Annotated in this window: 115 protein-coding genes; 32 read left to right on the top strand and 83 right to left on the bottom strand. The window is 45.9% G+C overall.

Going from position 1 to position 100,874, the window contains the following annotated elements:
• Window positions 1–62: 62 nt before the first annotated feature.
• Genes parC through nudF form a run of 7 tightly spaced genes read right to left on the bottom strand, consistent with a single transcriptional unit; the run spans window position 63 to window position 8,008 of the window.
• Entirely contained in the window at window positions 63–2,339 is a 2,277-nt protein-coding gene (parC, locus tag Q4Q50_RS15580) for a DNA topoisomerase IV subunit A (protein ID WP_311900093.1), read from the bottom strand.
• Window positions 2,332–3,504, bottom strand: coding sequence for a PQQ-dependent sugar dehydrogenase (locus Q4Q50_RS15575; RefSeq protein ID WP_006083021.1), 1,173 nt, complete (start codon window positions 3,502–3,504; stop codon window positions 2,332–2,334). Before Q4Q50_RS15575 ends, parC begins: the two co-directional genes overlap by 8 nt.
• Window positions 3,505–3,558: 54 nt before the next feature.
• Window positions 3,559–5,445 carry a DNA topoisomerase IV subunit B gene (gene parE, locus Q4Q50_RS15570; RefSeq protein WP_006083022.1) on the bottom strand — a complete coding sequence of 629 codons (1,887 nt, stop codon included), beginning with the start codon at window positions 5,443–5,445 and terminating at the stop codon, window positions 3,559–3,561.
• Between the two features lie 56 nt (window positions 5,446–5,501).
• Window positions 5,502–6,077 carry a YqiA/YcfP family alpha/beta fold hydrolase gene (locus tag Q4Q50_RS15565; RefSeq protein WP_063882258.1) on the bottom strand — a complete coding sequence of 192 codons (576 nt, stop codon included), beginning with the start codon at window positions 6,075–6,077 and terminating at the stop codon, window positions 5,502–5,504.
• 26 nt (window positions 6,078–6,103) lie between these two features.
• Window positions 6,104–6,943: a 3',5'-cyclic-AMP phosphodiesterase gene (cpdA, locus tag Q4Q50_RS15560; RefSeq protein ID WP_063882260.1), complete on the bottom strand. Its 840-nt coding sequence runs from the start codon at window positions 6,941–6,943 to the stop codon at window positions 6,104–6,106.
• 15 nt (window positions 6,944–6,958) lie between these two features.
• Complete coding sequence (locus Q4Q50_RS15555) at window positions 6,959–7,399, bottom strand: DUF1249 domain-containing protein (protein WP_063882262.1); 441 nt, start codon at window positions 7,397–7,399, stop codon at window positions 6,959–6,961.
• 6 nt (window positions 7,400–7,405) lie between these two features.
• On the bottom strand, window positions 7,406–8,008 hold the full coding sequence (nudF, locus tag Q4Q50_RS15550; RefSeq protein ID WP_063882264.1) for an ADP-ribose diphosphatase: 603 nt from the start codon (window positions 8,006–8,008) through the stop codon (window positions 7,406–7,408).
• 244 nt (window positions 8,009–8,252) lie between these two features.
• Between nudF and tolC the strand changes: the two genes are divergently transcribed.
• On the top strand, window positions 8,253–9,560 hold the full coding sequence (gene tolC / locus Q4Q50_RS15545; protein WP_063882267.1) for an outer membrane channel protein TolC: 1,308 nt from the start codon (window positions 8,253–8,255) through the stop codon (window positions 9,558–9,560).
• An 89-nt stretch (window positions 9,561–9,649) separates the two neighbouring features.
• Here tolC and Q4Q50_RS15540 read toward each other — a convergent pair whose 3' ends face one another.
• From Q4Q50_RS15540 to Q4Q50_RS15530, 3 genes are read right to left on the bottom strand one after another with little or no spacing between them, the layout of a single operon-like run.
• Window positions 9,650–10,387 carry a TIGR04219 family outer membrane beta-barrel protein gene (locus Q4Q50_RS15540; RefSeq protein WP_311900092.1) on the bottom strand — a complete coding sequence of 246 codons (738 nt, stop codon included), beginning with the start codon at window positions 10,385–10,387 and terminating at the stop codon, window positions 9,650–9,652.
• A 2-nt stretch (window positions 10,388–10,389) separates the two neighbouring features.
• A complete protein-coding gene (locus Q4Q50_RS15535) occupies window positions 10,390–11,358 on the bottom strand; it encodes a DUF2333 family protein (RefSeq protein WP_106649489.1) in 969 nt (322 codons plus the stop codon).
• Window positions 11,359–11,369: 11 nt separating this feature from the next.
• Entirely contained in the window at window positions 11,370–11,852 is a 483-nt protein-coding gene (locus tag Q4Q50_RS15530; protein WP_220592032.1) for a copper chaperone PCu(A)C, read from the bottom strand.
• 33 nt (window positions 11,853–11,885) lie between these two features.
• Between Q4Q50_RS15530 and Q4Q50_RS15525 the strand changes: the two genes are divergently transcribed.
• Window positions 11,886–12,623: an enoyl-CoA hydratase gene (locus Q4Q50_RS15525; RefSeq protein ID WP_311900091.1), complete on the top strand. Its 738-nt coding sequence runs from the start codon at window positions 11,886–11,888 to the stop codon at window positions 12,621–12,623.
• A 139-nt stretch (window positions 12,624–12,762) separates the two neighbouring features.
• On the opposite strand, the gene Q4Q50_RS15520 is transcribed toward Q4Q50_RS15525, so the two are convergent.
• The 3 genes from Q4Q50_RS15520 to dusA all read right to left on the bottom strand — a co-directional run bounded on the left by Q4Q50_RS15520 (window position 12,763) and on the right by dusA (window position 14,628).
• Window positions 12,763–12,963, bottom strand: a complete 201-nt coding sequence (locus Q4Q50_RS15520) for a PspC domain-containing protein (protein ID WP_006083032.1) — start codon at window positions 12,961–12,963, stop codon at window positions 12,763–12,765.
• A gap of 144 nt (window positions 12,964–13,107) precedes the next feature.
• Window positions 13,108–13,398, bottom strand: a complete 291-nt coding sequence (locus Q4Q50_RS15515) for a hypothetical protein (RefSeq protein ID WP_006086053.1) — start codon at window positions 13,396–13,398, stop codon at window positions 13,108–13,110.
• A gap of 210 nt (window positions 13,399–13,608) precedes the next feature.
• On the bottom strand, window positions 13,609–14,628 hold the full coding sequence (gene dusA / locus Q4Q50_RS15510) for a tRNA dihydrouridine(20/20a) synthase DusA (protein ID WP_311900090.1): 1,020 nt from the start codon (window positions 14,626–14,628) through the stop codon (window positions 13,609–13,611).
• 121 nt (window positions 14,629–14,749) lie between these two features.
• Here dusA and Q4Q50_RS15505 point away from each other — a divergent pair, with 121 nt between their 5' ends.
• The gene (locus Q4Q50_RS15505) at window positions 14,750–15,814 is read left to right on the top strand and encodes a tyrosine-type recombinase/integrase (protein ID WP_311900089.1); all 1,065 of its coding nucleotides are present in this window, start codon (window positions 14,750–14,752) and stop codon (window positions 15,812–15,814) included.
• Window positions 15,814–16,971, top strand: coding sequence for a hypothetical protein (locus tag Q4Q50_RS15500; protein WP_311900087.1), 1,158 nt, complete (start codon window positions 15,814–15,816; stop codon window positions 16,969–16,971). Before Q4Q50_RS15505 ends, Q4Q50_RS15500 begins: the two co-directional genes overlap by 1 nt.
• On the opposite strand, the gene Q4Q50_RS15495 is transcribed toward Q4Q50_RS15500, so the two are convergent.
• From Q4Q50_RS15495 to Q4Q50_RS15360, 29 genes are all read right to left on the bottom strand, one after another.
• Complete coding sequence (locus Q4Q50_RS15495) at window positions 16,972–17,184, bottom strand: hypothetical protein (RefSeq protein WP_011847761.1); 213 nt, start codon at window positions 17,182–17,184, stop codon at window positions 16,972–16,974.
• Window positions 17,185–17,209: 25 nt separating this feature from the next.
• Window positions 17,210–19,057 (bottom strand): hypothetical protein, encoded by a 1,848-nt coding sequence (locus Q4Q50_RS15490; RefSeq protein WP_371830303.1) that lies wholly within the window; start codon window positions 19,055–19,057, stop codon window positions 17,210–17,212.
• Window position 19,058: 1 nt separating this feature from the next.
• The gene (locus Q4Q50_RS15485) at window positions 19,059–19,361 is read right to left on the bottom strand and encodes a hypothetical protein (RefSeq protein ID WP_311900085.1); all 303 of its coding nucleotides are present in this window, start codon (window positions 19,359–19,361) and stop codon (window positions 19,059–19,061) included.
• On the bottom strand, window positions 19,361–20,311 hold the full coding sequence (locus Q4Q50_RS15480) for a hypothetical protein (protein WP_311900084.1): 951 nt from the start codon (window positions 20,309–20,311) through the stop codon (window positions 19,361–19,363). The genes Q4Q50_RS15485 and Q4Q50_RS15480 overlap by 1 nt, the downstream gene beginning before the upstream one ends.
• Window positions 20,312–20,321: 10 nt before the next feature.
• Window positions 20,322–22,796: a hypothetical protein gene (locus tag Q4Q50_RS15475; protein ID WP_311900082.1), complete on the bottom strand. Its 2,475-nt coding sequence runs from the start codon at window positions 22,794–22,796 to the stop codon at window positions 20,322–20,324.
• Between the two features lie 7 nt (window positions 22,797–22,803).
• Window positions 22,804–23,175: a hypothetical protein gene (locus Q4Q50_RS15470; protein WP_311900080.1), complete on the bottom strand. Its 372-nt coding sequence runs from the start codon at window positions 23,173–23,175 to the stop codon at window positions 22,804–22,806.
• Window positions 23,176–23,213: 38 nt separating this feature from the next.
• Window positions 23,214–27,134, bottom strand: a complete 3,921-nt coding sequence (locus Q4Q50_RS15465; protein ID WP_311900078.1) for a tape measure protein — start codon at window positions 27,132–27,134, stop codon at window positions 23,214–23,216.
• Between the two features lie 92 nt (window positions 27,135–27,226).
• On the bottom strand, window positions 27,227–27,946 hold the full coding sequence (locus Q4Q50_RS15460) for a phage tail tube protein (protein ID WP_012196687.1): 720 nt from the start codon (window positions 27,944–27,946) through the stop codon (window positions 27,227–27,229).
• Complete coding sequence (locus Q4Q50_RS15455) at window positions 27,943–28,368, bottom strand: hypothetical protein (RefSeq protein ID WP_263208332.1); 426 nt, start codon at window positions 28,366–28,368, stop codon at window positions 27,943–27,945. Before Q4Q50_RS15455 ends, Q4Q50_RS15460 begins: the two co-directional genes overlap by 4 nt.
• 33 nt (window positions 28,369–28,401) lie before the next feature.
• On the bottom strand, window positions 28,402–28,959 hold the full coding sequence (locus tag Q4Q50_RS15450) for a hypothetical protein (protein WP_311900075.1): 558 nt from the start codon (window positions 28,957–28,959) through the stop codon (window positions 28,402–28,404).
• A 3-nt stretch (window positions 28,960–28,962) separates the two neighbouring features.
• Window positions 28,963–29,307 carry a hypothetical protein gene (locus tag Q4Q50_RS15445; RefSeq protein ID WP_311900074.1) on the bottom strand — a complete coding sequence of 115 codons (345 nt, stop codon included), beginning with the start codon at window positions 29,305–29,307 and terminating at the stop codon, window positions 28,963–28,965.
• The gene (locus Q4Q50_RS15440) at window positions 29,300–29,623 is read right to left on the bottom strand and encodes a DUF2190 family protein (protein ID WP_012196684.1); all 324 of its coding nucleotides are present in this window, start codon (window positions 29,621–29,623) and stop codon (window positions 29,300–29,302) included. The genes Q4Q50_RS15445 and Q4Q50_RS15440 overlap by 8 nt, the downstream gene beginning before the upstream one ends.
• 80 nt (window positions 29,624–29,703) lie before the next feature.
• Window positions 29,704–31,773, bottom strand: a complete 2,070-nt coding sequence (locus Q4Q50_RS15435) for a ClpP-like prohead protease/major capsid protein fusion protein (RefSeq protein ID WP_371830302.1) — start codon at window positions 31,771–31,773, stop codon at window positions 29,704–29,706.
• Window positions 31,682–33,256 (bottom strand): phage portal protein, encoded by a 1,575-nt coding sequence (locus Q4Q50_RS15430; RefSeq protein ID WP_012196682.1) that lies wholly within the window; start codon window positions 33,254–33,256, stop codon window positions 31,682–31,684. The genes Q4Q50_RS15435 and Q4Q50_RS15430 overlap by 92 nt, the downstream gene beginning before the upstream one ends.
• 49 nt (window positions 33,257–33,305) lie before the next feature.
• Window positions 33,306–33,512: a DUF6148 family protein gene (locus Q4Q50_RS15425; protein WP_012196681.1), complete on the bottom strand. Its 207-nt coding sequence runs from the start codon at window positions 33,510–33,512 to the stop codon at window positions 33,306–33,308.
• A 29-nt stretch (window positions 33,513–33,541) separates the two neighbouring features.
• Window positions 33,542–35,539, bottom strand: coding sequence for a phage terminase large subunit family protein (locus Q4Q50_RS15420; protein ID WP_311900072.1), 1,998 nt, complete (start codon window positions 35,537–35,539; stop codon window positions 33,542–33,544).
• Window positions 35,514–36,047: a terminase small subunit gene (locus Q4Q50_RS15415; RefSeq protein ID WP_311900071.1), complete on the bottom strand. Its 534-nt coding sequence runs from the start codon at window positions 36,045–36,047 to the stop codon at window positions 35,514–35,516. The genes Q4Q50_RS15420 and Q4Q50_RS15415 overlap by 26 nt, the downstream gene beginning before the upstream one ends.
• The gene (locus tag Q4Q50_RS15410; RefSeq protein WP_012586805.1) at window positions 36,001–36,336 is read right to left on the bottom strand and encodes an HP1 family phage holin; all 336 of its coding nucleotides are present in this window, start codon (window positions 36,334–36,336) and stop codon (window positions 36,001–36,003) included. The genes Q4Q50_RS15415 and Q4Q50_RS15410 overlap by 47 nt, the downstream gene beginning before the upstream one ends.
• A complete protein-coding gene (gene lysC, locus Q4Q50_RS22390) occupies window positions 36,317–36,562 on the bottom strand; it encodes an Rz1-like lysis system protein LysC (RefSeq protein ID WP_371135012.1) in 246 nt (81 codons plus the stop codon). Before lysC ends, Q4Q50_RS15410 begins: the two co-directional genes overlap by 20 nt.
• Window positions 36,447–36,950, bottom strand: a complete 504-nt coding sequence (locus tag Q4Q50_RS15405; RefSeq protein ID WP_263237282.1) for a hypothetical protein — start codon at window positions 36,948–36,950, stop codon at window positions 36,447–36,449. The genes lysC and Q4Q50_RS15405 overlap by 116 nt, the downstream gene beginning before the upstream one ends.
• Complete coding sequence (locus Q4Q50_RS15400) at window positions 36,931–37,464, bottom strand: lysozyme (protein WP_311900069.1); 534 nt, start codon at window positions 37,462–37,464, stop codon at window positions 36,931–36,933. The genes Q4Q50_RS15405 and Q4Q50_RS15400 overlap by 20 nt, the downstream gene beginning before the upstream one ends.
• Window positions 37,465–38,386: 922 nt before the next feature.
• Window positions 38,387–39,001, bottom strand: a complete 615-nt coding sequence (gene orn, locus Q4Q50_RS15395) for an oligoribonuclease (RefSeq protein ID WP_311900068.1) — start codon at window positions 38,999–39,001, stop codon at window positions 38,387–38,389.
• A gap of 8 nt (window positions 39,002–39,009) precedes the next feature.
• Complete coding sequence (locus Q4Q50_RS15390; RefSeq protein WP_310802658.1) at window positions 39,010–39,387, bottom strand: hypothetical protein; 378 nt, start codon at window positions 39,385–39,387, stop codon at window positions 39,010–39,012.
• The gene (locus Q4Q50_RS15385) at window positions 39,374–39,592 is read right to left on the bottom strand and encodes a helix-turn-helix transcriptional regulator (protein WP_115335513.1); all 219 of its coding nucleotides are present in this window, start codon (window positions 39,590–39,592) and stop codon (window positions 39,374–39,376) included. The genes Q4Q50_RS15390 and Q4Q50_RS15385 overlap by 14 nt, the downstream gene beginning before the upstream one ends.
• A gap of 55 nt (window positions 39,593–39,647) precedes the next feature.
• Window positions 39,648–40,904, bottom strand: coding sequence for a tyrosine-type recombinase/integrase (locus Q4Q50_RS15380; RefSeq protein ID WP_311900066.1), 1,257 nt, complete (start codon window positions 40,902–40,904; stop codon window positions 39,648–39,650).
• Complete coding sequence (locus Q4Q50_RS15375; RefSeq protein ID WP_311900065.1) at window positions 40,894–41,580, bottom strand: replication protein P; 687 nt, start codon at window positions 41,578–41,580, stop codon at window positions 40,894–40,896. The genes Q4Q50_RS15380 and Q4Q50_RS15375 overlap by 11 nt, the downstream gene beginning before the upstream one ends.
• Entirely contained in the window at window positions 41,577–42,326 is a 750-nt protein-coding gene (locus Q4Q50_RS15370) for a helix-turn-helix domain-containing protein (protein WP_311900064.1), read from the bottom strand. Before Q4Q50_RS15370 ends, Q4Q50_RS15375 begins: the two co-directional genes overlap by 4 nt.
• A gap of 165 nt (window positions 42,327–42,491) precedes the next feature.
• The gene (locus tag Q4Q50_RS15365; RefSeq protein WP_311900063.1) at window positions 42,492–43,100 is read right to left on the bottom strand and encodes a toxin YdaT family protein; all 609 of its coding nucleotides are present in this window, start codon (window positions 43,098–43,100) and stop codon (window positions 42,492–42,494) included.
• A gap of 31 nt (window positions 43,101–43,131) precedes the next feature.
• Complete coding sequence (locus Q4Q50_RS15360) at window positions 43,132–43,335, bottom strand: Cro/CI family transcriptional regulator (protein WP_168826618.1); 204 nt, start codon at window positions 43,333–43,335, stop codon at window positions 43,132–43,134.
• A gap of 86 nt (window positions 43,336–43,421) precedes the next feature.
• On the opposite strand from Q4Q50_RS15360, the gene Q4Q50_RS15355 reads away from it, so the two are divergent.
• On the top strand, window positions 43,422–44,117 hold the full coding sequence (locus tag Q4Q50_RS15355; protein WP_311900096.1) for a S24 family peptidase: 696 nt from the start codon (window positions 43,422–43,424) through the stop codon (window positions 44,115–44,117).
• 209 nt (window positions 44,118–44,326) lie between these two features.
• Here Q4Q50_RS15355 and Q4Q50_RS15350 read toward each other — a convergent pair whose 3' ends face one another.
• The 5 genes from Q4Q50_RS15350 to Q4Q50_RS15330 form a co-directional block, all read right to left on the bottom strand.
• A complete protein-coding gene (locus Q4Q50_RS15350; RefSeq protein WP_311900059.1) occupies window positions 44,327–44,824 on the bottom strand; it encodes a hypothetical protein in 498 nt (165 codons plus the stop codon).
• Window positions 44,825–45,150: 326 nt separating this feature from the next.
• Window positions 45,151–46,188: a GmrSD restriction endonuclease domain-containing protein gene (locus tag Q4Q50_RS15345; RefSeq protein ID WP_311900057.1), complete on the bottom strand. Its 1,038-nt coding sequence runs from the start codon at window positions 46,186–46,188 to the stop codon at window positions 45,151–45,153.
• Entirely contained in the window at window positions 46,185–46,799 is a 615-nt protein-coding gene (locus Q4Q50_RS15340; RefSeq protein WP_311900055.1) for a hypothetical protein, read from the bottom strand. Before Q4Q50_RS15340 ends, Q4Q50_RS15345 begins: the two co-directional genes overlap by 4 nt.
• A gap of 188 nt (window positions 46,800–46,987) precedes the next feature.
• Complete coding sequence (locus tag Q4Q50_RS15335; protein ID WP_311900053.1) at window positions 46,988–47,995, bottom strand: DUF4365 domain-containing protein; 1,008 nt, start codon at window positions 47,993–47,995, stop codon at window positions 46,988–46,990.
• Between the two features lie 173 nt (window positions 47,996–48,168).
• Entirely contained in the window at window positions 48,169–48,594 is a 426-nt protein-coding gene (locus tag Q4Q50_RS15330; RefSeq protein WP_311900051.1) for a hypothetical protein, read from the bottom strand.
• Window positions 48,595–48,746: 152 nt separating this feature from the next.
• On the opposite strand from Q4Q50_RS15330, the gene Q4Q50_RS15325 reads away from it, so the two are divergent.
• From Q4Q50_RS15325 to Q4Q50_RS15290, 8 genes are read left to right on the top strand one after another with little or no spacing between them, the layout of a single operon-like run.
• Window positions 48,747–49,100, top strand: a complete 354-nt coding sequence (locus tag Q4Q50_RS15325; RefSeq protein ID WP_311900048.1) for a forkhead box protein — start codon at window positions 48,747–48,749, stop codon at window positions 49,098–49,100.
• On the top strand, window positions 49,097–49,357 hold the full coding sequence (locus Q4Q50_RS15320; RefSeq protein WP_011847794.1) for a pyocin activator PrtN family protein: 261 nt from the start codon (window positions 49,097–49,099) through the stop codon (window positions 49,355–49,357). The genes Q4Q50_RS15325 and Q4Q50_RS15320 overlap by 4 nt, the downstream gene beginning before the upstream one ends.
• A gap of 25 nt (window positions 49,358–49,382) precedes the next feature.
• Window positions 49,383–49,730, top strand: a complete 348-nt coding sequence (locus tag Q4Q50_RS15315; protein ID WP_011847795.1) for a hypothetical protein — start codon at window positions 49,383–49,385, stop codon at window positions 49,728–49,730.
• Window positions 49,731–49,760: 30 nt separating this feature from the next.
• Entirely contained in the window at window positions 49,761–50,054 is a 294-nt protein-coding gene (locus Q4Q50_RS15310) for a hypothetical protein (RefSeq protein WP_311900046.1), read from the top strand.
• Window positions 50,055–50,333: a hypothetical protein gene (locus tag Q4Q50_RS15305; RefSeq protein WP_311900044.1), complete on the top strand. Its 279-nt coding sequence runs from the start codon at window positions 50,055–50,057 to the stop codon at window positions 50,331–50,333.
• A complete protein-coding gene (locus Q4Q50_RS15300; protein ID WP_311900043.1) occupies window positions 50,330–50,596 on the top strand; it encodes a hypothetical protein in 267 nt (88 codons plus the stop codon). Before Q4Q50_RS15305 ends, Q4Q50_RS15300 begins: the two co-directional genes overlap by 4 nt.
• Window positions 50,593–50,823: a hypothetical protein gene (locus Q4Q50_RS15295; protein ID WP_259528264.1), complete on the top strand. Its 231-nt coding sequence runs from the start codon at window positions 50,593–50,595 to the stop codon at window positions 50,821–50,823. Before Q4Q50_RS15300 ends, Q4Q50_RS15295 begins: the two co-directional genes overlap by 4 nt.
• Window positions 50,820–51,134, top strand: a complete 315-nt coding sequence (locus Q4Q50_RS15290) for a hypothetical protein (RefSeq protein WP_311900041.1) — start codon at window positions 50,820–50,822, stop codon at window positions 51,132–51,134. The genes Q4Q50_RS15295 and Q4Q50_RS15290 overlap by 4 nt, the downstream gene beginning before the upstream one ends.
• 180 nt (window positions 51,135–51,314) lie before the next feature.
• On the opposite strand, the gene Q4Q50_RS15285 is transcribed toward Q4Q50_RS15290, so the two are convergent.
• The 12 genes from Q4Q50_RS15285 to Q4Q50_RS15230 all read right to left on the bottom strand — a co-directional run bounded on the left by Q4Q50_RS15285 (window position 51,315) and on the right by Q4Q50_RS15230 (window position 61,605).
• Entirely contained in the window at window positions 51,315–51,941 is a 627-nt protein-coding gene (locus Q4Q50_RS15285) for a hypothetical protein (protein WP_311900040.1), read from the bottom strand.
• Between the two features lie 137 nt (window positions 51,942–52,078).
• The gene (locus Q4Q50_RS15280; protein ID WP_311900039.1) at window positions 52,079–52,417 is read right to left on the bottom strand and encodes a hypothetical protein; all 339 of its coding nucleotides are present in this window, start codon (window positions 52,415–52,417) and stop codon (window positions 52,079–52,081) included.
• Between the two features lie 145 nt (window positions 52,418–52,562).
• Window positions 52,563–53,669, bottom strand: coding sequence for a DUF4238 domain-containing protein (locus Q4Q50_RS15275; protein ID WP_311900036.1), 1,107 nt, complete (start codon window positions 53,667–53,669; stop codon window positions 52,563–52,565).
• A gap of 400 nt (window positions 53,670–54,069) precedes the next feature.
• Entirely contained in the window at window positions 54,070–54,348 is a 279-nt protein-coding gene (locus Q4Q50_RS15270) for a hypothetical protein (RefSeq protein WP_311900034.1), read from the bottom strand.
• Between the two features lie 403 nt (window positions 54,349–54,751).
• Entirely contained in the window at window positions 54,752–55,282 is a 531-nt protein-coding gene (locus Q4Q50_RS15265; RefSeq protein WP_311900032.1) for a GNAT family N-acetyltransferase, read from the bottom strand.
• Window positions 55,279–55,548, bottom strand: a complete 270-nt coding sequence (locus Q4Q50_RS15260; protein WP_311900030.1) for a type II toxin-antitoxin system TacA family antitoxin — start codon at window positions 55,546–55,548, stop codon at window positions 55,279–55,281. The genes Q4Q50_RS15265 and Q4Q50_RS15260 overlap by 4 nt, the downstream gene beginning before the upstream one ends.
• Before the next feature lie 285 nt (window positions 55,549–55,833).
• Window positions 55,834–56,577 carry a PD-(D/E)XK nuclease domain-containing protein gene (locus tag Q4Q50_RS15255; protein WP_311900028.1) on the bottom strand — a complete coding sequence of 248 codons (744 nt, stop codon included), beginning with the start codon at window positions 56,575–56,577 and terminating at the stop codon, window positions 55,834–55,836.
• 29 nt (window positions 56,578–56,606) lie between these two features.
• The gene (locus tag Q4Q50_RS15250; RefSeq protein ID WP_311900027.1) at window positions 56,607–56,942 is read right to left on the bottom strand and encodes a threonyl-tRNA synthetase; all 336 of its coding nucleotides are present in this window, start codon (window positions 56,940–56,942) and stop codon (window positions 56,607–56,609) included.
• Window positions 56,935–57,252, bottom strand: a complete 318-nt coding sequence (locus tag Q4Q50_RS15245; RefSeq protein WP_311900025.1) for an HNH endonuclease — start codon at window positions 57,250–57,252, stop codon at window positions 56,935–56,937. The genes Q4Q50_RS15250 and Q4Q50_RS15245 overlap by 8 nt, the downstream gene beginning before the upstream one ends.
• Before the next feature lie 462 nt (window positions 57,253–57,714).
• Entirely contained in the window at window positions 57,715–58,200 is a 486-nt protein-coding gene (locus tag Q4Q50_RS15240; RefSeq protein ID WP_311900023.1) for a hypothetical protein, read from the bottom strand.
• Window positions 58,201–58,637: 437 nt separating this feature from the next.
• Entirely contained in the window at window positions 58,638–59,312 is a 675-nt protein-coding gene (locus Q4Q50_RS15235) for a Fe2+-dependent dioxygenase (protein WP_311900022.1), read from the bottom strand.
• Window positions 59,313–59,412: 100 nt separating this feature from the next.
• Entirely contained in the window at window positions 59,413–61,605 is a 2,193-nt protein-coding gene (locus Q4Q50_RS15230) for a TonB-dependent receptor (RefSeq protein ID WP_311891237.1), read from the bottom strand.
• Between the two features lie 555 nt (window positions 61,606–62,160).
• Between Q4Q50_RS15230 and Q4Q50_RS15225 the strand changes: the two genes are divergently transcribed.
• Complete coding sequence (locus Q4Q50_RS15225) at window positions 62,161–62,625, top strand: chemotaxis protein CheX (RefSeq protein WP_006083037.1); 465 nt, start codon at window positions 62,161–62,163, stop codon at window positions 62,623–62,625.
• 550 nt (window positions 62,626–63,175) lie between these two features.
• Here Q4Q50_RS15225 and alr read toward each other — a convergent pair.
• Together alr and dnaB are read right to left on the bottom strand one after the other, a co-directional pair.
• Window positions 63,176–64,252 (bottom strand): alanine racemase, encoded by a 1,077-nt coding sequence (gene alr, locus Q4Q50_RS15220; RefSeq protein ID WP_311891236.1) that lies wholly within the window; start codon window positions 64,250–64,252, stop codon window positions 63,176–63,178.
• Between the two features lie 103 nt (window positions 64,253–64,355).
• Window positions 64,356–65,762, bottom strand: a complete 1,407-nt coding sequence (gene dnaB / locus Q4Q50_RS15215) for a replicative DNA helicase (RefSeq protein WP_106649436.1) — start codon at window positions 65,760–65,762, stop codon at window positions 64,356–64,358.
• Between the two features lie 125 nt (window positions 65,763–65,887).
• Here dnaB and Q4Q50_RS15210 point away from each other — a divergent pair, with 125 nt between their 5' ends.
• On the top strand, window positions 65,888–68,086 hold the full coding sequence (locus tag Q4Q50_RS15210; RefSeq protein WP_311900020.1) for a S46 family peptidase: 2,199 nt from the start codon (window positions 65,888–65,890) through the stop codon (window positions 68,084–68,086).
• 267 nt (window positions 68,087–68,353) lie between these two features.
• Here the strand turns inward: Q4Q50_RS15210 and rplI are convergent, their stop codons facing one another.
• From rplI to rpsF, 4 genes are read right to left on the bottom strand one after another with little or no spacing between them, the layout of a single operon-like run.
• On the bottom strand, window positions 68,354–68,806 hold the full coding sequence (gene rplI, locus Q4Q50_RS15205) for a 50S ribosomal protein L9 (RefSeq protein ID WP_311891234.1): 453 nt from the start codon (window positions 68,804–68,806) through the stop codon (window positions 68,354–68,356).
• A gap of 36 nt (window positions 68,807–68,842) precedes the next feature.
• A complete protein-coding gene (gene rpsR, locus Q4Q50_RS15200) occupies window positions 68,843–69,070 on the bottom strand; it encodes a 30S ribosomal protein S18 (RefSeq protein WP_006083042.1) in 228 nt (75 codons plus the stop codon).
• Window positions 69,071–69,082: 12 nt separating this feature from the next.
• Entirely contained in the window at window positions 69,083–69,388 is a 306-nt protein-coding gene (priB, locus tag Q4Q50_RS15195) for a primosomal replication protein N (RefSeq protein ID WP_006083043.1), read from the bottom strand.
• Window positions 69,389–69,396: 8 nt separating this feature from the next.
• On the bottom strand, window positions 69,397–69,792 hold the full coding sequence (gene rpsF / locus Q4Q50_RS15190) for a 30S ribosomal protein S6 (RefSeq protein WP_006083044.1): 396 nt from the start codon (window positions 69,790–69,792) through the stop codon (window positions 69,397–69,399).
• A 213-nt stretch (window positions 69,793–70,005) separates the two neighbouring features.
• Here rpsF and Q4Q50_RS15185 point away from each other — a divergent pair, with 213 nt between their 5' ends.
• Together Q4Q50_RS15185 and Q4Q50_RS15180 are read left to right on the top strand one after the other, a co-directional pair.
• A complete protein-coding gene (locus tag Q4Q50_RS15185) occupies window positions 70,006–70,749 on the top strand; it encodes a DUF481 domain-containing protein (protein WP_006083045.1) in 744 nt (247 codons plus the stop codon).
• A 237-nt stretch (window positions 70,750–70,986) separates the two neighbouring features.
• Complete coding sequence (locus Q4Q50_RS15180; RefSeq protein WP_311900018.1) at window positions 70,987–72,429, top strand: MFS transporter; 1,443 nt, start codon at window positions 70,987–70,989, stop codon at window positions 72,427–72,429.
• A 144-nt stretch (window positions 72,430–72,573) separates the two neighbouring features.
• On the opposite strand, the gene rlmB is transcribed toward Q4Q50_RS15180, so the two are convergent.
• From rlmB to zapE, 8 genes are all read right to left on the bottom strand, one after another.
• Window positions 72,574–73,314 carry a 23S rRNA (guanosine(2251)-2'-O)-methyltransferase RlmB gene (gene rlmB, locus Q4Q50_RS15175; protein ID WP_006083047.1) on the bottom strand — a complete coding sequence of 247 codons (741 nt, stop codon included), beginning with the start codon at window positions 73,312–73,314 and terminating at the stop codon, window positions 72,574–72,576.
• Complete coding sequence (gene rnr, locus Q4Q50_RS15170; protein WP_006083048.1) at window positions 73,315–75,738, bottom strand: ribonuclease R; 2,424 nt, start codon at window positions 75,736–75,738, stop codon at window positions 73,315–73,317. It abuts the gene before it with no gap.
• Between the two features lie 39 nt (window positions 75,739–75,777).
• Window positions 75,778–76,434: a flagellar protein MotX gene (gene motX, locus Q4Q50_RS15165; protein WP_012088243.1), complete on the bottom strand. Its 657-nt coding sequence runs from the start codon at window positions 76,432–76,434 to the stop codon at window positions 75,778–75,780.
• Between the two features lie 124 nt (window positions 76,435–76,558).
• Window positions 76,559–77,854 (bottom strand): adenylosuccinate synthase, encoded by a 1,296-nt coding sequence (locus tag Q4Q50_RS15160; protein WP_311900015.1) that lies wholly within the window; start codon window positions 77,852–77,854, stop codon window positions 76,559–76,561.
• Between the two features lie 72 nt (window positions 77,855–77,926).
• Window positions 77,927–78,115 carry a DUF2065 domain-containing protein gene (locus Q4Q50_RS15155; RefSeq protein WP_006083051.1) on the bottom strand — a complete coding sequence of 63 codons (189 nt, stop codon included), beginning with the start codon at window positions 78,113–78,115 and terminating at the stop codon, window positions 77,927–77,929.
• A 154-nt stretch (window positions 78,116–78,269) separates the two neighbouring features.
• Window positions 78,270–78,662: a 30S ribosomal protein S9 gene (gene rpsI / locus Q4Q50_RS15150; protein WP_006083052.1), complete on the bottom strand. Its 393-nt coding sequence runs from the start codon at window positions 78,660–78,662 to the stop codon at window positions 78,270–78,272.
• Window positions 78,663–78,676: 14 nt separating this feature from the next.
• Entirely contained in the window at window positions 78,677–79,105 is a 429-nt protein-coding gene (gene rplM, locus Q4Q50_RS15145; RefSeq protein ID WP_006083053.1) for a 50S ribosomal protein L13, read from the bottom strand.
• Between the two features lie 290 nt (window positions 79,106–79,395).
• On the bottom strand, window positions 79,396–80,508 hold the full coding sequence (gene zapE / locus Q4Q50_RS15140; protein WP_115335535.1) for a cell division protein ZapE: 1,113 nt from the start codon (window positions 80,506–80,508) through the stop codon (window positions 79,396–79,398).
• A 413-nt stretch (window positions 80,509–80,921) separates the two neighbouring features.
• Between zapE and degQ the strand changes: the two genes are divergently transcribed.
• Together degQ and degS are read left to right on the top strand one after the other, a co-directional pair.
• Window positions 80,922–82,274 (top strand): Do family serine endopeptidase DegQ, encoded by a 1,353-nt coding sequence (gene degQ / locus Q4Q50_RS15135; RefSeq protein ID WP_220776415.1) that lies wholly within the window; start codon window positions 80,922–80,924, stop codon window positions 82,272–82,274.
• Between the two features lie 115 nt (window positions 82,275–82,389).
• Window positions 82,390–83,472 carry an outer membrane-stress sensor serine endopeptidase DegS gene (gene degS / locus Q4Q50_RS15130; protein ID WP_012088236.1) on the top strand — a complete coding sequence of 361 codons (1,083 nt, stop codon included), beginning with the start codon at window positions 82,390–82,392 and terminating at the stop codon, window positions 83,470–83,472.
• 122 nt (window positions 83,473–83,594) lie between these two features.
• Here degS and murA read toward each other — a convergent pair whose 3' ends face one another.
• The 8 genes from murA to Q4Q50_RS15090 all read right to left on the bottom strand — a co-directional run bounded on the left by murA (window position 83,595) and on the right by Q4Q50_RS15090 (window position 88,591).
• The gene (gene murA, locus Q4Q50_RS15125) at window positions 83,595–84,854 is read right to left on the bottom strand and encodes a UDP-N-acetylglucosamine 1-carboxyvinyltransferase (RefSeq protein ID WP_006083057.1); all 1,260 of its coding nucleotides are present in this window, start codon (window positions 84,852–84,854) and stop codon (window positions 83,595–83,597) included.
• A gap of 9 nt (window positions 84,855–84,863) precedes the next feature.
• Complete coding sequence (locus Q4Q50_RS15120; RefSeq protein WP_006086065.1) at window positions 84,864–85,121, bottom strand: BolA family protein; 258 nt, start codon at window positions 85,119–85,121, stop codon at window positions 84,864–84,866.
• A 19-nt stretch (window positions 85,122–85,140) separates the two neighbouring features.
• Entirely contained in the window at window positions 85,141–85,425 is a 285-nt protein-coding gene (locus Q4Q50_RS15115; protein WP_006086066.1) for an STAS domain-containing protein, read from the bottom strand.
• Window positions 85,422–86,084 carry an MlaC/ttg2D family ABC transporter substrate-binding protein gene (locus tag Q4Q50_RS15110; protein ID WP_071938629.1) on the bottom strand — a complete coding sequence of 221 codons (663 nt, stop codon included), beginning with the start codon at window positions 86,082–86,084 and terminating at the stop codon, window positions 85,422–85,424. Before Q4Q50_RS15110 ends, Q4Q50_RS15115 begins: the two co-directional genes overlap by 4 nt.
• 11 nt (window positions 86,085–86,095) lie before the next feature.
• On the bottom strand, window positions 86,096–86,569 hold the full coding sequence (mlaD, locus tag Q4Q50_RS15105; protein ID WP_006083061.1) for an outer membrane lipid asymmetry maintenance protein MlaD: 474 nt from the start codon (window positions 86,567–86,569) through the stop codon (window positions 86,096–86,098).
• 56 nt (window positions 86,570–86,625) lie between these two features.
• Complete coding sequence (gene mlaE / locus Q4Q50_RS15100; protein WP_006083062.1) at window positions 86,626–87,411, bottom strand: lipid asymmetry maintenance ABC transporter permease subunit MlaE; 786 nt, start codon at window positions 87,409–87,411, stop codon at window positions 86,626–86,628.
• Window positions 87,408–88,226 (bottom strand): phospholipid ABC transporter ATP-binding protein MlaF, encoded by an 819-nt coding sequence (gene mlaF, locus Q4Q50_RS15095; RefSeq protein WP_063882287.1) that lies wholly within the window; start codon window positions 88,224–88,226, stop codon window positions 87,408–87,410. Before mlaF ends, mlaE begins: the two co-directional genes overlap by 4 nt.
• 206 nt (window positions 88,227–88,432) lie before the next feature.
• On the bottom strand, window positions 88,433–88,591 hold the full coding sequence (locus Q4Q50_RS15090) for a hypothetical protein (RefSeq protein WP_311900012.1): 159 nt from the start codon (window positions 88,589–88,591) through the stop codon (window positions 88,433–88,435).
• Window positions 88,592–88,870: 279 nt separating this feature from the next.
• Between Q4Q50_RS15090 and Q4Q50_RS15085 the strand changes: the two genes are divergently transcribed.
• The 11 genes from Q4Q50_RS15085 to mgtE all read left to right on the top strand — a co-directional run bounded on the left by Q4Q50_RS15085 (window position 88,871) and on the right by mgtE (window position 97,391).
• Window positions 88,871–89,848 (top strand): KpsF/GutQ family sugar-phosphate isomerase, encoded by a 978-nt coding sequence (locus Q4Q50_RS15085; protein ID WP_006086070.1) that lies wholly within the window; start codon window positions 88,871–88,873, stop codon window positions 89,846–89,848.
• On the top strand, window positions 89,848–90,399 hold the full coding sequence (gene kdsC / locus Q4Q50_RS15080; protein WP_006083065.1) for a 3-deoxy-manno-octulosonate-8-phosphatase KdsC: 552 nt from the start codon (window positions 89,848–89,850) through the stop codon (window positions 90,397–90,399). The genes Q4Q50_RS15085 and kdsC overlap by 1 nt, the downstream gene beginning before the upstream one ends.
• The gene (gene lptC / locus Q4Q50_RS15075) at window positions 90,396–90,956 is read left to right on the top strand and encodes an LPS export ABC transporter periplasmic protein LptC (RefSeq protein ID WP_006083066.1); all 561 of its coding nucleotides are present in this window, start codon (window positions 90,396–90,398) and stop codon (window positions 90,954–90,956) included. The genes kdsC and lptC overlap by 4 nt, the downstream gene beginning before the upstream one ends.
• A complete protein-coding gene (gene lptA / locus Q4Q50_RS15070; protein ID WP_006083067.1) occupies window positions 90,943–91,497 on the top strand; it encodes a lipopolysaccharide transport periplasmic protein LptA in 555 nt (184 codons plus the stop codon). Before lptC ends, lptA begins: the two co-directional genes overlap by 14 nt.
• Window positions 91,494–92,225: an LPS export ABC transporter ATP-binding protein gene (gene lptB, locus Q4Q50_RS15065; RefSeq protein ID WP_006086073.1), complete on the top strand. Its 732-nt coding sequence runs from the start codon at window positions 91,494–91,496 to the stop codon at window positions 92,223–92,225. Before lptA ends, lptB begins: the two co-directional genes overlap by 4 nt.
• Window positions 92,226–92,332: 107 nt before the next feature.
• The gene (locus Q4Q50_RS15060; protein ID WP_311900008.1) at window positions 92,333–93,811 is read left to right on the top strand and encodes an RNA polymerase factor sigma-54; all 1,479 of its coding nucleotides are present in this window, start codon (window positions 92,333–92,335) and stop codon (window positions 93,809–93,811) included.
• Window positions 93,812–93,839: 28 nt separating this feature from the next.
• Window positions 93,840–94,127, top strand: a complete 288-nt coding sequence (hpf, locus tag Q4Q50_RS15055; RefSeq protein ID WP_006083070.1) for a ribosome hibernation promoting factor — start codon at window positions 93,840–93,842, stop codon at window positions 94,125–94,127.
• 2 nt (window positions 94,128–94,129) lie between these two features.
• Window positions 94,130–94,573, top strand: coding sequence for a PTS IIA-like nitrogen regulatory protein PtsN (gene ptsN, locus Q4Q50_RS15050; RefSeq protein WP_311900007.1), 444 nt, complete (start codon window positions 94,130–94,132; stop codon window positions 94,571–94,573).
• Complete coding sequence (gene rapZ / locus Q4Q50_RS15045) at window positions 94,570–95,424, top strand: RNase adapter RapZ (RefSeq protein ID WP_006083072.1); 855 nt, start codon at window positions 94,570–94,572, stop codon at window positions 95,422–95,424. The genes ptsN and rapZ overlap by 4 nt, the downstream gene beginning before the upstream one ends.
• Window positions 95,411–95,686 (top strand): HPr family phosphocarrier protein, encoded by a 276-nt coding sequence (locus tag Q4Q50_RS15040; protein ID WP_006083073.1) that lies wholly within the window; start codon window positions 95,411–95,413, stop codon window positions 95,684–95,686. Before rapZ ends, Q4Q50_RS15040 begins: the two co-directional genes overlap by 14 nt.
• Window positions 95,687–96,026: 340 nt before the next feature.
• Window positions 96,027–97,391 carry a magnesium transporter gene (gene mgtE, locus Q4Q50_RS15035; protein ID WP_311900005.1) on the top strand — a complete coding sequence of 455 codons (1,365 nt, stop codon included), beginning with the start codon at window positions 96,027–96,029 and terminating at the stop codon, window positions 97,389–97,391.
• A 97-nt stretch (window positions 97,392–97,488) separates the two neighbouring features.
• Here the strand turns inward: mgtE and Q4Q50_RS15030 are convergent, their stop codons facing one another.
• Window positions 97,489–98,325 carry a molybdate ABC transporter substrate-binding protein gene (locus Q4Q50_RS15030; protein WP_311900004.1) on the bottom strand — a complete coding sequence of 279 codons (837 nt, stop codon included), beginning with the start codon at window positions 98,323–98,325 and terminating at the stop codon, window positions 97,489–97,491.
• On the opposite strand from Q4Q50_RS15030, the gene Q4Q50_RS15025 reads away from it, so the two are divergent.
• A complete protein-coding gene (locus Q4Q50_RS15025) occupies window positions 98,311–98,436 on the top strand; it encodes a hypothetical protein (protein ID WP_301336287.1) in 126 nt (41 codons plus the stop codon). The genes Q4Q50_RS15030 and Q4Q50_RS15025 overlap by 15 nt on opposite strands.
• Window positions 98,437–98,588: 152 nt before the next feature.
• Here Q4Q50_RS15025 and Q4Q50_RS15020 read toward each other — a convergent pair whose 3' ends face one another.
• Window positions 98,589–99,278 carry a YiaD family glycine zipper/OmpA-like lipoprotein gene (locus tag Q4Q50_RS15020; RefSeq protein ID WP_162096847.1) on the bottom strand — a complete coding sequence of 230 codons (690 nt, stop codon included), beginning with the start codon at window positions 99,276–99,278 and terminating at the stop codon, window positions 98,589–98,591.
• 935 nt (window positions 99,279–100,213) lie between these two features.
• Between Q4Q50_RS15020 and Q4Q50_RS15015 the strand changes: the two genes are divergently transcribed.
• On the top strand, window positions 100,214–100,447 hold the full coding sequence (locus Q4Q50_RS15015; RefSeq protein WP_006083078.1) for a transposase: 234 nt from the start codon (window positions 100,214–100,216) through the stop codon (window positions 100,445–100,447).
• The last annotated feature ends 427 nt before the right edge of the window (window positions 100,448–100,874 follow it).

The following is a 100,874-nucleotide window of genomic DNA, read 5'->3' as shown; positions in this document are numbered from 1 at the left end:
GTAAACTCAGGTGGCTTTCATTTATGTCTTTAATGCTTCAGAACCTTGAGTCGATCAAGGCATTAAATACTCGGTAATGGCTCGCCGCCGTCACCTAATTCAACGCTATCGACACGTTGTAAGCCCCTTGGCAACTTAGCGCCACGACGACCACGTTCTCCACGATAATGCTCAAGATCGCTAGGCTTAAGTGTGAGTTTGCGCTTACCCGCCCACAAGGTGACTGACGTATCACTCGGCACTAATTGTAAGTGCGTCATCAGCTCTTCACGATTCTTGGCTCTTTCCGTTGGGATGCCGATAATCTTGTTACCTTTCCCCTTAGATAATTGCGGTAAGGCCTCAAGGGAGAACAACAACATTCGACCTTCGTTCGTGATCGCTAAGAGCGACATTTCCTTAGTACGATCAATCAACTTAGGCGTTAATGACTTAGCGTTTGTCGGCAAACTCAGCAAGGCCTTACCCGCCTTATTACGCGACACCATATCATTGTACGAGCAAATAAAACCGTAACCCGCATCAGTTGCCAGCAGGTAACACTGGTCTTCCTCACCCATCAAGACATGCTGCATGGTTTCGCCAGGCGCCATATTGAAGCGAGTCGTAATAGGTTCACCTTGGCTACGGGCCGATGGCAAAGTATGACTGTCGGTCGCAAATGCCCGCCCAGACGAATCAATAAACACCGCCGCCTGATTACTACGCCCTATGGCACTGCACAAGTATTGGTCGCCAGACTTATAGGAGAGCGATAACGGATCGATATCGTGGCCCTTAGCACAACGCACCCAACCTTTCTCAGACAAGACCACTGTCACAGCCTCAGTCGGCGTTAACTCTTGTTCCGTTAAGGCGCGAGACTCGTTGCGCTGCACTATGGGTGAACGACGATCATCACCGTAGGTTTGCGCATCTTGAATTAATTCTTTCTTTATCAAGGTCTTCAAGCGACGCTCTGAGCCCAATAACTGCTCAAGTTTCTCGCGCTCGGCTTCAAGCTCATTCTGCTCGGCCGTGATCTTAAATTCTTCTAACTTAGCTAAATGACGTAACTTTAACTCGAGGATCGATTCGGCTTGTTTATCACTTAGTGAAAAACGGGCCATCAACTCAGTTTTAGGATCATCGTGAAAACGAATAATCTCAATCACTTCATCAATATTGAGGAAAGCGATCATCAAGGCTTCGAGTATGTGTAACCGCGATACGACTTTATCTAAACGGTATTCCAAACGACGTTTAACCGTGTCGACTCGGAACTCTAACCACTCAGTTAATAAGGTTTTCAGCCCCTTCACCCGTGGACGACCATCAAGACCCAGCACGTTTAAGTTAACTCTAAAGCTCTTTTCTAAATCCGTGGTAGCAAACAAATGCGCCATCAGCTGATCGCAATCGACACGGTTTGAACGCGGCACGACCACCAGCCGCACTGGGTTTTCATGATCCGATTCATCGCGTAAATCGGCCACCATAGGCAATTTCTTCGCCTGCATTTGACCGGCAATTTGCTCTAAAATTTTACCGCTACTGGCTTGATGCGGCAGCGCCGTGATGATGATTTCGCCACCGTCGACTGTGTAAACCGCGCGCGCTCTTAATGACCCACGGCCCGATTCATAAATTTTTGCAATATCGGCAGACGGGGTAATGATCTCGGCTTCGGTCGGATAATCAGGCCCAGGAACAAAGGCCATCAATTGCTCGAGTTCAAGCTTAGGATCATCAAGCAGTGCTACGCAGGCCGAGACTAATTCCCTGACGTTATGCGGCGGAATATCCGTCGCCATGCCCACGGCAATACCGGTAATACCATTAAGTAAAATATGCGGTAAACGTGCCGGCAGTACTTTTGGCTCTTTTAACGTACCATCAAAATTAGCGCCCCACTCGACCGTGCCTTGTCCCAGCTCGCTGAGCAACACTTCTGAGAATTTAGATAAACGCGCTTCGGTGTAACGCATGGCCGCAAATGACTTAGGATCATCGGGCGCCCCCCAGTTACCTTGACCATCGACTAACGGATAGCGATAGGAGAATGGCTGCGCCATCAATACCATAGCCTCATAACAGGCGCTATCGCCGTGGGGATGGTATTTACCTAATACGTCACCGACCGTACGTGCCGACTTTTTATGCTTAGATTGAGCCGATAAACCTAACTCACTCATCGCATAGATAATTCGACGCTGTACCGGTTTAAGCCCGTCACCAATGTGTGGCAGGGCTCGGTCCATAATGACGTACATGGAATAGTTCAGATAAGCCTCTTCGGTAAAGCGCCGTAATGGCATTTGCTCTACCCCATCGAGACTTAACTTGATAGCGTCACTCATTTTCTTCTAGTTCCTGTGGTTCTTCAGTACTATCGCCCTTGTAGAACAAGCGATACACGTTACCTTTTAAATCATCTGAAATGTACATAGCACCGTCGGCTGCCGATAACAGCGCAAAGGGACGAGCGACGGGAAATTCACCGTCAAGGAAACTGACAACCGTTTCACGACTCACCACTTTTTGATCTTCGATCTTAAGCATAACCACTTGATAACCGACTTTGCTCGAACGATTCCACGAGCCATTTTCGGCGACAAACAACTGATTATGGTAAATATTTGGAAATTGACTGCCGCGATAAAACGCGAGCCCTGTGGGTGCAACATGGGCTGGCAGTTCATATACTGGCAGCGTAATTTTTAGATTTTTTGGCTTTTCATAGGCAGGCTCAACCACAGTACTGGCATGTAAGTAAGGGAAGCCATAATGACTCCCTATCACATCGACGCGGTTAATCTCATCGGGTGGCAGGTTATCCCCCATCCAATCACGGCCTTGATCGGCAAACCATAATTTTTCGTCAAGCGGCGACCAATCAAACCCACTCGCATCACGTACACCGGCCGCAATCTGCTCACTCGCGCCAGTATCGATATTGATGGCTATGATACTGCTGTAAGGCACTGGCGCTTCACAGACGTTACAAGGCGCACCAATGGACACGTATAAGCGGCCATCTGGGCCAAAATTAATTGACCGAGAACTCTTCTTCTCAGAGTAAGGCAAATCACTGTAGATTTCTTTGGGTCGACTCGGGCGGCGCAACCTTTGCTCAATATCAACAAAGCGCACGATCTGATTTTCAGTGGCGACATATAAGTCGCCATTGTGAAATGCAATCGCATCGGGTGATTCAAGCCCTTTGGCTATCACGTAACGCTTATCGACACGACCATCTTGATTGCTATCGACTAAAGCATGAATAGTGCCGCTCTTATGGGAGCCGACAAATAAAGTGCCATTCGCGCCCATCGCCATTTGCTTAGCATCGCCAATATCCGAGGCATATAGCGATAAGCCAAACCCCTTAGCGACAGTAATCATGATCGATTGGGACCCCGCAAAGGCGCTATTGCAGAACAATAACGTTACACTCGCTAGGAGCGTAAAACCGGCAGAAAACACCTTTAAGCAATTATAATTATTAGTTTTAATACACAACATTGTAATTTTCTTTATGCCTATGTTTTATTGTTATCGGCAATATAGTGCACAACATTAAAGTAAAGCCATGTCACCCTTATCTTCAAGCCAGTTTTTACGGTCCGGCGAACGCTTCTTAGCGAGTAACATATCCATCAAAGCATCAGTCTCTTCGATATCATCTATGGTCAACTGTACTAAACGACGGGTGTTCGGATCCATCGTTGTTTCACGAAGTTGTAAAGGATTCATCTCACCCAAGCCTTTAAAGCGGGTGACTTGTACCTTACCCTTTTTATTCTCAGCGGCAATGCGATCTAAAATCCCCGCTCTTTCGGCTTCATCTAAGGCGTAATACACCTCTTTGCCGATATCGATACGGAACAGTGGCGGCATGGCAATATACACATGACCCTGCTCAACCAAGATACGGTAATGCTTCAAGAATAGCGCGCATAACAAGGTAGCAATGTGCAGTCCGTCGGAGTCAGCATCCGCAAGGATACAAATCTTGCCATAACGTAGTTCAGAGATATCACTACTATCGGGATCGCAACCAATTGCGACCGAAATATCATGGACTTCCTGCGAAGCTAATACTTGGGAAGCATCAACTTCCCAGGTGTTTAAGATTTTGCCACGCAGCGGCATGATGGCTTGAAACTCACGATCGCGAGCTTGTTTCGCACTGCCACCCGCAGAATCCCCTTCCACGAGGAATAACTCTCCGCGCATTGGATCTTGACCACTACAGTCCGTTAGCTTACCCGGCAGAGCAGGCCCTGAAGTCACCTTTTTTCGAGCAACTTTTTTAGCTGCCTTTAACCGACTCTGGGCATTATTAATGCACATTTCGGCTAACGATTCAGCGAGTTCGGTATTTGAGTTCAACCAGAGTGAAAAAGCATCACGCACTACGCCAGACACAAACGCGGCGCATTGACGGCTCGAAAGCTTTTCCTTAGTTTGGCCAGCAAACTGCGGTTCTTGCATCTTCACCGACAAAATAAATGCGGCGCGATCCCAAATGTCTTCAGGTGAAAGTTTAATGCCGCGAGGAATTAAGTTTCTGAACTCACAAAATTCGCGCATTGACTCCAATAAGCCTTGGCGGAAACCATTTACATGAGTACCACCGAGCGGAGTCGGAATTAAGTTAACATAACTCTCGCCAATAGATTCACCGCCTTCTGGCAGCCAAGTAATGGCCCAATCAGCGGCTTCTAGCTGGCCCTTAAAACAACCGACAAACGGCTCATCTGGCAACCTTAAATTGTCGCCAATCGCGGCCTTCAAATAATCAGTTAGGCCGCTTTCATAGAACCATTCATGGACTTCATTTGTTTGTTTGTTGGTGAATTTGATCCGTAAACCTGGGCACAATACCGCTTTAGCCCGCAGCAGATAAATCAGTTTTGAATTAGAAAAGTTAGCCGAATCAAAATAGCTGGCGTCGGGCCAAAAATGCACTCGAGTCCCAGTATTGCGACGACCACAGGTCCCCGTTGGGCGTAACTCTTCAACCTTAAAGCCATTTTCAAATGCGATATCATACACTTGACCATCACGGCGAACTGTCACTTCGACACGGCGCGACAGCGCGTTAACGACCGAAATCCCCACACCATGCAAACCGCCAGAGAACTGGTAGTTTTTATTCGAAAATTTGCCGCCGGCATGCAATTTGGTCAGGATTAACTCGACTCCAGGAATGCCTTCTTCAGGGTGGATATCCACCGGCATACCACGGCCATCATCGGTGACTTCGAGGGAGTTATCTGTATGTAGAACAACTTCAATTTTGGTCGCGTGGCCCGCTAATGCTTCATCGACACTGTTGTCTATGACCTCTTGGCCCAAATGGTTCGGTCTGGAGGTGTCGGTATACATACCTGGACGGCGTTTAACAGGATCGAGTCCGTTGAGAACTTCAATGGCGTCAGAGGTGTATTGATTCGTCATAGGGCACGCTATAGGTTGTTATATCCGGCCATGTTGCGGCTCGGCATGTCTGTTTGTCAAGGTAAGTGTAAAAATTGGCTTACAGTTTGCAGATGCGATTCGTAGCCAACAAAACTGTGATCGCCTCCCGCTTCAATTCGCAATTGGCAGTGATGGTACTTATTGACCGCTTCGCGATAATCCAGCACTTCATCACCTGTCTGCAATAATACCAAAAAACGATCCGGATTGCGGATAACAGCTGTATTAAATTCAGCAACTTCCCGCTTATGCTCGGGCATGACAAGATAATGCTGTTCGGTATAGGGATTAAATTGCGGCCCCATAAACTCATCAAACAATTCAAAGGGTTTTACCGCTGGATTGACTAACACAGCTTTGCCGCCATAAGTTTCGGCTAAATAGCTGGCAAAATATCCGCCTAACGATGAGCCTAAGTAAGCTAATGGCTCTTTGGCATCGAGAGCCGCCTCAACATAAGTGGTTAACAGCGCCATAGCAGCCTTGGGTGTATTGGGCAATTGAGGCTGATGAAAGGTCACACTCGGGTGATGCTGCGCCATGTACTTAGCCGTTATCACAGCTTTATCTGAAAAGGGTGAGCTATTAAATCCGTGAATATAAAGCAGCATATTTCCTCAGGCTGCGGTTATTCGCGTTAATAACCGCTAGAGTTGTTGTCGGGGGAAAAATGGTTACCCGGTACGCGATACACTTTAGTGTTGATGCTACCATCGGCTCTCAACTCCAGCAAACGATAACCCGGTTGGACGCTATCCAAAGCAAAATAAGGCGATAACGGCTTAAATTGAATACAAGTGGAAGGTGTCGCCATTAGCTGCATGCTGCCATGAGGGCCATTATGATGGATATCGATACATTGGTGTACATGACCCCAGAGTAATCCTTTGACCTGCGGATACTTTGCTACTCGCGCAATAAATTCGGCGCCATTGTCCATGCAGTGCTGATCCAGCCAAGTGCAATTCACGACAATGGGATTGTGGTGCATCACCAATAAAGTGTGACATTCGGGATGTGCGGCAATGGCTTTATCAATTAATTCGAACTGAGTCTCGGCCATATTGCCACCGGGCTTTCCCCGCACGGTTGAATCCAACATGAGAATTTGCCAGTTTCCGGCCAGAATACGCTGCTGTCCAAAAATCTGTTCACCCTGCATGTGCAGATACATAATCCGCGGATCATCATGGTTTCCGGGAAGATAATGGCAAGGTAAACCAATAGGAGTGACGGCTTTCACAAATTGCTGATAGGACTCAGCCGAGTAATCTTGACTTAAGTCACCCGTGGCAAGCATCAAATGAGCGGGATAGTCCACAGCTCTAATTGTATTTAATACGGCAGCAAAACTCTTGCTAGTATTGACCCCTAATAGCTGAGCTTCAGGATCGGCAAAAAGATGCGGATCAGTGACTTGCACGATACGCACGCTTTCCCCTTCAGCTATGGAGTAAGAGACAGCCTCTTTCAGCACATTGAATACCCAATTCTAAGACTGGCACACGACACTATGGTGGTAACCAATCTTTAATAACTCTTCCAGGAATGCATTCACCTGGTGCTTTTCATCACTTTGATACATACGTACATTGGGATAATCATACACTGGGCGTAATTGGTAAATCTGTTGACCAGTTAACACTTCTGCTAATTTAGCATCGTGATAAATTCTCACTAACACCTTGGGAGTATTGATAAACTCCTTGATTGCAATGGGGCGTGATATCTCAACTAATTGAGTATATTTGGTATTTTCTAAAATTCGCACTACTAATATACCAAACTCACCTTCGAGTCGCCATGACTCACCGATAGCTATCTCTAACGGTAACCATTTCAACATGTAGCCATAATTTCGCCCGCACAGTGCGAGAAAGTCACTGACATTGGGTTTATAGCGTCGTTTTAGACTCGAAGTAGCCAAATTCATCCCAACTTAAACCAGTTGTTGATAGTTTAATTGTAACCATTGTAATCCAATGACGGTCGACGCATTATCGATCTCGCCCGCAACCACACTATGATAAGCTTGCTCGCGGCTTAGGACATGCAATCGAATATCTTCATGCTCTTCAGCTAATCCATGCAATCCTTGAGCGTCGTTCGAATCAACATCGGCCCAATAGAAATAAAAACGTTCTGTGCTGCCACCTGGGCTGGCGAGATAACTATTCACACCGTGCATTTGCTTAGCGACCAAACCGGTTTCTTCCATTAATTCGCGGTGCGCAACGTCCAGAGGCGTTTCTTCGGCTGCAATCATACCCGCGACCAACTCGAGAAGCCAAGGAGATTTAGTGGTTGCTAATGCAGGGAAACGTACCTGTTCGATAAGCACCACTTTATCTTGTCTGGCATCATAGGGTAGAACGACGACGGCATGACCCCGCTCAAACACTTCGCGGGTGACAGGTTTGCTCCAGCCGCCTGCAAACAATTTATGTTTAAAAGTGTATTCGTCCATTGAGAAAAACCCTTGATACAGGGATTTTTTTTCTAAGATCTCAATATCCGTTTGCGAAAAAACAGGGGGTTTCATACTCTATCCTTAAAAGTTGAATTTGCGCCTATAATCAAGGCAATTTGAGCACATTTTTAAAATAAAATCTGTTACACTTCGAATTTGACTTGAAAGTGTCAGAGTTCTTAGACTCTAGGTCATTAAGTTTTAGCTGTATCGGGAAGCGTCGGGAAGCGCAAACCGCCTTGGTAAAGGCATTACTTAGTCTAAACGAAGTTAAAATATTCCTCCGTGGGGGGATTTTGTCTAATAAGGACAGCAAATGAAATTTAAGATCCATAATTTATGCGCAGCATTAACACTTGCGGCTTCCGCTTCAGCGGTACAAGCAGATGATTTGTTGCAAATTTATCAACAAGCACTAACCAGCGACCCGCTCGTATTACAAGCCCAAGCCCAGCGTAATGGTTTATTTGAGAAAATCGAACAAAACCGTGCTCCGCTATTGCCAACCATTAGTGCAAACGTCGGTTATGACAAAGCTTGGAATGATCCTAAGGATGATTCAAGCGGTCTAGTGGGTAGCCTGAAATTAAATCAAGTGATTTATGATCATAGTGCTTGGGTCGGTTTAAGCCTTGCTGAGAAAGCCGCTTCTCAAGCTGATTCTGCCTATGCTTCAGCATTACAAAACTTGATTACTCGTATCACTACAGCCTATTTCAACGTATTAACGGCGAAAGATAACTACGAGTTCCAAGGTGCAGAAAAACGTGCGATCGAACGCCAACTTGAACAAACTAAACAACGTTTCGCTGTGGGTTTAACCGCCATTACCGATGTGCATGAAGCCCAAGCTCAATATGACTTAGCCTCAGCCACTGAAATTTTAGCTGAAAACACACTCGCTAATAGCTATGAAGCTTTACGTGAAATCACTGGTATCGATCACAAGACAATTAACGTGTTAGATACCAATCGTTTCTCGGCCGTAACGCCAGCGCCAACGTCGTCAAACGAATGGTTAAAGATTGCTGAAACCAATAGCGTCGATTTGATGACTCAACGTATCGGTAAAGATATCGCTCAAGAAACCATTAAGCTTTATCAAGCAGGCCACATGCCTTCTTTAAGCTTGAATGCAGGTTACAACAAAGGTCTTGAGCAAAAAACTGGTAATATCAATGAGCCTGACTTTGATAACGTCAGTGTCGGTGTCAACTTAAGCATTCCGATTTTCGAAGGCTTTAAAGTGAGCTCACAAGTTAATCAAGCGCAATTTCAATATGTTGAAGCGAGTGAAAAACTTGAGCAAGTTTACCGCGGTGTAGTGAAAAACGTCCGTAATAACTACAACAACGTAGGCGCTTCTATCAGCTCAATCAAAGCCTATGAGCAATCGGTTATTTCATCAGAAAGTGCACTGAAAGCCACTCAAGCGGGTTTCGAAGTGGGAACTCGTACTATCGTTGACGTACTGAACCGTACTCGTGACTTGTACGATTCAAAACGTAAATTATCCGATGCACGTTATAGCTACATCAACTCGGTCATTGCCTTGAAGCAAGCAGCGGGTACATTGAATGAAGATGACGTAATTGCCATCAACAATGGCTTAATTGCAGAGTAATCTCACTCTCGGTTCTCAGCTATAAAAGTTGTCAGATAAAAAAACCGCCGATAGGCGGTTTTTTTATACTCAAACGCTAAATCAACAGATTAGAAGTTGATTTCAACACCTGCGAAGTAACCTTTAAATTTAGTATCGGCACTCACACCCGAGAAGTTACTCACGTCGAATAAAAACTCACGGTAGCCTACACGTACACGGGTATCGACGGCCAAACCATCGAACTGCCAGCCTAAACCAATCGCATAGTCGTGAACGCTTGATTCATTTACGCCCTGCATCAAATCAGCAAAACCGTATAAACCTAAGCCAGGCATGCCCACATGCGTACTGGCATAACCCATTACAATGCCGCTATCGACATCTTTCTCTTCAGGGTGACCAGGATCTTGCACGCGCAGTGAGCCATTCATTAACTTGTAAGCAGCACCAAGATCCAATGACACTATGTCATTATCCAATATTTCGTAATAAAGCACGAAATCTGTGTTGCTCAAATCAGTATAAGTAGTCACATTACCTTTAAAATCATGACCATTGAAGTTGAAATCAGCATCAGACATGCTGCCTTTTTGATCTAAGCTATTTTCACGGATTTTAATATTTGGGACAAATGGCAAAGGATGTTCAACCGCAATCCAATAGCTACCTTGAGCTGATGAACTGTAATCAAATGATTGTTGTGGTTGACCTTTATCAGCAAAAGTACCGCTAGTATCGGCGCGCCAGTAGTCACCGCCAATTGTGAAACCGACCACAGTCGCCGCTTGGGCTGAAGTGGCCATGCATAATCCTAATACCGCACTGGCGAGGAGAGTTTTTTTCATAATTAACCTTGAGATAGCAAGTTCGTTAAATCAATCACCGCGGCATTTGCACGGGATACATAGTTAGCCATAACCAATGAATGATTAGCGACTAAGCCAAAACCGCTGCCATTAAGTACAACAGGGCTCCAGACAGTTTGCTGAGTGGCTTCTAGCTCACGAATGATCTGTCTTAAGCTCACTTCAGCATTTTTCTTCTTTAAGACGTCGGCAAAATCGACTTCCACGGCGCGCATAAAGTTCAGTAAGGCCCAAGAAGCACCACGGCTCTCATAAAAAACGTCATCAATCTTCCACCAGCTGGTTTTCACCTGATGGCTTGCCAAGTTAGGCGTAGATTGACGCGCCGCATTATCGCCGGCTAAATCGGTATTTAAACGCTCTTGGCCAACACTGGCCGATAAACGCTGCGACATGCTGCCCAGACGCTTCTGCACTTCTTTCAACCATTCATTGAGGTTGTCGGCACGGGCATAAAACTGTGCATCTTGATTGTTAGGGTCCATCATGCGGGCACGGTACAGCTTCAGCAATTTAATGGCATCGCGGTATTCGCTTTCAGCACTTGGCACTAACCAGCTAGTGTGATCAATATTGAGCTTAGATTGGGCTTCGCCTAAATCTTTGTCCGCCGCAGATTGTGACTGCGAGCGACTAAACTCTTTACGCATAATCAAGGCTAAATCGCGTGCTTGTTCTAATGCGCCGTATTCAAATGCGGGCATGTTATCCATAAAGATAGAAGGTGGCATAACATCGTTTGATAACCAACCGCCTTGTTTATCCAGTAATGTTTCGACCGTGAGGATAAGCGAAGTGGTGGTTGCGTATCCGACCACATTTTTATCGGTAGCCGTTAATTGTTGAGGATTGATAGGATCGGGTTCGATACTCCACCATACACTCACGCCATAACCGATTAATACTAAAAATAAACCGACACCGGTAACTTTTTTCCATGTAATTTGCATCAAGCGACTCCTTAATGATGGTGATGATGCTCTTGCTCTGCGGCGTTTTCTGCTGCTTTACTCACAGGCAGTGTAATCGCCATTTTCTCGCCATCGTCAAACTCTAATTGCAGTTCAACCTGCTGCTCTAACACCAATGGCGCTTTTAAGCCGAGCAACATGACGTGATCCCCTGACGGCGTTAACGTTAATGCGCCATGGGATGGGATATCAAAACCTTCAACATGGCGCATCTTCACCATGCCTTGGTCTTCGATAATCGTGTGTAATTGGGCATCCTTTGCCACATTAGTACTGACGCCGATAAGACGAACCGCTTTATCTGTGTGGTTTTCAAGCGTAAAGTAAGCGGCAGTATTTGGTACTGTCTCAGGCATGGCGCGTACATGGCCTTCTGTCACTATCACGCTCGCCAACGCTGAAAATGATGCACAAGATAAAACTAGACAATTAAACAGCTGTTTGAATATTGGTTTCAATGTCTTAAACTCCATGTCTACCCAATGTCGTCGTAAAGGAAACAACCCATGAGTCATATACTGGTTCAGGATGATCAGGGCGTACGTATTATCAGCTTTAATCGCCCCGATAAACGCAATGCACTTGATCTTAATATGTATAAACAACTGACAGAATACCTGATCGAAGGTGAAGCAGACAACGACATTCGTGCCTTTATGCTCCATGGCCAAGATAATTGCTTCACCTCAGGCAATGATGTTGCAGACTTTTTGAAAAATAGTGACTTAGGGCCAAATCACCCCGCAGTACGTTTCTTATTTTGCCTGCTGGAACTCAAAAAACCACTGGTTGCCGCCGTTTCTGGCGCCGCCGTCGGCATTGGCACTACCGTACTACTGCACTGCGATCTGGTATACGCCGATAACACGGCGAAGTTTCAACTGCCCTTCGTCAACTTAGCACTGGTGCCAGAAGCGGGGGCTAGCCTACTGTTACCTGAACTCGTGGGTTATCAAAAAGCGGCAGAGCTATTGCTACTCGGCGAAAGTTTTAATGCCGAGACGGCCCACAGACTCAATATGATCAACGAAATTGTGGCCCATGAAGACCTACTCAGTTATGCATTGTCTCAGGCTAAAAAGTTGGCAAATCAACCGCCACAAGCCCTACAAATCACACGTCAATTAATGCGTCCGCATAAAAATCGTGTACAACACCAAATGCATCAAGAATTAGAACAATTTAGCGCTAGGCTAAAAAGTGATGAAGCCAAGAGCAGATTTCAGGCTTTTTTGAAGAAGTAGTCTGCAAGCAGTATGCACATACATGTCGCATGAGGGTCAAAGTGCCCTCTTGTTGATAGGGTTAACACCCTATTTTTTTAAAAAAATTCTTTCAATTTTTCAATCAAGACAAGCCTCAAATATAAGTATCACTGCGAGCTTAAACGGGTCTTTTCCATTGATCAACTAACAGTGCTAAAACAAAGTAAATCAACAAACTCACGCCAGGCATAAATACCGTCGCCCCAGCCCACACCACTCGAGTCCAAAAGCAAGACCAACCAAATTTCCATGCCATACCAGCGGCAACACCACACACTAATCGCTCTGGGCTCTCCATACGTGCTTTTACTCGTTTCATCTAAAACCTCGACTCAATTGATTGTAATTTATTTATCACTATGCCACTGAAACCAGCAAATAATGCCTGAAAACAACGCAAGACTAATTACAGGTAACAGTAGCAAAGTCATTAAAGGTGCTACAAACCACATAAGCAGATCCCCTACTTAGCGCTATATTCATCGGCACTTGCCGACTCACCTTCATTCTCAGCGCTTAAGCCAAGTTGACTGTTGAAGTCATAAATACTTTCAGCAAGTTGTGTTTGCAATGACATCACAAACTCGCGCTTAGCACTGACTAACATTTCTTGTGTTTGGGTAGTTAGCGTTTGCTCAATGGTTCCGACAACATCCGATATTGGCGCGGCTTCTGCGTGTACTGCAACGCTACCGACTAACGCACCTAATAACACACTCATTTGTACTGATTTTTTAATGGTTAACGTAAACATGATGGCATCCCTTTCGATTAATTAACTTGACGAAAGGAGTATTACAAACTGCGTGCCAACTTATAAAAATATTCTTAAGATTCTGATTTTAATCATTTAAAAAAATTTTATGTGGATAAGATGAGATATAGGGATGGATTGAAAAATAACAAGTGGTGAAAAATACTACTCAAATTAGTAAATTTCACCATCTTTTAAGTTGAGTGGAAATTACTCTATAACTTCAGCCTGAATATTCTGAAAAGCCTGCTTTACCACTTCTATCCCAGCGCCGTTTTTATGGGCATTTTCGCTCAAATAACGACGCCACGCACGGGCACCCGGTAAGCCTTGGAATAACCCTATCATATGGCGAGTAATATGATTAAGTCGCCCACCCGACAGCAAATGTGCTTCGATATAAGGCAACATAGCCTCAATCACATCCTCACGGCTGATCACCGCCTTTTGGCTGCCACATAGAATTTGATCTACCTGCGCCAGAATATAAGGATTCTGATAGGCCTCACGCCCCATCATCACGCCATCGAGCTGCGCTAAATGGAGTTGCGCTTGCTCAAGTGTGGTGACGCCGCCATTAATACCAATATTGAGCGCGGGATAATCGCGCTTGAGTTGATATACACGCTCATAATCGAGCGGCGGGATCTCGCGATTCTCTTTCGGACTCAAGCCTTGAAGCCAAGCCTTACGGGCATGAATAGTAAAATCCGTACACCCTTTTGCACTGACCACATCGATAAACTGGGTTAAAAACGCATAACTGTCTTGTTCATCAATCCCGATACGTGTCTTAACAGTCACAGGAATATCAACCACTTGCTTCATGGCATCAACGCACTCAGCCACTAATTCAGGTTCCGCCATCAAACACGCGCCAAAGCGACCATTCTGCACTCGATCGGAAGGACAACCCACATTGAGGTTCACTTCATCGTAGCCACGCTCAGCAGCAAGTTTAGCGCAACGCGCTAAATCGACAGGATTAGAGCCACCTAACTGCAACGCCAAAGGATGTTCTTCTTGGTTATACGCTAAGTAATCACCACGACCATGCAATATCGCCCCAGTCGTCACCATTTCCGTATACAACAAAGCATTAGCCGACATCAAACGCGCAAAATAACGGTAATGGCGGTCAGTCCAATCCAGCATGGGCGCAATGGAAAAGGTTCTATCGAGGGTTTTAGGCGCTAAACCTTGGTGTTGTTGGGTTTTATCTAAATTCATTACAATCCGAAAAGTTAATATTTTTGCTAATTTTTGTACGTTTTTGCATGTTTTGCATTGCTCGGGGAACCTATAGTGATCCACAATGGATTGGACTGAGGGGTTCGGGGAACCAAAAAACATGGCATCTTATAGCATTCAAAAACGTGAAAAAGCCGACGGTACTGTGCGGCATCGCTGCCTAGTTCGTGTAAAGAAAAACGGCAAAATATTATACACGGAGCAACGTACCTTTACCAAATGTGCCGCTGCCGAGGCATGGGGTAAAGATCGGGTGATTGATATTGAGTCAAACGGGTTTGCTACTGAGGATACGGCTCCTATTACATTGGGCAGCATCATCAGCAAAGCCCTGACAGATGAAAACATCGACAGCAGCATTGGTCGTTCGAAGCGCTTTTGTTTGAGGCTTTTATCGGATTGCGATATTGCTAAATTGAATCTGACTGATATTAAGCCGCACCACATCATCGATCACTGTAAATTACGGCGCAGTGCAGGCACAGGGCCATCGACCATTGCCGTTGATGTAAGCGTGATCCGATGGCTGCTACGAATCGCTAAATCAAATTTTGGGCATGAGGTTTCACAAATTTCGGTTATTGAGGCTTACGATGCACTGTATAGCCAAGACTTGATCGCTAAATCGGGGAAGCGTTCGCGCAGACCGACTACGGATGAGATTGAGAGGTTAAAAGTTGGATTAGCTGAAAGAGCAGATCAACGAGCTGCACACATCCCTTATATTGATTTGCTGGATTTCTCGATACTGAGTTGCATGCGTATTGGTGAAGTGTGCCGGATAACATGGGACGATGTAGATGAGGCACAAAAGGCCGTGATCGTTCGCGACCGAAAGGACCCGCGCAAAAAAGCGGGGAATCACATGTTGGTGCCTATGCTAGGTGGGGCGTGGGAGATACTGCAAAAGCAGCCGAGGAATGATGCACGGGTTTTCCCCTACAACGAGCGCAGCGTTACTGCAGGGTTTCAGCGGGTGCGTAACGAATTGGGCATTGAAGATTTACGCTATCACGACCTAAGGCGTGAAGGTGCAAGCCGGTTGTTTGAGAAGGGCTATAGCATTGATGAAGTGGCGCAAGTGACAGGGCATAGGAATATAAATACTCTGTGGCAAGTGTATACCGAGTTATTCCCTAAACGATTGCATGATAAGGATGTTTGATGAAAAACGAAGAAAATTCAATATTGGAAATTGACCGTTGGTTAAAATGGCTAAAAATGGCGGCTTATGTAGGTATTGGCATCTTTGCAGTCATTTTAATTACCTATGCTATTAAATTTAGAGCCTTCTATGATGGGTTTAAAGCAATTTCAAATCTCCCTAATGATTGGTCTGCATTTGGCTCACTGTTATCAGGAGCATCTTCGCTTCTGGGGGCGGTAGGTACAGTTGGAGTTATGTTACTGGCAATTAATCAATTCAAAATTCAACAAAAACAGATACTAGAGCAATCGAAAAAGCAGGCTGAATTTGAAAGTAAACAATTGGACAAATGGGCGGAAGAAGCAAGAATTCTCAAGTTTCAATCATATTTATCACATCAAAAACAGTTCGAAGATATGCTTTTGGAATTTGAAGCAAGTTCTAGATTTAGAGTAAACAAACGTATTCTTTATAAGAAAATCTTCCCAAAAAATAATAGCAACTATGTTTCATTTAAAAATGAAGCAGGTAGCAATGGAGTTTGCTTTACATTTGAATTAAACAAAGAATTTGCAGTTCTATATAATGCAGCCTTTCACCATGACATGAAAACTTACACACCTGAAAATCTTGTTGTAAAACTAAATTTAATAGTGAAAAATCTAAATTTATTCTGTATTGAAAGCGCTGTTATTGGTGATATAAAAGATATTCATAAATTCAATGGAAATACAGGGATAAATATTTTCAACCTTTATGAAACCATGTACAACATTGAATCACTAATAAATTCAATAAGTTCATTCAGCGAATCTGAGATTATGACTATACCTAAGACCAATGAACATATCGCCTCATACAAATTAGAAGAGTATTATTTAAAAAACACTGATGCAATATACACAACGCCAACTATTAAGGGATTGATTGAGTTAGCAAAACTACAAATTGAGTTTAAAAAGCACATCCATAAAGGACTGTCTTTTGATTATGATATTTTCCATAATAAATCAAATATGGAATATACATTTGATCAATGGGATAGAATAATTGCTCGGCTTAATATAGAAGATGAAGATGAAGTTAAAAAAATAAAAGAACTAAAAATATCTTTTGTTGAAGCTTACAACGATAATAGCTATGAACATTTTTTAAGTCTAAGACGAAGACGTTAGCTAAACCTCTATCTCCACAAATGGCAAGTCGGGTGCTGTGCCTAGCACCCTGCCGTCTTGTACGTAGATGTGATCACCAACAGTGCCTGAGCCGATGGCGCGGATAGTGTGGCCGCTGGCACTGCTGGCGGTGACAGTGCCATCGGCGTTTACGGCAGCGACTGTCATGATCATCCGTGGCAATACTAACGCTGTTTGAAGTTGTTTAAGCATGGTGCCTCTCTGGCTGTTAGCAGGGTTACGCGATTGAGCGGATCACTGTAATGGATTGTTCGATATCGATATCACCGCGATCACTGACGCTGGCGCGGATGCTCCAACTGTCACACGTTCCTTTAAAGACGTCGGCACCTTCACGAATACCAATCAGCATGCCAGGCGTTGCGGGTGGCAAATCAACCATAACGGGCAAGGATAGCGTGACGTTCAGCTTGTCGCCAGTATCTGCCAGTGCATTGGTGCCAGCGATGCGCGCCGCTTGGTTATCTACGATCAACTGGGCGCTAATGTCAGCTGCGGGAATATTGCCCGCGCTGCCGGTGCGTTTAACCTTAGCGCTAATCCCCTGTTGTTCACCACGCAACCACACCACATCACACAACGGATTGCGGGAGACTGATTCGCTGTAATTGGTGATCACAGCATCGTGCACTGTTAGGTCCGGTACCGCTGTTGCCATTTCCCACGGCACGGTTGGCCAGCGTGGAATGATAGTGAGTTTACGGGTGGCATCATCCGCTAAGATCATGCAGCCCAATTGGCTCGCTGCTTCATTAATCGCGTCGATCGGTGACTTGTTACCCACGCTGAACGCGCCTGCAGGGACGCTAAAATCTGGTATCCCGCTTAGCTCTGCAGTCCAGCCTGTGTTTTGCAACAGATCACCAATAATACCGCCAAGGCTGCGCAAGACAGTGTTGGTGTAGCTGATAGGCAAACGATAAGGCGATGACAACTCAGCAGCGCGTGATCGGCCTGTGCTGCTGTGGGTTTCAATCCCAAAGGCTTTACTGGCGCTTGGCTGCTCGGCAATGGCATAAAACTCATAACCGTTGATGGTGATCAACAACAGCTCATTGTGGGCGCGCTGCGCATCGATACGGCTTGAGAACTCAAGGCTAACCGACCTCGCCCACTGTCCACGGCTTTGGCTAATGCTACAACTTACGATCACAATCGGTAAACTGTCTGATACTCGCACGCATGTGATCGTTGGCTGCATTAAGTAGTACCTGCGGATTTGTGGTTCAATCGGGATTTTAAAATCGATATTCGGTAATGGTGGATTGGCATCGATGAGGCCACCGCCATCGTCCCAGTAGCACACGTTCGGTGAGGCCGTAAATCTAAGCTGTGTTGGGCTGGTTGAGTTAATCCAAGGCTCGCTAAAGCGCAGCGTGACCTTACCCACTGGCGGTACGTATTTACTGGAACATACCCATCGCGCCGCATGGGGAGCCCATGCCACAGTCTTATTATCACCTTGGCTTTGAATGTTGGTATAGCTAAGGGCAATCTCAGTCGCTAGTTGCTCGCCGACATGCAATTTAACGGTAATTTGCTGGCTCTTGGCGGCTGCTTGTGACCACTGCATTTCAAGCATTGTCTGCTGCAGCTCTGGCACTATCCAATGACTCTCAGCTTGATGGCCATGGGACAGAGGTACCAACCAATTCATATCGAGTTGAAAAGGTACCAAAGTATTCCACTGCCACTCAATGGCGAACACTTCCCCAGCTAATGGTGGCGAGGCATTCCATAACATGCTGATTTGCTGCTTTAGAAGAATGCTTTCCCATGCAAAAAGTGCATGAGTGCCGTGTGATTGACTACGTGTACTAAGGGTAATTTGCTGTTTAATACTTAGGCCTTGATCAAAAACTATTCCGCAAGCTATACCGATACTGCCAGCCTTAATTGGTATTTCTGGTATTTCAGGATCGGTTTCATCACCAAAGCGTAAGGTAATAGGTGACTTACTGTTATTCCAATTTTCATCAAACCTTAGAACTATGCCAGCCAAATCATCAATAAATCTCAGCTTAATGGGTGAAACTCTGGCATACCAAAGTTTGTCAAATTCCATACTATTGACTCATGTTAACAGTATTGGCATCCACTATTTCAGCCATCACACCATCTACAAACTTACAGTCATATACCAGAGAATCATCAAGTATACCGACCAATAGCCTATTAGATGTGGTGTACGAAATAGCCACTAATAATTTAACAACACTCGTTGATGATCGTATTGTGTTGTTAATAACCTCACCAGTGTTTCGGTCGATGATCATGAGACGTTCAGCATTGATATCCATGTCTACCGTAACCAGCCCTAACGGGCGTGGTACAAGAGGGGCAGCTTTGATAAATAAAATTGTATTCATCAGTACCATTCCTCAATATTTACCCACATCATATTAAAATACCCTCTCAATAATTGATATTTAGCACCGTTAAAAACCCTCTCCGTCGGCCATGTAGCATTGCCATAACCGGGCATATTTAATGCAAATAGACCGGGCAATACACCACGAAAATAAGGATTTTTACTGCTGTAAACACAGCTCAGACCATCTATATCTGTATACGATGTGCCGCTCATTCTCAAAATTGCAGGTAGTAATACAGGGTTAACTGCTTGTGACTCAAGTGTATAGTTTGAATTTGGTGACTGGACTGCTATTGTTGCAGTGTCAATATTGTATTGATTTGCTTTTGAATTACCATCTACACCATACATCCTGCCAGATGGAGAGTTGCCACCATACGCCAAAGCATGACTGTAATTAGGGGATGTTGTATCTGTTGAAAATGAACCTGCACAAATAGTGAACCTGGTTACATCATTTGCATAATTACTATCAATATCACCTACAAAATATTGAATCTCATACTCCGATGAGCTTAAATAATTAGTCGTTTTAAGCTCATACCTAGGGATGATGTACGCTCCTGCTGACGTACCTATTATCACCCACTGGCTATGATATAAGGAACTATAGTGAGTAAATTGATAGCTAGGGTGTGTAAAATTGTCCAATGCTGACATAGAAGATGCTGCTCGTAAATACAGCACTCCACCACCAGTGTTAACACCACCTGGCGACCAGTATTGTACAAAACCACCACTCCCCTCTATAGTAGAATTGCGAAATGCAATCTTGTTCGTTCCTGCATCTTCAAATGCAACAGACCAGCCTAAACCAGCCTTTGCACCGTAACCTGTAACTAAACAGGCTTTTAATACTGCGATGATTTCACTCGGGGTTGGGTTTGAACTTAACTGCGGTGCTCCCGCATCATCCCAACGATAAACCGTAACTGGTAAGCCCATTGCAATGCTCCTATGACTCGTTGCCGAAAAATGACAATACGGCTTTATCTGTAGTGATTTGACTGTGACCGACCTGCACATTACGCAGCAGCATTATCGGATTTGAAGCGGCGAACGTGGCGAACCGAATCGCCTCACCCGTTTGCCAACCGCCACCCCATGCGCCTGAACGGATAATGAAATAAGGGGCATTAGTCAGTGGGTTAATGGGGGCAAAATCATTCAACGTATCGCCTATAGCAATTTGCCCAAGACGGCGGCCAACACAGCGAAATGATGTAGGCGAAAACATAATCAATACCCAATCTTCATTCACTGCAGTGGTGTTTTTAACTTCAAACGGATAGTCAACCGCATTTACGTTGCCCGTAGCTGGGTCGCCATCGAGGTCCCAATTATTGGCCCAAGCGGTCATATCGCGCACTCTGCCAACACGCGCCTGCAGGTCGCCAAGGATTTGCACACTGGCTAAAGTGGTACCTGCAGGATATTCACGGGCTAAGGGCTTGGCCAGCACAAGGCTATTGCCTGTAAACGATGACACTAGACCGAGTTCCATAATGGTATCGCTTAGCACAAACGGCGCAGCAAACCCCGTAAAATCACTGTTAATCGTGACCGTTCCGGCCACTTTGTTTACGGTGAAATGGTCATTGTTAGTGGTCCATAGACTGGCGCCATTGGCATCGGTGATATCCACAAACTGGGCATTTTCACGAATCGTAAACACAGTGCCGACAGAGCCTGTGACCTGCTGCACTTGGGTATGAGAAAGCGCAACTGTGCCCCAGCGTCTGAACATATCGACAATGCCATCATTGGGAATACGCAGTGGGTTTAGCCCGTAAATCTCAGCGGGGGGTAGCTGGCGCAATTGGTCGGTAATGTCATAGCGCAGCGTGGTTAAATCCACCGGATTGGTAAATAACAGTTCAACCAAACCATCTACGATAGTGCCGCTAATGCCACTGCCCGTTATCACGCCTTGGTTGTCAGATGAGGCGCTGATAATGGCGTGGTCGGATATCCGTTCAACCTGCACGTAAAAGCTCTCTAACAATGGATTAGCCACACTCAAGGCAAATTTAGCCGTAGTATCGCCTGCAGCCGCTGCTGTGGTTGATTCAACTAAACCTGAATAGGTCAGTGTAAAATCACCACGGCTTACCGTTTGCTTAGTCACCACCCCAGTAAAATAATCAATGGTCGCCAGCAACTCAGTGGCGTCATAGAGCTTACCGATACCGCTATTCACATTTTCAAATACGTCCTGAGGCACATAGTTACTATCGGCAAACACAGCGCGGCCTTTGATACTGCCGACCGTTAACTGCTTATTGGCAGGGAATGCATTAGCACTTGAGTAAATGCTGTATTTATACGCAGAAACATAATAGAGCGAGACAGTGGGATTATTGACAAAGCGCACATCAGGCCGCAGCGTAACGGTCACGTTACCCGTTCCGATAGTAATCGACTGAACTAATGAATTACTCGCGGCGAAAACGCCATAAGGATCGGTAGAAACTGCAGTGATAACATCAGTATCTATCAGTAAATCCGCTGTGGTGAAGGTATAGCTATACGTCCCTTCTGCGCTTGGCTGGCTAATCACTTTGCGGATCACTTGGCTAACAGTGGCATCGCCGTTATCACTGCCGCCCGTGATGGTATTACCTGGCTTTGGCGCTAAGGTGGTAATCGCAGGCAGTAACGATAATTGAGTCGCGCCCACAGCTAAATTTACCCCGCTGGCGGCGGCAGTCAGCTTAGTTACCCCGTGGAATTTCAATGGGGATGCAGTGTTAGATAATCGCAAGCGAGTGCATTTACTCTGGCCATTGATTTGCAAACCAGGTTCTGGTGTCGCAAAGGGGATCGGTGGTTCAAAAACTACGGTACCCACAGCACCGTTCACTATGCTGGTGCGCGTGACTTTGCAAAAATGGGTTTTGCGTGGCCATGCCACGTTTTCAATACCAGGATATTCCACGGTGATGCAGATCACTTGGCCAACCTGCAGATAAGTGGTTTTCCAATAGTCGCGGTCGTTAAAGCGATATGATGACTGCAGGTAATCTGAGGAAAAGGAGTTTTGATTTACAAGGAATCCTGGACCACCTTCACGGATCAATTCCCCTGCAGTGACTGACGACTCAATGATCTCTTTCATATCCGTCATGCGAGATTCATCATCCAGCGCGGCAGACTCGATCATGAATACGTTAACTAATGGGTCTATCGGTGGCTCACTGATAAACACATGCGCATCAATCAAAGTGCTGGTGTCTGGCGTATCGAGCGCAGGGAACGCTTTTACAATGTCGATACTGGATTGGGCATGGTCGATATCGGATATCGCTGAAAATAGCTCGTTAAGCAAGCCTGACTGCACGGAGTTCTTAGTCCGTTGGCCGCCTGCCTCATTACTTGAACCCAGTAACTCGGGTTTAAATACTTTTAAATCTAAACGGGAAATAGTCATAAACGGCCTATAAGGTCAGAAACTTAAGAACCACGTTAGTGAGCTTTTCAAACCCGCCAACTTCGTCGAATAAATCCTCACCCGTTATGGGCGAGCCTGCAGTGTTATCCCAAACCACGTTATAACTGGTGCCTTCATAGGCCAACGTGAAGGCGGCTAATGTGGTGGCGGCATGGGCTTTTAATTGTTCAAACTCAGTGCGCTGCATCCATCCAGATTTGGTGCCCAACTCCATGGCAATACCGGCTGGGATAATGGTTTGCTGCACCAATGGCGCGCCGTTTAAGGCGCGCTTCATGTTGGCCACCACGCGTGGCGTGTTGTCGCGGTTTAGCCACAGCAAATCCACTGCGATATCGATGCTATCGATGGTTGTCATAGGGACCTTTGATTAAATGGGACGAATAACAGGATTGGCTAACCGCCAACAGATTGCAGACGTTTGATCTCGTTCATCAATTCGGTGACGAGGCTGCGCTTCATTTGGGCGTTAAAGGTGCTATTGCCAACCTGCAGTTGCAGCACTTGCATATCAGAAGTGTTAGCCACAGATTGCGTGCTGGTTTGGGTATTGGCTTGCGTGTTAACGGTAGCGGTTGCTTGATTTTGAGCGGTAGTTTTAGCAGTCGCGGCACTGGCTTCGGCTTGCTTCTTCGCCTCGGCAGCGCTTTGCTTATCGGTTGCTTGCTGGGTTTTAATTTCAGCAGTGCGGAACTCATAAACTTGCTTTAGCGTTCGCTCTGCTTCATGTAAATCGGCAATAAGCTGCTTATCGCCTGTGCGTTCAGCAGCGGCGAGTTGCTCCTTAAGATCGGCGACTTGTTCCTGATAGCGGCGTTTTTCAATTTCATCTTGGCGGCCAAGGTAGCCATCAAGCTCATCCTGCAGCGACTTAAGCGTGGACTCGGCACTATCGCGCAGAGAGTCCATGCGCTGTTTGGCGCTGTCCAGTGCGGAAGTGAGCAAAGACATATCTTGATCATTCACTAGATCAAGCGCTTTAGTTGCTCGTGTTGCGCTGTTGATAATGCTGAGATTCGCTTTATCGGTATTATCGAGTGCATCCACTAGATTAAGCAGTTCAAGCTTTTGGCGATAATAGGCGCGCTCGGCAATCTTGCCGGCTTTCTCGGTTTCAAGTGCCCAGGTGCGAAGGCCTACAAAGTCGATAGTTTTAGCAAGGGTATTATCTAACTCGTAGATCACCCCTGTTAAACGCTCGATTTCGTTTTCGACTTGCCCAAGATCACCAAATTCCTTTTTCACGTTCTGCACACCATAAACAATGGTGTTGAAGTAACGCGCAGCACCATCACTTAAAGCTTTTACGTTGTCATATATGGCGGTACCAATATCGGCAAAATATTGGGCAATAGACTGCAACCCTATGCCAGCTTGTTCGGCTGACTTTTCTACCGTATCCATCGTATTAGATATGGTGGTACCTATTTCTGTAGAACCTTTTTTTACATTATCAGCCGTTTGTTGAGTGTTATCACCCAAGCCAGATTGGGCATCTTTTAAACGAGAATATTGCGCAATCAGTTTATCGATATCGCCAGCAAGCCCCATAGTCGCAGCTTGCTGCCTTAGGCTAGCCTCAACCTGCCCATCACTGGCTTGACCTACTTTTAATGAGGCTTGTTCAGCCTTAAGCGCAGTTTCAGCATATTTTAAAAACGCTTGGTTTAGCTCATTGGTTGACGCAGTGCCATCCTTAGCGCCTTGTTTAACTTCTTCATACGTCTTTTTAGCCTCGGCCGCTTGGTCACGCAAAACCTTAATTGTGGTGATGCCAGCCTTTGCCATTGCCAATTCAAAATCATCAGCGGCAGTGGAGGTTTTTTTAACTTCCGTGGTTAGCTGAGATTGCGCCTTTGCCAACTCAGTGGCTGCTTTCTTGGCATTGTCTTGGGCTGTTTTATAGTCCTCAACCGATGCTTCACCCGCAATAAAGGCATCACGCACTTTAGTCAGTTGATCTTGAGCTAGTTGGTTCTGTTCATTCCTTAGGTCAATAGTTGCCCACATCAATTCCATATTTGACAAAGCAAGCTTAGCTTGTTTATCAAGTTGGTTTTCTTGTACGTCACTTAATCTTAGAGTTGTATTTTCAAGTGCAATTTGTGCTGTTTCAAGCTCAGCCATACTGGCTGTACCTGAGTTTTTTAATGCAGTGTAATGCTCTTTAGCCGCCTGTTCGCGAGCCTTCCATGCATCAACTTCTTTAGTTGCAGATTCATTGGCTTTTTCGGCCGCTGCCACCGCTTGTTGACTCGCTTCTATCTGTTGTTCAAGCTGGCTTTTAACTGCCGCTTTTACTTTTTCAGCATTATCAACTTGGGTCTGAGTGGTGCCATCCGAGTCTAAACGGATATCAACACCCATTTGTTTAAGTGCAGCAGTCGCATCACGGGCATCTTGCTCGACTTGATCAAGATAAGCCTTAGAGACAGCCTTAAGCGCGTTCGCTTGGGTTTGAAGAGTTTGCGCTAACTCATCACCACCAAACACCCCAATGACCGTCGCCCAACCTTGCAGAATAAGGGCGAACACGCCACTTATTGCGGCGCCAAATGTAGCCACCACAGAGGTGAAAACGTTAAACACTAGCCTTATGGAACCCGCGACAACATTAAGCCCAGTAGCAAAGGCAGTAATGTTTTCCAACATGCCTTTAAGGCTTGCGCCACCATCTTTTAAAATGGCTTTGAAAAAGTCACTGATATCTTGTGCTGCGGCCTTAATCTTGCCGCTTTGATTTAACTGATCAAAACTGGTGTTAATGTCTTTGAGTAAATCAATCGCCACTTGATAGGCGCCAGAATCAGCAATGATCTGCTTAAACGACTCCCACTTATTCGAGAGAAGATTTAACTGACCACTTAACCGATCGAGACTTAATGCCGCTTGACCATTGGCTTGCTTGCCCATTTCGTCAAACAGTTGCTGCATCACTTCACGGCCAAGCTTGCCCGCTTCACTCAGCTTACCCAGTTGGACCGTGTTTTTACCAGTGACCTTTTCCAGTAAGTCCCACACGGGAACGCCGCGTTCTACCAGCTGCAGGATTTCTTCACCTTGCAGCTTTTGCTTGGCCCACGCTTGGCCTGTGGCGAGGATGATGCCTTCTAGCTTTTCTTGGCTACCGCCTAGCTTAGCGTTGTAATCGACCATCGATTGCAAGGCCCCATTCATGGGGTCAATGCCGAAGGTTTTTAACGAGGCGAAGGCTTGCTTAGCGCTATCGAGCTGGGTACCAGTACGGTTAGCAAAATCCTTGATCCACGCCGTTGCTTGCTCGCCACCTGCAATACTGCCCATCATGGCAGTCATTTGCGCACTAAAAGAGGCCGCTTTATCGCCTGCGGTGAGGATTGACTTTAGGCTTTCCCATAGGCGATCTACGCCAACATAAGCGCCAGCCATCGCAATGAGTGAGCTAGTTGCGGCTTTGATGCTACCGCCAAAATCACTCGATGATTTTTTGCTTTCATCAAGCAATTTATTGTGGCGAGCAAGCTTATCGTTTACGCCCTTTAGCGCAATTTCAGCGGCGGCTTCTTGGGTCTTTAAGTCTTTGCTGGCATCAGCCAGCTTGTTCATATCAATACCGGCTTTATTCAGCACGGTTTGCTGTTTGTCTAACTCCGCCTTATTGCGGCCAAGGCTAGAGCCGAGTTGATTTAACTCAGTGCGCGCGCCTTTAACCTTAAGTGCATACTCGGCCTTTTTCTGGCTAGCCTGATCAACTTCGCTACTTAATTGCTTAAGCTCAATGCGCTCTTGCTCAAGCTCGGTCGCCAGTTGGTTAGCACTGGAAGCAGTATTTTTTTGCGCTGTTTCGAGCTGTTGTAAATCGGCATTCGCAGCAGCAAGAGCTTGGGCTTGATCTTTACTTGCCTCAGCGCCTTTATCTTGCGTCGAAGTTAAGCGCTCAACCTCAGCACGGGCAGCGGCCAGCTGTTCATCGTATTTGCTTAGCTCAGCAACGGTTTGGCTGTACTCAGTTTCAAGTTTACTGGTTGAGGTTGCCGCCTCTTTTTGGGCCTGCTCAAGTTGCTTTAAATTCTGCGCGGCTTGCTTTTGCTCTTTGCTGAATTGTTCGAGCGCGCGCGAGCCATCGATAAAACCCTTTTCGCCTTTAGTGATGGCGGCGGTGAGATCATCAATCGCCTTAATTGCAGCCTGTTGCTGCTTTAAATCATCTAGGCGTTCGTTTAAGACTTCACTTTGGTTTGCTAACTCTTGCAATGCCTTTTCTGATTTAGCCGCCTCGCTTGAGAACAAGTCGCGGCCTTGGATGATCAGGTTGATTACTTGATCTTTAAAACTCATGGCATCACCGATTGATAGGAATTAACAAACCAAAATAAAAGCCCACAGCACATGGATCACATGCTGTGGGCTATTGGGAACAATCTTTAGACTTATGCTGCGCTACGGACGAAGAACTTAGACTTACCCGTGGCAACGATTGAGCTATCAGCGAGTACAGCACCTTCAATATCGAAGCTACCGTAATCGGTACCGATCAAGTCTAAGCCTGATGTGGGTGTGGGCTTCCACTTATAAAACTTCAGCATCCACGGTTTACCGGTTGAGTCGTTAATACCGTCAACAACCACACTGACCGTTTTGCCTGATTCCGTTAATGCCTGCAACGCATTACCCACTTGGCTGGTGTAACCAATGGTTAATGTTTGGCCTGCTGTAATGGCGCCAGTCGATAACGCGCGGATACCTGCGGCACTGACAACATAATCTTCATCAAGTACATAAGTCACATCACCCGCTTCATTTTTAACAACAGGGGCGATACTGGTATCAATCATTTTTGCGGTTTGCGCTAAGCCATCGAGCACAGCGATAATTTCTTCATCTGCAACGGGTGTTGCAGTTAATACATCAATCTTACCGCGCATAGCTAGCGCTAAGTTCTCGTTGTTAAAATCGTAAAAGGTCGCACTTAATTTTACGGATTTAATCAACGTGACTTCATCGGCATAACCTCCGCCACCACGGTAATTGGGCAAGGATTTGGTTTCTTGTTCGATAGCGAGCTTTACGCCGCTCACGTTGCCACAGTCACGGCCATCGATATAGACGATCGCTGAGCCGATGTAACTTTCGGTTACTATTTCACTCATAGTGAGTCTCCAAATTTAACGGTATTAACAAGGGATAGGGTGATAACCGCTAAGCCATGTTTTTCATGGGCTTCGGGCATGATGTACTTGCAGGGCTCAGACTCCTTAAAGCTGATCACCGAGGGCAACCAACTGGGTTTCTCGGTATTACGTTCATCTTTATAAAACGTACTTCGAATGGCGCGAACCAAGTTAATGAGATCGGCTGTCGGGTTGGTTGACTTGGTCAGATTGATACCCGCGACCACTTGCAGCACCAAATCATCACGATAATTATCGCGACCATTTACCGAACGAGCTTCATCAGTGAATGGCTGCAAAAAGATAAACTTCTTTTCAGATGCGACTGATTGCACATAAAAACCTTCGCGCACAGTGACGCCGTCAACCAGCGCGAGGCGGTCTAAAATTGCTTGGATCATGGGACTGTCCTTTCGGTATTTATCCTTTAGGCATTAACGATTAGCGTACTGGCCATATTTATTTCGCAGATGAGCAATAATCGGCGGCTCAATATCGTCGCGGATCTTGCTAAAACTGCCTGCCACTGAAGGGCCGTACATCGCTTTTTGTCCTTTAAGCTTTCGCCAACTGTTATCACCTTTCTGGCGTTGGAACATGATTTGATTGCCATTGCGACCAATCAAGGTAAAGGTGCCTTTAAACCATGTAGGTTGATTTCGTAGCGCACTGATCATATGACCGTCAGGCCGAGAGCCACCGTTCTTTCCGGTTCGGGTTAAGACTCTGGCATAACGGGTTAATGTGCTGGCACGATAACGAGCGGTGATAAACCCTTTTAAACTGCGTGGGTTAAAACTGACAGACAAATGCTGCTCAATGTAACTGCGGGAACGGAAACCATAACGGGCAAATATCGCATCGACTGCCGCCTTTTCACCAAACTTTACCGAGTCCTCAATCGCCCGATTAATCGCTGGCGCTTGTGCATCACGAATGCGGTTCAGTTCCTTTGTTACTGCTTCGAGTCCTTCAATTTTTATTCGTGCCATTGGCTAGGCCTCAAGCGGAATATAGATAAAGGTCACGCTGACTGAATCCATGCTTACCCTTTGGGTGAGTCGTCCTTGCTGGACGCTAGTGCCCTCACCTAGCGCAAACTCATCACCAGAATTTACCGCCCCTTCAGACTGTAAAAACTCGGCACGACTGATTAGCTCGGGAACATATTCATTAGACGAGGCCGCAATTTCAGCGCCGTTATCATCCAAACTCACCAGGCGAGTAAATGGCGCGGAGCCATCGCTTGGGGTAAAAAGGCACGGATCAGCCAAACGCTGAAACAGCCGCACCATTTTACCCCGCACGCGTTCGGCAAAGTGGTTGCCAACGTTAGGCATTGATCTTCACCCAGACGCTGGTAGATGGATTTGCCGCAGCAGCCCATACTTTGCCAGCTAAGGTATTGCCCGTGGCGAGTGATGTGATTTCATTAGCGGTGTCGTCCCAATACACGGCTGCGCCAACTGCGAGCACATCTGTGGATTTTTTAGGGAGTTCAAACACGCCTTCAGTTACACCTGTACCTTCGGTATCGGCGGCAATGGCGCCAATCGCCACAACTAACAATGTGGCCAGTAATACCGCTTCACCACTGGCAACCGCGGCGGTGGGCGTAAAGCTGATGGTCTTGCCATCTTGTACATAATTTTTCATGAGAGTGTTCCTGCTTAAAAACAAAACTGAATAAAAAAGGGCTATCGTTTGATAGCCCATTTATGTCGGTTTAGCGCTCTTTAAACGCCTGTTGATTTCACCAAACCACGGTAATCAAGCGGCGCCACACCCGCATCGATACGCACCTTGGTGGCTACGCCGTCGATAGTGAAGCCCTGTTGCTGCTCAATGTAAGGCGTGTCGATGCCATCAAGGTAAGCCACCTCAATGGTGTCGCGGCCTTGACCCGCAGAAAGGAACCACTGCACCGCGCTGTTATCATCTAAACGAGGCTCAGCAATCACTTCGGCAAAGTTTTGGATTGGGTTAGCAATACCTGAATTCACATCGGCACCTTTAACAGAACTGGACTTAATGATCTGGTTAAACGTGGTTTCAAGCGCTACAGGGCACAGTACAAACTCAGGGCGAATATTCAGGTGGCGATTACCCGATTTTTGCTTACGCATTAACATGCGATTGGCATCGAGAGCCGCCACACTTGGCGCACCGGAACCTAAGTTGCCGTGTTCATTATGGAACAGCGTTTTGCCATCAGCCATTGCGGGGTTTTTGGTTAATACCGCATATACCAAATCGCCAATGGTGCCTTTGGCGGCAAAGCCCATTTTCATTGGGATATCAGTCAACATACTCATATCGTCGTTGATAATGGCCTGACGGGTAATGCTGAACAACTCGCCATAGGTAGCTAGCGCGATTTGTTGCGCATGGTCGCCAACGGTGACGTACTTGTATTCCGCACCTTCACGTACTTGGCGCAGGCTATTAAAGTCACCAAGGCCGATACGTTTGGCGATATTAAAGTTGCCTAACTGGCCTTTCTTGGTCCAACGCTCGAAGGTTTCTTCGGCGGTTTCCCAGCCCATTAACACTGATTTATTAGCTACATCTAACAGAATGTTGCCAAAGTCGCTTGAGCTGTGGGTAAAGGCTAAGCCGACCATCTCCATTTTGTTGAATCCAGCGCAGCCGATACCGCGATCTAACAGTGAGGCGCGTGCCAACTCAAGCATGGAGTAGCTCGAATAGTTGTTGCTAGCTTCAGCTTTTGTATGGCCGGAACGCGCCATTAACTGAGCACGAATTGAATCACCCACGATGTTACCGTTGCTGGCATGAATAATGACACTTTTAGGCTGCACAGCGCACGGCGTAGTGTTCTCACCCAACTTTGCCAAGATCATGTCTTTGGCTTTATCAGCATTGATGTTGGCATCGGCAATACACTGATTACGTAACTCTGCTAACTCAGGAAAGAAAGCAAATGCCGCATTGATACCGTTCATACGCTCAGTATTAAACGCAATTGCTGCCGCTTGAATAGCTGTGGTATCAGGTTGTGTTGCTGCAGGCGCAGGCAACTGAGCATTAGGTGCAGCTGGTGCTGGCACGAGTGGGTTGGGAGCACTGTTACCCTGCGGTGCAAACAGGTTTTTGAGAGCTTCAGGCATATTAGTAAAATCCTTAAGACGTTTTGAATTAAGTGATGCCGCCATTTGCAGCGGATCGGTGAGGGTGTTGGCAAAACCTTTTTCCACTGCTTCGCGCCCAGTTAGCCAAGTTTCAGCGGCTAACAGAGCGTGGAGTTCATCTTCTGACAAGCCTGTTTTGTGTTGGTAGGCGCTCACTAAATTGCCTTCAACCTTATCGAGCAAGTCGGCGTATTTGCGCATATCTTCGGCATCACCGAGAGTTCCGCCCCAAGGCTTATGCACCATCATCATGGCGTTTTCAGGCATGATGACTTCATCAAAAGCCATGGCAATCACACTGGCCATCGAAGCTGCAAGGCCATCGATGTAGCAAATTTTGTGCGCTGGGTGGCCTTTGATCATGTTGTAAATCGCCATGCCTTCGAATACATCGCCGCCTGGCGAATGAATACGGGCGGTAATGGTGCCCACTTTGCCTAGGCCCTGTAGATCACGGGCGAACTGTTGCGCACTAATGCCCCAGCCGCCAATCTCGTCATAGATCATTAACTCGGCATTACCGTTTTGGGCTTTGAGGCTATACCAGCTATTGGCGGGTTTATTACTCTGGTTCAGCGTTGCGACGGGCACGCTCAGCGCTCCGCTTGGCAGCATTGCGCTTAGCATTGCTGATGCTATTGGGGTCTTTTTCACTGTTAGGATCTCCTAGCGAGGGGTCGGGGTCATTGGCCGTGACCATGTTGTTTTCGCGGTTGTAATCCACCTCACGCTTACGCTGGCGTTTTACTTCTGCAGGATTACGGCCACGGGCGCGAGTCCAATCGGCCTCGGTTGCGACGTTGGCAGCGATCATCATTTCCCAGCCTTCGGCCTCTTTGCGTGGGTCAATCCATGGCATGGTGGGCCCGTAGTACACGGCATCAAATAAGGTGCGCATGTCGAGATCAGGCGGTAGCACTAATGGGTCCTGCTTGTTGTGCATTTCCATTTTGAGAAAATTGCGGAACACAGGTCGCGACCAGCCAGCACAAAACCACTGCTGCATAATGCGGTTGGATTCGTCTTGCTCAACTAGCTCTTGGCGCTGGCTTGAATAACTGCCTTTGTAGTCACGGGCAATGCTGGAATAGCTGCCACGGGTACCGGCTGCGGCGGCTTTTAATTGGCCGTTACGAAAATCAACTAAGTGCACATTAGGCCGATTGGATTCAATCATGCCAACATCTTCACCGGGCTTGAGATCATCGAAGGTCATGCCAGGTGCAATGGGGATTTCGCGGCTTGACGATTCACCACTTGAGTCAGGAACAAACATGGCGGCATCGCCGCGCTTGATGTAAAACGCCAGCGCGGCCGCAATCCGAGCGGCTACTCGCTCAGATTCTTCATAGTCTTTGATATCGCCAAGGCGGGTTAAAATGCCGTGGAATAACGAAGCGCCACGCAGCTGGTGCAAGCGTTTAAATAAGCCTAAGTGCATCATGCTCGATGCGGGTATCACTTTGGTTTTGTAGCGAAAGCCGACTTGATCAGCGGGGTGATCAAGCAATACGTGATAGTTAACCACTTGGCCCCAGCCGTTAACCTCAAGCCCTTGGCGTACCCGCTTTGCTGGTTCATTTAACTCGTAGGGGATAAAGTCGGCCTCTAACGCTTCAATGCTGTATTGAGTGCCTTGCTCGTTTGGGTGGCCGAACTTAGCCACTTTACCCATCACATGCTGGCCGAACACATCACCATCACGCAGGGCGCTACGTAACACTAAACGCTCTAATTCAGGGCGACTAAAACGGCCCGTCACATCACACTTAAGCGACCATGCACCGAAACGGCGCTGAATATCGTTGGCTAAGTCATCAAGGATTTCACCGCTAATACTGCGCGGCTGCGGTTCAACCACAATCCCTTGGGCACCGATCACCCGTTCTTCCATCCGGTCGAGAATGCCGATACTGAGATCATGATTTTCGTCTAACCAGCGCGCTTGCTCACGCAGGCTTTTACCTGCTGCAAATACCGCTTGGTTAGCCCCGCGACTTTCCTTTTTAGCGCGATGCGTGCGGCTTGGGCTGGCGGCTTCATACCCTTTCAGGTTGCGGTAGCTCATTGCGGCCGCTTCACGCTGTAATGCTAAACGCGGGGCAAATATCGCCAGCGCATCATTGATAATGCTCATGTGTTGCTCCGACTTATATTTTTAGAAGTGCCTTATTAATGCGGCTTGATTAGTTAAAGCTGGCTAACTTGACGCCACCCTGTGGGCGGCTAAAGGCACTTAATCGGCGCTCCCACTCAAGCCGACCTTTGCGAATTTCGCCTAGGTCCTCGGTGGTCATTGTTTTGCCGTTGATCGTGGTTTGCTTGCCTGCTAACACATCAAGCTCGGCCTGAAAGTACGCATCGATCATCTGTTGGCATTGGGTTTGGGTCATGCTGTTATCCTTGGCTTTATTGGCATTAACTACAGCCAACCGCCAGAACTGCCACCACCGCCACCGTTTAGGTAAGCAGCATTTGCATTGGCCTGTTTTACGGCTTTGGGTTTTGGTTCTTTGGGTTGGTCGCTTGATATGGCGATCGGGGTAACTTGTGAAAGCTTGTCGAGATTGATGCCGAATTTTTCTATCGCGATATACAACGCGGCCAAGGCGTAAACGAAACAATCTAACGCCTCGTTGCGGCGCTTTTGGTTGTCCCATTTATAGATGATCCGCCCGTTTTGGCGCACCGGCACCTTGCGTTCGCTGGTGAGCTGTTGCAGCTCAACGTCATCACATACCGCTTCGTTTAACGGGAAGTGAATTGCACCAGGCTTACGCACATCAACATCAGGGGCAATTCGCAACATCGACATCAACAGCTCTTTGGCGTTGTCGGTACCAACCTCCGTTAAGTAAACACCTTTGGCGGTTCGCTTACGGGGGAAGTTGGCGATCGGCTTGCCGTAAACGTTGGCACCTCTAATGGGTATAACCCGCATTAGCCCAAGCTTTTTACTCATGGCGTAAACGTCATCGGTGTAGTGGCCGCCTGAATCCCAACCCACTACGCCGATATTGAGCACAACGCCATCAGCACGGGCATAGCTTTGCGCAATACGCTCAGCCACTTTGTCTTTTAATACTTGGCTTGCTGGGTCGCCGTATAAAATAAAGCGGTCGATTAATGCTGCCTCTTTACCCGCGCCCCAGCCCCAAATGCGGCCTTCGTAACGATCGTCTTGGGTGTCGATACCTGTCGTTAAATACACCACCCAGTTAGGCACTTTGCCACTCGGGTACATTTCGCGGCGCTTAGCTAATTCTTCCCACTCTAAGCGTTCGCCGTTGTCGTTATCCCACGGTTGGCCTAACTTAGTGTTGACGAAAGTCTGCAGCTTTTCTTTATCGCCTTTGGCTTTAAAGAACTCAGTAACCAGTTTTGCCCAGCTGTTAAGCGAGTTATAGGCCGACCAGATATGAATTGAGATATTGGGTGGCGTGGTGATGTCGTTTCCGTCGGCATCATAAAAGTCTAAAAAGTCTTTAGTGCGGATGCCGGTGTTTTCGCATATCCAAATCGCACTTGGGTGCAGCTCCATATCGTCGAGCTGATTGTTTTCGATGCAGCAACCACAGTGCTCACACAGATAATAGGCTGTGCTTGGATCGTGCTCACCCTTGGCATTTTTATTCCACTTAATCCCAAAGGCTTCTTCAGGGCCGCCCCACTTTAAATCCTGCAGCTCAAAGCAGTGTGGGCAAGGCAAGCTGAACTTAAAATAGTGCGGTGATTCGCTGCAGGCTTTTTCAATCTGGCAGGTACCGAGCACTTTAGGCGTTGAACCGCGAATCGACTTAGGGAACATCGACAGTTCGATACGAGTATCACCGAGCGATGTGGCGTTACCTTCGTGCTCGATGGATTCATCAAAACCCGCTAGCTCATCGTAGATCACATCATCAGTGGAGATTTCGCGATAGTTCGCTGCAGCGGTACCACCGCGCACCATCAACGTTTTACCGTTGGTGAAAATCTTATCTTCTAGCGTGCTGTCTTTATGCTTGCGTCCCATCCAAGGTGCAAGCGATCGCCAAACAGGGATGTCACGAATCGCCGTTTCAACGTGCTTTTTCATGAAGGTTTTGGCTTGACCATCACGGGGCTGATAGATCAACACGTTGCGTTTTTTGTGCTCAATCTTGTAAGCAGCGTTAGCCATCAGCATTTTGGTGTAACCGACCCGCGCTGACTTCATTAAGTTAAGCGTGCTGATTTGGTCGTTACCCATGGCATTAAGAATGCCAATTTGAAACGGTAAACTTTCCCACTTGCCCTCGGTGTAAGAGGACTCCGACGACATGTAAAAGTGCTCGTCGGCGTACTGTGAACAGGTGAGCATGGGTGGGCGATAGAACGAACGCAGCCCAGCAGAAACGGCGGCTTTCAGATTTTTAATCTGCGCTGCCGATATACTCATCTAATAAACCCTCAATGCCCTCCGCAAGATCGGCGGCGGTGTTTTGGCTTTTAATCACCTCCGCTTTAATAGCGTCGATTGTGCGTTCTGGAATGTCGGGGAATTTGCGTTTTACCCGTATGTGTATTTGATCAAGCACTGGGGCAATTTGCGCCGCAATGCGATTTAGCACAAAGGTGGCAAAGAGCACTTCGACCACTTCTTTACGGTCTTTTTCGTTTTTAAGCTCTTGGCCGTCAGCTTGCGCTCGAGTTAAGCGCCAGCGTTCGAAGTCGATATCAGGCTTATCGGGATCATCTTCATCGGGCTTAGTGATGGTTTTTTTGCGCTCGTTGGCAAGTCTGTTACCCACCACATCGGCCATTTTGTATAAACACACGCGACCGAGCTTGCTGTGCACAGGCACATCCCACTTATCAAACGCTTGGGTGCTGATCTCAAGGCTTTTGCATAGGTCGGTTTTACTCAGTAGAACAGGCTCGGGTGGTGATGGTTGAATGCGTGCCATGGTGTTCATCTACCTGTTTTAACAGTGCTGCTTTCAGCTGCATCTCCGCTCGGTGTAACTCTTGGGCGCGTAGTTCGTCCTTATCTGTTTGACGTTGCTCACGGCGGCGGCGCAACTCCTGATAAAAAACGTTGGCTAATAGGGTGACGAGCGCGAAGAATATCCCGAGCAAAATGGCGATTTCATTCAACGTAAACGCACCTCCAATTGTGCTCATGAGCGACGATACATAAGCGCTAAACGTCAGCGATTTTTGAGTGGTCACATCATTAATGTATGGATTGTTCATGCTGTTTTTCCGTTCGCCATGTTTCGATGTTATGCAAATCGGTATCACATTTGGTGATCACGGCTAAGAGTTGAATGATGCAATCGGGCAGATCGGCATTAGCGTCTGAACTACATTCGGCTGGCAGGCACTGGCTCATTAATGATTGCGGCGGTAACACATATTGGGTCTGCTTGGTGACTACGGTGCGCGCAATAGGCGGCGTGCTTGAGCAGCCGCTTAACATCATCAGGCACAGCAGTATTAGCCCAACTTCGGGTTTGTTCATTGGCTGATGTCCTTAGTTTTTTAATGGCTTCGCGCTGATCGGCAAGTTGGCGATCAATCTCGGCCTTAGCTTTAGCGGTTTGTTCATTGAGCGCTAAGGCAAAGGCGTAATCCTTAGCGAGCCTGTCACGTTCTTTGGCCTGCGCTTGCAGTTCATCGGTAACGACGGTGAGATCATCTTGCAGCATTCGCTGGTTAACGGCGGCCGTTTCAATCTGCGAGGTTTTTAACGCGAGATCAGCTTTAACTGCGGTAAGGCTAAGGCCAAGTAGCGTTATCACTATGATGAGCGCTGCGATTAAATACAGGTGCAGCGAACCCGTGGCATTAATGATTTTGTTCCACATATAAATCCTTTAAGCAGATTTTACGTTCTTTTTTGCGGCGTTCGACTAAGCCAGGCAACTTGATATCAGCGGCATAGACAAAACCATTACAGCCGTGTTTACCGCATGCCTCGGTGAGCTGGTGACAAGCGGCCACCCGTTCGCCGCGCAGTAACAATTTGCGCAAGGTGGAGGTTTGAAAGTTACCCGCGCCAAAGTTATAAATCAGACTGAGATAAGCAGCGTGCTCACCTTCGGTAAGTTGCTCCGGATACGTTAGTCGCCGCAGCTGCCGATCGGCTTTGCCTAAATCCTTGGCGAACATTTCAATGCATTGCTGCTCGCTAAAAAACTGGTTGAGCTCAAGCTCTGGGTCAGTGTGGCCAAAGCAAGCGGTGATAATATCCACAGGATCAAGATAGGTGTGCAGAACGGGCTCGCCATTCGGCGCTTCGGTGGGAGCTATCAAATTAGCCCCAGCCAGCGCGACAGCAGAAGAAAGCCCCAGTGCCACGAGCTTTTGCTTTAATGACATAGGTCAGACTCCTTTAAAATGAGGTTAGCCTTAGCGCGGCCAACGGTTAGATCAACGGTGAGGTAAGCCGCCTCTAACAGCTGATGTTTTTAGTGTCTTTCAACGTCCGTAGCGATCATGTCAAACACCACGGCAACACATACCCACCACGACCACCATTGCAGCGGCCGCTTTTTTTCAGCGGGGGGTTAGCTAACGAACAGCTATTTGGATGTTTGCGAACAAGAAATAGCGCCAAATAAAAAGGGCCCCTAAAAGGAGCCCTTGGCAGACAAATAACGTGCGACTGAATAAATGTAAACTTAGCAAGCGTATACAAATGTACTCGATTTTAAGGGCCTTGAAAGCGGCAAATGTGCCGCATAAAGCGACAAAAGTGCCGTTTCGGAATTTGTAAATATGTGATACGTGAAAACTTAATCACAGAGGATTTATCGTTTTACTTATCGCTTAAGTGATTTGAGTGATAAAAGCATTTAGCTGAATTTACATTTTACTTATCACTTAACTGATTTAGCTATTTTCAGCGGTAGGCAACACGAACCATGAGAACCATATTCCCAACGCCAAGAAAATGGTCATCACGTAAAAAATTCAGATAAGGGGAAACAGGATGATCGAAGGATCAAAAAACGATCTGACAAAGTTGTTATATTCGGCGGCAAAAATGACCATCAAACATCACTAGGCACACACTTAATAAAATTAAGATAAATCAAAATGATAGGTTAACATTTTGTTACTTGAATTTCTTTAGATTTTAGGGGGCTCATAAAACAACAACCAACCACCCCAAAATTCTCATATGTAGTGAAGCATTGCGCGTCACTGCCCCCGCAGTGAAGGCAGCCGGAAGGACCCGTGATGATAATAGGTCGCATCTAGCTATAATGATAGCCATTCTCATTTGAACAGGCCGCGCCTAACCCATTGACAAAGATGATATTTCACAGCCAAACAACTCGTCGCGATAGTACTTGAGTTCCGCTATCGACTCCCGAATATCGGCTAAGGCTTCATGCTGATACTGCTTAGCCTTAATCGCATTACGCTCAACCTCTGGCGCCCAAGCTCTAGCTGCTAGTCCTAGTGCTGATATGTCTAGCTGCCTGTAATGCATGTACTCATGAAGCTCAGGCATTTGGCACATGATAAACGAACGATCAAGCATGATTGAGTTACCCGCAAACACCACGCCAGTCTTAGCTTTACGGTCATGCTTAGGTATTCCCAGTGCTTTCAGGTGTTCGAGTACCATCTGCTCAGCCTGTGCTAACGATACTGATGAGGCACGAACAGCAGCTAACAACCCACTCTTGGTATGCACATCTATCGCCCACTCATGTGACCTTGCAATGTGTTCATCGTCTTGATGCACAACAACGTGCAGCGCTTCACCCACTTGGTTTAGCTCACTATCAGTCACGATAAAGGCCAGCTCAAAGATAGGGTAATACTCCATACCCAGCATCCCATTGTCTAAGCGGCCGTTCAGCCCACCCGTTTCTAAATCACCAAACAAAAAGAATTGCTCCATCACCCACCTCACTTTACTAATTGAATCTCTGCCCTTCTCAACCAATACACATACGACTTCTTACTGTCGAACCCCATCAATGCCCACTGGCCTTTGCATACGTAACAGGTGCGAATCGCCCGAATACAATTTGGCGATAAGCACTCAATCATCCTATCGAACTGGACCACATGCTTAGGAACACTCAACTCCCTAACCAACGCACCACCATAAACCTGCACCTCGCCTAACTTATCGCAAGCACTGCGATTAGTGAAACCTTTACCGAGTTCTTGGAACGCCCAATAACGCCCCCAGGCATTGAGCCCAGCACGAAGGGCTTTCATGTTGACCAAGTCATCACGCCCATCGGCAACCAATGTCACTCTTAAATTAGATGGCCTCATTCGCTACCTCCGTGATCTGCTCAATCGATAAATGAAATACATCATCCAAGATGGCAAGAAAATGGTTAGAAGGAACATTGCTCTTGCCGCTCTCCCATCGCTGATAAGTACGGCGATCAACTCCGTAAATCTCAGCCACTTCATGCTGACTAAAGCCCCTGATACCACGCCCAGTTTTTAGAATGATTGCTGACCGATTGCTCATAAAACCACCTTATTTAGTGCCATTGCATACTCTTGTAAGGCTGATGCAACGATCATCACAGCCACCCACTCGCACCAAGGGTTTGAGCACTCCCAACATTCTCAGACGATCTAGGGATTATCTCGGGCGCAACCTCACTAAAACCGAGCGAAATTAAATGCGCGTGATACGCATCAAGCGCACTCAACATGCCCTTATCCAAAGTCGAATGAACATAGGTACGCAAAAGCACAGGCAAGGCATGATTAAGCAACCGCTCACCCACCATAGTATCAACGCCCATGTCTTGGATAATCGTCCGGCAAAGCTTGCGCAAATCATGCGAGGTAAACTCCTTAAACCGAATCGTCTCACTCCAATAATGCGCAGTGCGCTGGCTAATAGCGCCCACATCACCCGCAAACAAAAACGCCCGCTTACCCACATTTTTAAGCTGCCACTGCAAATAATGCTGGATCAACGCCTTAGCCGTAGGCGTTAACGGTAGCCGGTGCTCTTGGCGGTTCTTGGCGTTCGCCGCAGGAATAAACCAAAACTCACCCGCAAAATGCTCCCATCGTGCCAAACGGGTTTCACCAATGCGCGTGCCGAACATCAGCATCAACATAAACAACATCGCCACCGGCATAAATGCATCCCGCAACGCCACAAACAACGGCCCTAAGTCCGACTCCATCAAGCGCGTATCAGGCTTAGGTGATAAGGTTAAACTCATCGTCACTCGATACCCCATCAACGGATTAAGCAATAACAATCTAAAATCCGCCGCCAAACTCAACGCCCGCTTAAGCACATTCACACTCAAACGAATATAATGCGGCGCATAACCCTCATTCAGCATCAGCTTCACCAACGCACTATCGACCACCAAAAACGACAACTCAGCCAAGGCCACATCCCCCAACTTAGGCAATAACTGCTTACGCATAATCGACCTACAGTTATCGCGCCAGCTCGGGCTTAAGGTCGTATTTCCATCCAAATAATCCCCATACCACAACAGCAAATCAGTCACAGTCGCAAACTCACCGCGCAACACATCCGCACCCGCACTACGCTTAGCCAGCATCACAGGTAAATCCGCTAAAAACGTCTTAATGCACATGCTTGGCCACACGCCTTGCTTCTTCCAAACCGTCTTATCACCCTCATTAATCACCAAATGCACACTCGCCTTAGACCTATCCGCCGTTGCCCGTAAACGCAGCTCAGGAAACTGCGGGTCCCTAAAATCCCGAGTCAAACCGCCACGTAACCAACGGCGCAGCGCGGCATCGTTCAACTTACCCACCTCAACCCCGCTAGCAGCCATCGTTTGCCCCCTTAAGCCCTAGGTTTGCCCGTAAATTGGCAATAATTGATTTCGCCTTTGCCGCCTCAGTCGGCCGCGTCACCGTTTCAGGTAACGCCTTAGGCAACTCAACATCGGTCAACTCGCCACGGCTAAAGCGTCTGCATAGCACTTTGTAATTGCGCTCAAAGGTCATCAACACGTCCTTTTCAAGCCCAGTGGCAAACATCCAACTGCCTGTCTCGCGCACCGCTAAGCGCACCACATCATGGCTCCATGTATGCTTGTCAGGGTGATGGTAATGGCGGGTTGCCTCCTTAAACGCCGCTTCCAACTTGGGCAATCCCAAATCACAGGCCGTGGGTTGGCACCACAAAGCAAACTGGCGTGGTGTCGGCCAAAACTGCCTATCGCCTTGCTCGCGTCTAGCGCGATTCAGCCCCGCTTGCACTTGCTCGCGGCTCGCAATTCCCTGCGCAGCCAAAGTTTTAAGCCACTCGCCTTTGTGGGTCGCTTCGTCCTCAGGCCGTGGCGCACTCACGGGGAACAACACCCGCAACTTGCTAAACACGCTGTCCACAATCGCCATATCCATCGCCGTCGGCTCGGGTTGCGTCACCCGCGCGCCCTGCCCAACCAGCGGCTGGCGGATTAAGGTCTGCAGTGATTTCATGCTCGCATTTTGCTTGGCAGTCATATCAAGGGGTCCTCAGGGTCATACACCGCATGGCGCCAATCCACTTGCCCAACCGCGGCGGCCATCGATCTTGGCAACGGCGTTAGCCAATGGCGTTCACGGATAAACTTGGTAATGCCGAGCACAAACTGGCCATTAGCGCTAAAGCCCCAACTCGCATCCAACGCCGCAGCTTCCTTCAACCAGCTCACCGCCAACACACAATCGGCATCGGTCAGCTTTTCAGCCTTCCACGCTTTCCACGCAGCCGAATCCGACCCGCCTTTGCGATGGGCGGGATACGCTTTGAAAAACGCATTGAAAACCGACTTAGCACTCGTAGCTGGACAACTATCTTTTAAAGATTCCTTGATAGGTTCAAAAGAGTGATAGATTCCGGTGCTATCTGGTGGCACAGGGGGTGTGCTATCTGGTGGCATACCTATGCTATCTGGTGGCACCTCTTCGGTGCTATCTGGTGGCACAGGGGGTGCTACCTCGTAGCAGATTGAAATCGTGTAAATATTGGTTAAATTTCCCTTAGGTCCCTTACGATTTTTAATCGTCACAAAACCCATATCAACCAAGGCCGCAATATGCTTTCTCACAGTGCTATGACCAATCTCGCACTGATCTGCAATATGCTGATGGCTCGGCCAACATTCACCATTATCGTTCGCGTTGTCGGCCAGCTTAATCAACACCAGCTTGCGCAGTGGATTACCCACCTTGGCCTTCATCGCTTTTACCATCAATTCCATGCTCATAAGCCACCGCCTAACTGCGCGACAGCCAGCACAAAATTGACGAAATCATCATGTATACGTAACATGTAATCGCCTCTCTTAGGTATTAAGCCCGCGCTCAGTCGCCAAACTTTAGCGGGCTTTCTTATTCTCGATAAGTAATCGATGCGTGTTCGTGTACCGTCATCAACAACCCGCCTTACCGCCATGACTCGCTAAATACGGATACGCCAGCTCTAGCGCCGCCATGCTCGCTTGCGTGGTCGCCGCCGACTCTTTTAACTCACGGTGCGCCGCCACTAACTGCTCGCGCTTGGGTTCACTGCCCAAATGGATCACCGCCACTTGCGCCTCGGCGTTCTCTTTGGTGAGCGATGCCGCCATATCGGCCACATGCAACACATGGCCATCATTCATGCGGTCGGCAATGACCGTCACCCCAGTGCAACCAAACACATCGTTGAGATACTGCACCCGCAAATGCTCAGGCAATGCCGCCACCAATGCTTGCTCAACATGAAACAAGCGATCTGCCTGTGGATGTTGGCCCTCGTACTGGCCGAGCCAACGGAACAGCTTTTGGGCATTTATCCGCGCATCGTTGTGCACGTCTTGAGTACTCGCAAAGCTAATCCCCTCCGCCGCCAATACCTCGCTTAGCCCGAGGCGCTCAACCGCCGCAACAAAATCAATCGCCAGCGCAAAGCGCGTCATCTTAGGTAACTCCAACACCCGATGAATCGTTTTCATCAACAAATTCAGACGGCTTTCTCTTTTACGTGAATTGATTTTCATGTGTACTGTCCTCCTTCAAACTAAAGTGAACCTAAGCCACACTCGCCGACTCAGGATTATCTAAAACAACGACGGGATTAACTTTGAGTGCGCCATGGCTTAGGCGCTCGATTTGATATGCACGGAGCTCAGGAACGTCTTCACCCCATTGACTAATTGCGGAAGGTTTGATGTTCAAAACCTGAGCTAGCTTGGTTTGAGAACCATAAAATTTGACAGCATCATCTTTTGTCATGGGTTGATCTCCACTCCGAATTAATAAGTTTTCTTACACAATAGAAAGAAAGGAAACTTATGTCAACAAAAGATAAGATCACTTACATGAAAACACTCGGTCAACGCATACGCGAAAAGCGTAAAGAATTAGGTATCACCCAAAAAGCACTTGGTGCTTTAGTTGGGGTTTCTGCTGTTGCAGTAACTCAGTGGGAAAAAGATGAGACAGCCCCAAAGGGCGCAAATTTATTTGCTCTAGCGAAATCATTGAAATGTGATCTCAGCTGGCTTCTAAATGGGCAAGTCGCTGCGAAACCTGAATCGAATGCAGAATGGGCAGGTGGTTTTGATCTATGGGACAACGATAGTCCACTAGGTGAGGATGAAGTCGAAATCCCCTTTTACGTGGATATCGAACTCTCGGCAGGTGAAGGCATTGCAGAAGGTGTTGAGTATAAAGGCCCCAAGCTCCGCTTTGCTAAAAGTAGCCTTAAGCGCCAAGGCGTAAACACAGATCATGCGGCCTGTGTCAAAGTGAATGGCAACAGTATGGAGCCAGTATTACCCCACGGCTCAACGGTGGGTGTCGATACCTCGGCCACCGAGATCATCGACGGTAAAATGTACGCCATTAACCACGATGGCATGATGCGCGTCAAAATGCTCTACAAACTCCCCGGTGGTGGTCTGCGTCTACGCAGCTACAACACCGATGAGTGGCCAGACGAGCACATCAATAACGAACAACTTAAAAACATTAAAGTGATCGGCAAAGTGTTTTGGTACTCGGTTCTGTTGTGAAGCATTTTCAACTCGAAAATAGCTTTCCCAACGTATTGTTGAGTATAACCCTGTTAAATAATTACGCTTATTAACCAGATTCAGCTTAAGTATTCTATTAGCAACTAAAGTATGTAACGCCGCAAACACTGGCGCGTAGGTTGGCGCTGTTTTTGCCGCTTTTGATTTTAGCAAAAACCGCGACAACCGTTATGCGTCCGAGAGCTTTGTTATACATTGGCTTTTATTCGTGAAAGCATTGTTATATAAGGGTTTGCATTGATAGACTTTAATTTCTTTAAAGCCCCCTCAATTTTGCGATCATTTTGGAGCGTTCGCATCAACATTTCTGGATTATTCCCATCATAATACTGCAAAATAAAAAAGAATGTTTCATACCACTCTACCCAACCAGCCTCATTAGGTGTCCAACCAACCAGATCTAAATATTCTTTTTGTAAATGTACCGTTTCTTCACATATACCATGCTTGTTAAAAGGATATATATATAAGAATCGGATAAATTCATCCAGCAATGCCCCTGCCCAAGTAAGAAGCTCTTTATTCGTAACTGCTTTTTCTACTCTTTTATCTACGATATCTTTTTGATAATGGTAAACAGCATTCCTACAGCGCTTTATTATTAAAACATAATCTTCATATACAGATAAAAGTTCATCGATTGCTTTATCCGATTCTTTTAGACTAAGCCATCCTTCGACAACCACGTATAATGATGCAAGCCATTGACTACTATATATAGAATCTTATGCCACTTTCATCATTTTTAATTTTATATTCATAATGATGACGTTCAATATCAGAACGGTAAATGTATTTACCCCATGCAGCGACTTCGAAAATTTTTTCTGACATAGAAACCTTAATGAATTCAGCAATAAATATATAACGCCTTGCTAAGCGGATAAAAATGGTTGGCTATAATCGCAAAGCGATGGCCAACTGTTTTTATTCCGTTTAAGCAACTTGTTATATTCCTTGAATTTCAATAATTAACATACTCTAATTCGAGGTTAAAACCTTGCAACAAGGATTATGATAAGATCCAATCAAAAAGACTTTCCACTCGTCTTTCCCTACTTTTTTTACTTCGAGTATTTTCTTGAGAAGCCATCTTATATTCGAAAATTAAGGGGGACGTTGATGTTTCAGCAGATTGATATATTTCAATAAAGTTAATTAATTTAGGGGCAATGTTTGCCAAGTCAATTTTCTGAGCTTTCAGATAATCGATCACAACAAATAATGTATAGAAATGAACTATAGATGAAAAAAACTTAGCCACAGTTTCATGATCATAGAAAAGACTATCTATAAACTCAAGGATTTCAAAAGTACATCTTAAATCTTCGTCTTTCTTTTCGTAAACATCATTATATAAGTCATAAACTTTATTTATGTTACTAGGTGTATCATTACTTATGCCACTTCTTTGATATATCAACAAACTACTTCCAAAAGTAACATCGACCATGCGGCGTTTTTCATTATCAGAAAAAATATCCCATTTTTTAAAAATAGGATTATTTGCCACTTCTTCAGAGGCCTTTATAAATAAACCATTAAATTCAGAATTTCTAATTTCTTGTGGGTTTAGCGACTTATCTGTTTCATTTAATCTCTTGAATAACTTTGTAATTTCATCTCGGTCAATATCAGAAGGTATAGTCCTTACATTAACTACATAATTCCATATTTTTTGTTTGCACTCATTTGGAAGATCAGACCAAGATTTATCAGTGTATTCTGCCTCTTTATTATCTAAATACTTAGATTTCAACTCCCACTCATTACTTACAAATTGAAAAATAGAACTCATTCTCTGCTGACCATCAACAACACTGTGCTGTTGCATACCAGTTTCTGCATCAACAGGCTGTTGCCAAAGATAGAACTCTGGCATTGGATAACCCATTAAAATAGTTTCAATTAAACGAACTTTTTGTTTTTCAACCCACACTAGTCTTCTTTGAAAAGAGTTATCAATAAAGTATGTTCTAGCTTTCAGTTCTGCAATTAGGTTGGAAAGAGTTAGCCGACCAGGTTGAATTCTCTCATTAATTATACTCATATATTATCCCCTCGCGGACCTCTTAAAACATTTTCAAGTAGGGTGATGCCAAACTCATGATAAGCTTCAACATCTGACCAATTTGCATATATTCTGTAATTTATTTTTTGTTTAATTCGAAATTTTCGACTGATATTTTTTTTCATTTCATCAAGTAAAGTGACTATATCTCTCATATGTTTACTTTTGTATTCAATTTTATCGTGCACAACCAAAAATTTTGAAAAAATTTCATTTGCATGATTTTCTCTAACTTCATTTTGATTACTATAATAAGATTTTCGCATGTTTAGCCAGATCCGCTCAAATACCAAAGGGCAAGCTATTACAATATCTATATCGGAGTGTCGATTGAAAGGCTTTAAAAGTTCTGTTTTGGTTGGATTCATACTAAATCCGAATTTTCCACTGCCGATGATAGCTACATTATTAGGTGATGTGTCTAATGCATTACCAATTTCACACTTTAATGCGTGGTAGCTCCCTTTGATACCAAAATCATCATTTTTTTCAAAAATATATATTTCTTGGTCAAACAAATAACCCCTACAAAAGTCTCGAGGATTTTCAGCTAGTATCAAATCTTTTAAGCCTCGTCTATCTATTGCCATTTTATATAGTCTCGCTCAATAAACTTGATAAGTTCTGTCATAAAGTTCCTTGGTCTATTAAACACTAAAAATCAATAATATCAGAGTTATGCTAACTATACGTATTGAATTTTACTAATCGTTGGGAACAAGGCATATAATGCCGCGCTCTGCGGAAAATTTGTCCGACAGCAGCGCCTTGTTAACCCTTACACAGATCGACTATGCCAAGGAGCAAAACTTACAAATTCATTTTTACCTGGCTTTATTTCAATCAAGCCAATATCCGACATAAACTTAATCCACTCAAACATTTGCAAGCCTATGCCATTCAACCGAATACCACACTCGTATGCAAAATATTCGTAAGCGGCATTAACACCAGACATAACATCTCCATTTGATAACACTACATCAGGAACTTCGTTATCATCTTCCCACCAGTCTTGAGCGTCTTGATCTACAAAAAACTCTATATAAGGATATGCATCCTCTAATTGATCAATACTCATCATGTACTGCCAATGTTCCCTAAGGACCACCTTTTCAGTTTCACTTTCTTCATAAATATAGAGCTGGCTTCTAGTCTTGCTTTGCCAATCCCAAAACTCTAACTTATGACATACCGCTCTGCTCTTAGCTGTAGCTAAGAGCCAAATTAGGTCGTAGTCTCGATAGCAGACATCCACTTGTTCGTTTTCGTCCCCAAGAGCTTTCTTCCATTCTTTGATGTCGTTTTCTTGTAAAATAAGACGAAACGCCTGTGAATCCAGCTTGCTGTTAGTGGGAACATTAATTGTTGCAGTCTCTTGGTTTAGAGTAAGAATTTCTCTACCCCAAGTGTTTTTTACGTACTCAGATATATTAAGAATTAAGAATTCTTGCGCTGATTCAATAAAAAGAACAAGGTAAGTCGGCATTGGCTGTAAAAACCAATAGCGAAGATGGTTAACTGATAATGATATTTTTACTTCCTCGCTTTTCTCATAGTGTTCTAATGAAATGGTCTTTTCCATTTTACCTTTCATTTGAAACCACACGAGAGCGCTAGTCAGCTGTTCTTTCCCCGAAGAAAGTTTACGTGTAAGGTGCATCCCAATATCTCTAGCACCTCGATCATGTTCATAATTGATAAACTCTCCGTACTCAGAAGCAAATGCTCTGAATTTCTCCATATACTTTCTTTCAAAGGAGTCAGTCTCTCCCACTACGATCACGTCTCTCTCCTTTAGGGGCTAACATTTTATTAGTGCGCATGCGTGTTCATCTCATTAGACCAGTAAAAACGCGCACAGTTAACTTTCTGTATGCAAAGAACTTATCAGCTTTTTACCCAATACACCATCCGGAAAAACGCGCATGCGGGTTTTTATTTGGCTATTCATTTCATCTAATCCTGCCAATTCACCACTTTACCATCCCGAACATACGCATAACGCTGGCCGTACATACCATCCCTAAAAACCCATTGTTCAGGACCATAAGCTGAACGATTAATTTTTATTGCCCAGCCCCAGCTTTGCTCTAGCGCCTCAACGCTCATGCCAACCTCAACCTTCCCTGCTTTGATCAATGCATTTTCCCAATCACTGAATTGGCTTTCATCATAAGCGTGCGGGTCTACCTTTGGATGATCATTCTTAATTACCACATCAACGGATGACTGCTCAACGCCATCAGGACAAGGTATGTCCTGCATCACTAGCTTACCCTCGATTTCACACTTGAAAATCTCAGCAAATACAAATTGAGAATAAGACAGCGCAGCTAAAACCGATATCGTTAGCATAAAATATATTCGTCCAAAAAAGACCATAAACCCTCCTTAGTTCAATCGCTTACTCTACCTTATCACTCGTTCAAAAAACCATCAAAACAAAAATACTTTAAAATAAGTTAACTTTTTATTTGACGGCAAAGATAAGTTAACTTACCTTTCATCCTGTACCCACTACCGAGGACAGGGAAATGATTCTAGCGAAAGTTCACACCACACCTAAGCAACGCGATGAGTTTCGTCTACTGGTTGCGATACGTTTTGCTTGCTTGATGGCACTGGCTAAGGGCCATACCGACCCGATGGATTGCCCACGGGTGCAAGTTCGCTGCAATGAGCTGGTCAAGCATTTTGCCTATCACCACCCTAGCCCTGCCTTTTACCGCCAGTTCATTCGCCACACGGGCGAACTTGGGCTCAACTTCTGCCTGCGCTTCACCGAGCCCCAACAAGGCTTGTACGGCAAGGTAATGGTGTGGCGTAACGAACAGGCGGCCACTAACGTGCATCCGCTGCAACTCACCCAAGCGGAGCAACCAACATGAATGGCATCAACACCGCGTTTTTGCTTATGGCCCAGTTCAACAAAGTGATAGTGCCACTGGATCAAATCAGCAAAGAGTATTTTGGCCTCGAACCGCGTACCGCGGCCAACTATGCCAAAGCCGGCCGCTTGCCCTTAGCCGCCTTTCGCACCAGTAACAGCAACAAAGCGCCTTGGATGGTCAATGTCACCGATCTTGCCGAATACCTCGACAAGCAACGCGACGCCGCCAAGCAAGATCAAATCAACTTAGCGTAATCAGCGGCTCAGTGGGGAGGTATCTATGTTTTTTGTTTACGGCGTGTCCATGACCTTAGCGAAAAATCAAGCGGCCAAAAAGTGCAGCACCTCAGTAGGCGCGCACCCTAACCGCCGTCAACTGAGCCCCGACGAGTACCAAGCTAAGTTGAATGATATGGCGCAGCACTTGTTTGAAACCATGAAGCCACAACGCCTGTCGCATTCGTTATCGACGCCCGCGCTGTGCCAGCAATACATCGTGTTAGCCATGACCCAAGAAGCCCACCGCGATGTGCATATTCGCTATCACAAGCTGTCGGACAAGGTGAACCCCAAAACCAAGAAACCCATCATCAATCTGGTGGTGTTTAACGGCGAAGCCGCAGCCTAGCCCTGCTGATTCAAATGGAAGGAATAGCGTATGAACCACTTACTCCCCGGCTTTGAATCAAAGCAGCGCATTGCGTTATTGCTGTCGCTCACACGCATTAGTTCGCCCGAGGTGATTGCCGCGTTAACGCTGCATTACACCAGCGCCCTGCCCGCCGAACGTGCGGCGGCTCGCCACGGTATTGAACTGTCGAACTTTATGCGCGGGCAAAAGAAGTTGGAGCAAATCGCCGCCACGGTCGAGGCCATTAAAGCCATCGACTGGGCCAAGCTGCAATTAACTCATTTGCAATCAAGCCCTTTGCAACCGAAGCAGGTGGCCTAAATGACTCATTCAGCGGCGTTTCGCCATCTGTTAAATCATTACCGCAGCCATAAGTTAAGTCTGTTACTCAAGGCAAAAACGGGCGACAGCATCAAAATCGCGCTAGCACTCGGCGCATTAGATTGCCTGTACTGGCAAGCATTGGGCAACGGCTTAACCAACTTAGCCAAGGGCATTAGCCGCACCATAGTGTATTCGTACCGATATCACCCAATGCGCCTGCCCTGCCACGCGCCAGCCAGCCAAACAAGCGACAACCAAAACAAGGAGGCGGCATGAATACGTTAGCAGCTGCTGAACACATGCTTTCAACTGGTACGTTTTATAGCGCCAGTGAGCTCGGCGCTGAACTTGGTATATCTGCTGTAGAGGCATCTGGAAAGCTATTCAATATTCGCACATCAAAAAAGTACCAATGCGATGTGACTCCGCTACCAAATCGCAAAATCAAGGTGGTAGAGATAAACGGCAGAACGATTTCCAGCAAGTCTCTTTGGAATTTAGCGCTTTTTCAAAAGCCCTTGAATAAGGAGGCGGCATGAATACGTTTAGCACCAAAGATGGCGTGGTCACGTTATCTAAGCCCTACTCAACCTTGATGTGCGATCAGCAACAAATCGAAGTGAAGTACACCCCAAACAACTATCAAGGCTGGGGCATTTGTAAGTCGTTTAACGCCATCGAGTGCAGCGACTTCGGCCAAGCCGACGCCGAAGTATTCGCACTCAACGCAGAATCAAAACTCAGGATAAAAGGAGAAGCAGCATGAACCCGATACAAGCAGCAACTGTAGAACGTGAAGAAGGTTATTGGACCCATCCCGATTTGCCCGAGTGGGATGAAGGGGTAACCCGTGTGGAGTGTGAAGCATGGGCGGCACGCCAAGGCGGCGAGTTTGTGGCGATTTGGTTTGAACTCGATGCGCCTGAACATCAGATCGAGCGCTACTTTGACGAGGGCGACACCGATATCAGCGATTGGCAACCCGTTTGCGACAAAGCCGGCTCATTCCTGCTGAGTATTCACGACACCGAAGATGGCCCCGTCGCGCTGTTCTTTGCCCCAAAGGATAAGAACTAGATATAGCGCCCAAGTTAACCGGCGCCTTAGGCGTAAGCGTAGGGCACCAATACTACCAATAAAAATGGCGAAGCTATGGCCAGTGTTGGTGTCCGCGTTGAACGCACATGATAGATGCGGTCTTTGGAGAGACCAATTTTTGCATTTATTTTGTCGAAAATATTCTTACAAGGCCCGAACTCACAAAGAGTACTTTCTTGCGAATAGCCCAATTCCTTCCACCATGAGTTCCACTCTTTTCTTGTCCTCCACTTCTTTCCACTTGCCATGAACCGCGGAGTTCCGCAGTCCCGCCCATGAAGTGATATCCTTTACATCTTGGGGTGTGATTTTCTTATTCTTTTTTAGGACCTCTGCATACTTATTTATTGATGGAGGGGCTGGAACTAATATCTGCTCCCGCTCAACCCAGCTTCTGAGGTAATTCTCTAAGGTTGCTCCGGCCAAAAAACACGCAGCGGCAGGGTGATTAGAATTATCTTTAAGTATAGATAACGCCTGTGAGAGAGTTTCGCTCGCAATTTCTTGGGCGGCAAGTTCTTTAGGGCTCGATTGAGTGAGCAGCCCTTCTTCTATGTATTGGCTCAAGGATTTAAGTAGAGCAACGAGTTTTTCTTTTGCAAAACCATCCTCAAGTGAGGATATGGCCCAAAAAAACTCATTATCCTCGCCAATGTGTGATTTCACATATTCCTTGGACTTTATTAGCGACCCGTACATAGAGTATTCTGATGCTCCATTATCCTCCAATTCATCTATCAGCATTTCTATTTGCTTTTTTTTCTCTGAAATAAGTTCCATACCCATTCGTAAATATCCTTAAATTTCCACTAAAAACGGATTATCGGGAAGCCTAAATCCTCGTTCATTGGCTAGTAAGTTGTTGCTATTTTACTACTTTATCATTTAGCAACAACTGTATCGAGTCAGCGTACAACGACTTGTTAAATTTCTTTTTCTAGCTTCCAAATTTTTTCTATTGCACTTATCATAATCTTTTTAAGTTTTCCATGATTATAATAAACAGAGCCGTATCCGGTTCCGCCATTAAGATACGTGAAAGCTAATTTATTTCTATTTATATCACCGCGAGTTCTTGAAACATTCCCGCTTATTCCATCCAATTCTAGAGAATACTTACCAAATGTATCCATATTCATTAATTGCTCAATATCTTTTTTAGTAAAAAATAGTTCAATAAAGCAATTTTCTTCAGTTCTAAGATCAAAATCGACACGTACACCTAGTGGCTCTTCAGTAACGACCCATGTTGTTTCATCCATAATTACACCTTGAAATTTAACGCAGCTTTAAGGTGAGAGTAACGCTCACCACCAAACCTAAACTAATTCACCGCAAACACGAAACCAAACCTTAAACTAAAAATGCTAAGCGTTGAGAAACACTCTTAAAGGCTTTGTATGATTTTTATACCTTAATAGGTTGTGGATGTCTCGGAGTATAATAAAATTCTTCATTATCTTCTTGCAGTTGCAAATAAGCTTCTACATCTTTCAACTCATGCGGTGAATATATTGTGTTGGTATGACCAACATTCCCCATAGCAACCCAACCAATCATATTGTCAATTGCATCATGCGATACTTTGTATGTATGCAATCTTTTACTAGTTCTACACCTCAGTTTTTCTGGGTTTGCACTATATATTTTCAAATGGCTGTTATAGCCATTAACTCCTTTAAGTGAAAAGCTTACACATAAATTATGTGCGAGCGGTAAGAAGTTAAGATCGTTATTTGGGTTAACAACAAAAGCATTTGGACTAATTGTAAATACAGGTCTTACATCCGTACTATTAAAATCATAACCAGTATGATATATGCCTGAGATGTAAATATTCTTAAATATTTGATTTCTTACTGAGGATAAATAACAAAAGGAGGTTGGCATTAATGCAGCTTCTGCCAACATCGAAAGGACAAATAAAGATTTGCACTTTTCTATAATTTCAGATTTTGAATTAACAACCTTAATCATTTTTTTGAACAAATGTTGGTTACAGTATACTTTTACATCCTTTGAAGGATTTATTATTTGTTCTTTTATGCTGTCAAAACTTTCAACCATTTCGTCTAAAAAAGGGGATAGTACCTCATCTTTTCCCTCCATTTTATTCTGAGGATTATAAAATCCAAGAACCATCTGAATAACCATAAAATTTAGCATTATTTCAAGAGTATTTCCTCGACTAGTGACATCAAGTAGCTTTTGGAATTTATGTTTTTGTATTAACTCATTAAATGAAATGGATGTTTTCATTTCATATTCTGATAGTTCATTCTCGATATCAAACTTTTCATCAGTTTCTTGATCGATTAGCATAAAACAATTTTTTGCGATTGCTACTGATGATATAGGTAACGGAATAACCCTAATTTCATTTTTTTCTTCATCTGGATACACTGTATGGCACCAAACTCGCTGTTTATCACTTGATTTACCAACCGAATCATCACTTCTAAAGTTTCTCAATACCCATTGAGAAAGCACATGCTGATTTCTTGTATATGTCATATTTCCCTCTGAAGCATAACGTCTTAGTATGTATGCGCTGCGTTAGTTGCAGGGCATAAATCGCTTGTTGGACTTGGCCGATGCCTTATCCAGATTAATTGGTATGCTTAAATGCTATAGGAATTTACTTTTTTTGGGGCCTGCTCTATCGTATCGAGCGTTTTCGAATTGATAGTATTGCTTGATTTTTAATGATTTCATTGAGATTTCCTTATCATTGTAGTGCTCCATACATCATTTTAAGTCTAACTGATTTTAAGAGGCTTAAACATTCTACTAAATAGCAGTTAAGCTCCGCGCAGCGGCTTAATTCAACGTCTTACTAAGCAGCGCGAAATTGTTAGCTATAATTGCGGGGAACGAAGCTAGCCAGCTGTTTTGCGTCCGTTTGAGTAATTTGCTAGGCGAGCTTTTCAAACCCTGTTGTTCGCAATTCAACCCAGTAGTTTTTATGTATTGAAATACTTGCTTGCCGTAGTTGCTCAATATCAACCCCTTCAACTAGGTTGATAATCAAGCTGTTATTGTCTATAAAAGCACTTTCCACAATTTCAAGCAGGTTAAAGTCATCAGCAAAAGCCGTCACATACATTTCGTAATTTTCTGGCTCTGGCAGAAATGGGCAATCTGCCTTGATATCGTCTTCAGTAATTTCTCTCAAGCCTAATCTATATTTCATAATTTTCCCTTAAGCATCATATCGGTCGCCTAACGTTTTATTAGTGCACACGCGCGTTTGCCTCAGTAAACCAGTAAAAACGTGCTTAGTTAATTACTTGTAATAAAAGGAACTTATCAGTTCTTTAACAAATAAACCATGCCGAAAAACACCGTTGCGCGAGTTATAAACCTATTATCTCAAGCCATTCATCAGTAAGTCATTGATTATAAGTGGCATATACTGGCACTAGCCCTGTAAACGAGCAAAAGTATTTTGATTTTATTTCGTGAAATGTGATCAAATCGAATAATACTGTATACATAACAGCATCTAAGACTGAGTCGTTATGAATACAAAAGACAGTTTCTATACCCGAATGTGAGGAATAGGCAGCACGATAGGTAAGGCGGGGAGATTGTAGCTAAGTGAATAACTGACCGACTGTTTTCATTGGAATAAACATTCTTACACGACCGTTGATTTCACAAAGAACCTCGAAACCATACTTAGCGTAAAATGATTCAGCTTGGCCAGTTAAGCAATCGATAACAATGGCATAAGCTCTCATGTGAGCGTTGATTTCCCAAAGATATTCTAGCGCTTTGATTAAGCTAGCTTTACCTAACCCACTACCATGAAACTCTTTATGGACGGCAAGTTGAGCAAGCAGAAAGACCGGTACGGGATAGTGTGGTAACTTTTTACCCATGGCTTGCGGCAAGGTATCACGGCAAATTGAACTTGGTGCGATAGTATAAAATGAACAAATTGGATATTTTTGATTGGGCAATGGCGTAACAGCAGGTAAAACCATTGTACGGCTAATACCTGCTTGCATGTGTTTCGCTGCCTGAGTTTGGATAAAATCGTTTAACTCTGCTTCGCCACAGTCAAATGATGCTCTATCGTGTTGTGATTTATCCAATTCTTTAAAAGTCTTGGAGTAACTCACTTAAACTCACCACGTTTAGTAAATGCTGCCGCTTCACGCAATGCCTTGTTCGGGGCCTTAGCCTCATCACAAGCCGTTATGAATTGGTCGAATACATCAGCTTTAACAGTAATGCTTTCGTGCTCAGCAATCACCTGAGTTGAATCTTCGTCCATTAAGCGAACGACGTATTCAGTTAAGCTTTTTAAACCAAGCAAAGCCGATGCTTTCTCAGCCTTAGCTTTGATCTCTTCATCCAAACGGATATCAAGTCTTGCAGTCGCCATAAAACCTCCTTTCGTACGGAGTAAATCCGTAATGGATTGGAGTATAAAGTTTAAACAACCACAGCGCAACTTGTACGGACACAGTACGGATGCGATTTTATTGATGTGTGGGGGCTAACGCTTCGAATATGCAGCGTGTTGTTCTTCGCTCCGAAGGACAAGGAGGCGGTGTGACGCCGAGCTAAGGTGTGTGCAACGCAATGCCGATGCTACCGCATACCACCTTAAACACTAAACCAACGTATAGTAAAAATGCAACGCGTTGTGAATCACTTAAGCAGTTTGTTAATGCTTTACGATCACAATAGAGACACCGTCATGGATTTCTAAATCATTCTTGAATTCAGATTCATCACGTATACTCCCAAGATCGTATATTACAAATAGCGTAGAACGATAGCCTTTAGAGTAAGCTAGAATATCAGCATTAATTTCATCAACGATAGTTCGACTCTTTGTCGTCGTTTTAGACAGCTTAACCTCAATAGCTAAACTAAGTTTTTGTAAAATAAAGTCAGGAACAACTTCTTTTATTGACACCTTTACACGACCAACTTCTCTATCGTAATCAACCCCTTTTTCTAGACCTTTGCCTATCAAAAGTTGCTCAATAGTATCTTGAACCTGAACTTCACGTTCTGGTTTATTAAAAGTAGCTCTACGGAGACTTGCCTGCAAAAAATCCCTAATCTGCAAGACTTTGTCTTCTTTATAGCCAACTTGAGATTCTAACATTGCCTTAAGAATTGAAAGGTTAGCATGAACTGAGTAAAAGAGAGTTTTCTGTTGACTTGCAACTGTATCGAATTCACTTGGTATTTTGCCAATATTATATAGATCTAGCATTTCAGCAGACTTTACTAGTGGAATGATTAAATTCGCTAACTTATTGTATTTTATTGCATAATTTTTATAGCTTGAATACTTCCATACATTAGATTCAGGCTCACGACTTATGCTTGTATCCATAGAATCAAGTAACGTGTTTGTAAACGCTAAATATTCTAGTAATTCTTGTTTGTTACCCATGAAATCTCCATAAAAATATAACTAACGCTTCAATCAGCCGCTGCGTCAGTAGTCGGCGGAATTGACTTGTTTGATTTATTAATTGGTTTTCTTAAATCTGTGATTGCGCTTTGAACAGAATTGATCAATAAAACTGCACCTGCGATAAGTATGTACAAATTTAAGTCGGTTACTAAATCTTTTAATTCAGAGATAAAAGTACTAGCTATCAAAACTCCACCACAAACAATTTGGAATGCTTGCAAGATCAAATTAGTAATTATTTTCTGATCCAATTCAGACTTATTTTTAAAACAAATAAATGCATAAATAATAAATAAAATAGCTGAAATAATGGCCGAGGGTATAAATAGGGCTTTATCCATTTTTTCCGCCCTCATCTACTGATTTTCCTAGCAAGGCGCCAATAATGCCACCAATAATCATTCCTGCTGGCCCCCCCAGAGAGGCGCCGAGAATTGCTGCCCCAGCTGCTGAGCCAATTAGTCGATTACTAATATGTGCATTAACTTCACGCGAGACCAAAATTAGATTATTTAGATCATCCGAGCCGCCATCAGACTTAGGAACAATATGTTCAATATATAGTTCATCCGGGCTTGATACTTCTTTACCTGTTCTAGAGCACCTTAAACCATCTCTAGCGATTAGTTGCTCTTTAATTTTTGAATTCATAGCTTTCCATTTCTTATAAATCTAACGTCTTAGTATTTATGCACATGCGCGTTTATCTCATTAGACTAGTAAAAACGTGCACAGTTAATTAGTTGTAATAAATGGAACTTATCAGTTCCTTAACAAATAAACCATACGGAAAAACACAGATACGTGAGTTCCAAACCTATTACCTCAAGCAACGTTAAATTAAGTCATTGATTCCAAATGGCATAAACTGGCACTAGCCCTATAAACGTGCACAACTATATTTGGTTTTAATCCGTGAAATGTGATCAAATCGAATAAAACTGTTTAAATAACAGCATCTAAGTGCGTACAATCATCAAAACTAAAAGCCCATATATAAGCTTAATCATGAAGAATACGTATGACTGGTGACAGGTAATCACCACAAGATATGAAATGATTTAGGACAACCGAAGTCACGAGGCTGACATACGACATTAAAACGAGTCAGCGCTATTTCAACTCTTCTTTTAGCTGCTCTATTTGCCGATCGATAGATGACACCAGCGTGTCGGCCTCTTGGGCTGCAGCGACTTGTTCCTGTGCTAAGCTTTGCTGCCAGGTTGCACCGGCTAGGTTGTTATTCGCATACTGCCGACTTTCACGTAAGTTACGTAAGCGCTGGTCACGCGCCGCAATCACCCGCTTGCGGTCAGCCTCAAGCCGAGTGATCTCTCGGGCAATACGTTGTTTTTCGATATAGGTACTGATTTCTTTTTTCTTATCAGAAGTCGCGTTTGAACCAACGCTTGATTGAGAAATGCTGTCATTGCTTTTGATAAAGCTACCAACGCCACTTAAATCAACTGGCTGACTGTTTTCATCACAGGGATCGGCTTGATACTTTCCATCAGCACATTTATAGACTTCGGCAAAGGCCGAAAAAGTAGGACCGCTCGTTAACACCAGCGCGAGTATTATTAAAGATTTTCTGTCCATAGATCACCTCAATGTTTATTGAGCAATCATATCACCAGCGGGGAACCATGAAACAACTTTTTAAAATCGGTGATCCTATAGTGAACCACACTTTTAACCACCTTATATAAATCAAATGGTTAAATTAAAATCTTACCTATCCAGCATGGGCGCAATGGAAAAGGTGCGGTCGAGCAGTAGGCCATCATTAAGATTATTTTTCAACACGTTACTATCGACTCAAGTAATTAAAATTTGCCAGTAAGTTATCGCTTAGAAGGGTAAAGAACCTTAATTTAAGCCGCAGATTACCAATAAACCTTAAGCTTAAAAATGGAAAAACAGTAAACGAGTTAACGTTTACTGTTTTATTGCCCCTCAGAGCTAGCTGGATTATATCCTAAACAGCCCGCTTTGGGGAGATTAAGCTGGTATTGAAGCCTGTCTCTGAGCCAAAACTATAGCTCGCTCCAACGTCTGAGCAAGTTATGGTAAATCCCCGTCAGATTAAATAACTCTTGTTCTGCAGCCTGCTGAGCTGTGAGTGTTTGAATCGCTTGATCTAGTTGAAATAGCAAGCGGCGCTGACCTTCATCACGAACCATACTTTGCAGCCACATAAAGGCGGCGGTACGCTCGCCCGACAGAACTGGCGTGACCTGATGCAAGCTGCTCGATGGATACAGCACTAATGAACCCGCTGATAATTTTATGCTTTGTTGGCCGTAGGTATCTTGGATAACTAATTCGCCGCCCTGATAGCTTTCTGGTTCGCTGAGAAATAAAGTCGCTGACAAATCGGTACGGATCATCCCATCAGGAGTCGAGCGGATAGCATTATCTATGTGATACCCAAAGGTTTCACCGCCTTGATATCGATTAAACAAAGGCGGATAAAACTGTAATGGTAATGCGGCAGATACAAATTGTGGGTGTGCCAACAGCCTGTCCATAATCTGCTGACCTAGCGCGACGGCTACTGGGTCGTCCTTATCTAATTGCTGATTGCGCTTACGAGTTGTCGCCATCGCGCCGGAGGTTTGATTACCGTCTATCCAGCAACGCGCATCTAACTGTTCGCGTAAGTGACTCACTTCTTGTTTTGAGAAAACATTAGGAATTTCAATCAGCATCTCTGGGTTCCATAGGGCAAAAAACACGGCATGACTTATACCGTTTATAAAACATAAAAGGCAGCCCGAGGGCTGCCGTCACATTAACTAATGACTGACATTAAAAATGCATATCGGCACTGAGCATGACCAAACGTCCGGGCGCCATGTTAGCAAAATGCGCAGTGTAGGCTTTATCGTAATAACGCTCGTCCATTAGGTTTTGCACATTCAAGCGCAGGGTCAGAAAGTCATTCATCTTGTAAGATGAAACCACATCAAAACGCCAGTATGAAGGAATCGATAAGGTATTGGCGGTATTACCATAAACCTGACCCATATAGTAGGCGCCAGTTCCGACATTTAACTGCTCAGTAATGTCATAAGTCGTAAATAAACTGATGCTATTTTTGGCCGTATTAGGGAAACGATTGCCATCGAAAGCGGCATTAAATCCATTACTTTCTAGACTAGCATCAAGATAGGTGTATCCACCAAATCCATGCCAATGCTCAGTGATATCACCTGAAAAACCAATTTCGAAGCCCTTCACTTTCTGCTCACCGACGTTTTCTTGCGGTGAATTGCGATCAGCAGAAGTCGCAACGCGAGCGTTGTTTTTCTCGATTTGGAATACTGAACCATTTAGCGATAAACGGCCACTAAAGAGATCCCACTTAGTACCTAGCTCGTAACTTTCAGTATCTTCAGGCTTTAAATCTTCATTGTTACTACCAAGACGATCTGAACCATCGCCATTAGATGTTCCTGGCGGATTCGAAGATGTGCCCCACGCCGCATAGATACTGCCGTTGACCGCAGGTTTATACAGCACTGATAGTTGGTAGTTTAAAAAATCATCGTCATTGGATAGTGACGAAGTCGAGTTCTGTGCAGCAGTGCTGTAATCATCCCAGCGCACGCCGCCGTTAATCATCCAAGACTCATTCAACTCTATGGTATTAAAGGCATAAACTGAGCGAGTGTCCGTTTCAGTCACAGTGGCATCAGTCCCTAGCGTCACGCTGCCGACCCAAGGGTCGTGAGGATTAGGCTTCGATAACAAAGTACAATTGTAATTAGCCAGTAGTGCATCATTACAACCCGCATTACGACCATTACCCGTATCGACCGTATAACTTAAGTTACTGGTGCGCTCGTTGCTAAATTCAGTGCCAATCGCAAAGCGGTTGGTGAATCCAGCCAGTTTAGCCTCACCCGCCAGTTGTAATTGGGTCGCGAGCGTTTTAGTGACTGAATGGCGTGATTTAGTGTTACGCCATACATAACCATTGGCGACATTGCCTGTCGTGTCATCGGGGTTGGTCACAATGTAATAATTGGTATTACGGCTATACACTGAGGTCGACGTAAATTGCATGTCATTGTTGAAGTCATGGCTTATCAGCACTGAAGCTGTGTCGTCATTATTATCGCGAAAATCCCGCGACAATAAGCCATAGAAGTTATTGGGATCAACATCGGCAGGCTTACCTGTCGCTTGATCATAGGGGATCCCATAGTCAGGTATGTCATGGTTTTCAAAATGATAGTATTCCAACGTCACCTTAGTGGGTGTCGTCAAGCCAAATGTCACCGAGGGTGCAATGCCCCAACGATTACCAGAGACTTCATCACGACCTGGTGTATTGGCATCGTGCGCCATTAGATTCACCCGCACGGCAGCTTCATCTGCAATCACATGGTTAACGTCAAGGCTGGCGCGTTTTAAAGCATCAGTACCAATCGCAACATCCGCATTAATAAAATCTTCGGCTTGGGCTTTTTTAGTCACGATATTGATACTACCGCCAACTGCACCACGGCCGTTATAAACAGAACTCGGCCCCTTTAGCACCTCAATTTGTTCGATGTTAAAAGTCTCACGGCTCTGGGAGCCCACATCCCGCATACCGTTAATAAACGTTGAAGATTGAGCGTCATAACCACGAATAAACGGCCTGTCACCATAGGGGTTACCACCTTCACCCGTACCAAGCGTAATACCAGGTGTTGCACGCAGAGCATCAGTAAAACTTTGTGCCCCCATGTCTTTGATCAGATCTTGATTAATCACAGTGACCGTTTTAGCGCTATTGAGCAGATCATCAGTAAATTTACCGGATTGTACTTTGCGCGTGTTGTAGCCCAAATATTCGCCGTTAACCTCAATATGTTCGACTTTCTTACCAGCGACTTGTGCCTGCTCCGCTGCTATCGCAGGGGTAGCTGATACAGCCATACCTATAGTTAATGAACCTAAAACATGGGCGCCGAGTGCGACTCGGCCATTGCGGCGTTTTGCAAATTTCATTAAAAGCATTCCTGTTGCGGACTAAACCCTGTAACAGATGTCCCCCACCTGTTAATCGCCCGCTAATATATGTAAAATCATTTATGTGATCAATAACTATTATCATTTACATTCAAGTTTAATGTAAATCACAGTTTCAGCTTTTATCATCGTTAAATGCTACAGGCATCATTTGAGCTAAATTTATGGTTAAAATTTCATAATTATTTGTAAATAAAGAAATTTAACATTAAAACTTTAAACGTCTACTGAAATGACCGTGATCCTCAATTTGCAGTATAATAACCAGCACTATCAGCCTTTAGATTGAAATCCATCTTCTAACCTGAGTGGATATCATGTAAAAATGTGCTGTTGCAGTATCGTTTTAAGCATTTTCATGGAAAGCTCTTTACGCTAAATAACAAGAAAATAGTGAAATTAACCTCACATTTCCATTTGTGTCATCTAAGCTGAAGAGTGTGATCAAGATTGCTGTCAATAAGCAACTTTTCTAATAGCCTTAAGCCATGCCATTACTCCATGGTTTAGGCTCAAAAGAGGACAAACTTAGGCATGAACGTTAATTTTATTAATCCTTTCCTCCAATCTCTGCTCAATGTCATCTCAACTATGGCGAGCATGGATTTGACGCCGGGCAAACCTCAAATCAAATCAGATAACTTAGCAAAGGGGGATGTGTCAGGCCTTATTGGACTCGTTGGCCCTCAAACAAAAGGATCACTATCGATTACCTTCGAACAAAAGCTAGTTTTGCAGATAATGCAGAATATGCTGGGCGAAAACCCGGGTAAAATTAACGAGGAAGTGACTGACCTAGTGGGTGAAATCACCAACATGGTGACTGGAGGCGCAAAAAATCTATTGGGTCAGAAAGGCTATGAGTTTGAAATGGCCACCCCTATGGTCGTGTCAGGAAAAGGCCATACCATTTCCCATAAAGCCAATGGCACTAAGATTATCATGCCTTTTACCAGCCCACATGGGACTGCTTATATCGAAATATGCTTTGAAAACTAAAAGCTTAAAATGTACCAAGCCAACATGGCTCAAATTACATTAACGCTCCTGTCGCTCTGGATCTTATGTTTCATTTGCTTATTTAAAGCTAGATAACAAAGATCAGAACGGCTGGATTACCAGCACCTGAATATACTTTTACCATTCATTTCACTGTCTCATTAGTGTCTAATGACCACTTCAATTCGCGCGGCTCTATCCGTAAACATATCGAGTCATCCAGCCTGCACATCAAATCAGTACTTAACTGAAATGCGCTTATCTAAGCCCTACTCGCTCAGCACACATACACTGCAAAAATGACTAACCTATGACGGTTTTATTCACTGCAATCAGTAGATGCAAACATAGTGCTGATGATTAACCACGAGACTTCATCTTATACTTTCTACAAATAAAAAACGGTGTTTAACACACCGTTTTTATGATTCTGCATTTCAAGCTGAAGACACTCAAGCTAACGAGGTTCATTTCACCAGGCTAGTCTCATGAGACCAAGCACGCGAGATTAAGCTCATGAGAGTAAACTCACGCGATGAAGTTAACAAAGCTAAGCTAAACAAACCGCAACCCTTGGGGTGAGCTTAGTGACTAATTCATAAGCGATAGTACCAATATGCTCAGCGACTTCTTCTACGGGTAATGCTTTACCCCACAACAAAGCGCTATCGCCAACCTTATCCTGCGCATCTTGGCCTAAGTCGACAGTCAACATGTCCATAGAGACGCGACCAACTATGGGTACGCGACGACCATTGACCCACACAGGTGTACCTTCCGGTGCATTACGGGGATAACCATCACCATAACCAATTGCGACAACACCCAAACGGGTATCTTGCTTCGCGGTCCAGAAACAACCATAACCCACTGGCTGATTGGCTTTATGATCCCGCACCGCAATCAACTGTGATACCAGTTCCATCGCAGGTACTAGTCCGTGATTCGCACCGCAATCTCCCGTGACAGGTGACACACCATAGAGTGCGATTCCCGGACGGATCCAATCGCCTTGGCTTTGCGGCCAATACAAGGCACCGGCGGAGTTGGCTAAGGTTCTAAATCCGGGTAAGCCAGCCGTTAAGGAATTAAAAGCCGCCATCTGCACTGAGGTATAAGTGTTATCTGGCTCATCTGCGCAGGCAAAATGCGTCATCAAATGAATCGGTTTTGCCACATTGGAACAGGCCATTAATCGGTCGTAAACCGTTGAGAATTGCTCGGGCGTAAAGCCTAAGCGATGCATACCTGAATCCACTTTCAGCCAAACAGTCACAGGTTTAGGCAGCACGGTTTGCTCTAACATCTCAAGCTGAGAGCTATGATGCACCACAGTGTCGATATCATGCCCGACGAGTAACGGGAGATCGGTGGCGCGGAAAAAACCTTCCAGCAATAACAACCGAGCTGTCACGCCGCCCGCTCGTAATTCTAAGGCTTCATCCAATCGTGCTAAGCCAAAGCCATCGGCACTGACTAAACAATTAGCGACATTCAATAATCCATGACCATAGCCGTTCGCTTTAACGACGGCCATTACGCGACTCGCTGGTGCCTGTTGACGCAACGCAGCGAGATTGGTTTGCAGTGCACTACTGCTAATTTCTGCACGGGGAAAAGGGTTCAAAATTTACCTTGCTCACTCAGGAAATAAAAAGTCACGGATATAAAAAATACATCAGCACAGCACGTCTTCTGCATACGCAAATTTACTATTTTCAAACATGAATTTAGTCTTCTTCAAACTGAGGTCCGGCATAATTATCGAAGCGCGAAAACTGCCCTTGGAAGGTGAGTCGCACCCGACCAATCGGGCCGTTACGTTGCTTACCAATAATGATTTCGGCCGTACCTTTATCTTGAGAATCGTTGTTATACACTTCATCGCGATAAATAAACATGATGAGATCCGCATCTTGCTCGATAGCGCCCGATTCACGCAAATCCGAGTTTACCGGGCGTTTATCGGCCCTTTGCTCGAGCGAGCGGTTAAGCTGTGACAGAGCAATAATCGGAATTTCCAACTCTTTAGCTAATGCCTTGAGCGAGCGTGAAATCTCAGAAATCTCTAAGGTACGGTTATCTTTCAAGGCGGGCACCTGCATTAACTGCAGGTAATCTATCATGATCATCGACAGGCCGCCGTATTCACGAGCGATACGACGCGCGCGGCTACGAACTTCAGTTGGCGTTAAGCCCGAACCATCATCGATATACATTTTGCCTTGCTCGAGCATAATCCCCATGGTCGATGAAACCCGCGCCCAATCCTCATCATCGAGTTGGCCAGTACGGATTTTGGTTTGATCGACGCGGCCCAAGGAGGCCAACATACGCATCATAATCTGTTCTGACGGCATCTCGAGACTGAAGATAAGCACAGGTTTGTCTTCATTCATTGCGGCTTGTTCGCACAAGTTCATCGCGAAGGTGGTTTTACCCATAGAAGGACGCGCCGCAACGATAATCAAGTCACCGGACTGGAAACCAGCGGTCATCTTATCCAGATCGTTAAAGCCGCTCGATACCCCTGTCACACCGTTGTGGGGGTTATTGTAAAGCTGCTCAATCTTATCGACGGTTTTTTCTAGAATGGTTTTAATGCCTTCGGGACCTTCATTGGCATTGGTGCGCATCTCAGCGATCTTAAAGACTTTACTCTCAGCAAGGTCGAGTAATTCACCCGAGTCGCGGCCTTCTGGGTTGTAACCCGCATCGGCAATTTCGTGCGCGACGCGGATCATGTCACGTACTACGGCACGTTCACGGACGATTTCAGCGTAGGATAAAATGTTGCCCGCACTTGGGGTATTTTTCGCAATCTCACCTAAATAGGCAAAACCACCGGCATCTTCTAATTGATTTTCAACTTCGAGCTGTTCAGAAACCGTGATCAAATCGATCGGCTGCCCCAAATCGACCAATCTGTGCATGGCAGAGAAGATCATCTTGTGTGAACGGGAGTAAAAGTCATCTTTTACGACGGCCTCAGCTACCCTGTCCCACGCTTCGGCATCTAACATCAAGCCGCCTAATACCGATTGTTCAGCCTCAATTGAATGCGGTGGCAGCTTGAGTCCATCAAGCTGCAAATCTCTTGGCTTACTTTTAGGCTTAAAAGCACCTTGTTGTGACATTAACGCTCCCGATTTCCAACAACTTAACAAAATATGATATAAAACCCGCGTCAAGCAAACAGGATGTTTACACTCGCCTGTTATCTCATTCCAACGGACACTCTAATAATCAATAAGGAAAGAACATGCGTATTGCATTGGTTGCGGCCTTAGTAATGACATCCGGCATAGCAACTGCCGACGAAGGACAATGGCAACCTTATCAAATGCCTTCTATTGCAGACAAACTCAGTGAACGCGGAATCGATATTCCTGCAGAAAAACTGGCCGATCTTACAAGTTATCCCATGAACGCCGTTGTAGGGCTGGGCTATTGTACCGCCAGTTTTGTCTCCCCCCAAGGGCTAGTTGTGACAAACCACCATTGTGCCTTCAAGGCGATACAATATAACACTAAGAAAGAACATAACTATCTCGAACAAGGCTTTTTAGCGACATCAATGGACAAGGAACCCTCTGCCGGTCCTAACGAACGTTTATACATCACAGAGGCAGTAACCGATGTCACCGCCCAAATCAATCAAGGCCTGAGCCAAGATCCGCTGAGCCGTTACGAAGATATTCAAAATCACAGCAAAGAACTGATCAAGAGTTGTGAAGCCGATGCGAATTATCGCTGTAATGTCCGCAGTTTCCATAACGGCCTAGAATATTACTTAATCAAGCAATTGATGATCCGCGATGTACGCTTAGTGTATGCACCACCAGAAAGTGTCGGCGCCTTTGGCGGCGACATCGATAACTATGAATATCCACGTCATTCAGGTGATTTTGCCTTCTTACGGGCTTATGTGGGTAAAGACGGCCAACCCGCTGCCTATAGCGACGATAACATCCCTTACAAGCCAAAGAGTTACCTTAAAATTAACGCCGATGGCGTGAAAGCCGGTGACGGCGTGTTCGTCGCAGGCTATCCAGGCTCAACCAGTCGCTATAATCTTACTAGTGAACTTAAGTTTGCCAGTGACTGGCTGTATCCCACCCAAGCTAAACGCTATCAATTACAGATTGATACTATCGAAGCTATGGGACAAAAAGATGCAGACATCGCCATTAAATACGCTGGTAATATGGCTTCAATGGCCAACCGAATGAAAAAACTCAACGGCCTGTTAGCGGGTTTTAAAGCCACGGATATCGTGGGCATTAAACAAAGTCGTGAGGATAATTTTTTAGCTTGGCTTAAACAAAATCCTAAGCTAAATCAAAACCTCATCGCTGAGTTAGAAGTGCTACTTGCCGAGCAACAACAGGCGTTCCAAAGTAATTACTACTTTACTAATGCCCAATCGAGCACCCTGCTAACCGCAGCAAACAGCTTGTATCGTCTTGCGAAAGAAAAACAAAAGCCCGATGCCGAACGTGAACAAGGCTATCAAGAGCGTGATATGGCTATGCTGAGCTCGCGCCTTAAACGTATCGATTCGAGTTTCGATGTCAAAGTCGATAAGACATTGTGGTTACAGGATTTAAATGCTTACCTAGGCCAATCGAATCGCGTGGCAGCGCTCGATAAAATGTTAAGTGTTAATAGTAAAGACGTAGATCTCGCGGCTAAACTCGATGGTTTGTATTCACTCACTACGCTCACAGACCAAGCCCAACGTCTGGCGTGGATGAATGCCGATGTTAACGCCTTCGAAACCAGTGCCGATCCCTTTATTCGTTTAGCCGTTGCCCTTTACGACACCAATATGGCACAGGAAAAAACGGAAAAAATCTTAGACGGCAAGTTATCCACTGCTCGCCCAGACTACATGGCCGCCGTGATTGACTACTATAAAGCCAACAACTGGCCGGTCTACCCTGACGCCAACGGTACGCTACGTATCAGCTACGGTATGGTCGATGGTTATCAATCCCGTGATGCGCTCTACAAACAGCCGTTTACTCGTCTTGATGGCATAGTCGCAAAACACACAGGCGTAGAGCCCTACAATGCACCGAAAAAGCTACTCGATGCGATTGCCGAACAACGTTTTGGCAATCATTTAGTGAAGTCGGTTTATCAAGATCCCCGCGGCTGGATTTGCAGACTCTTCTCTTGCTTAGACAAACCCGAAGAATTTAACTCTGTACCGGTTAACTTCTTATCGAGCGTTGACACCACAGGCGGTAACTCTGGCTCACCCGTCTTCAACGGTAAAGGAGAACTCGTTGGCCTTAACTTCGACTCCACCTATGAAGCGATTACTAAAGACTGGTTCTTCAACCCAACCATCACCCGTGCCGTGCACGTAGATATCCGCTATATCCTGTGGATGATGGACGAAGTCGACCATGCCGATAATCTGATTAAAGAACTGGATTTAGTGAGAAATTAATACCTTGAGCTAAATCAGTTGCTCTAAACAAAAAGCCGCTCACTGTTCTGCAGTAAGCGGCTTTAATTTGGGCTCGTATTTTAGCAGCGAATGCACTTTGAGATGATGAGATTGAATGAATAGGCGTATATCACCTAGCAATTATACCAATCGCATTAAATCCATCGCAGAGTCGATATCCAAACCTAAATACACTCAAATCCTAAATTTCAGCCATAAAAAAACACCGCCTAGGCGGTGTCTTTTTATATTTAAAGCGAGTCGTAATTAAGCTTCTGCAACCACAGATACTTTAACAACAGCTTTAACTTCAGTGTGTAACTGAACTTCAACTTCGAAGTCGCCAGTAGTACGCAGAGCGCCTAATGGTAAACGAACTTCAGCTTTAGCCAGCTCAACACCAGCAGCAGTCACTGCATCAGCGATGTCACGGTTGCCAACTGAACCAAACAGTTTGCCTTCATCACCAGCTTTAGAAGCGATTACAACAGCTTCCAGTGCAGTGATTTTCTCAGCACGTAGGTTAGCAGCAGCTAATTCAGCAGCTAATTTAGCTTCTAATTCAGCGCGACGAGCTTCAAATACTTTAACGTTGCTTTCGTTAGCAACAACAGCTTTACCTTGTGGCAAAAGGAAGTTACGTGCGTAACCAGCCTTAACTGTTACTTGGTCACCCAAGTTGCCTAGGTTAGCGATTTTATCAAGCAGAATAACGTTCATTATCAAATCCTCTATATTCGATTAGGAATACTGCAATTACTGATGTAAATCAGTATATGGCAGTAGAGAAAGATAACGAGCACGCTTGATAGCGCGAGCTAGTTGGCGCTGATATTTAGCACTAGTACCAGTGATACGGCTTGGAACAATCTTGCCACTTTCAGTGATGTAGTTCTTTAAAGTAACGATATCTTTGTAATCAATTTCTGCAACACCTTCAGCGGTGAAACGGCAGAACTTGCGACGACGGAAATAACGTGCCATGTTGACAGTCTCCTAAGTTTTCAATTCGACATTTTCGGCATGGATAACTAAGCGGTTTTGACCATTGCGCCCCTGTTGAAGCGTCATAAAGCCTTGCACTTGAACTTCCACACCTGCTTTCAGATCTTCTGCGACGCTTTCAAAGCGTGGGCCACTCAATATCACTTGAATTTGTACGTAGACGTTGCGGAGCATATCTGCTTCATAACGCTGCGATTTGTGTTCCAACATTATCACACTGTGTGCAATACCTGCTGGGCTTTTAAAGCGTCTTGAACGAGTTATCGTTCCTGACAACACCAAGTTATTGGTGGTCACAGATTACCTTACTCAGCGATTTCTTCAGCGTGAGCTTCATCGTATGAGCGTTCGCCAGCTGGGCCACGACGTGAATCGCGCTCATCTCTAGCTTTAGCCATTGGAGATGCTTCAGTAACGGCAACTTTAGTACGCATTACCATGTTACGCAGAACTGCGTCGTTGAAACGGAAAGCTGTTTCTAGCTCTTCAATCGTCTCTGCTTTAGCTTCAACGTTCATCAGAACGTAGTGAGCTTTATGCAGATCAAGGATTGGGTAAGCCAGTTGACGACGGCCCCAATCTTCTAAACGGTGGATTGTGCCGTTAGCTTCGGTGATAACACCTGTGTAACGCTCAATCATACCTGGTACTTGTTCACTTTGATCTGGGTGAACCATAAATACGATTTCGTAATGACGCATTTATTGCTCCTTACGGTTATGTAGCCTCGGTATTGGCTCAGTCAAACCAAATGGAGGCAAGGAACGAAAAATAGTGACTGATTTGAGCGCGAGATAGTACAGAAAGCAAGCCAGAAACTCAAGCAATAACTTTGCCTCGCCAATCAATACAGGTATGATGGCGCTTCATCTATATTCGGACGTCTGACATCAGCTAACCAAGAATAAAACATAATGCTAAAAGTTATTGCGCCAATCTTTTTATTTTCCCTTTCATTTCCTGCGCTTGCGCTTGTTCCACCTGATTATCAGGAACCGCCCAGCGATTTTACCGCAGAAATCGAAGCGGGTTTGCAACTGAATACAGGCAATACCGAATCCAGCAGTTTTAACGGTCGAACCCAACTGATTTACGACACTAAGCAAACCAAGCAAGAAGCCACGCTCAAAGCCTACTTTGCCTCAGAAAAAAGCAAGACGACTTCCGAAAAATACGAACTCCAACTCCAGTCGAACTATAAACTCACTAAGGGTTATATCTTCGGACGCGGTGATTTCACTTGGGATCAATTCGGTAGTTACACGCAAATATCAACTATTTCGAGTGGTTACGGTTTTAATGCCATCAGTAGCTACAAGACCAAACTCAGTCTCGAAGTCGGCCCCGGTTATCGATATAACTTACCGGCCGAATCTGTCGATATTCCCAATCCTGATGCTGAGAAAGATGTCATTCTGCGTACCGCTGCAAAGTTTTCTCAAAAACTGCAGGAATACAGTAGTCTCAATGCCGATTTAACTGCGGAAATGGGCGAGAACAACAATACCCTTACCTTAGACATGAACTACAAGAATCTGGTGTTCCAAGATTGGGCTTTTAAAATCGGCATGAACATCAAATACACTGAAGTAGTTCCAGAAGGTAGCCAGCAGACAGATACCATCACCACCTTCAACCTGCTTTATACCTTTAGATAACCGCTTTTAGATAATCCGAAGCAATACAAGAACACGACGCCAATGTCATCTTCGGCTGGCGTCAATGTGAAAGTTCCTCCGCCCCCTCTCAAGTCACTTCGACATAATCTAAGGATTTTTTGAGCAGAAATGCGCAATTAATCAAGATTTACCAACAATTTGCAACACAACATAAACACCAACCCCTGATATACTCACGGTTTATTATCAATCTTGTTTGTGTTTTCGGAGTTGTATATGACTAATCCGCTGCGCACTTTCGCCTCTTTATATAGCACCACCTTGTTAATGGTACTGGCCGGCGGTTTGCTCACAACTTACCTTGGGCTCAGGCTCTCGGTGATGAATGTGCCACAGATATGGATAGGCGGCATGATGTCGGCCTATTATGTTGGCCTAGTGGCGGGCTCTAAGATTGGTCATAGACTTATCGCCCAAGTGGGTCATATACGCGCCTTTGTTGCCAGTGCAGGTATAGTCGCGGCATCTGCATTGGGTCATGCACTTGTGGATGAGCTCGCGGTTTGGCTGCTCCTCAGGCTCGTTGTCGGCATGGGAATGATGTGCCAATACATGGTGCTCGAAAGTTGGCTTAACGAACAAGCCGAAAGTAACCAAAGGGGCACAGTGTTCGCGAGTTATATGATCGTATCTTACTTCGGTTTGATTTTGGGCCAAGGCGCAATCAGCATCTTCCCCGAATTAGGCCTTGAGCCATTACTGCTGATCGCGATTTGTTTCTCACTCTGTATCGTACCGATTTCACTCACGCGTCGTCTTCACCCTGCGCCTTTGGTCCCAGCTCCACTCAAAATTGCCCATTACTGGAAAAAAGCGCCGCAGGCACTCACAACCATCGCGATTGGTAGCATGATAGTGGGTTCGTTTTATGGTCTCGCGCCCGCCTATGCTAGTAACTTAGGTTTGCCGCCTGAAAAAGTCGCCACTTATATGACAGCAACAATTTTAGCGGGATTACTGGCACAATGGCCTATGGGGAAACTGTCCGACATTATGTCCCGCAGCCGCCTTATTCGTATCAACTGTATATTGCTTGGCATCTTAGCCTTAGCCATCGCCTTAACGCCCTATCATCCAGTGATTTCGCTGGTGATGACCTTCCTGTTTGGTATTTTAGGTTTCACCTTCTATCCACTTGCTACGGCACTGGCTAACTCACGAGTCGAACAGAATGAGCGGGTCGGTTTATCTGCCACCATCTTATTAACCTTCGGCTTAGGGGCTAGTATCGGTCCACTGATCGCCTCAACGTTAATGCAATGGCTTGGCAACAGCATGTTATATGGCTTTATGTCTGCCTGTACCTTGATCCTGTTTGTGCGGCTACGTTACGTGCATTCACAGCAAAAAGTCGAAACCAATGTCACCCAAGACTACATAATGGCGACGGGCGACTTAGTCTCTTCACCACTGGCGGCGGCGCTAGACCCTAGGGTTGATGTTGAATCGATTCAAGAACATATGACGCCCAGTGCTAACCTAGATGAATCTGAGCATGATTTAGGGGCTGATGGCGTCGATGACGATATTATCGACGCAAATGACAGTGATGAGGAACAACTCACCTTCAGTTTCGATATCGAACAAGCAGAGCCAGAAGCCGTTCAAACGGATGAAGCCGATAGCCATCTGGTTAACCTAGACAAAGCGCAGACATAAAAAGGCCAACAAAAAAGACCGATTAACTGTTTAAAGTTAATCGGTCTTTTATTACTGCTAATGCTAACTACAACAAATAGTTACTGCAACAAGTCGTTACAGCAAGCCTGACCGCATATGCGATATCAGGCAAGCATGAGCGTATTAGCTGCGGCGCTGACGCACAGCTTCAAATAAGCAAATACCGGTCGCAACCGATACGTTCAAGCTCGACACACTACCGGCCATAGGGATAGAGATCAGTGAATCACAAGATTCACGGCTTAAACGGCGTAAACCTTTATCTTCCGCCCCCATGGCAATCGCCAGTGGCCCTTTAAGATCGGCTTGATAAAGCTCGCAATCTGCCTCGCCCGCCGTCCCCACAATCCATACACCTTTATCCTGCAGGTGACGCATAGTGCGCGCAAGATTAGTCACTTGGAATAGAGGCACAGTTTCCGCCGCGCCACATGCCACTTTACTGACAGTCGCAGTTAAGCCGACTGAGTTGTCTTTAGGCACGATAATACCTTGCACGCCAGCCGCATCGGCATTACGTAGGCAAGCGCCTAAGTTATGGGGATCCGTCACGCCATCCAAAATCAGCAGAAATGGTTGCTCAGTGTTGGCAAGCAGCACATCTAGATCTTGCTCATTCAACACTTTCGCCGCTTTAACGCGCGCGACTATGCCTTGATGTTGGCTGCTTTCCGCTTTGTCATCCAAGGCTTTACGAGAAGCGACTTGAATCGTAGTGCCAAAGGCTTTGGCCTGATTGGCAAGCACAGTTAAGCGCTCATCGTCACGGCCTTGTAAGAGCCATAACTCGATAATGCGCTCAGGGCTGTGTTTTAACAGAGCTTCAACTGCGTGGATCCCAAAAATAATATCTTGTTTTTTCATTTATTTCTTTCTCGTGCTCCGCTTAGCGGCTTTTGGCTTTTTAGCCGGATCTTTTACTGCTGTCTTTTTCGCTTTAGTGCCCGCTTTAGCCTTAGGTTTGGCTTTGCCAGCTTCAGCCTTAGTACTAGGCGTTGCGGTTTTACCCGCTTTGCCTTGCTTAGCACCTTCGCGATTAACACGCTCACGGGCAGTCATCGGCTTATCACGGCTGGCAGATGCTTTACGCTTGCCGCCTTTGCCGTCATCGCCCAGCATGACTAAATCAATCTGTCTGTCATCTAAGTTAACAGCAGCGACCTTAACCGTCACAGGATCGCCCACTTGATAGACTTGGCCTGTATGCTCACCGATAAGGCGTTGACGCATAGGATCGAATTGGTAGTAATCGCTACCTAGACTTGATATATGCACTAAGCCATCGATAAACAGCTCATTTAAGCGCACGAACAAACCAAAGCTCGTCACTGAGGCAATCACAGCTTCGAAGGTATCGCCGACGTGATCTTGCATAAACTCGCACTTGAGCCAATCGCTAACATCACGAGTCGCTTCATCGGCACGACGCTCTGTGGTTGAACACTCTTCGCCCAATTGGTCGAGTTCATCGAGTTGATAATGGTAGCCACCATCCTGCGTCCACTTTTCTGTGGCTTCGCCTCTTTCCTTCGCCAGTAAATAACGGATCACTCTATGTAAGACTAAATCCGGATAACGGCGAATGGGCGAGGTAAAATGCGCATACTCTTCTAAGGCTAGACCAAAGTGACCTTCATTATCTGGAGTGTAAATGGCCTGACGCATAGAGCGCAGCAACATCACTTGGATAAGTTCAGCATCGGGACGGTCGGCAATTTGCAGCATCACGTTCTGGTAATCAGACGGCGTTGGCTCAAGTCCGCCAGGCATAGTCAAACCACGCTCAGCAAGGAACTCTTTAAAGTTCGCCAACTTTTGCTCAGATGGCGCTTCATGCACTCGGTACAGCACGTCGCCTTTGTGTTTCTTCACAAATTTAGCTGCAGAAACGTTGGCTAAAATCATGCATTCTTCAATGATTTTATGTGCTTGATTACGGCCACGCGGCACGATTTTATCAATCTTGCGCTGCTCATTGAAAATGAACTGCGTTTCCATGGTTTCAAACGCAATCGCACCACGCTCGGCTCTTTGCTCATCTAGCGCTAAATACAATGACTGTAAACACTGCAGATGCGGGAACAAGGCTTCATGCTCAGGTGCAATCGGGCCGCCTTCTAACATCTCCGCCACTTGGGTATAAGTGAAACGGGCATGGGAATACATCACAGCAGGATAAAACTTATAACCCGACAACTTGCCTTTGGCAGACACGGTCATCTCGGCGACCATACATAAACGGTCGACGTGAGGATTAAGTGAACATAGGCCATTGGAGATTTTCTCCGGCAGCATAGGGATCACTTGTGATGGGAAATACACTGAGTTACCACGGGCACGCGCTTCGGTATCTAAGGCCGAATCGGTGCGAACATAATAACTAACGTCAGCAATAGCAACCCATAAACGCCAGCCGCCACCGGCTTTTTTCTCCGCATACACGGCATCGTCAAAATCGCGAGCGTCTTCACCGTCGATAGTCACTAATGGCAGATGACGTAAATCTACACGGCCGACTTTATCGGCATCGGTCACTTCATCGGGAATTCGGCGCAGTTTCTTTTCGATCACAGGTGACCAAGTATGGGGCAAGTCATAGTTACGCAGGGCGATTTCGATTTCCATCCCCGGCGCCATTTGCTTACCAAGCACTTCAGTCACTTTACCCGCAGCCTTAACAAAACGACCTGGGCGACGCGTTAATTCAACCACAACCACATCGCCTTGACGGGCGCCGTTGCGATCTTCATTCGCGACTAAGATTTCTTGGGTAATACGCTTATCATCGGCAATGACAAATGCCATACCGCTATCAACATGATAACGGCCAACAATCGCGGCACTGCGCGGCTGGATCAAACGCACCAAACGCGCTTCGCGGCGACCACGACGATCTGTGCCCGCTTTTTGCGCCAGCACTTTATCACCGTGGAAATACATCAGCATATCGCGGTTCGAAATAAATAAGTCATCACCGCCTTCATCGGGTTTGAAAAAGCCGAAGCCTTCTCTGTGTCCGAGTACAGTGCCGGGGATAAGATCCATTTTCTCGGGCAAGCCATAGCTCTGCCCACGGGTGAACACAAGTTCGCCATCGCGTTCCATCGCACGTAGGCGACGGCGCAGAGCCTCAAGCTGTTCTTCCTCTTGGATGTTTAACGCCGCGGCAATACTGTCACGAGTGATAGGTGATTTCTGAGAACGTAAGTAATCGATAATATACTCACGGCTTGGGATAGGGTTTTCGTACTTATCCTGTTCACGCTCAAAATGAGGGTCTTTGATCATTCAATATCCAAATAATGTGTCTCTAGATTAAGAGACCACTTAACGGGTTCGCAACTGTTCTTGCTGGGCCCGCGCCACTGCACTGGGGGGCATTTTAGCTGCTAACACCTGCAGTAAAGACAAGGCTTTTTTCTTCGTCGCCTCGTCCGCAAATACATCGTTATATAACCAGTGATAGGCCATCTCGTAATCCCTAGGACTACCATAACCTTCACCGAATAAACGCACTAACATCATACGAGCGGGTAAATCACCACTTGCAGCCGCAGGCAGTAAATAATGCACTGCTCTGTCTTTATTGCGGATGACAAATTTCCCACTCTGATAATACTCGGCAAGCTTTAACATCGCTTCTGAGCTACCTTGTTCGGCCGAGTCACGTAACAAAGCAATCCCCTTCACAGGGTTAGCCTTTACACAGGTTCCATAATTGAGCATTTCGCCCCAAAGGAATTGATATAAAGGCTGTTTTAAGACTTGGGCTCGCGCCTCAATGTCTTGAACTAACTGGCAATCATCACGTTTCACTTTCGCTAAATATTGATCGCTACGGATCAAATCAAGCAATTGGTCTTGGCTATAAATATCCACCGCCTGCGTTTGGGCAAAGCACATTGAAGATACTAAGGGCAGTAGCGCAACTAGTGCTGTACGTAGCATAACGACTCTCAATGACAATAGGGTGAATACTTGCATCGGCAGTATAACCTATTTCTTGAGCTTGAGCTGAATTCTTGAGCTAAACATCTAACCGCAGAAGGAAATAGAGAAAGGCATAAAGAAGTAGAGAAAAGGCCGTGAAACACGGCCTTAACAGGTCTTAATTGAACGGATTAACCAAAATCATGGTTTCGTTACGGTCAGGACCCGTAGAGATAATGTCGATTGGTGTTTCTAACAACTCTTCAAGACGCTTGATATAATTGATCGCTGCCGGTGGCAGTTGCTCAATTGATGTCGCGCCAAAAGTCGACTCGCTCCAACCTGGCATAGTTTCATAAACAGGCGTAACCAGTTCATAACCTTCAGCCGCAAGCGGGGTCACTTTAGAGATAGTGCCATCAGGATTCTGATAACCCACACAAATCTTCACTTCTTTCAGACCATCAAGTACATCTAACTTAGTCAAGCAGAAGCCACTCACACTGTTGATTTGAACTGCGCGGCGCATTGCCACAGCATCCAACCAACCTGGACGACGCTTACGACCCGTTGTCGCACCAAACTCATGACCTTTAGTACCTAAATGATCACCAACTTCACATAATAGTTCAGTTGGGAATGGACCTGCACCCACGCGAGTGGTGTAAGCCTTCATGATACCTAAGACATAGTCTAAGTGACGCGGACCAAAACCGCTGCCCGTCGCAACACCACCTGCAGTGGTATTTGAAGAGGTTACAAAAGGATAAGTTCCGTGGTCGATGTCGAGTAATGTACCTTGAGCGCCTTCAAACAGGATTGGCTCACCGGCTTTACGCGCAGTATCCAACAGTTCAGTCACGTCAACACACATGCTCTTCAGATAATCGGCCATAGCCAAAGCATCTGCTAGCGTTTGCTCGTAATCAACAGCTTCGACTTGATAATACTCTGTCAGCATAAAGTTATGGTATTTCATAACTTCTTTCAGCTTTTCAGCAAACAGTTCAGCATTGAACAGGTCGCCTACTCGCAGACCGCGACGGGAGATCTTGTCTTCATACGCAGGTCCGATTCCACGGCCAGTTGTACCAATAGCTTTATTGCCACGTGCTTTTTCACGGGCGATATCTAAGGCGCAATGGAATGGTAGGATCAGCGGACACGCTTCAGAGATCAACAGACGTTCCTCAACAGGAACACCACGATCTTTCAGCATGTTGATCTCTTTCATCAGGGCGTCAGGTGCAAGCACCACACCATTGCCAATAATGCATTTCACATTATCGCGCAAGATACCTGATGGGATCAGATGAAGAACGGTTTTTTCACCGTCGATAACCAAGGTATGACCAGCATTGTGGCCGCCTTGATAGCGAACTACATATTTTGCCTGTTCTGTTAGAAGGTCGACAATCTTACCTTTTCCTTCGTCACCCCATTGGGTGCCGAGAACAACTACGTTTTTGCCCATTATTTGCTGCAAGGTTGCGGTTAAAAAAGAATTTTAACAGATCTTAGTAAGCAAGGGCAAGCAGGCTGTTTTTTACGCAAAAATCACCAAGATCACCACTCCTGCCGTGACTAACGCGCCACCAAGTCGCTGGATAACCTGCTGATTTTGATGGGAGAGCTCATTTAAATAACGACGCCACTTGTTCGGAAAGAGTAAGGGTCCGACTCCCTCTAAAAGTAATACAAGTGCTACTGCCAGCATAAAAACTTGAAAAGTCATGCGCACCTCAAACTCAGTCGTTCAATACACATTGATTGTATATCAGCCCACTCCAACAACAGAGTCTCTTATTTAAATGAATTCGCCAGTACCATAAATTTTAGCCAATAAAAAACCCAGCATAGGCTGGGTTTTTTGATATTCCAAAAACGAATTAACGCTTAGAGAATTGTGGCTTACGACGTGCTTTACGTAGACCCACTTTCTTACGCTCAACTTTACGAGCGTCACGGGTAACGAAACCAGCAGAACGTAGTGATGGACGCAGTGCTTCATCTAATTGCATCAGAGCACGGGTAATACCGTGACGGATTGCGCCTGCTTGGCCAGTGATACCACCGCCTTTAACAGTTACATAGATGTCCAGCTTGTCAGTCATTTCAACTAACTCTAAAGGTTGACGAACAACCATACGAGCAGTTTCACGACCAAAATACTGATCCAAAGGACGTTGATTTACAACGATGTTGCCACTACCTGCTTTAGCGAAAACGCGAGCTGTAGAGGTTTTGCGACGGCCAGTGCCGTAGTACTGAGTTGCAGCCATTTGCTTAATCCCGTTTAGATATCAAGAACTTGAGGTTGTTGTGCAGTGTGGTTATGTTCTGCGCCAGCGTAAACTTTCAGTTTACGGAACATGGCACGGCCCAGAGGACCTTTTGGTAACATACCCTTAACTGCTTTCTCGATGATCATTTCTGGCTTTTGCGCTTGCAGCTTTTCAAAGCTGATTTGCTTAATGCCACCAGGGAAGCCTGAATGCGAGTAGTACGTTTTGCCTTTCGCTTTGTTACCAGTAACAGTCACTTTTTCAGCATTAACAACGATGATGTAATCACCGGTATCAACGTGTGGAGTGTATTCTGGCTTATGCTTACCGCGTAAACGGGTAGCAATTTCAGTAGCGATACGACCTAAAGTTTTGCCGTCTGCATCAACGACGAACCAGTCACGAGTTACGGTTTCTGGTGTAGCAGTAAAAGTCTTCATTATTACAAAAACCCAAAGTTAATTTTCTGTCTCACATGCTGCCTGCATTTGCAAACAACACAAAATTGCCTTTTAGTACCCCTTCGAGCACTGACTTCGGCTTACAACTTCCGCCCAATTGGCGGAGTAACGTGGGCAGGTGGCGGAGTATAGACAAAGCTGAGTTAAAAATCACCTGATATTTTGATAAAAATTATAAAATATCGACCAATCTGGCTTGTCATCCTAAGGATTAACAAGCCACTGGTGATTTAACACGGGAGTTAAAGCAAAACTCTTGCGTCGCTGGGTTAAGGCAGGTGCTCTGTTTTCAAATAATCGTGTGATTGCATCTCAATAAGACGCGAGCGACAACGTCTAAATTCGAAGTTAAGCAAGCCATCGGCGTAGATGTCTTCGAGTGGCACTTGGGCCGATACGATAAGCTTTACATTGCGCTCGTAAAACTCATCAACCATAGCTAAAAATCGTCTGGCGATATCATCACCGGTCAAAAATGCGCCCATTTGCTCAATGCCGCTGACCAGCACAGTATGGTAAATCCGCGCCAATTCCATGTAGTCACGCTGACTTCGCGGACCATCACAGAGCGCTCTAAAATCGGCCAACAATACGCCCTGCGCCTGCTGACGAATACTGATACTACGACCTTCGATTTCGATGTCGGCGGTAAGCACCTCAGACTCAGGCGCTAACTGGCTAAAATAACGCATAAGATTGGCATCGGCTTGTGCATCTAACGGATGATGATAAATCTCCGCTTGCTCAAGGGTGCGCAGTCGATAATCGATACCAGAATCCACATTGAGTACTTCACAATGTTGATTAATTAAGGCTATCGCGGGTAAGAAACGTGCCCGCTGTAAGCCATTTTTATATAAGTCGTCGGGGATGATGTTAGACGTAGCGACCAGCACAACGCCTTCTTTAAATAGCGCTTGAAACAGCGTACCTAACAACATGGCATCGGTAATATCGGAGACAAAGAATTCATCAAAACAGATAACGCGATATTTCGCGGCCATCTTTTTCGCAATCACCAGCAAGGGATCGCGCACGCCTTTCAGCTCATCTAAATCTAAATGTAGCTGATGCATGAAACGATGGAAGTGAGCCCGCAGCTTTTGATCGCCAGGCAAGGCATCAAAAAAAGTATCCATCAGATAGGTTTTACCGCGCCCCACACCGCCCCAAAGATACAGGCCTTTAGGTGAAGCAGGCGCCGATTTTAAGCCTAATGCACTAAACAATTTCCCTACGATAGAACTCGGCTCTTCCGCCGCCGTTAAGTCTTCATAGACACGTTGTAATGCTTTGACCGCAATTTCTTGGGCCGGATCGTGGGAAAAACCGTCACGGGTAAGATCTTTTTGATAATGCTGCCAAGGGCTTAACTGAGGCACTTTTTAATTCTCTTATGTCCTTTATTAAAACTGCGATGATATTAGCACGGCCAATGTGACGCAGGATATATTAATGCTGAATACGACTTTTGCCTCAACGCTAAACAGCATACAAACGGCGAATAAACCTCTATGCTGTAGGTCATTTTAATTGGCAAAATTTGCTGATATCAGGGCTTGAAAAATGAGTATCTTGCCCACAGTTTTCCACTCAGCAACGAGTATGAAACAGCCGATAAAATAGGCTCAAAAAAATTAACATTTGTTAATATGATGAACTTTTTCAATTAGGTGCGTGTCCGAATGGTTACCTAGGCAAATAGCCGGTATCGATACAGATTTGATCTGGCACTCGCACGATTGCTGATGCATTACATCCAGATCTTTCAACCCTTATTTGGAGTTATGAATAGATGAAAACAAAATTATCTGTACTTTCAGCCGCAATGTTAGCCGCGACCCTGACTATGATGCCTGTCGTCTCACAGGCCGCCATTCCACAGACGGTTGAGGGACAATCCATTCCAAGTCTTGCGCCTATGCTTGAGCGTACGACACCCGCAGTTGTGTCCGTAGCGGTTACGGGGACTCATGTTTCAAAACAAAGAGTGCCTGATGTTTTCCGTTACTTCTTTGGCCCCAATGCACCACAAGAGCAAGTGCAGGAACGTCCTTTTAGGGGCTTAGGCTCAGGGGTTATTATTGATGCTGAAAAAGGCTACATAGTCACTAACAATCACGTGATTGACGGTGCCGATGATATTCAAGTTGGTCTACATGACGGCCGTGAAGTTAAAGCCAAACTCATTGGTACTGACTCAGAGTCTGATATTGCATTACTGCAAATTGAGGCGAAAAATCTTGTCGCAATCAAGTCATCAGACTCTGACGACTTGCGTGTTGGTGACTTTGCCGTTGCCATTGGTAACCCCTTCGGCTTAGGGCAAACCGTGACTTCAGGTATTGTCAGTGCTTTAGGCCGTAGCGGTTTAGGCATAGAAATGCTGGAAAACTTTATTCAAACCGATGCTGCTATCAATAGTGGTAACTCAGGTGGTGCACTCGTTAACTTAAACGGGGAATTGATTGGGATTAACACCGCAATCGTAGCGCCGGGAGGTGGTAACGTCGGTATCGGCTTTGCTATCCCTGCCAATATGGTGAAAAACCTGGTCGCGCAAATTGCCGAACACGGTGAAGTACGCCGCGGGGTACTGGGGATTTCGGGACGCGATCTTGATAGCCAACTCGCCCAAGGCTTTGGTTTAGACACCCAGCACGGCGGCTTCGTGAATGAAGTAGCCAAAGACAGTGCCGCCGAGAAAGCCGGCATTAAAGCGGGTGATATCATTATCAGCGTCGATGGCCGTGGCATTAAGTCCTTCCAAGAACTGCGTGCTAAAGTCGCCACTATGGGCGCGGGTGCTAAGGTTGAGCTAGGACTCATCCGTGACGGTGATAAGAAAACCGTTAAAGTGACCTTAGGCGAAGCGAGCCAAACCAGTGAATCTGCTGCTGGCGCCGTACACCCTATGTTGCAAGGAGCATCCTTAGAAAACTCATCTAAGGGCATTGAAATTACCGATGTCGCCCAAGGTTCGCCTGCGGCTATGAGTGGCTTACAAAAAGGAGATGTGATTGTCGGTATTAACCGTACTGCAATTAAAGATCTAAAGACTCTTAAAGCACAACTAAAAGATCAAGAAGGTGCAGTTGCACTGAAGATTATGCGTGATAAAAGCATGTTGTATTTAGTCCTACGTTAATCGGCTAAATAGGCCATATTTTCTGCCACAGATAAGCATAGGGAGCTTAGGTTCCCTATGCTTACATAGATTAAACATGTTAATCTAACTCACCTTTTTCAAGATCCATCCTGCCATGACGATAAAAGACACACTACTATATCTCGGTAAAGCCACCCTTTTTGGTCTTATCATGGCGGCCATGTTTTTATTGGTAACCCGTTATTTCGATAACCAGTCCCTCGGTAATAGTCTGCTACAAACCCGAGCCAACAACACAGTCGAGCTCTCCTTTGCCAAGGCGGTCCGCCGCGCAGCACCTGCCGTTGTTAACATTTATAGCCTCAGCATAGATCAAAATCGCCCGCTTAACTCGGGTTCGCTACAAGGGCTAGGTTCTGGGGTGATAATGAGCAAAGAAGGCTATATTCTTACGAATTATCATGTCATTAAAAAGGCCGACGAAATTGTTGTCGCCCTGCAAGATGGACGCAAATTTACCTCTGAAGTGGTTGGTTTTGATCCTGAAACTGATTTATCGGTACTCAAGATTGAAGGCGATAACTTACCGATTGTCCCCGTTAACCTCGACAGTCCGCCTCAAGTTGGTGATGTCGTGCTCGCCATTGGTAATCCCTATAATTTAGGCCAAACCATTACCCAAGGCATCATCAGTGCCACGGGTCGTAACGGCTTAAGTTCTGGTTACTTAGACTTTTTGCAAACCGATGCGGCGATTAATGCCGGTAACTCTGGAGGCGCGCTCATTGACACTAACGGCAGCCTTATCGGTATTAATACCGCAGCATTCCAAGTGGGTGAAGAAGGCGGCGGCCATGGGATTAACTTCGCTATCCCAATTAAATTGGCCCACAGCATTATGGGTAAGTTGATTAAAAACGGCCGCGTGATCCGTGGTGCTTTGGGTATTTCTGGCGAGCCAATTAACCCTGTTGTGGCGCAGATCCTTAATCTACCCGACCTAAAAGGTGTGCTTGTTACGGGTGTCGATCCTAATGGCCCAGCGGCGCGAGCCCTCTTAATGCCAAGGGATGTAATTATTAAATACGATGGTGAAGATGTGCCAGGTGTTGAAATGCTGATGGACCGCATCGCTGAAACCACACCGGGTAAGAAAGTGTTGATGACTGTGATACGCCAAGGTAAACAACAGGAGTTACCTGTGATTATCGATGAGAAGGTTGTGGTCGATAACTAGAGTCGCGCCCCTCATTGCGTAGCACACTAAAACGCAGACAACAAAAAACCAGCTTTTAAGCTGGTTTTTTAATGGGTCGAGATTTTAATCTCTCAGGCCTAACTCAATAGCTCAATAACTCGTTACTGAGTACGCACAACCTGCGCGCCTAAACCTTGGAACTTATTCTCAATGTGCTCGTAACCACGGTCTAAGTGATAGATACGATCGACAATCGTCTTACCATCGGCCACTAAACCCGCAATCACTAGACTCGCTGACGCGCGTAAATCCGTCGCCATCACCTGCGCACCACTTAAGGATTCAATCCCTTGGATGATGCAGGTATTACCTTCAAGCTCCATGGTTGCACCCATACGAATAAGCTCTGGTACGTGCATAAAGCGGTTTTCGAAGATGGTCTCGGTAATCGTTGCCGTGCCTTGCGCTAAGGCATTAAGCACACAGAACTGCGCCTGCATATCCGTTGGGAAACCGGGATAAGGTGCCGTCTTGATATTGACCGCCTTTGGACGCTTACCTTGCATATCGAGCTCAATCCAATCTTCGCCCGTCGTAATCTTAGCGCCCGCATCTTCAAGCTTAGCGATAACTGACTCAAGTGATGCAGGATCGGCTTTTAGGCAACGAATACGCCCACGAGTTACCGCAGCAGCAACCAGGAACGAACCGGTTTCGATACGGTCTGGCATCACGCGGTAATTACAGCCCTGTAAACGCTCAACCCCTTGAATACGCAAGGTTGCACTGCCTACGCCGGTGATTTTTGCGCCCATGGCAATCAAGCAATTGGCCAAATCGATCACTTCAGGTTCGCGCGCCGCGTTTTCAATCACGGTTTCGCCATCGGCCAACGCCGCAGCCATCAGCAAGTTTTCGGTTGCACCGACACTGACCATGTCCATGAAAATGTGTGCGCCCTTAAGACGACCATCAACACGGGCTTTAATATAGCCTTCTTTCACTTCAATCTTGGCACCCATCATTTCGAGGCCATGTAAGTGTAAGTTAACCGGTCTTGCGCCAATGGCACAGCCGCCTGGCAATGACACGTCTGCGGTACCATAACGCGCCAATAACGGCCCTAAGATTAAGATAGACGCGCGCATGGTTTTCACGAGATCGTAGGGAGCGCAAAACTCATTCAGATTAGTGGTTGAAATGCGGATCTGTCCGTCGCCAAGCTCAGTCACTTCAGCACCGAGGCAGCGTAATAATTTACAGCTAGTAGTCACATCGCGAAGATTCGGCACGTTAGAAACCACAAAATCGGTTTCGGCCAATACGCCTGCCATCAGAATAGGCAGAGCCGCATTTTTAGCACCTGAAATGATCACATCACCGGCAAGCGGGGGGCTTGCCTGAATTGTTAGTTTATCCACTTTTCCTCACTAGCTAGGCATGTTGAAAACTTTTTCGCGTTTCCATTGAGTCGGCGTGAAAGTTTTGATCGTTAATGCATGTAATTCACCGCTGGCAATGTGTGCCGTCAACGGTGCATAAATGGCTTGTTGCTGTTTGACTCGGCTCATACCATCGAAGCATTCGCCTACGGCGATCACTTTATAATGGCTACCATCCGAGCTAGCGTGAACTTCTTCAAGCCCTAACGCATCACGTAAAATCTGTTCGATTAAGCTGCATTCCATGAAATCTATTACCCTATTCTCAATGCGCTTCTTCGGTAAAGAAGGCATGTAAATCATATAAATCGATGAGTTTTTTAAGTTGTGGTGAGGCAGAACTCAATTCAAGTTGGCTGCCATGTTCACGCACTAACGCCAGCAAAAATGCCATACCAGCGCTATCACTGTATTCAAGCCCAGATAAAGACAATATCTGAGTAGACTCGCCCAGCAGTTGTTGCCGCTGTGGCCAAAGTGTAATGACATCGGCTTGGGTTATGCGCCCTTTGAGATGACAAACTGTGCCTTGTTGCACAAATTCAATCACGACTGCGACTTCCCTGATTTAGCCTTGATGGTCACTTTTTCTTTAGTGCGATCTTCAAGCATCTTAATCACAGGATCGATACCCTGCTGACGAATCAGATTCGAGATTTCAGACTGCTTAGAAGACAGTAAGCTCACACCTTCGGCAACTAAATCAAATGCCTTCCACGAGTCATCCTTTAAACGGCGCGCCTTAAACAGCAGTTTAATCGGCGGGCGACCAGCTTCGATGATCTGCACGTTTACATCGACCATTTTCTCTTTGCTGAAATCAACCCCAGGTGAAAATTCCACTTTTTGATTGGTGTATTCAGTAAAAGCTTGGGCATAAGTCGACACTAAATAACCTTCAAAGGCATCGACGAAACGATTACGCTGATCTTCGGTTGAATCCTTAAGATATTGGCCTAAGACTTTGTAAGATGCGTATTTATAATCGACATAAGGCATTAGTTCTTCACGAACGATCACCTTTAAATGATCTGAGTCAGCATCGATTAACGCTTTATCTTTATGAAAACGATCGAAGGTTTTATTAGCAACGGCTTTCACCATGGCATACGGGTCCATAGTGTCGACCACCACATCGGCGGCAACAGCGCTCGTTGCCCCTAAAACCATCACTAACGGCAGTAAAAAACGAGATAAGTTTTTAAACATAGCGGTAACCCCTATTTATCCTTCGAACCCATACTATATAAGAACTGACCAATCAGTTCCTCCAACACTAATGCTGAACGCGTGTCATCAATCTTATCGCCATCTTTAAGCATACTGACATCATCGTCGACAAAACCCGGTGTTAACCCTAAGAATTGCTCGCCCAATAAACCCGAAGTTAAAATTGCTAAACTACTGGTTTCTGGGAATTTATCGTAACGTTTATCCATCACTAAGGTGACCACAGCCACTAACTTAACGGGATCTAAATCAATGCCACTGACGCGGCCAACCACAACACCGCCGACCTTAACGGGCGAACGTACCTTCAAGCCACCAATATTGGTGAAATTGGCTTTTATGGTATAAGTGCTATCGCTGCTTTTAACTTCAATATTGGCGACGTTAAAGACTAAGACCAAAAAAGCGGCCAATCCCGTTAAAAGAAACACACCCACTAATAATTCAATTTTTCGTGTCAACATGTTCAGCTACCACTCTGTTAATCCATCTTACCTGTGTCGAAATCCGCAGTGTTCCGTTAGCGGCCAAACATCAGGGCTGTCAGTAAAAAATCTAATGCCAATACAGCGAGGCTCGACTGAACCACAGTCTGAGTCGTTGCACGGCTGATGCCTTCCGGATTTGGGATCACTTGATAACCGCGATATAACGCAATCCAAGTCACCACTACGGCAAACACACCACTCTTGATCAGGCAGTTAACTATGTCCTGACGCCATTCGACCGACGCCTGCAGAATCGACCAAAACGCCCCGCTGTCGATTCCTTTCCATTCCACGCCGACAATGTGACCACCGTAAATACCCACAGCGGTAAACATTAACGCCAGCAATGGCATACTGATCACCCCAGCCCAAAAGCGCGGTGCAATAATCTGCCTTAATGGGTCGATAGCCATCATCTCTAAACTGGAAAGCTGCTCAGTACTTTTCATTAAACCAATTTCAGCGGTTAAGGCTGAACCCGCACGTCCCGCAAACAAAAGTGCGGTAACCACGGGCCCTAACTCACGCAGTAAACTGAGCGCCACCATAGGACCTAAGCTTTCTTCGGTGCCAAAACCAACTAAGATGTTATAGCCTTGCAGTGCGAGCACCATGCCGATAAAGAGTCCTGAGACTAAAATAATCACCATGGATTGCACACCGACCACATAAATCTGGCGCACTAATAATGGAAAACCTTTACGCACGCGTGGCCAGCGAAAAATCGCACCCCACAGCATAAGGCCTGCACGGCCAAAACCGAGCACTAACTCAATTGCGCTGCGGCCCAAGTCGGCAATACTGTCTATTAACTTCACTTGCCAACTCCTTTTGCCATCAATTCTTGTTGGTAATCATTCGCCGGATAATGGAACGGCACAGGGCCATCGGGCGCGCCTTGAATAAACTGTTTAAGCTGTGGATTGTCGGCGTACTTCAATTCTTCTGGCGTGCCATGGGCGATGACTTTTTTGTCGGCCACCACATACACATAATCGGCAATACCGAGGACTTCATCCACATCATGTGACACCACAATGGAGGTCAGATTCAGCGCATCGGATAACTCACGGATCAGCTTCACTAACACGCCCATAGAGATAGGATCTTGGCCGGCAAAAGGTTCATCGTACATCACCATTTCAGGCTCAAGTGCGATGGCTCTGGCCAATGCCGCGCGGCGCTGCATACCACCGGATAATTCACTTGGCATCATCTGGGCGGCACCACGTAAACCTACGGCTTCGAGCTTCATCAGCACGATAGTGCGAATAATGTCTTCTGGCAGACCTGAATGTTCGCGCAGCGCAAAGGCCACGTTATCGAACACGTTGATGTCGGTAAACAACGCGCCGCTTTGAAACAGCATGCTCATCCGCTTACGCAGACTAAATAATTCATTGCGACTCACACCATGGATATCGTGGCCATCAAATAGCACTTGTCCGTGGTCAGGCGTTAATTGGCCGCCGATCAACTTTAACAGGGTCGTTTTGCCTATGCCGCTCGGCCCCATGATCGCCGTCACCTTGCCCCTTGGAATGGACAGGCTAATATCTTCATATATCACACGCTGACCGCGGCTAAACCCCAAATTACGGATCTCAACCAACGGCGTTTGTTCTTGAGTCATGCTTGATTCCGACATTTGCAAAAGAGGTGATCCTAGTCTTCCTAGACTGACCAATCGAAGAGCCGCAAATTGTACGTAATTGCGCTTTAACCTACAACCGAATCGACACTATCGCCCTGCGATACTTTCAATTTGCCTCATTTACAGCGAAAATGCGCCCTAAGTTTTCACTCTGCACAGGTAAAATGTTACTTAATGTTTTCAACCTAGTTGCAGAATTGGCGATATTGGCTAATTCGTTCGCACTTAGCTCGCTCTTCGTCCACTTTTAGGTGCGATGAGTCGATATACGAGTGTGAAATAGAGGCATCCAGTGCGGTAATACCCGGCGCGATACGGGATAAATCCATTGAAATAAACGACAAAGACGATGATATTGCTCAAGACCTTCGACCGCTAAACAGGTTATTGTGCATGAGTAGCTGCCGCAGCTGAACTTGACGAGTCGGATCAATCGCTCTAGCCTGCCGCAATTGTTTTGTTGTTTTAGGGAATTCACCACAACAAGACATAAGCTAAATCGTCTGAAAACAAACTAAAACTTGGCAGAAAGCCTATTACATATCATCTTTATCGCGTACCAAATTGTGCTATTCCAATCCCATCAATGGGGCGACAAAGACAATGCAAAAAGAGAGATAGACATGGTAGACAAATCACAACTGCGCCAATGGGGCTGTAAAGTTATCGACATTGAAAAGTCAGCCCTAGACAATCTTTATCAATATGTTGATTCGGCCGAATTTGCAGAAGCTTGCGAGTTGATCCTCAACTGCACAGGCAAAGTGATTGTCATGGGAATGGGCAAGTCGGGCCATATCGGCAATAAGATTTCTGCCACCCTCGCCAGCACAGGAACGCCCGCATTTTTTGTGCATCCGGGTGAAGCCAGCCACGGCGATCTCGGTGTACTAGCCGATAACGATGTGATTTTAGCGATTTCAAATTCCGGTGAGTCGAGCGAAATCCTCACCTTAATGCCCGTCATCCAACGTATGGGCGTGCCCGTTATCGCGGTAACAGGTAAACCCGAATCGAACATGGCACGCTTGTCTAAAGTGCATTTATGTATTGAAGTACCCGAAGAGGCTTGCCCACTGGGACTCGCGCCAACGTCAAGCACTACCGCGACCTTAGTGATGGGCGATGCGATTGCCATTGCGCTACTACAAGCGAAAGGCTTTACCCGTGATGACTTTGCTATGTCCCATCCTGGCGGTGCTTTAGGACGCAAGTTATTGTTAAAAGTCTGCGATGTCATGCATAGCGGTGATGACTTACCGCTCGTTAACCACGATATTTGCATCACAGAAGCCCTGTACGAAATCTCCAAAAAAGGCTTAGGCATGACGGCGATTATCGATGATCAGCGCAAGCTGGTTGGTATCTTCACCGATGGTGATTTACGCCGCGTTATCGATGCCGAAGTGAATCTACGTACTACGCCCATCGCCGATGTGATGACCCGTAACTGCGTGACCATCACCGACGGTGTGTTGGCCGCCCAAGCTCTGCAAGTGATGGACTCAAAAAACATCAACGGATTAATTGTTATCGATAAAGACCGCCATCCAATCGGCGCTCTTAACATGCTAGACATGGTTAAAGCAGGAGTCATTTAATGCCACAGCAAGGATTTTACGGCCCAATCAGTGATGATGTGTGGCAACGCGCGCAAAAGATTAAACTGTTGATCTGTGACGTCGACGGGGTGTTTTCCGACGGTCGTATTTACCTAAGCAATAGCGGCGAAGAGCTAAAAGCCTTCCACACCCGCGACGGCTATGGCGTGCGCTCGATACTCACCAGCGGTTTTAATCTTGCGGTGATTACTGGACGTCAATCCAAAATCGTTGAAAACCGTATGACGGCGCTTGGCGTAACCCATATCTACCAAGGCGTAGACAATAAGTTCGAGCCCTATGAAGCATTGCTCGCACTCTATGGCGTTACCCCAGAAGAAGTGGCGTATATCGGTGATGACATTGTCGATCTACCAGTAATGAATGTCGTCGGTTTAGCAGTCAGCGTAGCCGATGGTCATCCCTATGTTCGTCAGCACGCCCACTTTGTGACTACGCTCAATGGCGGCCACGGTGCCTTGCGTGAACTCACAGATCTATTGCTACTCAGTCAAAATAAATTCACTTCGGCCCATGGAATGAGTATATGAGTCGTGTGACACTCGCGATTATCGCTTTTTTTGGAACGGCATTAGTGCTTTATTGGCAAGTGCAGAACAAACACAGCGGTGATACCGATAACAGAGTAAAAGATCAAAATACCCCAGATTTCATCGTTGAAGATCTGCGCAGTGTTGAGTTCAATGAACAAGGGCTAGTCAATAGCCGTGTGACGGCGAAACACATGGAACATTATGATTCAACGAATCAAACTTACTTTACTCAACCTGTTTATCTTGTTTATCCAGACCAAGGTAAAGCACAATGGCAACTCAGAGCAGATCAGGGCAAGCTAAACAAGGAAACGGGCAAGGTTGTATTAGAAAACAATGTTATTATTGATGCCATTAGCCCAGAAGAACCGATCCAGACCTTGTCCACCAGTTATCTGGAACTCGATCTCAATACGATGATAATGACCTCTGACCGCACCATTTACGTCACAGGGAAAGATTTTAATATTCAAGGCCAAGGCCTTTATGCCGACCTCAACGCGCAAGAAGTGCAATTGACCAGTCAGGTAGTAGGAACATATGAAGCAAAATAACGTATTACTTGCCAGCCTAATGCTAATAATGAGCATGAGCGCCTTTGCTAAAGTCGACGACCTGAAACAGGAAGTCAAAATCAAGGCTGTGAGCCAAACGGCAGATATCAAGAACAACCAGATCATCTTCTTTGGTCCGGTTGAAGTCACCCAAGGTTCGATTAAAATCCATGCAGATCAACTGCGTGCATTTTCTGCCGAAGGTGAAAATAGCAAAATTTTAGTGGCCACTGGCAACCCTGCGACGTACAGCCAAGTATTAGACGATGGCCGTCCAGCCTCGGCGAGCGCGAAAGAAATTCGTTACGATATGGCGAGCCGCACCCTGACACTTAAAGGTCTAGCCTCGTTAGATCAAGCAGGCAGCCAAGTGACGGGTAATTTGATCCGCTACAACATCATCCAGCAAAAATTAATTGCCGAGAGTACCGGCAGTGGTGACGATCGCGTGATCACGATTATTCAGCCAGAAAGCTATCAAGATGATGCCAAACCAGACGCGCCAGCAGATAAACCTGTGAAAAAGCAGGACTCTAAATGACCCAAATCACCCTAAGAGCACAAAATCTGGCGAAGAGTTACAAGAGTCGCCAAGTGGTTAAAGACGTCAGTCTGACGGTAAAAACCGGTCAGGTCGTTGGCCTACTCGGCCCGAACGGCGCGGGTAAAACTACCACCTTTTACATGGTCGTCGGTCTGGTTAAAAGCGATAAAGGCCACATTTTTATCGACGATGATGATTTAACCGCAGATCCTATGCACCTGCGCGCCCGCAAAGGCATAGGTTACTTGCCACAGGAAGCCAGTATCTTCCGTAAACTGACCGTCCATGACAACATCATGGCCGTGCTGCAAACGCGTAAAGAATTAAAAAAAGAGCAAAGGGAAGAAGAGCTAGAACATCTGCTTGAAGAGTTCCACATCACCCACATCCGTGACAGCCAAGGCATGTCATTGTCGGGCGGTGAACGTCGCCGTGTCGAAATTGCGCGGGCGTTAGCAGCAAATCCTAAGTTCATTTTGCTCGATGAACCCTTTGCTGGTGTCGATCCGATTTCGGTTATCGACATTAAAAAGATTATCGAACAGCTCAAAAGTCGTGGCCTTGGCGTGTTGATCACAGACCACAATGTCCGTGAGACATTAGATGTGTGTGAACATGCCTATATCGTGAGTCACGGAAACTTGATTGCCGAAGGAACACCCGCAGAGATCTTAGACAATCAGCAAGTTAGGGCTGTGTACTTAGGTGAACAATTCAGGCTATAGTTAATCAAGCGGAGCCAATGCAGGTAATTTATGCCACCATTGGACTCCACTCAAGATGATAACAAGCGACCTCATCCAACAATAATAACGTAGGGATCAGCGGTAACATGAAAGCGTCACTCCAGCTCAAACTGGGTCAACAGTTAACCATGACGCCACAATTACAACAGGCCATACGTCTGTTGCAACTGTCGTCATTAGAACTGCAGCAAGAGATCCAGCAAGCCTTAGATTCTAATCCCCTTCTCGAGCTGGAAGAGGATCAATTCGACGCCACTAAAGACCCTGTAAACCAAACGCTATCCGATACGGATTTCAGTGAATCTAGCACCCTGCCGCCAGAAAAAGACAGCTCCACCATAGACACGGCAGAGTCGCTCACGAAAGAGTCCATGCCCGACGAACTCCCCATGGACACCACATGGGATGAAGTGTTCACCGCCTCCCCTAATTCTGGCCCCGGCGGCAGTCGTGAAGATGATATGCCCTTCCAAGGTGAGACCAGTGAAGGCTTGTATGAGCACTTAGAATGGCAAAAAAACCTCACACCGTTTTCTGAAACTGATTTAGCCATTGCCACCGCCATTATTGATGCCATTGACGATCAGGGCTATCTCACCCAAAGCACTGAAGAAATTCTCGAAGCGATGGGCAATCCTGAAGTTGAGCTTGACGAAGTCGAAGCCGTACTCAAGCGCATTCAACATTTTGATCCCATTGGTGTTGCCGCCCGCGATTTAAGCGAGTGCCTGCTGATCCAACTGTCGCATTTCGCCGCTGACACTCTACACCTCGAAAATGCCCGCATGTTGATCAAAGATCATTTAGATCTGATCGCCGCGCGCGATTTTAGATTGTTGATGCGTAAGACTAAATTAAAAGAGGATGAGTTAAGGGACGGCATCGCGCTTATCCAAACCCTCAATCCCCGCCCAGGTTTATTGATTACGCCCAACGATGACGAATACGTCATCCCAGATGTGTCTGTGTCGAAGAAGAATGGCCGCTGGGTGGTTGAACTTAACCCAGACTGCATGCCAAAAATCAATGTAAATCAACACTATGCATCGATGGCGCGCAGTACTAAAAACCAAGCAGATAGCCAATTTATTCGTGGCCATCTGCAAGAGGCTAAATGGTTTATCAAAAGCCTAGAAAGCCGTAACGACACTTTACTTAAAGTTGCGAATTGCATAGTGCAATATCAGCAAGGTTTCTTCGAATACGGTGAAGAAGCCATGAAACCTATGGTGCTTAACGATATTGCCGAAGCGGTAGAAATGCATGAGTCCACCATCTCACGGGTGACCACCCAAAAATACATGCATACCCCTAAGGGACTTTTTGAACTAAAATACTTCTTCTCTAGCCACGTCGGAACTGACGATGGTGGGGAGTGCTCATCCACAGCAATCAGAGCCTTCATTAAGAAACTGGTTGCAGCGGAAAACCAGAAAAAACCATTAAGCGACAGTAAGATGGCACAACTTCTGGCAGAACAAGGGATCAACGTAGCCCGCAGAACCATTGCGAAGTACCGAGAGGCTATGCTCATTCCGCCTTCTAATCAGCGTAAAAGTTTATAACCTACAGTGGATATCGGAGGACGTTTCTATGCAAATAAACCTGAGTGGACACCATGTCGAAATTACCGAATCGTTACGCGCATATGTAGAAGAAAAGTTTTCAAAACTTGAACGCCATTTCGAACAGATCAATAATGTGCACGTTGTGCTCAATGTCGAGAAAATGCAACAGATTGCCGAAGCGAGAATAAATCTTATCGGTGGTGAAGTTTTTGCAACTTCAGAGCATGCTGACATGTATGCCGCTATAGACGCCCTGATTGACAAGCTTGATCGTCAGGTTATTAAACACAAAGAGAAGTTAACAAAACACTAATAATGGAACTTTGTACCATACTGCGGCCGGAGTGCACTACCTGCGCCACTCCGGGCAGCAAGAAAAAGGTACTGGAACTCATCAGCGACTTAGTCGCTGCCCAGTACCCGACCCTCTCATCTCAAGAGATATTCGAAAGCCTAGTGGCGCGCGAAAAGATGGGGAGCACAGGTATAGGGAACGGCATCGCCATTCCACATGGTCGATTAACCGATATAGAGCAGCCCATTGCCATACTCATTAAGTGTGAAGAGCCGATAGCATTCGATGCTATCGATAAGCAACCTGTTGATATTTTATTTGCACTACTGGTGCCTGCAGACCAATGTCAGCAGCACTTAAGTACCTTGTCTTGCATGGCCGAAAAGCTGAGCGACAAGCAAATATTAAAGCAATTACGCAAGACGCATGATGAAACGGAACTCTATCAGGTAATCACTGGATGAAACTGGTCATAGTGTCGGGCCGCTCAGGCTCAGGCAAATCTGTCGCCCTAAGGGTACTCGAAGATCTCGGCTATTATTGTGTCGATAACCTTCCCTTGCCCTTAATCGGCACTTTGCTTGAGCAACTCAAAGGCAGTAACGATCTCGTCGCCATCAGTGTCGACGTGCGTAACATGCCTGAGCAGGATAAAGTCTTAGTGAAGCAACTCGCGAGCCTGCCTCCTGATACTGAGTTAACCAGCTTCTTCCTCAATTCCAGCGATAAAATTCTGCTTAAGCGTTACAGCGAGACCCGCCGTTTGCATCCTTTGTCGAAGAGCCAAGTCTCTTTGCAAGAAGCGATAAAGCTGGAAGGGAAACTGCTCGAGCCTATGTCAAAACTGGTCGATCACTACATAGATACGTCGAATCTGAATATCTATGATTTAAGCGATCAAGTGAGACAAATTCTGCTCGGCAGCGTCGATAAAGAGTTAGTGATCAACTTCGAGTCCTTTGGCTTTAAGCACGGTATGCCAACTGAAGCCGACTTTATGTTTGATGTACGCTTTCTGCCTAACCCACACTGGGAGCTGGCGCTACGTCCATTGACTGGCTTAGATGAACCCGTGGCTGAATTCTTAAATCGTCAACCACTCGTGAATAAGTTCATCTGGCAAATCGAGAATTTACTGGAAACTTGGCTGCCGCATCTCGAGCGCAACAATCGCAGTTATTTAACTGTAGCGATTGGCTGCACGGGTGGACAACACAGATCGGTTTACGTCGCAGAGCAATTGGCTAAACGCTTTAGTAACGGTAAACATAAAGTTTATGCCCGCCATCGAGAGCTGAATAATGCCAAAGCTTGAACGTCAGATCACCATCTGTAACAAACTGGGATTACATGCCCGTGCCGCCACTAAGTTGGTGGTACTGGCATCCGAGTTTGATGCGACCATCACCTTAATACAAGGCGATAAACAGGCATCGGCCGCCAGCGTGCTTGGCTTATTGATGCTTGAGACTGGCATGGGTAAAACCATTAAGCTTATCGCCGAAGGTCCAGATGCTGAGCCCGCTCTGGATGCCATTTGTGCCTTGATCGATGCTAAGTTTGACGAAGCCTGTTAGTTTCATTTCATACTCAGCGTTCCACACAGACACTCAGATTAGTACACATCACACTTAGCACTGCGTATTTGTGCAGTTCACATCTCGTTTCAAAAGCTTGGCGACACATTTGTCGCTCGACGACACGAACCATAGGCGATTACACTAGCGAGCATTACCGCTGACTCACCTTAGTCTTAGCCGCCTTAATCTATGCGTAAAACGCATGACCTATGCCAGAGCGCTCTATCTGTGACTGAAGCATAGCTATCGCGAAGTCACCGCTAAGTCTCAGCCCTGCGCCAAGTAGCGCACTCTCGAACCAATTTGCCGCACAGTGGCAGACAACTATGGAGGACAAATGCCCGTAGATAATTCAGAAAACGCTCACACCGGACATAGTCTCGACCAGTTAAACCAAGCGCTTAGCAGTGGCATGTTTGTACACGTACGTAACATGCTGCAAAAAATGGCCGCCTCAGATATCGCGCTGATCTTAGAATCCTCACCACCCAGCGCCAGACAAGTGCTGTGGCAGCTTATCGATCAAGAACAAATAGGCGACATACTCGACGAGTTAAGCGAGGAACTCAAAGATCCGCTGATCCGCAGCATGAGTCCTGAGCGAGTTGCGAAAGCGACGGCGAGTATGGACACCGACGATCTGGCCTATATTCTACGTAGTCTTCCCGATGCCGTTTACAAGCAAGTGCTGCAGTCGATGACAGAACAAAACCGCCAGCGGGTAGAACAGGCCTTATCCTATCCCGATGAGACCGCCGGCAGCTTGATGAACACAGATACCGTTACTCTAAGACCCGATGTAAATATCGATGTGGTGCTGCGCTATCTTCGCCAAAGGGGCAACCTGCCAGACACCACAGATACCTTATATGTCGTCGATAAACAGGACAAAGTGCTCGGCGGTGTCAGGCTGGCAGATCTACTGACTTGCGCGCCAAGCACCACAATTCGCAACATCATGGACCCCGATATCCAAAGTATTCCTGTGAGCATGTCCGACAGTGAAGTGGCGCAGAAATTCGAACGCAATGACTGGGTATCAGCTCCCGTCGTTGACAGCGATGGCAAGCTGCTAGGACGGATCACAATCGATGACGTGGTCGATGTTATCCGCGAAGACGCCGAGCATTCCATGATGGGGATGGCGGGGATGGATGATGACGAGGATACGTTTGGCCCAGTGCTAAAAAGTACCCTACGTCGCTCACTCTGGCTCACGATTAACTTGTTCGCTGCACTGCTCGCCTCCTCTGTCAGCAATATGTTTGAAGGCACTATCGAGCAATTTGCCACTATCGCTATCTTGATGACAATTGTCCCTAGCATGGGCGGTGTGGCCGGTAATCAAACCTTAGCGCTCGTGATCCGTGGTATTGCTTTAGGCCATATCGGCCAAAGCAACGCCCGTTGGCTTATTGGTAAAGAATTATCGATTGGCTTTCTCAATGGCTTAATGTGGTCAATTTTGGTGTTTATTGCCGTGTTGCTGTGGAAGGATGATATGGCACTGGCGGGCTTAATTGGTAGCGCCATGCTGATCAACATGACAGTGGCAGGTCTTGCAGGTGCGAGTATTCCATTGATTTTAAAACGCCTTAAAATCGATCCTGCCCTCGCGGGCGGCATGGTGCTCACCACAGTCACTGACGTGGTTGGTCTGTTCGCCTTCCTCGGATTAGCCACGCTCTACCTGATGCACTAACGCACTAATTCTTTAACGCTTTTACAGTTTGAGTTGATAACAAAAACGGCACCAAAAAGGATGCCGTTTTTTTATCTCGCTGGAAAACTAAATAAGGCTATTTTGCCGGAGGTTGAAAACCATAACGACTCAGAATCGCTTGGCCTTTTGCCGATAGAATAAACTCAGCTAACGGCTTAGCGGCATCATTGGCGCCCTGCAAAACCAATAAACCATAGTCGGCCCCCACGGCGAGTTCCTGCGGTAAGTCAATGATTTGTAGACTCGGCACTTCTTGTTTAGCCAGCACAGCATTAGTGCAGTAGGTTAAAAAGATATCCGCTTGTTTGTTTTCCATCACCCAGCCATAGGGATTGCGATCTTTAGGCGGTTTAGCACTCTCAGGGCCTCCCGTCAGTTGCAATGCCTTGGTCTCTAACGCGGCTTTCGCATTGGGTTTTACCGCTTCTGCCTTAGCAAAAACGGCCCAGGCATAGTCCCCCGCCGGATCGGCTTTCGGGGTTGAAGTGCCAACTTTGACCTTAGGATCTAACAAGGTATCGAGTAGCGTTGCGCTCGTCACTTGGACATTATCTTGGGCAACCGCGCAGAGTTGATTACGGGCAAACATTTGCACCGCTTTCCCCTGACCCGCATCCACTAACGCCTGCGGATGTTTCATATTCGCCGAGGCAAAAATATCGACTTTTTCACCCTCTTGAATGCGTTTTAGCAATAAACCTGATGGCGCATATTGTGCCGCAACACTCGTTTGCGACTCGGCTTGATAAGCGGCAATAATATCTTTCATCGCAGTCTTTAAACTGCCTGCGGCGCGCAGCTCTATCGGCGCCGCTCCTGTGGTCACTTCGGCTTTCATCGGCATTCCTTGTGCAGCAGCCACCATGATGACAGGGCTTAAACTCAAGGCGACTAACAGGTGTTTGCTTATCATAGTCATATTCTCCTCTGGGCGCTAAAAGTCATTCTTGTGACTTATCCCCATACAGAACGTGAAATCGGTAAAGGGATCAAGCTGAACTCATCCCAAGGCAAACCGCTGTGATGTGATTGTGGTGTAGATCACCCAAAACACAGGTTAGAGAGGACAAATTGTCTAGCTTAAATCTGCGAGGCACTTACCGCTAAATATGCCTAACACAGAAACAAAAAAGTCGCCCTCAGGCGACTTTTGTAAAACTAGAATGCTTCACTTGCCTACTGACCCGTCGGCGTTAATACAATCTCAACACGGCGGTTTTGTGCGCGGCCGTTTGCATTTGCATTTGATGCGATAGGACTCGCTTCCCCCATGCCTTTTGATTTTACACGGGCAGAGGCGACGCCTTTGCTCATCAAGTAATTACCCACTTCACCCGCACGTACTTGTGACAGACGTAAATTGTAAGAGTCTGAGCCACTGCTATCGGTATAACCTAATACGTTAAGCTGTGTTTTGCTGTATTCCTTGGCCACAACCGCCACTGAGTTCAGCACGCGTTTAGCGCCGTCGCTTAACTCGGTTTGATCTACGCCGAAGGTGACTTCATTAGGCATGTTCAAAATGATGTTATCGCCGCTACGGGTCACACTCACGCCCGTTGAAGCGAGTTGTTGACGTAATTTGGTCTCTTGCACATCCATGTAATAACCAATACCACCGCCGACTGCAGCGCCTGATGCAGCACCAATTAAGGCACCTTTACCGCGGTCGCTTTTGCTCGAAGAGACTACGCCAATGGCAGCCCCTGCGACGGCACCAATCAATGCACCACTGGTCGCTTTAGCGGTTTGTTGTTCGTTTGAATAGGGATTGATTGTTGTACAACCCGATGCAACTAGCGCGGTCGTCAATACCACTATGGCTAACAGGGATGGTTTAGATTGCACTGCCTGAAAACACTTCATCATTTATAACCTCTTTATATGATTGATGATTGTGAATACTGCTCAAAGGGCACGAAATATCACTTCACACTAGGTAATACGAATGACCTAGGGATTGCCACAAGGCTGGCAGTATATACCCAAACAACCTGAAGATGCAGGATTCAGCGGGAGTTTAACGCACTTTAGGCAAGGCGGTTATTTGCGGACCTAGTGGACTAAGTTAAAAATAACCAACACGGCATAAAGTGCGTTAAAACCCGCCGGGACGGAGCGCCTAGGGCACTCCACTTCCGTGTTGCATCAATTCAAAAGGTGGCCGACATTCTGTCATTGATGCGCCTTGAATTGAAGCACCCTAGGCGCTCTGAAACTCGTATCTTCAGGTAGCTTGGGTATATAGACAATTGCGCTCGAGACAATCCTTTATACATATTCAATTCTGCTAATCCAGATTTTAGTCAGCAAAGATACAGATTTCGGGCTTCAATCTTGGCTTAGACCGCCCTGCTCCATATCAAGCCGAAGGCACCGAAATAGTGCGTCTTGCACTGTTTTTGGCAGCACTAAAAAATCACGCCGTTTTAATCGAATAAGCAAGAACATGATTTTAAACATTAAAATAAAAATTAGAATATTGGCACGAATTTTACATACTACTAAGTGAGTAGACAGTCAGACGCGGTAGAAATCGCCGAAAACTCAAGTCGACTTCAACAGGATTAATCCAAATTAAATGGACCTATCGAGACAGAAAATGCACTCGAGTATTTAGGGTCATAAAGGAGGAAGTATGAAAACAGTCATGAACTTTATCGCACTATGTCGCCACGAATGGATTTGTCTGCGCCACCTAGGTCTGAGCCAGTGGGATTTAGAACAGCGTCACTATCATCAATAAAAGGCAATGCAAACGGTCATATTTTAGTTAGAAAGCAGTAAAAGAGGGAACGCTCATGGGAATCGCAGAAAATAGTCTCAAGCTACATGTTATCACCGAGGTTAAAGTGCAAGGTCGCTTACTGTCGGATGTTGCACGTCAATACGGTTTATCTGCCAAGGCAGTTTACCAATGGGTGCGGGAAAGCGATCTGCAACCCCAGCAAAGAGAATGCGCATTAATGAGCGAGATTGCCCAACTGCAGAAAAGGATTAAACAGCTCAATAACGAGCTACGCACCATAGGTTAAGCGCTGCATGGCAATTAAGCGCCTGTACAACAAGTTAAACGTGCCCGAATAGACAAGGCCGGACGAGATTGCATATCGCCCTGCTGATAACGCTAACGATGTAAAAGATGTGCTAACAACAATAATAACAGCGCCCTTTTTAGTCCGGCCTTGTCGTCCAAATTGTTAAGCGAGAAAAATTAAGATTAAGAAAGTTAACCAGTTTAGGCAGAGTCGGATGGGTATCTATTATCGCTCCCCAACGACCTAAGATATGAATTGTGCAAATAACAATAATAAGTGTGCTGTTTACGACTATCTGACTCTGTCACTTTATTGATGAACCCAGCGAAGATTGGGAAATAGTATTAAAACCGACAAACGAAACGAACAGAGACAATGCAAAAGTTTCGGCAAGACTGGGGAGGGAGTTATCTCTGTAGTGGTA

The organism is Shewanella scandinavica, assembly GCF_031932065.1.
In the GTDB taxonomy this organism is placed as follows: Bacteria; Pseudomonadota; Gammaproteobacteria; order Enterobacterales; family Shewanellaceae; genus Shewanella; species Shewanella baltica.
This window is presented reverse-complemented; position numbering and strand designations above follow the sequence as displayed.

What these genes read in the sequence shown, in the direction of transcription:
- Q4Q50_RS15320 (WP_011847794.1), top strand. Translation starts at nt 49,097, where the DNA reads ATGAATGGCATCAACACCGCGTTTTTGCTTATGGCCCAGTTCAACAAA.
- Q4Q50_RS15360 (WP_168826618.1), bottom strand. Translation starts at nt 43,335, where the DNA reads ATGACAAAAGATGATGCTGTCAAATTTTATGGTTCTCAAACCAAGCTA.
- Q4Q50_RS15185 (WP_006083045.1), top strand. Translation starts at nt 70,006, where the DNA reads ATGCTAAAAGTTATTGCGCCAATCTTTTTATTTTCCCTTTCATTTCCT.
- Q4Q50_RS15345 (WP_311900057.1), bottom strand. Translation starts at nt 46,188, where the DNA reads ATGAGTATAATTAATGAGAGAATTCAACCTGGTCGGCTAACTCTTTCC.
- Q4Q50_RS15250 (WP_311900027.1), bottom strand. Translation starts at nt 56,942, where the DNA reads ATGGATAAAGCCCTATTTATACCCTCGGCCATTATTTCAGCTATTTTA.
- hpf (WP_006083070.1), top strand. Translation starts at nt 93,840, where the DNA reads ATGCAAATAAACCTGAGTGGACACCATGTCGAAATTACCGAATCGTTA.
- Q4Q50_RS15180 (WP_311900018.1), top strand. Translation starts at nt 70,987, where the DNA reads ATGACTAATCCGCTGCGCACTTTCGCCTCTTTATATAGCACCACCTTG.
- Q4Q50_RS15380 (WP_311900066.1), bottom strand. Translation starts at nt 40,904, where the DNA reads ATGGCTGCTAGCGGGGTTGAGGTGGGTAAGTTGAACGATGCCGCGCTG.
- Q4Q50_RS15315 (WP_011847795.1), top strand. Translation starts at nt 49,383, where the DNA reads ATGTTTTTTGTTTACGGCGTGTCCATGACCTTAGCGAAAAATCAAGCG.
- Q4Q50_RS15085 (WP_006086070.1), top strand. Translation starts at nt 88,871, where the DNA reads ATGGTAGACAAATCACAACTGCGCCAATGGGGCTGTAAAGTTATCGAC.
- parC (WP_311900093.1), bottom strand. Translation starts at nt 2,339, where the DNA reads ATGAGTGACGCTATCAAGTTAAGTCTCGATGGGGTAGAGCAAATGCCA.
- Q4Q50_RS15260 (WP_311900030.1), bottom strand. Translation starts at nt 55,548, where the DNA reads ATGGCGACTGCAAGACTTGATATCCGTTTGGATGAAGAGATCAAAGCT.
- Q4Q50_RS15530 (WP_220592032.1), bottom strand. Translation starts at nt 11,852, where the DNA reads ATGGAGTTTAAGACATTGAAACCAATATTCAAACAGCTGTTTAATTGT.
- rpsR (WP_006083042.1), bottom strand. Translation starts at nt 69,070, where the DNA reads ATGGCACGTTATTTCCGTCGTCGCAAGTTCTGCCGTTTCACCGCTGAA.
- Q4Q50_RS15415 (WP_311900071.1), bottom strand. Translation starts at nt 36,047, where the DNA reads ATGGCACGCATTCAACCATCACCACCCGAGCCTGTTCTACTGAGTAAA.
- Q4Q50_RS15490 (WP_371830303.1), bottom strand. Translation starts at nt 19,057, where the DNA reads ATGGAATTTGACAAACTTTGGTATGCCAGAGTTTCACCCATTAAGCTG.
- Q4Q50_RS15040 (WP_006083073.1), top strand. Translation starts at nt 95,411, where the DNA reads ATGCCAAAGCTTGAACGTCAGATCACCATCTGTAACAAACTGGGATTA.
- Q4Q50_RS15300 (WP_311900043.1), top strand. Translation starts at nt 50,330, where the DNA reads ATGAATACGTTAGCAGCTGCTGAACACATGCTTTCAACTGGTACGTTT.
- Q4Q50_RS15575 (WP_006083021.1), bottom strand. Translation starts at nt 3,504, where the DNA reads ATGTTGTGTATTAAAACTAATAATTATAATTGCTTAAAGGTGTTTTCT.
- Q4Q50_RS15520 (WP_006083032.1), bottom strand. Translation starts at nt 12,963, where the DNA reads ATGAAACGAGTAAAAGCACGTATGGAGAGCCCAGAGCGATTAGTGTGT.
- Q4Q50_RS15450 (WP_311900075.1), bottom strand. Translation starts at nt 28,959, where the DNA reads ATGGCACGAATAAAAATTGAAGGACTCGAAGCAGTAACAAAGGAACTG.
- Q4Q50_RS15525 (WP_311900091.1), top strand. Translation starts at nt 11,886, where the DNA reads ATGAGTCATATACTGGTTCAGGATGATCAGGGCGTACGTATTATCAGC.
- Q4Q50_RS15430 (WP_012196682.1), bottom strand. Translation starts at nt 33,256, where the DNA reads ATGAGCATTATCAATGATGCGCTGGCGATATTTGCCCCGCGTTTAGCA.
- mlaD (WP_006083061.1), bottom strand. Translation starts at nt 86,569, where the DNA reads ATGTTGACACGAAAAATTGAATTATTAGTGGGTGTGTTTCTTTTAACG.
- dnaB (WP_106649436.1), bottom strand. Translation starts at nt 65,762, where the DNA reads ATGTCACAACAAGGTGCTTTTAAGCCTAAAAGTAAGCCAAGAGATTTG.
- rapZ (WP_006083072.1), top strand. Translation starts at nt 94,570, where the DNA reads ATGAAACTGGTCATAGTGTCGGGCCGCTCAGGCTCAGGCAAATCTGTC.
- Q4Q50_RS15275 (WP_311900036.1), bottom strand. Translation starts at nt 53,669, where the DNA reads ATGACATATACAAGAAATCAGCATGTGCTTTCTCAATGGGTATTGAGA.
- Q4Q50_RS15285 (WP_311900040.1), bottom strand. Translation starts at nt 51,941, where the DNA reads ATGGGTATGGAACTTATTTCAGAGAAAAAAAAGCAAATAGAAATGCTG.
- Q4Q50_RS15120 (WP_006086065.1), bottom strand. Translation starts at nt 85,121, where the DNA reads ATGGAATGCAGCTTAATCGAACAGATTTTACGTGATGCGTTAGGGCTT.
- Q4Q50_RS15505 (WP_311900089.1), top strand. Translation starts at nt 14,750, where the DNA reads ATGGCATCTTATAGCATTCAAAAACGTGAAAAAGCCGACGGTACTGTG.
- lptB (WP_006086073.1), top strand. Translation starts at nt 91,494, where the DNA reads ATGACCCAAATCACCCTAAGAGCACAAAATCTGGCGAAGAGTTACAAG.
- Q4Q50_RS15375 (WP_311900065.1), bottom strand. Translation starts at nt 41,580, where the DNA reads ATGACTGCCAAGCAAAATGCGAGCATGAAATCACTGCAGACCTTAATC.
- Q4Q50_RS15210 (WP_311900020.1), top strand. Translation starts at nt 65,888, where the DNA reads ATGCGTATTGCATTGGTTGCGGCCTTAGTAATGACATCCGGCATAGCA.
- Q4Q50_RS15475 (WP_311900082.1), bottom strand. Translation starts at nt 22,796, where the DNA reads ATGACTATTTCCCGTTTAGATTTAAAAGTATTTAAACCCGAGTTACTG.
- nudF (WP_063882264.1), bottom strand. Translation starts at nt 8,008, where the DNA reads ATGAAACCCCCTGTTTTTTCGCAAACGGATATTGAGATCTTAGAAAAA.
- dusA (WP_311900090.1), bottom strand. Translation starts at nt 14,628, where the DNA reads ATGAATTTAGATAAAACCCAACAACACCAAGGTTTAGCGCCTAAAACC.
- parE (WP_006083022.1), bottom strand. Translation starts at nt 5,445, where the DNA reads ATGACGAATCAATACACCTCTGACGCCATTGAAGTTCTCAACGGACTC.
- Q4Q50_RS15280 (WP_311900039.1), bottom strand. Translation starts at nt 52,417, where the DNA reads ATGGATGAAACAACATGGGTCGTTACTGAAGAGCCACTAGGTGTACGT.
- Q4Q50_RS15230 (WP_311891237.1), bottom strand. Translation starts at nt 61,605, where the DNA reads ATGAAATTTGCAAAACGCCGCAATGGCCGAGTCGCACTCGGCGCCCAT.
- rnr (WP_006083048.1), bottom strand. Translation starts at nt 75,738, where the DNA reads ATGATCAAAGACCCTCATTTTGAGCGTGAACAGGATAAGTACGAAAAC.
- Q4Q50_RS15245 (WP_311900025.1), bottom strand. Translation starts at nt 57,252, where the DNA reads ATGAATTCAAAAATTAAAGAGCAACTAATCGCTAGAGATGGTTTAAGG.
- tolC (WP_063882267.1), top strand. Translation starts at nt 8,253, where the DNA reads ATGAAATTTAAGATCCATAATTTATGCGCAGCATTAACACTTGCGGCT.
- Q4Q50_RS15460 (WP_012196687.1), bottom strand. Translation starts at nt 27,946, where the DNA reads ATGAGTGAAATAGTAACCGAAAGTTACATCGGCTCAGCGATCGTCTAT.
- lysC (WP_371135012.1), bottom strand. Translation starts at nt 36,562, where the DNA reads ATGTTAAGCGGCTGCTCAAGCACGCCGCCTATTGCGCGCACCGTAGTC.
- motX (WP_012088243.1), bottom strand. Translation starts at nt 76,434, where the DNA reads ATGCAAGTATTCACCCTATTGTCATTGAGAGTCGTTATGCTACGTACA.
- Q4Q50_RS15500 (WP_311900087.1), top strand. Translation starts at nt 15,814, where the DNA reads ATGAAAAACGAAGAAAATTCAATATTGGAAATTGACCGTTGGTTAAAA.
- Q4Q50_RS15020 (WP_162096847.1), bottom strand. Translation starts at nt 99,278, where the DNA reads ATGAAGTGTTTTCAGGCAGTGCAATCTAAACCATCCCTGTTAGCCATA.
- Q4Q50_RS15110 (WP_071938629.1), bottom strand. Translation starts at nt 86,084, where the DNA reads ATGTTTAAAAACTTATCTCGTTTTTTACTGCCGTTAGTGATGGTTTTA.
- degQ (WP_220776415.1), top strand. Translation starts at nt 80,922, where the DNA reads ATGAAAACAAAATTATCTGTACTTTCAGCCGCAATGTTAGCCGCGACC.
- Q4Q50_RS15305 (WP_311900044.1), top strand. Translation starts at nt 50,055, where the DNA reads ATGACTCATTCAGCGGCGTTTCGCCATCTGTTAAATCATTACCGCAGC.
- Q4Q50_RS15405 (WP_263237282.1), bottom strand. Translation starts at nt 36,950, where the DNA reads ATGTGGAACAAAATCATTAATGCCACGGGTTCGCTGCACCTGTATTTA.
- Q4Q50_RS15555 (WP_063882262.1), bottom strand. Translation starts at nt 7,399, where the DNA reads ATGAATTTGGCTACTTCGAGTCTAAAACGACGCTATAAACCCAATGTC.
- Q4Q50_RS15365 (WP_311900063.1), bottom strand. Translation starts at nt 43,100, where the DNA reads ATGAAAATCAATTCACGTAAAAGAGAAAGCCGTCTGAATTTGTTGATG.
- lptC (WP_006083066.1), top strand. Translation starts at nt 90,396, where the DNA reads ATGAGTCGTGTGACACTCGCGATTATCGCTTTTTTTGGAACGGCATTA.
- Q4Q50_RS15390 (WP_310802658.1), bottom strand. Translation starts at nt 39,387, where the DNA reads ATGAGGCCATCTAATTTAAGAGTGACATTGGTTGCCGATGGGCGTGAT.
- rpsI (WP_006083052.1), bottom strand. Translation starts at nt 78,662, where the DNA reads ATGGCTGCAACTCAGTACTACGGCACTGGCCGTCGCAAAACCTCTACA.
- Q4Q50_RS15325 (WP_311900048.1), top strand. Translation starts at nt 48,747, where the DNA reads ATGATTCTAGCGAAAGTTCACACCACACCTAAGCAACGCGATGAGTTT.
- Q4Q50_RS15310 (WP_311900046.1), top strand. Translation starts at nt 49,761, where the DNA reads ATGAACCACTTACTCCCCGGCTTTGAATCAAAGCAGCGCATTGCGTTA.
- Q4Q50_RS15355 (WP_311900096.1), top strand. Translation starts at nt 43,422, where the DNA reads ATGAAAACACTCGGTCAACGCATACGCGAAAAGCGTAAAGAATTAGGT.
- Q4Q50_RS15425 (WP_012196681.1), bottom strand. Translation starts at nt 33,512, where the DNA reads ATGACCCAAACCCAATGCCAACAGATGATCGATGCGTACTTTCAGGCC.
- Q4Q50_RS15225 (WP_006083037.1), top strand. Translation starts at nt 62,161, where the DNA reads ATGAACGTTAATTTTATTAATCCTTTCCTCCAATCTCTGCTCAATGTC.
- Q4Q50_RS15155 (WP_006083051.1), bottom strand. Translation starts at nt 78,115, where the DNA reads ATGACTTTTCAAGTTTTTATGCTGGCAGTAGCACTTGTATTACTTTTA.
- kdsC (WP_006083065.1), top strand. Translation starts at nt 89,848, where the DNA reads ATGCCACAGCAAGGATTTTACGGCCCAATCAGTGATGATGTGTGGCAA.
- mlaF (WP_063882287.1), bottom strand. Translation starts at nt 88,226, where the DNA reads ATGACTCAAGAACAAACGCCGTTGGTTGAGATCCGTAATTTGGGGTTT.
- Q4Q50_RS15565 (WP_063882258.1), bottom strand. Translation starts at nt 6,077, where the DNA reads ATGCTGCTTTATATTCACGGATTTAATAGCTCACCCTTTTCAGATAAA.
- Q4Q50_RS15295 (WP_259528264.1), top strand. Translation starts at nt 50,593, where the DNA reads ATGAATACGTTTAGCACCAAAGATGGCGTGGTCACGTTATCTAAGCCC.
- Q4Q50_RS15420 (WP_311900072.1), bottom strand. Translation starts at nt 35,539, where the DNA reads ATGAGTATATCGGCAGCGCAGATTAAAAATCTGAAAGCCGCCGTTTCT.
- Q4Q50_RS15440 (WP_012196684.1), bottom strand. Translation starts at nt 29,623, where the DNA reads ATGAAAAATTATGTACAAGATGGCAAGACCATCAGCTTTACGCCCACC.
- degS (WP_012088236.1), top strand. Translation starts at nt 82,390, where the DNA reads ATGACGATAAAAGACACACTACTATATCTCGGTAAAGCCACCCTTTTT.
- Q4Q50_RS15515 (WP_006086053.1), bottom strand. Translation starts at nt 13,398, where the DNA reads ATGTTTACGTTAACCATTAAAAAATCAGTACAAATGAGTGTGTTATTA.
- Q4Q50_RS15495 (WP_011847761.1), bottom strand. Translation starts at nt 17,184, where the DNA reads ATGCTTAAACAACTTCAAACAGCGTTAGTATTGCCACGGATGATCATG.
- Q4Q50_RS15290 (WP_311900041.1), top strand. Translation starts at nt 50,820, where the DNA reads ATGAACCCGATACAAGCAGCAACTGTAGAACGTGAAGAAGGTTATTGG.
- mgtE (WP_311900005.1), top strand. Translation starts at nt 96,027, where the DNA reads ATGCCCGTAGATAATTCAGAAAACGCTCACACCGGACATAGTCTCGAC.
- Q4Q50_RS15255 (WP_311900028.1), bottom strand. Translation starts at nt 56,577, where the DNA reads ATGGGTAACAAACAAGAATTACTAGAATATTTAGCGTTTACAAACACG.
- rplI (WP_311891234.1), bottom strand. Translation starts at nt 68,806, where the DNA reads ATGAACGTTATTCTGCTTGATAAAATCGCTAACCTAGGCAACTTGGGT.
- Q4Q50_RS15455 (WP_263208332.1), bottom strand. Translation starts at nt 28,368, where the DNA reads ATGATCCAAGCAATTTTAGACCGCCTCGCGCTGGTTGACGGCGTCACT.
- Q4Q50_RS15060 (WP_311900008.1), top strand. Translation starts at nt 92,333, where the DNA reads ATGAAAGCGTCACTCCAGCTCAAACTGGGTCAACAGTTAACCATGACG.
- Q4Q50_RS15340 (WP_311900055.1), bottom strand. Translation starts at nt 46,799, where the DNA reads ATGGCAATAGATAGACGAGGCTTAAAAGATTTGATACTAGCTGAAAAT.
- Q4Q50_RS15540 (WP_311900092.1), bottom strand. Translation starts at nt 10,387, where the DNA reads ATGAAAAAAACTCTCCTCGCCAGTGCGGTATTAGGATTATGCATGGCC.
- Q4Q50_RS15445 (WP_311900074.1), bottom strand. Translation starts at nt 29,307, where the DNA reads ATGCCTAACGTTGGCAACCACTTTGCCGAACGCGTGCGGGGTAAAATG.
- Q4Q50_RS15400 (WP_311900069.1), bottom strand. Translation starts at nt 37,464, where the DNA reads ATGTCATTAAAGCAAAAGCTCGTGGCACTGGGGCTTTCTTCTGCTGTC.
- orn (WP_311900068.1), bottom strand. Translation starts at nt 39,001, where the DNA reads ATGGAGCAATTCTTTTTGTTTGGTGATTTAGAAACGGGTGGGCTGAAC.
- ptsN (WP_311900007.1), top strand. Translation starts at nt 94,130, where the DNA reads ATGGAACTTTGTACCATACTGCGGCCGGAGTGCACTACCTGCGCCACT.
- Q4Q50_RS15370 (WP_311900064.1), bottom strand. Translation starts at nt 42,326, where the DNA reads ATGAGCATGGAATTGATGGTAAAAGCGATGAAGGCCAAGGTGGGTAAT.
- Q4Q50_RS15480 (WP_311900084.1), bottom strand. Translation starts at nt 20,311, where the DNA reads ATGGGCTTACCAGTTACGGTTTATCGTTGGGATGATGCGGGAGCACCG.
- Q4Q50_RS15270 (WP_311900034.1), bottom strand. Translation starts at nt 54,348, where the DNA reads ATGAAATATAGATTAGGCTTGAGAGAAATTACTGAAGACGATATCAAG.
- Q4Q50_RS15470 (WP_311900080.1), bottom strand. Translation starts at nt 23,175, where the DNA reads ATGACAACCATCGATAGCATCGATATCGCAGTGGATTTGCTGTGGCTA.
- Q4Q50_RS15330 (WP_311900051.1), bottom strand. Translation starts at nt 48,594, where the DNA reads ATGGTCTTTTTTGGACGAATATATTTTATGCTAACGATATCGGTTTTA.
- Q4Q50_RS15465 (WP_311900078.1), bottom strand. Translation starts at nt 27,134, where the DNA reads ATGAGTTTTAAAGATCAAGTAATCAACCTGATCATCCAAGGCCGCGAC.
- rpsF (WP_006083044.1), bottom strand. Translation starts at nt 69,792, where the DNA reads ATGCGTCATTACGAAATCGTATTTATGGTTCACCCAGATCAAAGTGAA.
- lptA (WP_006083067.1), top strand. Translation starts at nt 90,943, where the DNA reads ATGAAGCAAAATAACGTATTACTTGCCAGCCTAATGCTAATAATGAGC.
- Q4Q50_RS15535 (WP_106649489.1), bottom strand. Translation starts at nt 11,358, where the DNA reads ATGCAAATTACATGGAAAAAAGTTACCGGTGTCGGTTTATTTTTAGTA.
- Q4Q50_RS15385 (WP_115335513.1), bottom strand. Translation starts at nt 39,592, where the DNA reads ATGAGCAATCGGTCAGCAATCATTCTAAAAACTGGGCGTGGTATCAGG.
- Q4Q50_RS15235 (WP_311900022.1), bottom strand. Translation starts at nt 59,312, where the DNA reads ATGCTGATTGAAATTCCTAATGTTTTCTCAAAACAAGAAGTGAGTCAC.
- rplM (WP_006083053.1), bottom strand. Translation starts at nt 79,105, where the DNA reads ATGAAGACTTTTACTGCTACACCAGAAACCGTAACTCGTGACTGGTTC.
- Q4Q50_RS15485 (WP_311900085.1), bottom strand. Translation starts at nt 19,361, where the DNA reads ATGAATACAATTTTATTTATCAAAGCTGCCCCTCTTGTACCACGCCCG.
- Q4Q50_RS15410 (WP_012586805.1), bottom strand. Translation starts at nt 36,336, where the DNA reads ATGAACAATCCATACATTAATGATGTGACCACTCAAAAATCGCTGACG.
- Q4Q50_RS15015 (WP_006083078.1), top strand. Translation starts at nt 100,214, where the DNA reads ATGGGAATCGCAGAAAATAGTCTCAAGCTACATGTTATCACCGAGGTT.
- Q4Q50_RS15030 (WP_311900004.1), bottom strand. Translation starts at nt 98,325, where the DNA reads ATGATAAGCAAACACCTGTTAGTCGCCTTGAGTTTAAGCCCTGTCATC.
- Q4Q50_RS15160 (WP_311900015.1), bottom strand. Translation starts at nt 77,854, where the DNA reads ATGGGCAAAAACGTAGTTGTTCTCGGCACCCAATGGGGTGACGAAGGA.
- rlmB (WP_006083047.1), bottom strand. Translation starts at nt 73,314, where the DNA reads ATGAAAAAACAAGATATTATTTTTGGGATCCACGCAGTTGAAGCTCTG.
- Q4Q50_RS15240 (WP_311900023.1), bottom strand. Translation starts at nt 58,200, where the DNA reads ATGGACAGAAAATCTTTAATAATACTCGCGCTGGTGTTAACGAGCGGT.